General features: G+C 68.6%; 107 protein-coding genes, 1 tRNA gene and 1 pseudogene (1 of these 109 cut by a window edge). 62 read left to right on the forward strand and 47 right to left on the reverse strand.

The features are described from left to right. The 13 genes from AVME950_RS18530 to AVME950_RS18590 all read left to right on the forward strand — a co-directional run. Nucleotides 1-127 (forward strand): EF-Tu C-terminal domain-related protein (locus tag AVME950_RS18530; protein WP_456057495.1); only part of this gene is annotated, 127 nt, incomplete at its 5' end. A gap of 24 nt (nt 128-151) precedes the next feature. Beyond that, nucleotides 152-463 (forward strand): 30S ribosomal protein S10, encoded by a 312-nt coding sequence (gene rpsJ, locus AVME950_RS18535; protein WP_005796953.1) that lies wholly within the window; start codon nt 152-154, stop codon nt 461-463. 218 nt (nt 464-681) lie between these two features. Continuing rightward, the gene (gene rplC / locus AVME950_RS18540; protein WP_272549647.1) at nt 682-1,353 is read left to right on the forward strand and encodes a 50S ribosomal protein L3; all 672 of its coding nucleotides are present in this window, start codon (nt 682-684) and stop codon (nt 1,351-1,353) included. After that, the gene (rplD, locus tag AVME950_RS18545; RefSeq protein WP_092745107.1) at nt 1,353-1,973 is read left to right on the forward strand and encodes a 50S ribosomal protein L4; all 621 of its coding nucleotides are present in this window, start codon (nt 1,353-1,355) and stop codon (nt 1,971-1,973) included. Before rplC ends, rplD begins: the two co-directional genes overlap by 1 nt. Next, nucleotides 1,970-2,284 carry a 50S ribosomal protein L23 gene (gene rplW / locus AVME950_RS18550; RefSeq protein WP_272549645.1) on the forward strand — a complete coding sequence of 105 codons (315 nt, stop codon included), beginning with the start codon at nt 1,970-1,972 and terminating at the stop codon, nt 2,282-2,284. The genes rplD and rplW overlap by 4 nt, the downstream gene beginning before the upstream one ends. A gap of 2 nt (nt 2,285-2,286) precedes the next feature. Further along, nucleotides 2,287-3,111: a 50S ribosomal protein L2 gene (rplB, locus tag AVME950_RS18555; protein ID WP_092745109.1), complete on the forward strand. Its 825-nt coding sequence runs from the start codon at nt 2,287-2,289 to the stop codon at nt 3,109-3,111. A gap of 10 nt (nt 3,112-3,121) precedes the next feature. After that, entirely contained in the window at nt 3,122-3,400 is a 279-nt protein-coding gene (gene rpsS, locus AVME950_RS18560) for a 30S ribosomal protein S19 (RefSeq protein ID WP_272565826.1), read from the forward strand. A 9-nt stretch (nt 3,401-3,409) separates the two neighbouring features. After that, a complete protein-coding gene (gene rplV, locus AVME950_RS18565) occupies nt 3,410-3,742 on the forward strand; it encodes a 50S ribosomal protein L22 (protein WP_005796970.1) in 333 nt (110 codons plus the stop codon). 16 nt (nt 3,743-3,758) lie between these two features. Next, complete coding sequence (gene rpsC / locus AVME950_RS18570) at nt 3,759-4,643, forward strand: 30S ribosomal protein S3 (protein WP_272565825.1); 885 nt, start codon at nt 3,759-3,761, stop codon at nt 4,641-4,643. A 2-nt stretch (nt 4,644-4,645) separates the two neighbouring features. Next, entirely contained in the window at nt 4,646-5,062 is a 417-nt protein-coding gene (gene rplP / locus AVME950_RS18575; protein WP_056662458.1) for a 50S ribosomal protein L16, read from the forward strand. Between the two features lie 16 nt (nt 5,063-5,078). Then, nucleotides 5,079-5,276, forward strand: a complete 198-nt coding sequence (gene rpmC, locus AVME950_RS18580) for a 50S ribosomal protein L29 (protein ID WP_272549639.1) — start codon at nt 5,079-5,081, stop codon at nt 5,274-5,276. Nucleotides 5,277-5,285: 9 nt separating this feature from the next. After that, nucleotides 5,286-5,555 carry a 30S ribosomal protein S17 gene (gene rpsQ / locus AVME950_RS18585; RefSeq protein WP_092745113.1) on the forward strand — a complete coding sequence of 90 codons (270 nt, stop codon included), beginning with the start codon at nt 5,286-5,288 and terminating at the stop codon, nt 5,553-5,555. 132 nt (nt 5,556-5,687) lie between these two features. Continuing rightward, the gene (locus AVME950_RS18590) at nt 5,688-6,194 is read left to right on the forward strand and encodes a peroxiredoxin (RefSeq protein ID WP_272565822.1); all 507 of its coding nucleotides are present in this window, start codon (nt 5,688-5,690) and stop codon (nt 6,192-6,194) included. 212 nt (nt 6,195-6,406) lie between these two features. Here the strand turns inward: AVME950_RS18590 and AVME950_RS18595 are convergent, their stop codons facing one another. Continuing rightward, nucleotides 6,407-6,898 (reverse strand): GNAT family N-acetyltransferase, encoded by a 492-nt coding sequence (locus tag AVME950_RS18595; protein WP_284394511.1) that lies wholly within the window; start codon nt 6,896-6,898, stop codon nt 6,407-6,409. A 93-nt stretch (nt 6,899-6,991) separates the two neighbouring features. Then, nucleotides 6,992-7,495 carry a TlpA disulfide reductase family protein gene (locus tag AVME950_RS18600; RefSeq protein ID WP_284430959.1) on the reverse strand — a complete coding sequence of 168 codons (504 nt, stop codon included), beginning with the start codon at nt 7,493-7,495 and terminating at the stop codon, nt 6,992-6,994. A gap of 182 nt (nt 7,496-7,677) precedes the next feature. On the opposite strand from AVME950_RS18600, the gene AVME950_RS18605 reads away from it, so the two are divergent. The 4 genes from AVME950_RS18605 (at nt 7,678) to ptsP (ending at nt 10,844) form a co-directional block, all read left to right on the forward strand. Beyond that, a complete protein-coding gene (locus AVME950_RS18605; protein ID WP_284431124.1) occupies nt 7,678-8,223 on the forward strand; it encodes a hypothetical protein in 546 nt (181 codons plus the stop codon). A gap of 97 nt (nt 8,224-8,320) precedes the next feature. Continuing rightward, on the forward strand, nt 8,321-8,773 hold the full coding sequence (locus tag AVME950_RS18610) for a PTS sugar transporter subunit IIA (RefSeq protein WP_284430960.1): 453 nt from the start codon (nt 8,321-8,323) through the stop codon (nt 8,771-8,773). Continuing rightward, nucleotides 8,742-9,011 carry an HPr family phosphocarrier protein gene (locus tag AVME950_RS18615; protein ID WP_284430961.1) on the forward strand — a complete coding sequence of 90 codons (270 nt, stop codon included), beginning with the start codon at nt 8,742-8,744 and terminating at the stop codon, nt 9,009-9,011. The genes AVME950_RS18610 and AVME950_RS18615 overlap by 32 nt, the downstream gene beginning before the upstream one ends. A gap of 78 nt (nt 9,012-9,089) precedes the next feature. After that, complete coding sequence (ptsP, locus tag AVME950_RS18620; protein ID WP_284430962.1) at nt 9,090-10,844, forward strand: phosphoenolpyruvate--protein phosphotransferase; 1,755 nt, start codon at nt 9,090-9,092, stop codon at nt 10,842-10,844. A 98-nt stretch (nt 10,845-10,942) separates the two neighbouring features. Here the strand turns inward: ptsP and AVME950_RS18625 are convergent, their stop codons facing one another. Further along, the gene (locus AVME950_RS18625) at nt 10,943-11,752 is read right to left on the reverse strand and encodes a TorF family putative porin (RefSeq protein WP_284430963.1); all 810 of its coding nucleotides are present in this window, start codon (nt 11,750-11,752) and stop codon (nt 10,943-10,945) included. Nucleotides 11,753-12,064: 312 nt separating this feature from the next. Here AVME950_RS18625 and kdpF point away from each other — a divergent pair, with 312 nt between their 5' ends. The 7 genes from kdpF to AVME950_RS18660 all read left to right on the forward strand — a co-directional run bounded on the left by kdpF (nt 12,065) and on the right by AVME950_RS18660 (nt 21,523). After that, nucleotides 12,065-12,163 (forward strand): K(+)-transporting ATPase subunit F, encoded by a 99-nt coding sequence (kdpF, locus tag AVME950_RS18630; protein WP_272565812.1) that lies wholly within the window; start codon nt 12,065-12,067, stop codon nt 12,161-12,163. A 1-nt stretch (nt 12,164) separates the two neighbouring features. Continuing rightward, the gene (gene kdpA / locus AVME950_RS18635) at nt 12,165-13,979 is read left to right on the forward strand and encodes a potassium-transporting ATPase subunit KdpA (protein WP_284430964.1); all 1,815 of its coding nucleotides are present in this window, start codon (nt 12,165-12,167) and stop codon (nt 13,977-13,979) included. 1 nt (nt 13,980) lies between these two features. Next, nucleotides 13,981-16,077, forward strand: coding sequence for a potassium-transporting ATPase subunit KdpB (gene kdpB / locus AVME950_RS18640; RefSeq protein ID WP_284430965.1), 2,097 nt, complete (start codon nt 13,981-13,983; stop codon nt 16,075-16,077). Between the two features lie 21 nt (nt 16,078-16,098). Then, complete coding sequence (gene kdpC, locus AVME950_RS18645) at nt 16,099-16,671, forward strand: potassium-transporting ATPase subunit KdpC (RefSeq protein WP_272565807.1); 573 nt, start codon at nt 16,099-16,101, stop codon at nt 16,669-16,671. Nucleotides 16,672-16,739: 68 nt separating this feature from the next. Further along, on the forward strand, nt 16,740-19,502 hold the full coding sequence (locus AVME950_RS18650) for a DUF4118 domain-containing protein (protein WP_284430966.1): 2,763 nt from the start codon (nt 16,740-16,742) through the stop codon (nt 19,500-19,502). Further along, nucleotides 19,499-20,209 carry a two-component system response regulator KdpE gene (kdpE, locus tag AVME950_RS18655; RefSeq protein WP_272565805.1) on the forward strand — a complete coding sequence of 237 codons (711 nt, stop codon included), beginning with the start codon at nt 19,499-19,501 and terminating at the stop codon, nt 20,207-20,209. The genes AVME950_RS18650 and kdpE overlap by 4 nt, the downstream gene beginning before the upstream one ends. A gap of 162 nt (nt 20,210-20,371) precedes the next feature. Continuing rightward, a complete protein-coding gene (locus AVME950_RS18660) occupies nt 20,372-21,523 on the forward strand; it encodes a pectate lyase family protein (RefSeq protein WP_284430967.1) in 1,152 nt (383 codons plus the stop codon). A gap of 41 nt (nt 21,524-21,564) precedes the next feature. Here AVME950_RS18660 and AVME950_RS18665 read toward each other — a convergent pair whose 3' ends face one another. The 5 genes from AVME950_RS18665 to AVME950_RS18685 all read right to left on the reverse strand — a co-directional run bounded on the left by AVME950_RS18665 (nt 21,565) and on the right by AVME950_RS18685 (nt 28,542). After that, on the reverse strand, nt 21,565-24,738 hold the full coding sequence (locus tag AVME950_RS18665; protein WP_284430968.1) for a CusA/CzcA family heavy metal efflux RND transporter: 3,174 nt from the start codon (nt 24,736-24,738) through the stop codon (nt 21,565-21,567). A gap of 9 nt (nt 24,739-24,747) precedes the next feature. Beyond that, nucleotides 24,748-26,322 (reverse strand): efflux RND transporter periplasmic adaptor subunit, encoded by a 1,575-nt coding sequence (locus AVME950_RS18670; protein WP_284430969.1) that lies wholly within the window; start codon nt 26,320-26,322, stop codon nt 24,748-24,750. Nucleotides 26,323-26,331: 9 nt separating this feature from the next. Beyond that, nucleotides 26,332-27,633 (reverse strand): TolC family protein, encoded by a 1,302-nt coding sequence (locus tag AVME950_RS18675; protein ID WP_284430970.1) that lies wholly within the window; start codon nt 27,631-27,633, stop codon nt 26,332-26,334. Nucleotides 27,634-27,738: 105 nt separating this feature from the next. Further along, on the reverse strand, nt 27,739-28,155 hold the full coding sequence (gene czcI / locus AVME950_RS18680) for a cation efflux protein, CzcI family (RefSeq protein ID WP_349817239.1): 417 nt from the start codon (nt 28,153-28,155) through the stop codon (nt 27,739-27,741). A gap of 57 nt (nt 28,156-28,212) precedes the next feature. Then, nucleotides 28,213-28,542 carry a DUF4148 domain-containing protein gene (locus AVME950_RS18685; RefSeq protein ID WP_284406685.1) on the reverse strand — a complete coding sequence of 110 codons (330 nt, stop codon included), beginning with the start codon at nt 28,540-28,542 and terminating at the stop codon, nt 28,213-28,215. A gap of 165 nt (nt 28,543-28,707) precedes the next feature. On the opposite strand from AVME950_RS18685, the gene AVME950_RS18690 reads away from it, so the two are divergent. Then, a complete protein-coding gene (locus tag AVME950_RS18690) occupies nt 28,708-29,385 on the forward strand; it encodes a heavy metal response regulator transcription factor (RefSeq protein ID WP_284430972.1) in 678 nt (225 codons plus the stop codon). Then, complete coding sequence (locus AVME950_RS18695) at nt 29,382-30,719, forward strand: heavy metal sensor histidine kinase (RefSeq protein WP_284430973.1); 1,338 nt, start codon at nt 29,382-29,384, stop codon at nt 30,717-30,719. Before AVME950_RS18690 ends, AVME950_RS18695 begins: the two co-directional genes overlap by 4 nt. Before the next feature lie 57 nt (nt 30,720-30,776). On the opposite strand, the gene lipA is transcribed toward AVME950_RS18695, so the two are convergent. The 3 genes from lipA to AVME950_RS18710 are packed head-to-tail and all read right to left on the reverse strand — an operon-like array spanning nt 30,777 to nt 32,792. Further along, complete coding sequence (lipA, locus tag AVME950_RS18700) at nt 30,777-31,757, reverse strand: lipoyl synthase (RefSeq protein WP_284430974.1); 981 nt, start codon at nt 31,755-31,757, stop codon at nt 30,777-30,779. A 13-nt stretch (nt 31,758-31,770) separates the two neighbouring features. After that, the gene (lipB, locus tag AVME950_RS18705; protein WP_284430975.1) at nt 31,771-32,472 is read right to left on the reverse strand and encodes a lipoyl(octanoyl) transferase LipB; all 702 of its coding nucleotides are present in this window, start codon (nt 32,470-32,472) and stop codon (nt 31,771-31,773) included. Nucleotides 32,473-32,477: 5 nt separating this feature from the next. After that, on the reverse strand, nt 32,478-32,792 hold the full coding sequence (locus tag AVME950_RS18710) for a YbeD family protein (protein WP_284430976.1): 315 nt from the start codon (nt 32,790-32,792) through the stop codon (nt 32,478-32,480). A gap of 237 nt (nt 32,793-33,029) precedes the next feature. Between AVME950_RS18710 and AVME950_RS18715 the strand changes: the two genes are divergently transcribed. The 14 genes and pseudogenes from AVME950_RS18715 to pdeM all read left to right on the forward strand — a co-directional run bounded on the left by AVME950_RS18715 (nt 33,030) and on the right by pdeM (nt 47,809). Then, nucleotides 33,030-33,497 (forward strand): ATP synthase subunit I, encoded by a 468-nt coding sequence (locus AVME950_RS18715; protein WP_284430977.1) that lies wholly within the window; start codon nt 33,030-33,032, stop codon nt 33,495-33,497. Between the two features lie 21 nt (nt 33,498-33,518). Further along, on the forward strand, nt 33,519-34,397 hold the full coding sequence (gene atpB / locus AVME950_RS18720; RefSeq protein ID WP_092745138.1) for a F0F1 ATP synthase subunit A: 879 nt from the start codon (nt 33,519-33,521) through the stop codon (nt 34,395-34,397). A gap of 51 nt (nt 34,398-34,448) precedes the next feature. Then, nucleotides 34,449-34,697, forward strand: coding sequence for a F0F1 ATP synthase subunit C (gene atpE, locus AVME950_RS18725; protein WP_092745139.1), 249 nt, complete (start codon nt 34,449-34,451; stop codon nt 34,695-34,697). 34 nt (nt 34,698-34,731) lie between these two features. Beyond that, nucleotides 34,732-35,202, forward strand: coding sequence for a F0F1 ATP synthase subunit B (locus AVME950_RS18730; RefSeq protein WP_272565779.1), 471 nt, complete (start codon nt 34,732-34,734; stop codon nt 35,200-35,202). An 11-nt stretch (nt 35,203-35,213) separates the two neighbouring features. Beyond that, nucleotides 35,214-35,756 (forward strand): F0F1 ATP synthase subunit delta, encoded by a 543-nt coding sequence (locus AVME950_RS18735; protein ID WP_272565778.1) that lies wholly within the window; start codon nt 35,214-35,216, stop codon nt 35,754-35,756. 43 nt (nt 35,757-35,799) lie between these two features. Then, complete coding sequence (gene atpA / locus AVME950_RS18740; protein WP_272565775.1) at nt 35,800-37,353, forward strand: F0F1 ATP synthase subunit alpha; 1,554 nt, start codon at nt 35,800-35,802, stop codon at nt 37,351-37,353. A gap of 18 nt (nt 37,354-37,371) precedes the next feature. Beyond that, nucleotides 37,372-38,238, forward strand: a complete 867-nt coding sequence (gene atpG, locus AVME950_RS18745) for a F0F1 ATP synthase subunit gamma (protein WP_272549600.1) — start codon at nt 37,372-37,374, stop codon at nt 38,236-38,238. Between the two features lie 36 nt (nt 38,239-38,274). Beyond that, nucleotides 38,275-39,681 (forward strand): F0F1 ATP synthase subunit beta, encoded by a 1,407-nt coding sequence (gene atpD, locus AVME950_RS18750; protein ID WP_284430978.1) that lies wholly within the window; start codon nt 38,275-38,277, stop codon nt 39,679-39,681. Between the two features lie 121 nt (nt 39,682-39,802). Continuing rightward, complete coding sequence (locus tag AVME950_RS18755; protein ID WP_092745245.1) at nt 39,803-40,219, forward strand: F0F1 ATP synthase subunit epsilon; 417 nt, start codon at nt 39,803-39,805, stop codon at nt 40,217-40,219. Nucleotides 40,220-40,526: 307 nt separating this feature from the next. Next, nucleotides 40,527-41,570: pseudogene (locus AVME950_RS18760) on the forward strand (ligase-associated DNA damage response exonuclease); the annotation flags it as partial. Between the two features lie 374 nt (nt 41,571-41,944). Continuing rightward, nucleotides 41,945-43,654, forward strand: coding sequence for an ATP-dependent DNA ligase (locus AVME950_RS18765; RefSeq protein WP_284430979.1), 1,710 nt, complete (start codon nt 41,945-41,947; stop codon nt 43,652-43,654). A 17-nt stretch (nt 43,655-43,671) separates the two neighbouring features. Further along, entirely contained in the window at nt 43,672-44,058 is a 387-nt protein-coding gene (locus AVME950_RS18770) for a hypothetical protein (RefSeq protein WP_284430980.1), read from the forward strand. Then, entirely contained in the window at nt 44,055-47,090 is a 3,036-nt protein-coding gene (locus AVME950_RS18775) for a ligase-associated DNA damage response DEXH box helicase (RefSeq protein WP_284430981.1), read from the forward strand. The genes AVME950_RS18770 and AVME950_RS18775 overlap by 4 nt, the downstream gene beginning before the upstream one ends. A 14-nt stretch (nt 47,091-47,104) precedes the next feature. Further along, nucleotides 47,105-47,809 carry a ligase-associated DNA damage response endonuclease PdeM gene (gene pdeM / locus AVME950_RS18780; protein WP_284430982.1) on the forward strand — a complete coding sequence of 235 codons (705 nt, stop codon included), beginning with the start codon at nt 47,105-47,107 and terminating at the stop codon, nt 47,807-47,809. 28 nt (nt 47,810-47,837) lie between these two features. On the opposite strand, the gene AVME950_RS18785 is transcribed toward pdeM, so the two are convergent. The 4 genes from AVME950_RS18785 to AVME950_RS18800 form a co-directional block, all read right to left on the reverse strand. Then, the gene (locus AVME950_RS18785) at nt 47,838-49,331 is read right to left on the reverse strand and encodes an NEL-type E3 ubiquitin ligase domain-containing protein (RefSeq protein ID WP_284430983.1); all 1,494 of its coding nucleotides are present in this window, start codon (nt 49,329-49,331) and stop codon (nt 47,838-47,840) included. A gap of 304 nt (nt 49,332-49,635) precedes the next feature. Then, nucleotides 49,636-50,226, reverse strand: coding sequence for a TPM domain-containing protein (locus tag AVME950_RS18790; protein WP_284430984.1), 591 nt, complete (start codon nt 50,224-50,226; stop codon nt 49,636-49,638). A 2-nt stretch (nt 50,227-50,228) separates the two neighbouring features. Next, complete coding sequence (locus tag AVME950_RS18795) at nt 50,229-51,176, reverse strand: TPM domain-containing protein (protein WP_284430985.1); 948 nt, start codon at nt 51,174-51,176, stop codon at nt 50,229-50,231. Nucleotides 51,177-51,198: 22 nt separating this feature from the next. Further along, the gene (locus AVME950_RS18800) at nt 51,199-51,798 is read right to left on the reverse strand and encodes a LemA family protein (RefSeq protein WP_272565758.1); all 600 of its coding nucleotides are present in this window, start codon (nt 51,796-51,798) and stop codon (nt 51,199-51,201) included. A 193-nt stretch (nt 51,799-51,991) separates the two neighbouring features. Between AVME950_RS18800 and AVME950_RS18805 the strand changes: the two genes are divergently transcribed. The 3 genes from AVME950_RS18805 to AVME950_RS18815 all read left to right on the forward strand — a co-directional run bounded on the left by AVME950_RS18805 (nt 51,992) and on the right by AVME950_RS18815 (nt 54,115). After that, nucleotides 51,992-52,441 carry a YybH family protein gene (locus tag AVME950_RS18805; RefSeq protein WP_272565757.1) on the forward strand — a complete coding sequence of 150 codons (450 nt, stop codon included), beginning with the start codon at nt 51,992-51,994 and terminating at the stop codon, nt 52,439-52,441. Between the two features lie 80 nt (nt 52,442-52,521). Further along, nucleotides 52,522-53,598 carry a YheT family hydrolase gene (locus AVME950_RS18810; protein ID WP_284430986.1) on the forward strand — a complete coding sequence of 359 codons (1,077 nt, stop codon included), beginning with the start codon at nt 52,522-52,524 and terminating at the stop codon, nt 53,596-53,598. After that, entirely contained in the window at nt 53,591-54,115 is a 525-nt protein-coding gene (locus AVME950_RS18815) for a DUF2946 family protein (RefSeq protein WP_272565753.1), read from the forward strand. Before AVME950_RS18810 ends, AVME950_RS18815 begins: the two co-directional genes overlap by 8 nt. 116 nt (nt 54,116-54,231) lie before the next feature. Here AVME950_RS18815 and AVME950_RS18820 read toward each other — a convergent pair whose 3' ends face one another. The 4 genes from AVME950_RS18820 to AVME950_RS18835 all read right to left on the reverse strand — a co-directional run bounded on the left by AVME950_RS18820 (nt 54,232) and on the right by AVME950_RS18835 (nt 61,388). Continuing rightward, complete coding sequence (locus tag AVME950_RS18820; RefSeq protein WP_284430987.1) at nt 54,232-55,119, reverse strand: c-type cytochrome; 888 nt, start codon at nt 55,117-55,119, stop codon at nt 54,232-54,234. Between the two features lie 312 nt (nt 55,120-55,431). Further along, a complete protein-coding gene (locus AVME950_RS18825; RefSeq protein ID WP_284431125.1) occupies nt 55,432-56,895 on the reverse strand; it encodes an efflux transporter outer membrane subunit in 1,464 nt (487 codons plus the stop codon). A 23-nt stretch (nt 56,896-56,918) separates the two neighbouring features. Then, a complete protein-coding gene (locus AVME950_RS18830; protein WP_284430988.1) occupies nt 56,919-60,077 on the reverse strand; it encodes an efflux RND transporter permease subunit in 3,159 nt (1,052 codons plus the stop codon). Between the two features lie 15 nt (nt 60,078-60,092). Continuing rightward, nucleotides 60,093-61,388 (reverse strand): efflux RND transporter periplasmic adaptor subunit, encoded by a 1,296-nt coding sequence (locus AVME950_RS18835; RefSeq protein ID WP_284430989.1) that lies wholly within the window; start codon nt 61,386-61,388, stop codon nt 60,093-60,095. Between the two features lie 215 nt (nt 61,389-61,603). On the opposite strand from AVME950_RS18835, the gene AVME950_RS18840 reads away from it, so the two are divergent. Both AVME950_RS18840 and AVME950_RS18845 read left to right on the forward strand, forming a co-directional pair. Next, nucleotides 61,604-62,296 carry a TetR family transcriptional regulator gene (locus tag AVME950_RS18840; RefSeq protein WP_284394426.1) on the forward strand — a complete coding sequence of 231 codons (693 nt, stop codon included), beginning with the start codon at nt 61,604-61,606 and terminating at the stop codon, nt 62,294-62,296. Nucleotides 62,297-62,329: 33 nt separating this feature from the next. After that, nucleotides 62,330-62,405, forward strand: a tRNA-Arg gene (locus AVME950_RS18845). An 86-nt stretch (nt 62,406-62,491) separates the two neighbouring features. Here the strand turns inward: AVME950_RS18845 and AVME950_RS18850 are convergent. After that, the gene (locus AVME950_RS18850) at nt 62,492-63,571 is read right to left on the reverse strand and encodes a YihY/virulence factor BrkB family protein (protein WP_284406666.1); all 1,080 of its coding nucleotides are present in this window, start codon (nt 63,569-63,571) and stop codon (nt 62,492-62,494) included. Between the two features lie 201 nt (nt 63,572-63,772). On the opposite strand from AVME950_RS18850, the gene AVME950_RS18855 reads away from it, so the two are divergent. Then, nucleotides 63,773-63,925 carry a hypothetical protein gene (locus AVME950_RS18855; protein ID WP_272565744.1) on the forward strand — a complete coding sequence of 51 codons (153 nt, stop codon included), beginning with the start codon at nt 63,773-63,775 and terminating at the stop codon, nt 63,923-63,925. A 24-nt stretch (nt 63,926-63,949) separates the two neighbouring features. Here the strand turns inward: AVME950_RS18855 and AVME950_RS18860 are convergent, their stop codons facing one another. The 9 genes from AVME950_RS18860 to AVME950_RS18900 form a co-directional block, all read right to left on the reverse strand. After that, nucleotides 63,950-64,717 carry a class II glutamine amidotransferase gene (locus tag AVME950_RS18860; protein WP_284394422.1) on the reverse strand — a complete coding sequence of 256 codons (768 nt, stop codon included), beginning with the start codon at nt 64,715-64,717 and terminating at the stop codon, nt 63,950-63,952. Between the two features lie 60 nt (nt 64,718-64,777). Beyond that, entirely contained in the window at nt 64,778-66,244 is a 1,467-nt protein-coding gene (locus tag AVME950_RS18865) for a DHA2 family efflux MFS transporter permease subunit (RefSeq protein ID WP_272565741.1), read from the reverse strand. Nucleotides 66,245-66,274: 30 nt separating this feature from the next. Beyond that, the gene (locus AVME950_RS18870; protein ID WP_272549570.1) at nt 66,275-66,463 is read right to left on the reverse strand and encodes a 4-oxalocrotonate tautomerase; all 189 of its coding nucleotides are present in this window, start codon (nt 66,461-66,463) and stop codon (nt 66,275-66,277) included. A gap of 37 nt (nt 66,464-66,500) precedes the next feature. Then, nucleotides 66,501-66,749: a cysteine-rich CWC family protein gene (locus AVME950_RS18875; protein WP_284430990.1), complete on the reverse strand. Its 249-nt coding sequence runs from the start codon at nt 66,747-66,749 to the stop codon at nt 66,501-66,503. A 173-nt stretch (nt 66,750-66,922) separates the two neighbouring features. Beyond that, the gene (locus tag AVME950_RS18880) at nt 66,923-68,527 is read right to left on the reverse strand and encodes a methyl-accepting chemotaxis protein (protein WP_284430991.1); all 1,605 of its coding nucleotides are present in this window, start codon (nt 68,525-68,527) and stop codon (nt 66,923-66,925) included. A gap of 226 nt (nt 68,528-68,753) precedes the next feature. Then, nucleotides 68,754-70,970 (reverse strand): malate synthase G, encoded by a 2,217-nt coding sequence (locus AVME950_RS18885; protein WP_284430992.1) that lies wholly within the window; start codon nt 70,968-70,970, stop codon nt 68,754-68,756. Between the two features lie 210 nt (nt 70,971-71,180). Next, nucleotides 71,181-72,575, reverse strand: a complete 1,395-nt coding sequence (locus tag AVME950_RS18890) for a class II fumarate hydratase (RefSeq protein ID WP_284430993.1) — start codon at nt 72,573-72,575, stop codon at nt 71,181-71,183. Between the two features lie 4 nt (nt 72,576-72,579). Beyond that, nucleotides 72,580-73,563 (reverse strand): tripartite tricarboxylate transporter substrate-binding protein, encoded by a 984-nt coding sequence (locus AVME950_RS18895; protein WP_284430994.1) that lies wholly within the window; start codon nt 73,561-73,563, stop codon nt 72,580-72,582. Nucleotides 73,564-73,591: 28 nt separating this feature from the next. Then, nucleotides 73,592-74,968, reverse strand: coding sequence for a class-II fumarase/aspartase family protein (locus AVME950_RS18900; RefSeq protein WP_284430995.1), 1,377 nt, complete (start codon nt 74,966-74,968; stop codon nt 73,592-73,594). 115 nt (nt 74,969-75,083) lie between these two features. Between AVME950_RS18900 and AVME950_RS18905 the strand changes: the two genes are divergently transcribed. From AVME950_RS18905 to AVME950_RS18915, 3 genes are all read left to right on the forward strand, one after another. Continuing rightward, nucleotides 75,084-75,824, forward strand: coding sequence for a GntR family transcriptional regulator (locus AVME950_RS18905; RefSeq protein ID WP_284430996.1), 741 nt, complete (start codon nt 75,084-75,086; stop codon nt 75,822-75,824). A 193-nt stretch (nt 75,825-76,017) separates the two neighbouring features. Beyond that, on the forward strand, nt 76,018-76,989 hold the full coding sequence (locus AVME950_RS18910) for a LysR family transcriptional regulator (RefSeq protein WP_284394392.1): 972 nt from the start codon (nt 76,018-76,020) through the stop codon (nt 76,987-76,989). After that, a complete protein-coding gene (locus tag AVME950_RS18915; protein ID WP_349817240.1) occupies nt 76,986-77,684 on the forward strand; it encodes a DUF3016 domain-containing protein in 699 nt (232 codons plus the stop codon). The genes AVME950_RS18910 and AVME950_RS18915 overlap by 4 nt, the downstream gene beginning before the upstream one ends. A 48-nt stretch (nt 77,685-77,732) precedes the next feature. On the opposite strand, the gene AVME950_RS18920 is transcribed toward AVME950_RS18915, so the two are convergent. Further along, nucleotides 77,733-78,698, reverse strand: coding sequence for an FmdB family transcriptional regulator (locus AVME950_RS18920; RefSeq protein WP_284430997.1), 966 nt, complete (start codon nt 78,696-78,698; stop codon nt 77,733-77,735). A gap of 154 nt (nt 78,699-78,852) precedes the next feature. On the opposite strand from AVME950_RS18920, the gene AVME950_RS18925 reads away from it, so the two are divergent. Continuing rightward, the gene (locus tag AVME950_RS18925) at nt 78,853-79,308 is read left to right on the forward strand and encodes a DUF2214 family protein (protein ID WP_284394754.1); all 456 of its coding nucleotides are present in this window, start codon (nt 78,853-78,855) and stop codon (nt 79,306-79,308) included. 69 nt (nt 79,309-79,377) lie between these two features. Here the strand turns inward: AVME950_RS18925 and AVME950_RS18930 are convergent, their stop codons facing one another. Continuing rightward, complete coding sequence (locus AVME950_RS18930) at nt 79,378-79,716, reverse strand: PsiF family protein (RefSeq protein WP_284406653.1); 339 nt, start codon at nt 79,714-79,716, stop codon at nt 79,378-79,380. 117 nt (nt 79,717-79,833) lie between these two features. On the opposite strand from AVME950_RS18930, the gene argS reads away from it, so the two are divergent. The 6 genes from argS (at nt 79,834) to AVME950_RS18960 (ending at nt 86,134) form a co-directional block, all read left to right on the forward strand. Continuing rightward, nucleotides 79,834-81,543 carry an arginine--tRNA ligase gene (argS, locus tag AVME950_RS18935; protein ID WP_284413354.1) on the forward strand — a complete coding sequence of 570 codons (1,710 nt, stop codon included), beginning with the start codon at nt 79,834-79,836 and terminating at the stop codon, nt 81,541-81,543. A gap of 12 nt (nt 81,544-81,555) precedes the next feature. Continuing rightward, nucleotides 81,556-82,203 (forward strand): SPOR domain-containing protein, encoded by a 648-nt coding sequence (locus AVME950_RS18940; RefSeq protein WP_284413356.1) that lies wholly within the window; start codon nt 81,556-81,558, stop codon nt 82,201-82,203. 57 nt (nt 82,204-82,260) lie between these two features. Continuing rightward, nucleotides 82,261-82,920, forward strand: a complete 660-nt coding sequence (locus AVME950_RS18945) for a thiol:disulfide interchange protein DsbA/DsbL (protein WP_284413358.1) — start codon at nt 82,261-82,263, stop codon at nt 82,918-82,920. A 103-nt stretch (nt 82,921-83,023) separates the two neighbouring features. Next, nucleotides 83,024-83,677: a lipopolysaccharide transport periplasmic protein LptA gene (gene lptA / locus AVME950_RS18950; RefSeq protein ID WP_272565719.1), complete on the forward strand. Its 654-nt coding sequence runs from the start codon at nt 83,024-83,026 to the stop codon at nt 83,675-83,677. Continuing rightward, complete coding sequence (gene lptB, locus AVME950_RS18955) at nt 83,677-84,459, forward strand: LPS export ABC transporter ATP-binding protein (RefSeq protein WP_284430998.1); 783 nt, start codon at nt 83,677-83,679, stop codon at nt 84,457-84,459. The genes lptA and lptB overlap by 1 nt, the downstream gene beginning before the upstream one ends. Nucleotides 84,460-84,547: 88 nt before the next feature. Then, the gene (locus AVME950_RS18960) at nt 84,548-86,134 is read left to right on the forward strand and encodes an RNA polymerase factor sigma-54 (protein WP_284430999.1); all 1,587 of its coding nucleotides are present in this window, start codon (nt 84,548-84,550) and stop codon (nt 86,132-86,134) included. 28 nt (nt 86,135-86,162) lie between these two features. Here AVME950_RS18960 and AVME950_RS18965 read toward each other — a convergent pair whose 3' ends face one another. Both AVME950_RS18965 and AVME950_RS18970 read right to left on the reverse strand, forming a co-directional pair. Then, complete coding sequence (locus AVME950_RS18965) at nt 86,163-86,708, reverse strand: TspO/MBR family protein (RefSeq protein ID WP_284431000.1); 546 nt, start codon at nt 86,706-86,708, stop codon at nt 86,163-86,165. 215 nt (nt 86,709-86,923) lie between these two features. Further along, the gene (locus tag AVME950_RS18970) at nt 86,924-88,786 is read right to left on the reverse strand and encodes a methyl-accepting chemotaxis protein (RefSeq protein WP_284431001.1); all 1,863 of its coding nucleotides are present in this window, start codon (nt 88,784-88,786) and stop codon (nt 86,924-86,926) included. Nucleotides 88,787-89,003: 217 nt separating this feature from the next. Between AVME950_RS18970 and AVME950_RS18975 the strand changes: the two genes are divergently transcribed. Both AVME950_RS18975 and AVME950_RS18980 read left to right on the forward strand, forming a co-directional pair. Further along, nucleotides 89,004-90,275 carry a THUMP domain-containing class I SAM-dependent RNA methyltransferase gene (locus AVME950_RS18975; RefSeq protein ID WP_284426224.1) on the forward strand — a complete coding sequence of 424 codons (1,272 nt, stop codon included), beginning with the start codon at nt 89,004-89,006 and terminating at the stop codon, nt 90,273-90,275. Beyond that, nucleotides 90,265-90,744, forward strand: a complete 480-nt coding sequence (locus tag AVME950_RS18980) for a putative toxin-antitoxin system toxin component, PIN family (RefSeq protein ID WP_284431002.1) — start codon at nt 90,265-90,267, stop codon at nt 90,742-90,744. The genes AVME950_RS18975 and AVME950_RS18980 overlap by 11 nt, the downstream gene beginning before the upstream one ends. A gap of 46 nt (nt 90,745-90,790) precedes the next feature. On the opposite strand, the gene AVME950_RS18985 is transcribed toward AVME950_RS18980, so the two are convergent. Next, nucleotides 90,791-92,725: an ABC transporter ATP-binding protein/permease gene (locus AVME950_RS18985; protein ID WP_284431003.1), complete on the reverse strand. Its 1,935-nt coding sequence runs from the start codon at nt 92,723-92,725 to the stop codon at nt 90,791-90,793. 196 nt (nt 92,726-92,921) lie between these two features. Here AVME950_RS18985 and AVME950_RS18990 point away from each other — a divergent pair, with 196 nt between their 5' ends. Further along, nucleotides 92,922-94,223, forward strand: a complete 1,302-nt coding sequence (locus AVME950_RS18990; protein WP_284431004.1) for a UDP-N-acetylglucosamine 1-carboxyvinyltransferase — start codon at nt 92,922-92,924, stop codon at nt 94,221-94,223. A gap of 37 nt (nt 94,224-94,260) precedes the next feature. Here the strand turns inward: AVME950_RS18990 and AVME950_RS18995 are convergent, their stop codons facing one another. Next, on the reverse strand, nt 94,261-95,091 hold the full coding sequence (locus AVME950_RS18995) for a BUD32 family EKC/KEOPS complex subunit (RefSeq protein ID WP_284431005.1): 831 nt from the start codon (nt 95,089-95,091) through the stop codon (nt 94,261-94,263). A 249-nt stretch (nt 95,092-95,340) separates the two neighbouring features. Here AVME950_RS18995 and AVME950_RS19000 point away from each other — a divergent pair, with 249 nt between their 5' ends. The 3 genes from AVME950_RS19000 to AVME950_RS19010 all read left to right on the forward strand — a co-directional run bounded on the left by AVME950_RS19000 (nt 95,341) and on the right by AVME950_RS19010 (nt 98,144). Next, complete coding sequence (locus AVME950_RS19000; protein ID WP_272565705.1) at nt 95,341-96,180, forward strand: UPF0149 family protein; 840 nt, start codon at nt 95,341-95,343, stop codon at nt 96,178-96,180. An 84-nt stretch (nt 96,181-96,264) separates the two neighbouring features. Continuing rightward, nucleotides 96,265-97,749: a SulP family inorganic anion transporter gene (locus AVME950_RS19005; RefSeq protein WP_284431006.1), complete on the forward strand. Its 1,485-nt coding sequence runs from the start codon at nt 96,265-96,267 to the stop codon at nt 97,747-97,749. 17 nt (nt 97,750-97,766) lie between these two features. Beyond that, nucleotides 97,767-98,144: a DUF1493 family protein gene (locus tag AVME950_RS19010; RefSeq protein ID WP_284431007.1), complete on the forward strand. Its 378-nt coding sequence runs from the start codon at nt 97,767-97,769 to the stop codon at nt 98,142-98,144. A gap of 26 nt (nt 98,145-98,170) precedes the next feature. Here the strand turns inward: AVME950_RS19010 and AVME950_RS19015 are convergent, their stop codons facing one another. The 12 genes from AVME950_RS19015 to AVME950_RS19065 all read right to left on the reverse strand — a co-directional run. Next, nucleotides 98,171-98,590 (reverse strand): CinA family protein, encoded by a 420-nt coding sequence (locus AVME950_RS19015; RefSeq protein WP_284431127.1) that lies wholly within the window; start codon nt 98,588-98,590, stop codon nt 98,171-98,173. 104 nt (nt 98,591-98,694) lie between these two features. Continuing rightward, complete coding sequence (locus AVME950_RS19020; RefSeq protein ID WP_284426230.1) at nt 98,695-99,234, reverse strand: phosphatidylglycerophosphatase A family protein; 540 nt, start codon at nt 99,232-99,234, stop codon at nt 98,695-98,697. After that, nucleotides 99,231-100,874 carry a DUF4139 domain-containing protein gene (locus AVME950_RS19025; protein ID WP_284431128.1) on the reverse strand — a complete coding sequence of 548 codons (1,644 nt, stop codon included), beginning with the start codon at nt 100,872-100,874 and terminating at the stop codon, nt 99,231-99,233. Before AVME950_RS19025 ends, AVME950_RS19020 begins: the two co-directional genes overlap by 4 nt. Before the next feature lie 182 nt (nt 100,875-101,056). Beyond that, nucleotides 101,057-101,605 (reverse strand): chemotaxis protein CheW, encoded by a 549-nt coding sequence (locus tag AVME950_RS19030; RefSeq protein ID WP_284431008.1) that lies wholly within the window; start codon nt 101,603-101,605, stop codon nt 101,057-101,059. A 106-nt stretch (nt 101,606-101,711) separates the two neighbouring features. Next, complete coding sequence (locus tag AVME950_RS19035) at nt 101,712-103,478, reverse strand: methyl-accepting chemotaxis protein (RefSeq protein WP_284431009.1); 1,767 nt, start codon at nt 103,476-103,478, stop codon at nt 101,712-101,714. 307 nt (nt 103,479-103,785) lie between these two features. Continuing rightward, nucleotides 103,786-105,558 carry a pectate lyase gene (locus tag AVME950_RS19040; protein WP_284431010.1) on the reverse strand — a complete coding sequence of 591 codons (1,773 nt, stop codon included), beginning with the start codon at nt 105,556-105,558 and terminating at the stop codon, nt 103,786-103,788. A gap of 373 nt (nt 105,559-105,931) precedes the next feature. Then, the gene (gene thiL / locus AVME950_RS19045) at nt 105,932-106,906 is read right to left on the reverse strand and encodes a thiamine-phosphate kinase (protein ID WP_284431011.1); all 975 of its coding nucleotides are present in this window, start codon (nt 106,904-106,906) and stop codon (nt 105,932-105,934) included. Nucleotides 106,907-106,942: 36 nt separating this feature from the next. Next, nucleotides 106,943-107,344: a GreA/GreB family elongation factor gene (locus AVME950_RS19050; RefSeq protein WP_284406631.1), complete on the reverse strand. Its 402-nt coding sequence runs from the start codon at nt 107,342-107,344 to the stop codon at nt 106,943-106,945. Between the two features lie 411 nt (nt 107,345-107,755). Then, entirely contained in the window at nt 107,756-108,106 is a 351-nt protein-coding gene (gene rbp, locus AVME950_RS19055; protein WP_284413396.1) for an RNA-binding regulator, read from the reverse strand. Nucleotides 108,107-108,206: 100 nt separating this feature from the next. Further along, nucleotides 108,207-108,416, reverse strand: coding sequence for a hypothetical protein (locus AVME950_RS24415; RefSeq protein WP_317353765.1), 210 nt, complete (start codon nt 108,414-108,416; stop codon nt 108,207-108,209). 290 nt (nt 108,417-108,706) lie between these two features. Then, on the reverse strand, nt 108,707-109,228 hold the full coding sequence (locus tag AVME950_RS19060) for an O-acetyl-ADP-ribose deacetylase (protein ID WP_284413398.1): 522 nt from the start codon (nt 109,226-109,228) through the stop codon (nt 108,707-108,709). A 23-nt stretch (nt 109,229-109,251) separates the two neighbouring features. Next, nucleotides 109,252-109,876: the 3' portion of a YbdK family carboxylate-amine ligase gene (locus tag AVME950_RS19065; RefSeq protein ID WP_284394324.1), read on the reverse strand. Its footprint extends 500 nt past the window's final position; 625 of the gene's 1,125 nt are visible here — the last part of the coding sequence; its start codon lies off the right edge, out of view; it ends in the stop codon at nt 109,252-109,254.

Genomic DNA, 109,876 nt, shown 5'->3' on the forward strand with positions numbered 1-109,876 from the left:
CGGCGACAACGTGTCGATCACCGTCAAGCTGATCAACCCCATCGCCATGGAAGAAGGCCTGCGTTTCGCCATCCGTGAAGGCGGTCGTACCGTCGGCGCCGGCGTCGTGGCCAAGATCATTGCTTAAGCCTCAGGCACAAAGGAACTTGCCATGTCCAAGCAAAAAATCCGCATCCGCCTGAAGGCGTTTGATTACAAGCTGATCGACCAGTCCGCTGCTGAGATCGTTGATACCGCCAAGCGCACCGGCGCCATCGTCAAGGGCCCCGTGCCCCTGCCGACGCGCATGAAGCGTTTCGACATCCTGCGTTCGCCGCACGTCAACAAGACCAGCCGCGACCAGCTCGAAATCCGCACGCACCAGCGCCTGATGGACATCGTCGATCCGACGGACAAGACGGTGGACGCGCTGATGAAGCTCGACCTGCCGGCTGGCGTGGACGTCGAAATCAAGCTGCAGTAATCTGACGGCTCCGGGGCGCGGCGGTTGCTGCGCGCCAACACATAACGCGGACTTGCTTGCAAAAGCAGTCCGCGTTATACTTTGCGGCTTCGCCTTTTTTGCGCTTTGCGTGACGGCGGCGGAGTTTTATCAACCTTCTTTCGCGCACGGCGGTGCAAACGTTGTGCAAACGCTTTGGCCAATTGAAGTCGAGGCGGTGAAAGTTTTGGAGAAAATCAATGAGTCAAAGCAACTCCCAAGGGTTGCTGGGCCGCAAGGTGGGCATGATGCGTCTGTTCACCGATGACGGGGACGCAGTGCCCGTCACGGTGGTGGATGTGTCCAACAACCGCGTGACCCAGGTTAAAACCCAAGAGAACGATGGCTACGTGGCCTTGCAGGTCACGTTTGGTTCGCGCAAGGCATCGCGTGTGACCAAGCCCGCAGCGGGCCATCTGGCAAAGGCCGGCGTCGAAGCCGGTGAAGTGATCCGCGAATTCCGCGTGACCGCTGACGTCGCCGCCCAGTACGCCGTCGGTTCCACCGTCCCCGTGACGCTGTTCACCGTGGGCCAGAAGGTGGACGTGCAAGGCACGTCGATCGGCAAGGGCTACGCTGGCACGATCAAGCGCCACAACATGGCCTCGCAGCGCGCATCGCACGGTAACAGCCGTTCGCACAATGTGCCTGGCTCCATCGGTATGGCACAAGACCCTGGTCGCGTGTTCCCCGGTAAGCGCATGACCGGCCACCTGGGCGATGTCACCAAGACCACGCAAAACCTCGATGTCATCCGCATCGACGAAGCGCGTCAACTGCTCTTGATCAAGGGCGCCATTCCGGGCTCCAAGGGCGGGTTCGTGACGGTGCGTCCGGCAGTCAAGGCCAAAGCTTCCAAGGGAGCGAACTAATGCAGCTCGAACTCCTGAATGACCAAGGCCAGGCCGCATCGAAGTTCGATGCGCCCGAAACCGTGTTCGGTCGCGAATACAACGAAGATCTGGTTCACCAGATCGTGGTGGCTTACCAGGCCAATGCCCGCCAGGGCACGCGTGCTCAAAAAGACCGCGAGCAGGTCAAGCACTCCACCAAGAAGCCCTTCAAGCAAAAAGGCACCGGCCGCGCTCGCGCCGGTATGACCTCCTCGCCTCTGTGGCGTGGGGGCGGCCGCATCTTCCCGAATCTGCCTGAAGAAAACTTCACGCAGAAGATCAACAAGAAGATGTACCGCGCCGGTATGGCTGCGATCTTTTCGCAGCTGGCCCGTGAAGGCCGTCTGGCCGTGGTGGACTCGCTGACGCTGGAAAGCCCCAAGACCAAGGTGCTCGCCGACAAGTTCAAGGCGATGAACCTGCAGTCGGTGATGGTGATCGCCGACGAAGTGGACGAAAATCTGTACCTTGCTTCGCGCAATCTGAAGAACGTGTTCATCGTTGAACCCCGTTACGCAGACCCCGTGTCGCTGGTGCACTACAAGAAAGTGCTCGTCACCAAGGGCGCGATCGACAAACTCAAGGAGATGTTCGCATGAGCACGCCCAAGTTTGACGAAGGTCGTCTGATGCAAGTGCTGGTCGCTCCCATCGTGTCCGAAAAGGCCACCATGGTTGCCGAGAAGTCCAATGCTGTGACGTTCAAGGTGCTGCAGAACGCAACCAAGCCAGAAATCAAGGCCGCTGTGGAATTGATGTTCAAGGTCGAGGTCAAGGGCGTCTCTGTGGTGAACACCAAAGGCAAGGCCAAGCGTTTTGGCAAGACCATGGGCCGCCGCGACAACGTGCGCAAGGCTTATGTCACGCTGCAACCAGGTCAAGAGCTGAACCTGTCCGGGGAGGCCGCGTAATCATGGCCGTCATCAAAATGAAACCCACTTCGCCCGGCCAACGCGCTGTGGTGAAGGTTACCCGTGACCACCTGTACAAGGGTGAAGCGTATGCACCGCTGCTGGAGCCTCAGTTCCAGAAGGCCGGTCGCAACAACAACGGTCACATCACGACCCGCCACAAGGGCGGCGGTCACAAGCACCACTACCGCGTGGTGGATTTCGTCCGCAACAAGGATGGTATCCCCGCAAAGGTCGAGCGCATTGAATACGATCCGAACCGTACGGCCCACATCGCTCTGGTGTGCTATGCCGACGGCGAGCGCCGTTACATCATTGCCCCCCGTGGTCTGGAAGTCGGCAGCACGCTTCTGAGCGGCTCCGAAGCCCCGATCCGTGCAGGCAACACGCTGCCGATCCGCAACATCCCCGTGGGTTCGACCATCCACTGCATCGAGCTCAAGCCCGGTGCCGGTGCGCAGATCGCACGCTCGGCAGGTGCTTCCGCAACGCTGCTGGCCCGTGAAGGCACGTACGCTCAGGTGCGCATGCGCTCTGGCGAAGTGCGCAAGATCCACATCGAGTGCCGTGCAACCATCGGCGAAGTCGCCAACGAAGAGCACAGCCTGCGCCAACTCGGCAAGGCCGGTGTGAAGCGCTGGATGGGTATTCGCCCAACGGTTCGTGGCGTGGCCATGAACCCGGTGGATCACCCTCACGGTGGTGGCGAAGGCCGCACCGGCGAAGGCCGCCATGCAGTCGATCCTTGGGGCAATCTGACCAAGGGTTATCGCACCCGCAACAACAAGCGCACACAAGTGATGATTGTGTCGCGTCGCAAGAAGTAAGGGATAACAAATGACTCGCTCTCTCAAAAAGGGTCCGTTTGTTGACCACCACTTGATGGCAAAGGTCGAAAAGGCCATTGCGACCAAGGACAAGAAACCAGTCAAGACCTGGTCGCGTCGCTCCATGGTTCTGCCCGATTTCATCGGTCTGACCATTGCCGTGCACAACGGCAAGCAGCACGTACCGGTGTATGTCACCGACCAGATGGTGGGCCACAAGCTGGGCGAATTCGCCCTGACGCGCACCTTCAAGGGTCACCCCGCGGACAAGAAAGTCCAGAAGAAGTAAGGAACGACCATGTCTGAAACACGTGCAGTCCTCCGGGGCGTCCGTCTGTCGGTCGACAAGGGCCGTCTGGTCGCTGATCTGATCCGCGGCAAGAAGGTCGACCAGGCTCTGAACATCCTGACGTTCACGCAGAAAAAAGCTGCAGGAATCGTCAAGAAGGTGCTGGAGTCCGCCATCGCCAACGCTGAGCACAACGACGGCGCCGACATCGACGAACTGAAGGTCAAGACCATCTACGTCGAACAAGGCACCACGCTCAAGCGTTTCACCGCGCGCGCCAAAGGCCGCGGCAATCGCATCAGCAAGCCCACGTGCCATGTGTACGTGACGGTTGGCAACTGAAGGCCCGAGGAAGACTATGGGACAGAAAATCCATCCTACCGGCTTCCGCCTGGCGGTCAGCCGCAACTGGGCCAGCCGTTGGTACGCGAGCAACCGTGACTTCGCCGGCATGCTGGCCGAAGACATCAAGGTGCGCGAATACCTGAAGGCCAAGCTGAAGAACGCTGCCGTCTCGCGCATCCTGATCGAGCGCCCCGCCAAGAATGCCCGCATCACCATCTACTCGGCACGTCCGGGCGTGGTGATCGGCAAGAAGGGCGAAGACATCGAGAACCTGAAGAAGGAACTCGCTACGCGTCTGGGCGTGCCGGTCGCAGTGAACATCGAAGAAGTGCGCAAGCCCGAAATCGATGCCAAGCTGATCGCCGACAGCATCACGCAACAGCTGGAAAAGCGGATCATGTTCCGCCGCGCCATGAAGCGCGCCATGCAAAACGCCATGCGTCTGGGTGCCCAGGGCATCAAGATCATGTCGTCCGGCCGTCTGAACGGGATTGAAATCGCCCGTTGCGAGTGGTACCGCGAAGGTCGCGTGCCGCTTCATACCCTGCGCGCCGACATCGACTACGGCACGTCCGAAGCCAAGACCACCTACGGCGTCATCGGCGTCAAGGTCTGGGTCTACAAGGGCGATACGCTGGGCCGCAACGATCTGCCCGCAGTGGAAACACCGCGTCCAGAAGAAGAGCGTCGTCCCCGTGGCCCGCGTCGCGATGGCCGCCCAGGTGGCGATCGTCCGGGTGCAGGCCGTGGTGGTCCACGCCGTCCAGCCGGTGCCAATGCGGCACCTGCAGACGGTAGCGACAAGCCCGCCGGTGCCGGTGGCGCCGATAACACCGCCGTTAAGCGCGTTCGCAAGGTTGACGCGCCCGCTACAGCAGCGGACGGCAAAGGAGAATAAAGATGCTGCAACCCGCTCGCCGCAAGTACCGCAAAGAGCAGAAGGGCCGTAACACCGGCGTTGCCACCCGTGGCAATTCGGTGGCCTTCGGTGACTTCGGCCTGAAGTGCACGGACCGTGGTCGTCTGACGGCCCGCCAGATCGAGGCCGCACGCCGTGCGATCTCCCGTCACGTGAAGCGTGGCGGCCGTATCTGGATCCGCGTGTTCCCCGACAAGCCGATCTCTACCAAGCCCGCCGAAGTTCGGATGGGTAACGGTAAGGGCAACCCCGAGTATTACGTGGCTGAAATTCAGCCCGGCAAGGTGGTGTTCGAGATCGTCGGTGTGCCTGAAGAACTGGCCCGTGAAGCGTTCCGCCTGGCTGCTGCCAAGCTGCCGCTGCGCACCACGTTCGTGGCCCGTCAAATTGGCGCTTAAATTCAGGAGAATCGAAATGACGAAAGCTGCTGAACTGCGCCAAAAAGACGTCGCTGGCATCGAAACCGAAATCAAGTCCTTGCAAAAGGCCCACTTCGGTCTGCGCATGCAGAAGGCCACGCAACAACTGGCAAACACCAATACGCTGCGTATCACCCGTCGGGATATCGCTCGTGCCAAGACCATTCTTGCTGAAAAGCAAGCCGCCAAGTAAGGAGCCCACATGACGGAAGCTAAAAAATCCCTCAAGCGCACCTTGATTGGCAAGGTGGTCAGCGACAAGCGTACGAAAACCGTGACCGTGCTGGTCGAGCGCCGTGTGAAGCACGAGCTCTACGGCAAGATCGTGGCGAAATCCAGCAAGTACCACGCCCATGACGAAAAGGGCGAATACAAGTTGGGTGACACCATCGAGATCACGGAAAGCCGTCCGATCTCCAAGACCAAGAACTGGGTTGCCACCCGTCTGGTCCAGAAGGCCGCACTGGTCTGATTGGCAGATCCTTACAAGCCCTACGGGCTTGTTGGCTGCAAAGCCGCTCAAAACGACCCACAATGCTGGGTCGTTTTGTTTTTGGGGGCCCGCGTTCTGCAGGTCCCTCATTCCACCCCCTAGGAGCCCAGCATGATCAAAGTCGGTGAAACCCTGCCCGCCATCACCTTGATGGAATATTCCGAAGTCGAAGGCGACGGTTGCAGCCTCGGCCCCAACCCTGTCGCGGTGGACCAGGCCACCACCGGCAAGACCATCGCGCTGTTTGCCGTGCCAGGTGCCTTCACGCCAACCTGTTCCGCCAAGCATGTTCCCGGATATGTGGAGCAGGCCGAGGCTTTCAAGGCCGCGGGTGTGGACGAGATCTGGTGCCTGAGCGTGAATGACGCGTTCGTGATGGGGGCCTGGGCGCGCGATCAGAAGACGCAGGGCAAGGTGCGCATGCTGGCGGACGGCGATGCCGCTTTTGCCAAGGCCACGGGCCTGACGCTGGATTTGAACGGCAAGGGCCTGGGCCTGCGCAGCAATCGCTATTCGATGCTGGTGAAAGATGGCAAGGTGGCATCACTGAACATCGAAGCGCCCGGCAAGTTCGAAGTGAGCGACGCGGCAACGCTGCTGGCACAGGCCAAGGGCTGAACGCACAAAGTGCCGCTGGCTGGGGATGGGAGAGGAGATTGCCCATCCCGCGTCCAGCGCCATGCGGTTGGCTGGGTGACCTCACAGCAGGCGTTGTGTGGTGATGGCAGCACGGTCCCCAGAGGCGGAGCACGGCCCTTTGTGCCAAGCCAACATGCTGGTCATGGCAGCCCGGCATCGGGTGCTCCGTCCCGGTGCCTGCTCGCCGTGCATTAATCGATATCCGCCTTGAGGTAGTGCGAGCCTGCGATGGGGTTGTGATAGTAGGGCGGGATTTCTTCGAAGCCCAAGTCGGCATACAGCGCACGGGCCGATTCCATCCCATCGAGCGTATCGAGCAGCACGCAGGCATATCCCGCTTGCCGCGCGGCATCGAGAATGGCCTCTGCCAGCTGCCGGCCGAGGCCGAAACCGCGGAATGCCTTGCGCACATACAGGCGCTTCATTTCGCTGGCGTTGGGGTAATCGGCGTTGTCCATGGGGCGCAGGGCACAGCAGCCCGCGATGGCACCGTCCACTTCCGCCAGCAGGATCTGGCCACGCGGCGGTGCATAGTCCGCCGGCAGGGTGGCCAGTTCGGCCTCGAAGTTCTGGAAATACAGGTCGATGCCCAAGCTGTCGGCATATTCCCGGAAGATGTCGCGCACAGCGTCCATCTCGGCAGGAAGGGTCGGCGTCAGCAGGGCCACGGAGGGCTGGTCCACAGGCGGTTGCTAGGAACGAAGGAGTTGCCAGTGTAGCGGGCTCTGCCCGGCCCCTTCAACCGGCGGTTGGCCGCCCAAGCCGTGGAGCGAGGGTCAGGTCTCTGCCAGCAGGCGCTCGATGAGCCGATGGAGCTCGGGGAAGTCGGGAGCCCCAACATAGGTCTTGACGATCTCGCCGCGCTTGTTGACGATGAAGGTGGACGGGGTGAGCTTGACGTCACCCCAGGCCTGGGCCACCGCGCCCGTGTTGTCGATGGCAACCTTGAACGGCAGTTGGCGGGTTTCGGCGAAATTCACCACATAGCTCGGCGGGTCGTAGCTCATGGCGACGGCCAAGGTGTCGAAGCCCTGTGCCCGGTACTTCTGGTAGGTCGCCACGACCTCGGGCATCTCGGCCACGCAGGTGACGCAACTGGTGGCCCAGAAGTTGACCAGGGTGACCTGGCCGTGCAGATCGGCGGTGGTCTTCCTGGAGCCGTCCAGCAGCACGAAGGTCGACTGCGGTGCCTGGGACGTGCCGGCGCCCAGGAACACGAAGGCGCCGATGCCTGCGAATGCCGCCACTGCCGCGGCGCCCAACCAATGCTTGATGCCCATTGCGCTCTTTCCACCTGTGTCTGCACGGTGCGTGCAGCTGTCTGTCGACATTTTGCCGGACGGTCCGGATCTTCGGGGTGATGGAGCGCAAGGCCCTGCGAAAGTTCGCTGATCCTGCGAAGCCGAAGCCCCGGACCGGCTTGCCACAGCAGTCCCATTGCGGTACTCCGGATAATGCGCGGATGCATTGCCCAATTGGTATCGCCTCTGCGCTGGCCCTGCTGCTCGCCGGCTGCAGCCCCGCGCTGAACTGGCGCAGCGTGCCGCTCGAAAGCGCCGGCCTCACGGTGCTGCTGCCTTGCAAGCCGGATCACGCGACACGTTCGGTGGATCTGGGTGGGCGGCCCGCGGATCTGGCCATGGTGGGCTGCGAGGCCGATGGCGCGACGTTTGCCGTTTCGCACATGGTGGTCGAAGACCCCTCGCAGGCGGGCGCTGTCCTCGCGCAGTGGCGGGCGGCGGTGCTGGCACGCATGCAGGCGCCGGCGGCAGGGGATGCCGAGGCCGGTGCTGTTGCCTTCGTGCCGGCCGGTGCCCTGGCCCTGCCGCAGTCGGTGCGGCTGCAAGCCCAGGGGCGGCGCGGCGACGGCGGTGCGGTGATCGCGCAAGCCGTCTGGTTTGCCCGCATGGAAGGGCGGCAGGCGCGCCTGTACCACGCGGTGGTTTATACGGACGCCCCGCGCATGGCGGTCGCGGACACGTTCTTTGCCGGACTGGCGCTGCCATGATCGGGGTCGCCTCTGCTTCCTCAGGCCTTGCGCGCGGGCTGCGAATGCCCAGCGAAGGTTGCACGCGGCGCCATAATGCGGTTCACTCCATCGCCCCATGAGCACGCGCATCCTCATCATTGCCCACTCCCCGCTGGCCCATGCGCTGCGCGAGTGCGCTCTCCATGTTTTCCCTGACTGCGGCGACGAGGTACTCGCGTTCGACGTGCATCCCCACACGCCGCCCGAAGAGACCCTGGCCACCGCCCGCATCCTGCTGGCTTCGCACGACGGCGATTCGCCCACGCTGGTGCTGACCGACGTGTTCGGCGCCACCCCATGCAATGTCGCGCAGCGCCTGGTGGATGGCGAGCACTCACGGCTGGTCACCGGCGTGAATCTGCCCATGCTGCTGCGCACCGTGAGCTACCGGCACGAACCGCTGGAGGCGCTCGTTTCGCGCGCGGTGGTCGGCGGCACCCAGGGCGTGATGCAGGTGGCGATCTCGGCCCCGCAGAACCAGATACGACGTTCCCACCATGATCAAGACGACCATCACCATCAGCAATAAGCTGGGCCTGCACGCCCGGGCGTCCGCCAAGCTCACGAAGCTGGCAGGCAGTTTCCCGTGTGATGTCTGGATGGCCAAGGGCGAGCGGCGCATCAATGCCAAGAGCATCATGGGCGTCATGATGCTGGCCGCCGGGCTGGGCTCGACGGTCGAGTTGGAGACCAACGGCGCGCAGGAGCAGGAAGCCATGGATGCGCTTCGGGCCCTGATCGACGGCAAGTTCGGCGAAGGGGAGTGATGTGCGGCCCGCGCTGACCGCCTGCCGCGCCGCCTGCCAGCCTGCGCGCGCCGCGGGCAGGCCAGGAGCGCCAGCGCCATGACGTTCGCCGTCCACGGTCTGGCGGTCGCCCGCGGCATCGCCATCGGGCGCGCCGTGCTGGTCGCCTCGAGCCGCGTGGACGTGGCGCACTATTTCATCGAGGCGGACCAGGTCGGCGCGGAGATCGTGCGCGTGCGCAATGGCCGCAACGCGGTGGTGGAGGAACTGCAGCGCCTGCAGGCCGAGATGCCGCACGATGCGCCCCCCGAGTTGGCGGCGCTGCTCGACGTGCACATGATGCTGCTGCAGGACGAGGCGCTGGTGAGCGGCGTCAAGCATTGGATCACCGACCGCCTCTACAACGCCGAATGGGCGCTGACCACCCAGCTGGAGGTCATCGCGCGGCAGTTCGACGAGATGGAGGACGAGTACCTGCGTGAGCGCAAGGCCGATCTGGAGCAGGTGGTGGAACGCGTCCTGCGCCACATGAAAGGCGTGGCCAGCCCGGTGGCGCCCCCGCCCAGCAGCCCGCGCCGCAGCAACCAGCAGGACCTGCTGCTGGACGACACGGTGGACGTGCCTCTCGTGCTGGTGGCCCACGACCTGTCGCCAGCCGACATGCTGCAGTTCAAGAAGAGCGTGTTTGCCGGTTTCGTGACGGACGTGGGCGGCAAGACCTCGCACACGGCCATCGTGGCGCGCAGCATGGACATCCCCGCGGTGGTGGGCGCGCGGGCCGCCAGCCAGCTGGTGCGGCAGGACGACTGGGTCATCATCGACGGCGATGCCGGCGTGATGATCGTGGACCCGTCGCCCATCATCCTGGCCGAATACGGTTTTCGCCAGCGCCAGACCACGCTGGAGCGCGAGCGCCTGTCGCGCCTGCGCCATACACCGGCGGTCACGTTGGATGGGCAGAAGATCGAACTGCTGGCCAACATCGAGCAGCCTGCCGACGCGGCCGCTGCGCTGCGCGGCGGCGCTGCGGGTGTGGGCCTGTTCCGCAGCGAATTCATGTTCATGGGACGCAACGGCAACCTGCCGGGCGAGGAGGAGCAGTACCAGGCCTACCGCGAGGCGGTACAGGGCATGAACGGCATGCCCGTCACGCTGCGCACCATCGACGTGGGGGCCGACAAGCCGCTCGACAAAGGCTACAAGGACAGCTACCTGAACCCCGCGCTCGGCCTGCGTGCCATCCGCTGGAGCCTGGCCGATCCGGCCATGTTCCGCACGCAGCTGCGCGCCGTGCTGCGTGCGGCCGTGCATGGCCCGGTGAACCTGCTGTTCCCGATGCTCGCGCACGTGAGCGAGATCCAGCAGACCCTCGCCCAGGTGGAAATGGCCCGCGCCGAGCTGGAGGCGCGCGGCGTGCCGCATGGGCCGGTGCAACTGGGGGCGATGATCGAGGTGCCGGCCGCCGCGCTCATGGTGCGCAGCTTCCTGAAGTATTTCGACTTCCTGTCGATCGGCACCAACGACCTGATCCAGTACACCCTGGCCATCGACCGCGCCGACGAGGCCGTGGCCCACCTCTACGATCCCCTGCACCCCGCCGTGCTGCAGCTGGTGGCCCAGGTGATTGCCGAGGGCGAGCGCCAGGGCAAGAGCGTGTGCGTGTGCGGCGAGACGGCGGGTGACGTCTCCATGACGCGGCTGCTGCTGGGCCTGGGCCTGCGCAGCTTTTCCATGCACCCGGCGCAGATCCTCGCAGTCAAGCAGGAGGTGCTGCGCGCCGACACCCGCAAGCTCGGGCCGTGGGCGCAGGGCGTGCTTGCCTCGGAAGACCCGGCCGCGCTGCTGGCCGAATAATTAGCTATAAATTTAATAGCTAAAGAGGCAATGAATCTCCTGGCGTCGGGCCTGTTTGACCAGATGCCGCTGCGCCAGCCTTGCCGGTGGCGCTTCCGTCAGAAAACCTGGGCCAGCGTGACGATGAGGCGCCCTTTGTTGGGCGAGTAGCGCGCGGCATCCGCTGCCGGGCCGGTAGCGGCCGCATAGGCGGCCTGCCGGTTGGCCCCCTGCAATGCCCCGGTGAGCGAGAGCCCGCCGCCGAAGTCGTAGGCCGCACCGACCTGGTAATCGACGTAGCTGCGCCATCCCAGGCGGCGGATGTCTCCGGCCATTCGCGTATAGCCGATGGCGGCCTTCAAGCTGAGCTGCGGGCCCAGTGCGCGGCTGTACGCCAGGTTCACATAGCCCGTGTTGCGCCCCGACAGGCCCGAGCCCGTCCGGGCGCCCGCATAGCCGAAATAGTCGTCCGACACGGTGTGCGAGTACTTGAGCGTGAACGTGCCCAGGGCTTCGTCGGCATGGGTGGCGCTGGCATACAGCTCGGTGGTGTTGCCGCTGCGGTTGCCGGGGTAGAGGTAGGCAAGGGCGCCCACGTCGAGATCGGTGGCACCGGCCTTCCATTTGTAGCCGCCGTAGAGGTCGCTCTCCAGGCGGTTGCCGCGCAGCCATTTCACGCTGGCGTTCCAGCTGCCGATGTACCAACCACTGTCGCCGAAGGCGTAGTCGACGCCGCCCTGCACCGCCGGCTTGAAGGCGCCGGTCTTGGCGAACTGGTTCGAACGGAGCATGTCCTGGTCCTGCCCGCGGAACTTGTAGTTCGACGTGAGGGCAAGGTTGCCCGTGAACTGGGCGTGGGCCAGCAGCGGCAGGGCCGCGCACAGGGCGGCGGCCAGGGGAAGGGCTCTGAAAACGGGGAAAGGGGTCATGGCTTCACGCGGTCGTTGGAAAAGCGCAAAGCGTAGGCAGGCACCCGTAAAAACGGTGTCAAAAGCATGGCACCGCCCATCAAGAATCGGTAACGGCACCCCGCCGCCACGCATTTTTACGGCGCGTTTACGCCCCGTGCCCCAGTCTGTGCACCCTTTTTACGGGCGCCTTCCGAGAATCGATTCCATCGTTTTGATGCAGGAGTGAGAGATGGACATCGTGTGGATTGCAGCGCTGGTGGCGCTGTGGGTGGCCATGGCGGAGGCCGTGGTGCTGCTGGGCCGGTTCGACGGCCCCAAGGGAGCATCGCGGTGATCGCGCTCGACGTGCTCTACGGCTTCGGCGCCATCGTGGCCGTCGTCCTGTTCGCGTACCTGGTGTTCGCGCTCATCTGCGCCGAGGAGTTCTGATATGGACGCGTCCGCCTGGGGCCTGCTGGCCCTGTTCCTCCTCGTGCTCCTCGTGCTGGCCTGGCCCCTGGGCCGATGGTTGGCCGCGATCTGCGATGGCCGGCTGCCGCAGTGGATGCATCGCGCCGAGTCACCGCTGTACCGCGTGGCCGGCATGCGGCCCGAAGAGAGCATGCACTGGCGCCACTACGCGCTGGCCTTGCTGGCGTTCAATGCCATCGGCGCCGTGGTCGTGTACGGCCTGCAGCGCCTGCAGGCCTGGCTCCCGCTCAACCCGCAAGGCATGGCCGCCGTGTCGCCCGACTCGGCTTTCAACACGGCGGTGAGCTTCGTCTCCAACACCAACTGGCAGGGCTATGCGGGCGAGGGCACCATGGGCTACCTGACGCAGATGCTGGGACTGTCGGTGCAGAACTTCCTGTCGGCGGCCACGGGCATCGCCGTCGCGTTCGCGCTGGCCCGGGGCTTTGCCGCGCGCCGCACGGACGGCCAGGGGCTGGTGGGCAACTTCTGGGCCGACATGGTGCGCATCAACGCCTGGGTGCTGGTGCCGGTGTCTCTGGTAATCGCCGTGTTTCTGGTGGGGCAGGGCGTGATCCAGAACTTCTCTCCCTCCAAGGAAGTTGCCACGCTGGAGGCCACGGCCTACCAGAACCCGAAGCTGACGGCCGACGGGCAGCCCGAGAAAGACGCGGCCGGCAACCCGGTGACGGAGAGTGCGAGCACCGCCACGCAAACGCTGGCCATGGGGCCGGTGGCATCGCAGGAGGCCATCAAGATGCTGGGCACCAATGGCGGGGGCTTCTTCAATGCCAACTCGGCCCATCCGTACGAGAACCCCACGCCGCTGACCAACTTCGTGCAGATGCTGGCGATCTTCCTGATCCCCGCCGCCCTGTGCTTCACGTTCGGCCGGGTGGTGGGCGACCAGCGCCAGGGGCTGGCGATCCTGGCGGCCATGACCGTGATGTTCGCCGTGGCGGTGGCCGTGGTCATTCCCGCCGAGCAGGCCGGCAACCCGCGCATCGCCGCCCTGGGGGTGGACCAGGCCATGACGGCGCTGCAGTCCGGCGGCAACATGGAGGGCAAGGAAGTGCGCTTCGGCATCACCGCATCGGCACTCTTCGCCGCCGTGACGACGGCCGCCTCGTGCGGCGCGGTGAACGCGATGCACGACTCGTTCACCCCGCTGGGCGGGCTGGTGCCGATGGTGCTGATGCAATTGGGCGAGGTGGTCTTCGGCGGCGTGGGCACGGGCCTGTACGGCATGCTGGTGTTCGCCATCCTCGCAGTGTTCATGGCGGGGCTGATGATCGGCCGCACGCCGGAGTACCTGGGCAAGAAGATCGAAGTGCGCGAGATGAAGCTCACTTCGGTGGCCATCCTGGTCACGCCCATCCTCGTGCTGGTGGGCGCCGCCGTGGCGGTGATCGCGCAGGCGGGCCAGGCCGGCATCGCCAACCCGGGCGCCCATGGCTTTTCCGAGATCCTCTACGCCCTCACGTCGGCGGGCAACAACAACGGCAGCGCCTTCGCGGGACTGTCGGCCAACACGCCGTTCTACAACGTGCTGCTGGGGCTGGCCATGTGGTTCGGTCGCTTCGGCGTGATCGTGCCAGTGCTGGCCATCGCGGGCTCGCTCGCCGCCAAGAAGCGGCTGCCCGCCACCGCCGGCACGCTGCCCACGCACGGGCCGCTGTTCGTGGCCCTGCTGGTCGCCACCGTGCTGCTGGTGGGCCTGCTCAATTACGTTCCGTCCCTGGCGCTGGGCCCCGTCGTGGAACACCTGATGCTGCGGACCCCAGTGAGGCCCTGACATGACAACCCACAAGACATCCCTTTCCCTTTCGCTGTTCGATGCGGCGCTGGTCAAGCCCGCGCTGTGGCAATCGTTCGCCAAGCTCGATCCCCGCGTGCAGTGGCGCAATCCGGTGATGTTCATCGTGTTCATCGGCAGCCTGTTCACCACGCTGCTCTGGCTGCATGCGCTCACGGTGCCGCAGGACACGGGCATGCGCCCGGCCTTCGTGCTGGCGATCGCCGTCTGGCTGTGGTTCACCGTGCTGTTCGCCAATTTCGCCGAGGCGCTGGCGGAGGGGCGCAGCAAGGCCCAGGCCGCATCGCTGCGCGGCCTGCGCAAGGACACCTGGGCCAAGAAGCTCGCCGAGCCGCGCCATGGCGCGACCTTCCTGCCCGAGCAGGCCACCAACCTGCGCCGCGGCGACGTGGTGCAGGTGGATGCGGGCGACGTGATTCCGCTGGACGGCGAGGTCATCGAGGGCGTGGCCTCGGTGGACGAGAGCGCCATCACCGGCGAATCCGCGCCGGTGGTGCGCGAGTCGGGCGGGGACTTCTCGGCCGTCACGGGCGGCACCCGGGTGCTGTCGGACTGGCTGGTGGTGCGCGTGACGGTGAACCCCGGCGAGTCGTTCCTGGACCGCATGATCGGCATGGTCGAGGCCGCCAAGCGCCAGAAGACACCCAACGAGGTGGCACTCACCATCCTGCTGGTGGCGCTCACCATCGTGTTCCTCGTGGTCACCGTGACACTGCTGCCGTTCTCGATCTTCAGCGTGGGTGCGTCGGGAGCGGGCACGGTCGTGTCGCTCACCGCGCTGGTGGCGCTGCTCGTGTGCCTGATTCCCACCACCATCGGTGGCCTGCTGTCGGCCGTGGGCGTGGCGGGCATGAGCCGCATGATGCAGGCCAACGTGATCGCCACCTCCGGACGCGCGGTGGAGGCCGCGGGCGACGTGGATGTGCTGCTGCTGGACAAGACCGGCACCATCACGCACGGCAACCGCCAGGCGAGCGCGTTCCTGCCCGCCCCGGGCATCCCCAAGGAGCGCCTGGCCCGTGCCGCCATGCTGGCGTCGCTGGCCGATGAAACGCCCGAGGGACGCAGCATCGTCGAGCTGGCGCGCCGCAGCGGCGTGCCCGACGAGACCGCCGCGTCCGGCGTGCGCCTGGTGCCCTTCACGGCGCAGACGCGCATGAGCGGCGTGGACCTGCCAGCCACGGCCGGTGCGCCCGAGGTGGCGTTGCGCAAGGGCGCGGTTCAGGCCATGGTGCGTCACATCCAGGCGCTGGGCGGCAGCGTGCCGGCCGAGGTGGTGCGCGCGGCCGACGACGTGGCGCGGCGCGGCAGCACGCCCCTGGCGGTGGCCGAGGGCGCCCAGGTGCTGGGCATCGTCGAGCTCAAGGACATCGTCAAGACCGGCATCAAGGAGCGCTTCGCCGAGTTGCGGCGCATGGGCATCAAGACGGTGATGATCACGGGCGACAATAAGCTGACCGCCGCCGCCATCGCCGCCGAGGCGGGGGTGGACGACTTCCTGGCCGAGGCCACGCCCGAGGACAAGCTGGCGCTGATCCGCCAGTACCAGGCCGAGGGCCGCCTGGTGGCCATGACCGGCGACGGCACCAACGATGCACCGGCACTGGCCCAGGCCGACGTGGCCGTGGCCATGGGCAGCGGCACGCAGGCTGCCAAGGAGGCCGGCAACATGGTGGACCTGGACTCCAACCCCACCAAGCTGCTGGAGGTGGTGGAGACCGGCAAGGCCCTGCTGATGACGCGCGGCTCGCTCACCACGTTCTCCATCGCCAACGACGTGGCCAAGTATTTCGCCATCATTCCGGCGATCTTCGTATCCACCTACCCGCAGCTGGCCGCGCTCAACGTGATGCGGCTGGCGAGTCCCTCCTCGGCCATTTTGTCGGCGGTGGTGTTCAACGCGCTGGTGATCGTGTTCCTGATCCCGCTGGCGCTCAAGGGCGTGCGCTATCGCCCGGTCGGCGCCGCCGCGCTGCTGCGCCGCAACCTGGCGATCTATGGCCTGGGCGGGCTGGTGGTGCCGTTCATCGGCATCAAGCTCATCGACTGGGTGCTGGTGGCCGTGGGCCTCGTTTGAACTGTGCAAGGAAGCATCGACATGACCAAAATCCTCCGTCCCGCGCTGACCCTTTTCGTGCTGCTGAGCGTGATCACGGGCGTTGTCTATCCGCTCATCGTCACGGGCGTGGCGCAGGCCGCGTTTCCGCAGCAGGCCGCGGGCAGCTTGGTGCTGCGCGGCGGGCAGGCCGTGGGCTCGTCCCTGATCGGGCAGAACTTCACCGACCCGAAGCATTTCTGGGGCCGCCCCTCGGCCACCGCGCCCATGCCCTACAACGCCAGCGCGTCGGGCGGCTCCAACCTGGGACCGCTGAATCCCGCCCTCACGGAAGCCGTCACCGCGCGCGTCCAGGCGCTGCGCGAGGCCGATCCCGGCAATGCCGCGCCCGTGCCCGTGGACTTGGTCACGGCCTCCGCCAGCGGGCTCGACCCGCACATCAGCCCCGCCGCCGCGCGCTACCAGGCCAGTCGCGTGGCCAAGGCGCGGGGCTGGCCGGTGGAGCGCGTGCAGGCCCTGATCGACGCGCACACCGATGCCCCGTTCCTGGGGCTCCTCGGTGACCCGGGCGTGAACGTGCTCGCCCTGAATCTCGCGCTCGATGCCGAGCGGTGAGCCCCATGGCACTAGCGCCGATTCCGGCGCAACGCCCGCCACAATAGGGCCCGCACGTTCCTTCGCCCATGCCTGACATCGCCCGCCCGGACCCCGATGCGCTCATCGCCCAGATGCGCGCGGAGGAAGAGCGCACCCAGCGCGGCAAGCTGCGCATCTATTTCGGTGCCAACGCGGGCGTGGGCAAGACCTGGTCGATGCTGAGCGCGGCGCAGCGCGAGCGCAAGGCGGGGCGCGACGTGCTCATCGGGGTGGTCGAGACCCATGGCCGCAGCGAGACCGCCGCGCTGGTCGAGGGCCTGCCCGTGCTGCCGCTGCGCAGCCTGGACTACCGGGGCCGCCAGCGCACCGAGTTCGACCTCGACGGTGCGCTGGCGCGCCAGCCGGCCGTGCTGCTCGTGGACGAACTGGCGCACTCCAATGCGCCCGGGTCCCGGCATGCCAAGCGGTGGCAGGACGTGCAGGAGCTGCTCGCCGCCGGGATCGAGGTGTGGACCGCGCTCAACGTCCAGCACCTGGAAAGCCTGAACGGCACCGTGGGCGCCATCACCGGCGTGCGCGTGCACGAAACCGTGCCCGACACGGTGCTGGACGAGGCCGACGAGGTGGTGCTGGTCGATGCCACACCGGACGAACTGGCCGCGCGCCTGGCCGCCGGCAAGGTCTACCTGCCGCAGCAGGCCGAGCGGGCGGCGCAGAACTTCTTTCGCAAGGGCAACCTGATCGCGCTGCGCGAGATCGCGCTGCGGCGCACGGCCGAGCATGTCGAGGACGACGTGCGCGGCTGGCGCGTGGAGCAGTCCGGCGCGGGCGGCGACCGCGTGCCACCGGCCTGGAACACCTCCGGCGCTTTGCTGGCCTGCGTGGGGCCCGGCGAGGATGCCGCCCAGACGGTGCGCACCGCGGCGCGGCTGGCCGGCCAGCTCAATGTGCGCTGGCACGCGGCCTATGTGGAAACGCCGCGTCTGCAGCGGCTCGATGCCCGGCGCCGCGACCGCGTGCTGGCCGTGCTCCAACTGGCGGAGGGCCTGGGCGCGGAAACCGCGGTGCTGACCGGTGGCGAGGTCGCTCCGGTGCTGGCGGAGCATGCGCACCGGCTCAACTGCGCCACGCTCGTGGTTGGTCGCCCGGCACAGGCTGCCGGCTGGCGGCGCTGGTGGGCCGCACGGCCCGTGGCGCAGGCCCTCGCCGCTGCGGCCCCGGCCCTCGACATCGTGGAGGCCGGGCGCGCCGGCAGTTCGCGGCGCCTGGCGCAGGCGGACTGGGGGCGGGCCGGCACCGATGCGCTCGACAGCGAGGAGCGCCAGCCGTCCCGCTGGCCGGGCTTCGTGTGGTCGCTGGCCGTGAGCGTGGCCGTCACCCTGCTCACCCACCTGCTGTCCGGTGTGTTCGAGCTGGCCAACATTGTCATGCTGTACCTGCTCGGGGTGGTGGGCGTGGCCATGCGGTTCGGCCGGGCGCCTGCGGCCCTCGCGGCGCTGGTCAACGTACTGGCGTTCGATTTCTTCTTCGTTTCGCCGCGCATGTCGTTCGCCGTGAGCGACGTGCAGTACCTCGTCACCTTCGGGGTCATGCTCATGGTGGGGCTGCTGGTGGGCCAGCTCACCGCGGGGCTGCGCTTCGCGGCGGGCGTGTCGGCGAGCCGCGAGCGGCGCGCGCAGTCGTTGTTCGACCTCACGCGCGAACTGTCCGCAGCGCTGCAGGTGGAGCAGATCACCGCCATCGGTGCTGCCGCGGTGCAAAAGCATTTCGGAGGGCGTGCGGCGGTGCTCGCGCTGGATGAGAGCGACCGCCTGGCCATGCCGGAGGGGCTGCCGCCCGGATTCGACGCGAACGTGGCCGACTGGACACTGCGCCAGGGCCAGAGCGCCGGCCTGGCCACGGCCACGCTGGCCGCGCAGACCTGGCGCTACGTGCCGCTCACCGCGCCCATGCGCGTGCGGGGCGTGCTGGCGCTGGAGCCTGCACAGCCGCGCTGGCTGCTGATTCCCGAGCAGGCACAGCAGCTCGATACGCTGGCCCGGCAGATCGCCATCGCCCTGGAGCGGGTGCACTACGTGGACGTGGCGCAGCGCGCGGTGGTGGACATGGAATCGGAGCGCCTGCGCAATGCCCTGCTGGGCGCCATTTCGCACGACGTGCGCACCCCGCTCACCGCGCTGATCGCGCTGGCGGAGTCGCTGCCCGCGCAGTCGGCCGAAGACCAGGCCGAGGCCGGCCGCGCCATCGTGGCGCAGGCCCATCAGCTGCACGCGCTGGTGAGCAACCTGCTCGACATGGCACGGCTGGAGAGCGGCATTGCCGGCGGCAGCGTGAACCTGCGGCGCGACTGGCAGTCGGTCGAGGAGGTGGTGGGCACAGCGATTCGGGCAGCACGCCCTGCGCTGGGGCGCTTGCCGGTGGTCACGCACCTGCCGGCGGACCTCCCTTTGGTGGAATTCGATGCCGTGCTCATCGAGCGGGTGCTGGTCAACCTGCTGGAAAACGCCGCCAAATACGGTGCGCCGCCCATCGAGGTGTCCGCCAGCACCACGCCCACCACGCTGCGGCTGGCCGTGCGCGACCATGGGCCGGGCCTGCCGGTGGCGCTGCGGGGGCAGGAGCACACATTGTTCGAGAAATTCACCCGTGGCCAGTCGGAGTCGGCCACGCCCGGCGTGGGCCTGGGATTGGCCATCTGCAAGGCAGTGGTGCAGGCGCATGGCGGCGACATCTCCGCCGCCAGCGCCGAGCGCGGTGGGGCGGAGTTCACCGTGACCCTGCCGCGGCGCGACGAGCCCCCCCTTCCCCTGGACGAACCCTTGGAGCCCGGCGCGCCGGAAACGCCATGACATTGGCCTTGCGAACGGTGATCGTGATCGAGGACGAGCCGCAGATCCGCCGCTTCGTGCGCAGTGCGCTCGAAGCCGAGGGTTGGCAGGTGCATGAGGCGGCCACGCTGCGCGAGGGGCTGTCGGCCGCCGGCACGCGGCAGCCGGACCTGCTGGTGCTCGATCTGGGGCTGCCCGATGGCGATGGCGTGGGCCTGATCCGCGATGTGCGCAGCTGGTCGGCGGTGCCCATCATCGTGCTGTCGGCCCGCACCGACGAGGCCGACAAGATCGCGGCCCTGGATGCGGGCGCCGACGACTACCTCACCAAGCCGTTCGGCACCGGCGAACTGCTGGCGCGTGTGCGCGCCAACCTGCGCCGCCCGCGCGCCGCCAGCGGCAACGGGCTCACCCCGGTGGCCGAGGAGCCCGTGTTCCGCTTCGGCGACATCGAGGTGGACCGGAACGCTCGGGTGGTTCGGCGCGGCCATGCCGAGGTGCACCTCACGCCCACCGAGTACCGCATGCTGTCTGTGCTGGTGGCCAATGCGGGCCGCGTGATCACGCAGCGGCAGCTGCTGCGCGAGGTGTGGGGCCCCATGCGTTCGGACCAGAACCACTACCTGCGCATCTACATGGGCCACCTGCGCCAGAAGCTGGAGGCCGACCCGGCCCAGCCCCGCCATCTGTTGACCGAGACCGGCGTGGGGTATCGGCTCGCGGTGTGAGCCCCGTATCCTCGGGTTGAGTTCGCCTGTCCGGCAGGTGCTTCGGGTCGGTGCGACGGAGACAGGGCTGCACGTTGCCACAGTCACGGGTGAATGGCCGTCCCCGCGCCAGAGGGGCCGGGGTTCGTGGCGCTCTGTTTTTCCGATCCAAAGGACTCCATCGTGATTCAACGCTCTCTCGCTGCGCTCTTGATCGCCGCGCTTTCCGGCGCGGCGCATGCCGACAACACCACCGACACGGCACCGCCCGACGGCTGGGCCAGCCAGGGCGGCGGCACCACGGGCGGCGCGGGCGCCACGGCGAAGTACCTTAGCAAGGTCAGTTCGCCATCCCAGTTGAATGCCGCGCTCAGCGCGGGCGGTGCCCAACCGAAAATCATCGTGGTGTATGGCACCATCGACATGGCCGCCGCGGACAACGGAGGGCCTTTCACCAGCCGGGCCGATCAGGCTGCGCGCAACCTCATCACGATTCCGAGCAACACCACGTTGATCGGGGCCGGAAGCGATGCCCGGATCGTCAACGCCTCGATCCTGATGAAGCGGGTTTCCAACGTCATCCTGCGCAATCTGACCATCGTCGCTCCCTGCGATCTGTCGCCGGTCTGGAGCAGCGGCGAGGGGCGGTGGAACTCCGACTTCGATGCGGTCACGATCTACAGTTCGCAACGCATCTGGGTGGACCACAACCGGTTCACCGATGCGCCCGTCACCGACGATCAGGCACCCATCGAAAAGGGCCAGCCCCAGCAATGCCACGACGGTGCGCTGGACGTGATCCACGCGAGCGACTACGTGACGGTGTCCAACAACGTGTTCGACCGGCACGACAAAACCCATCTGGTGGGCGCCTCGGACAGCAGCACCGACGAGGAGGGCCATCTCACGGTGACCTTCCACCACAACCTCTACAGCCAGGTCGTGGAGCGCGCGCCTCGCGTGCGCTACGGCAGGGTCCACGTGTACAACAACTACTACACCGGCAGCAAATCGGACGCGCCCTACAAGCACAACTACAGCCTGGGCGTGGGCTACAAGGCGCAGATCCTCTCGGAGAACAACGTGTTCGAAGTGCCCGGCGCGGCCACCTGCGCCGATGTGGTGAAGAACCCTGGTGCGGCTTCCAAGACGGGCGCCATCCGCGATACCGGGTCGCTGCTCAACGGCGCTGCGCTCGGTCTCGCAGCCCAATGCGGCTTTGCTGCGGCGGGCTGGACCATTCCTTATGCGGGCGGATACACCCTGGACGCCGCCTCGAGCGTCAAGGCGAAAGTGCTGTCCAACGCAGGCCCCGGCAAGCTGACGGTGAACTGAGCGAGGCCCGCCGGCCCGCAGAGGCCGGCAGGCGGGCGTGCTCAGGCCGCAGACGGCAAGTGGGCGGCGGCTTGGGCAACCTCTTCTTCGCTGCGCCGGTGCACGATCCGGTACAGCAGCGGCAGCACCAGCAGCGTGAGCGCGGTCGAGGACAGGATGCCGCCGATGACCACCGTCGCCAGCGGCCGCTGCACTTCCGCTCCGGTGCCGGTGGCAATGGCCATGGGCACGAAGCCCAGCGAGGCCACCAGCGCCGTCATGAGCACGGGCCGCAACCGGGTGAGCGCCCCCTCCCGGATGGCGGCGTCCAGCGGCATGCCGCCTTCGCGTAGGCCGCGAATGAAGGAGATCATCACCAGCCCGTTCAGCACGGCGACGCCCGACAGCGCGATGAATCCGACCGCGGCCGAGATCGAGATCGGGATGTCGCGCAGCCACAGTGCCACGATGCCGCCGGTGAGGGCGAACGGGATGCCGGTGAAAACGACCAGCCCGTCCTTCACATTGCCGAACATGGCGAACAGCAGCGTGAAGACCAGCAGCAACGCGACCGGCACGACCACCTGCAGGCGTTGGGTGGCCGACTGCAGGTTTTCATACTGGCCGCCCCACGCGGTCCAGTAGCCCGCCGGGATCTGGACCGCCTGCATGGCCTGTTCCGCCTCGGCCACTAAGGAGCCCAGGTCCCGGCCCCGCACGTTGGCACTCACGACGATGCGGCGTTTTCCGTCCTCCCGGCTGACCTGGTTGGGGCCCGGTGCCAACTGCAGCGTGGCCACTTCGCTCAGCGGGATGAAGCGGGCGCGGGCGTCCGCGGCGTCGCCGCCGCGAGGCAGTGCGACCGGCAGGCGCTGGATGGCCTCCAGGTCGGTCCGGATGTGCTCGGGCAGCCGCACGAGGATGCCGAAGCGCCGGTCGCCTTCGAACAGGGTGCCGGCCTCGCGCCCGCCCACGGCAATCGACACGGCCTCCTGGACATCGCCCACATTCAGTCCGTAGCGGGCGGTCTTGGCGCGGTCGATGTTCACCGTCAGCACCGGCAGGCCGCTCGTCTGCTCCACCTTGACCTCGGTGGCCCCATCGATGCGGTTGAGCACTTCAGCGACCTTCTGGGCGGTCTGGTCGAGCACGGCCATGTCGTCTCCGAAGATCTTGACCGCTACATCGCTGCGCACGCCGGAGATGAGTTCATTGAACCGCAACTGGATGGGCTGCGAGAACTCGTAGTTGTTGCCCGGCAGTTGCTCCACCTCGGCCTGGATGGCCGCAAGGAGCTGTTCGCGCGACCGGGCCGGTGCAGGCCAAGTGTCCTGCGGCTTGAGCATGATGTAGGCGTCCGAGATGTTGGGCGGCATCGGGTCCGACGCGATCTCGGCCGTTCCGGTGCGGGCAAAAACCCGCTCGATCTCGGGAAACTTCGCCTTCAGCGTGCTCTCCAGCTGCTGCTGCATCGCCACCGACTGCGACAGGCTGGTGCCGGGAATGCGCAACGCCTGCATGGCGAAATCGCCCTCGCCCAGGCTGGGCGCGAACTCGGTGCCCAGGCGCGTCGCCAGCAGGCCGGACAGCAGCACGGCCGCGAGCGCCAGTGCGATGACCACGGGCTTGGCGCCCATGGCGCGGTCCAGCAGCGGCGCGTAGGCGCGGCGGGCCCAGCCCATGAGCCGGTTTTCCTTCTCGCCCACCGTCTTGCCGATGAACAGCGCGACGGCGGCAGGAATGAAGGTGACCGACAGCACCATCGCACCGACCAGCGCGATGACCACCGTGAACGCCATCGGATGGAACAGCTTGCCCTCCACCCCCGTGAGCGCGAAGATCGGCAGGTACACGATCATGATGATGAGTTGGCCGAACAGCAGCGGCCGCCGTGCTTCCTGCGACGCAGCGAACACCTCGTGAAAACGCTCCGCCCGCGTCAGCGGCCGGCCCTTGTGCTGCTGTGCGTGGGCGAGGCGCCGCACGCAGTTCTCCACGATCACCACCGCGCCGTCGATGATGATGCCGAAGTCCAGCGCACCCAGGCTCATCAGGTTGGCACTGACCTTCTGGTTCACCATGCCGGTGAAGGTGAACAGCATCGACAGCGGTATGACCATGGCCGTGATCAACGCCGCGCGGATGTTCCCCAGGAAGAGGAACAGGATCACGATCACCAGCACCGCGCCCTCGAAGAGGTTCTTCTTCACGGTGGCGATGGCCTTGTCCACGAGCACCGTGCGGTCGTACACCGTCACCGCATGCACGCCGGCGGGCAGGGTCCGGTTGATCTCCTTCATCTTGCGGTCCACGGCCTGGGAGACCGTGCGGCTGTTCTCGCCGATGAGCATGAACACCGTGCCCAGCACGACCTCTCGGCCGTTGTCGGTGGCGGCGCCGGTGCGCAGCTCCTGGCCCAGCCCGACCTCGGCCACATCCCTGACGCGCAGCGGCACGCCGCCCGCATTGCCGAGGATGACGTTGCGCAGGTCGTCCATCGACTGCACCTGCCCGGGAGCGCGAATCAGGTATTGCTCTCCGCGGCGCTCGATGTACCCGGCTCCCACGTTCGCGTTGTTGCGTTCGAGCGCCGTGACCAGGTCCCCCATCGTGAGGCCATGCGCCAGCAGCTTGTCGGGGCTGGGTGCGATCTGGTACTCCTTGGCATACCCGCCGATGGAGTTGATCTCGGTCACGCCGGGCACGTTGCGCAACTGCGGCTTGATGATCCAGTCCTGGATCTCGCGCAGGTCCGTGGAGGTGTAGGGTTGCCCATCCGGCTTGCGGGACCCGTCCTGGGCTTCCACCGTCCAAAGGTAGATTTCCCCCAGGCCTGTCGATATGGGGCCGATGACCGGGTGAACGCCCTCCGGCATCTGGCCGCGGGCCGACTGGATGCGCTCGTTCACGAGTTGCCGCGCGAAGTAGATGTCGGTGCCGTCCTGGAAGATCACGGTCACCTGCGACAGCCCGTAGCGTGACAGCGAGCGGGTCTGCTGCAGCCCGGGCAGCCCCGCCATGACGGTCTCGACGGGAAAGCTCACGCGCTGCTCCACTTCCAGGGGGGAGTAGCCGGGCGCCGCGGTGTTGATCTGCACCTGGACGTTGGTGATGTCCGGCACGGCATCGATGGGCAGCTTCTGGTAGCTGTAGAGGCCCAGGGCTGCCATGCCGAGCACGGCCAGCATCACGAGCCAGCGCTGCGCGATGGAAAACTGAATGACACGTTCAAACATGGTCCACCTTCAGTGCGAGTGCGACGCCGAGCTCTTGCCCTGCTGGGATTTCACGACGAAGCTGCCTGCCGCGGCATAGGCCGTACCGGCTGCCAACCCTTTGACGATCTCGACCCGCTGGCCATCCGTGCGGCCCAGTTGCACCGCCTGGGCAATGAAGCCGCCTTCGGCCCGGATGAAGACCACGGTTTTGTCATCGACGGTCTGCACCGCATCGGTTCGCACGGTGACCGGCGGTGTCGCTTCGGACGACACCAATTCGACCTCCACGAACAGTCCGGGCCGCCAGACCTTCTGGGGATTCGCCACCGCCACGCGGGCCGTGGCCATGCGCGTCTGCGCGCCGATCAGGGCGCCGACATAGGAGACCTCGCCCTCCGCCTTCGCATCGAACGCGGTGGAGCGCACGGTCACCCGTTCGCCCACGCGCACCAACGGCAAGTGTTGCGCGGCCACGCTGATTTCGGCCCACACGGTGGACAGGTCGGATAGGGTGAAGACATTCGCGTCCTCCTTCACGGACTCGCCCAGCGACAGGTGCTTTTCGACCACCATGCCGTCGAAAGGTGCGCGCAGTTCATAGCGGCCCAGGGCCGATGCGGCAGGCGTGGCACCGATGGCAGAGAGCTTCTGCTGTGCATTGGCGACCGCAATCTGCGCTTCGCGCATGGACTGCTGCGCCTGCAGGTAGTCCTGCTCCGGCGCGATTTTTTCCTCCCACAGCTTCTTCTCGCGCTCGTACGTGGTCCGGGCCAGTTCGGCCCGGCGCTGTGCGGTCTGCAGCTCGCTGCGCTGCTCCGACAGCGCCGGGCTCGACAGCACGGCCAGTACCTGCCCCTTGCGGACCTGTTGGCCGAGCTGGGCCGAGACGCTTTCCACCACGCCCGCCAGCCGTGGCACCACGTGGGCCGTGCGGTCCTCGTTGAATTTGATTTCGCCCGGCAACTGCAGCGTGGCACGGATGCGCGCCGGGCCCGCGGTGTCGATCGCTATGCCGGCAGCCTTGGCCTGCGCCTCCGTCAGGGGAATTTTTCCTTCTGCCTGCTGCAGCGTGAAGGTGTGTGCACGGCCATCCTTCTGGATGGAGAGGACGATCTCGAACACATGCGGCTCCTCGATGGCCTGTACGCTCTTCAATCCCTCGCCATCGGCGGTGAACGACAGTGTTTCCCGTTCCCCTCCCGGTCGCGTCAGCGTGGCGGACAACTGGGCGGCATCCGCTTTCACCGGCTTGCCTTGCTCGGAAAGCCAGACTGCGAGATGCGGGGCGCCGCCGTCTTCCGACACTTTTGCCTCGAGGCTGAAGCCGTCTTCCGTGAAGCGCTGGCCCCCATGTGGTCCTTTGGCCGCTTCCTCCTCTGCATGGGCATCCTGGCTGGCGCTTTTCTCACCGGGGGAGCCATGGGACGTTTCCTCCGCGTGGGACGCATGGCCATCTGCCTCGGCATGGCCGCCCGGGGAGGCGGCGGGGCTGCCCCGCAGGATCAGGGCGCCGGCGATCAGCGTGACCACCAGGATGGCGGTCACCACCCACCATTGGCGCTTGCCGGCTTTGCCGGTCGATGGGTTCAGTCGTTGGTTCATGGTGGACTTTCAGCGGGCAAATGAAATGGGGGAGGGCAGGTCGTCGCCGGCGTGCCCCAGCAAGCGGTCCAGGTCGCTGGCGGCGCGGTGCGCGGCGGCCAGGGCGCGCAGCGTTTGCGTGCGCACCTGCAGCAGCGTGCGCTGTGCATCAAGGGCTTCCAGAAAACTGAACTTGCCCAGTTCGAACCCTTTGGTCGCGGCCTGGTAGGCGCTCTCCGCGCCGGGAAGGGCGTCGCGCTGCAGTGTTTCGGCCTCGATGCGCGACGCATGGAGGGTTTCCAATGCCGCCGCCGCTTCGGAGGCCGTGCGCAGTTCGGTGGAAAGCAGTTCGTCGCGTGCCTGCTCCTCGCGGCTCAACGCTTCGGCCAGGTTGCCCTGGTTGGTGTCGAAAATGGGCAGGGGAATGGACACGCCCACCACCCACTGGTTTCCGCCCACGTCGGGGCTTCGCTTGCTGCCCAGCGTCACTGCGATGTCGGGCACCCGCTTGGCCTGCTCCAGGGCCGTCAGCGCACTGCGCCGATCGACTTCCAGCCGTGCCTGAACCAAAGAGGGTGCGCCATGCATCCGCTGCTCGATCTCCAGGCTGGACGGTGGGGTGGGCAAGGCATCGAGCTGTCCCACGGCATGGGCGAAGGCGGGCTTCGGATTGCCCCACAGCGCGGCCAGTTGCTGCCTTGCGGTTCGCAGGGCGCCCTCGGCCTGCAAACGCTCCACCTGCACGCCGGACTCGGCCACCTTGGCCTTCGTTTCCTCCAGTGGCGAGACCTTGCCGGCAGCCACCCGGTTGGCCGCGGCATGCACTGCCCGCTGTGCCAGCGTGACCGAGTCCTGGGCCAGGCGGACGCGCTCCTGCGCGGCCAGGACTTCGAAGAAGGCGGTGATCACGCCCGCGCGAAGCTCTGATCGGCGTGCCAGGGCGGCGGCGGCGGCCTGGTCCCGCGCCCGCTCGGCGGCTGTGATGCGGGCGGCTCGCTTGCCGCCCAGCTCGATCGGCTGGCTGATCTGCACGGTCGTCGTGCGGCGCTCCTGCCGCAGGTCCTCCACCGTGGTCTCCAGCACAGGATTGGGCCGTGCGCCCGCCTGCCGGATGGCAGCATCCGCCGCATCGCGCGCACGCGCCACGGCAGACAGGTCGGGATTGTTCTGCCATGCCAGTGCCACCGCGGTGGCAAGGCTCAAGGGCTCGGACGATTCCACGGTGCGTGGCTGCACCGTGGATGAGGGGGGAAGCGGGGTGGTCTGGCTGTGCGAAAAGACCGGAAATGCCGCGAAAGCCATGGCGGCCAGCGACACAAAATGCCTGTGCATCGAATTCTCCTGGGTTGCAACAACAACGGGCGGATGAATTCGGCGAGAGTTCTCAGCGAAGGGCTGTGATCAAAGAGGGAAGGCCGTGCCGTGTCTCTCGCCGAATCAGGCGAGCGCTGGCCAGGCAGGGCGCGTGGGAATGCCTCCCACGTGGGAGCGATAGGACTCGGTGAAGGACGGGGGCCGGGCGGTGGGCCCGGCCGTGCCCGCTACGTTGGCGGTATGGGCCAGGGGCTGCACCGTGCAGGTGTGGCAGGTCAGGCAATCATTGTCCGGACCTCCCGGCAAGGGGTCCGAGGGCGTATCGGTGTCTTGTGCCGACGCGCTGGTGGCGGCGACGTGGTGGTGTTCGTGGTGCCCGAAATGCGAGGCGCTGGCATGGCTTTCGTGCTGGCAATAGCCTGCGGCGGCCGCCCAGCTCAGCTGGAACGGCATCGCGAAAAGCAAAAGGATCATCAGCCAGCGGCGCATCGGGCGGCAGTATATCGGTGGGCCGCAAGGGCCTGGCATGGGGCTGGGCATTGCCCGAAGCCCCCGGGTGTACAGGCGCCCTGCATTGGCATGGGTGCGGAGGCAGGCTCAATGGTCGCCATAGCGCAGCAGGTTGCCCTTGGCGGCGCGCTCGGCCTCCAGGCGCACTTGCTCGCGTGTCAGCGCGCTCGGGGCATTGGCCTCCTTGCGGGGCACCTCCAGGCCCCACTGCATGGCCACCAGGGTGCCGTCGGTGCGGGCAGTGGCCAGCTCCGACAGGACCTGCGCCCGCGACTTTGCCTGGGCGGCATGCTGCGGATGCACGGTGTAGCCGGCTTCGGTGGGCGCGCTGTGCAAGGTGCTGGCCGCCGAAGCGCTCAAGGGCACCCATGCAGCCGACATGGCGGCGAACAGAAAAACGGCGGGGGAACGGGTCATGGTCAATCTCCTGGGTTGGGCATCCGGCCCGAACCGCCGGACCGGGATGCAGCCGAACGTTGTGCCGGCGTGAAGTCACTGTAAAAACCCAGTCGGCCGATTCACCGACGGCAAGATGACGAATTCGTCATCTTTCAATCGGTCCCCGGGCGATACGATGGCCCGATGCGCATACTGGTCATCGAAGACGAGCCCAAGCTGGGCGATTACGTCAAAAAAGGCTTGGAAGAAAACGGCTACGTAGTCGACATTGCCAGGGACGGCATCCAGGGCCGGTACCTCGCCACGCAGGGCGATTACTCGGTCATCCTGCTCGACGTGATGCTGCCCGGGGTGGATGGTTTCGGCGTGCTGGCCGCCATTCGGCAGGGCAAGGACGTGCCCGTATTGATGGTCACGGCCCGCGATCAGGTCGAGGATCGCGTCAGGGGCCTGCAGCAGGGCGCCGACGACTATCTGGTCAAGCCCTTCGCGTTCTCCGAACTGCTGGCGCGGGTGCAGGCCCTGCAGCGCAGGGGGCCGCTGCAGGAGCATACCGTGCTGAAGCTGGCCGACCTGGAGCTTGATCTGGTTGCACGCAAATGCCATCGTGAAGGCGTGCGGATCGACCTGACCGCCAAGGAGTTCGCCTTGCTCGCCTTGCTGATGCGCCGCCAGGGGCGCGTGCTCTCTCGAACGACGCTCGCCGAACAAGTGTGGGACATGCACTTCGACAGCGAAACCAATGTGGTGGAGGTGGCCGTGCGACGCCTGCGCAGCAAGCTGGACGATCCGTTTGCGCGACGGCTCTTGCACACGGTGCGCGGAATGGGTTACGTCTTGGAGGATCGGGAACCGCCATGAGTCCTTTCCCGTCATCGATACAGCGTCGGCTGTCCGTTTGGCTGGCCCTGCAGACGCTGATTGGCCTCAGCGTGCTCTGCGTCTCCGTCTATGTCGTCACGGCGTGGAATTTTCGACAGAAGGCACAGGAAGAACTGGACCAGCAGGCGCGACTGGTATCCCATCTGCTGAACGAGCGCAGCCAAGGGGGCGGGGCGCTGTCCTTGCAGCACAAGCTGGAAGATTACTTTTCCTCCCATGGCAACGTGAGCGTGTCCATCGGCCGCGATGGCGCGCAGTTGTTCAGCTCTACCCCGGCCACTTCGGGCGAATGGGTCTGGGCCGATCACCGGGTGGCGCCGCACGACAGCGGCTCCCCCTTCAACGTGCGCATTGGCATCGACACCACGCAGGACGCGCGCCTTCTGCGCCGGCTGGGCGGGACGCTGGCCTTGGCCGTGGTGCTGGGCACGCTGCTGGTCTCGCTGACGGGGACGCTGCTCGTGCGCCATGGCCTTCGGCCGCTGCACAAGTTGGCGGAGCGAACCGCCCGCATCACGCCGGACGCTGCCAGTGCACCCATCGATCCCCTCGAATTTGCCCAGGAGCTTCGCCCCTGGATCGCGCAATTCAATGCGCTCATGGCCCGGGTCGAACAGGCCTATTCGCAGTCCAAGGCCTTCAATGCCGATGTGGCCCACGAGTTGCGCACGCCCCTGGCGAACCTCATTGCCTCGGCGGAGGTCGAACTGGCCCGCCCCCGCTCCGCCCAGGACATGCAGTCGCTGTTGGTGTCGAACCTGGAAGAGATCCGGCGGCTCTCGGGCATCGTGGCCGACATGTTGTTTCTGTCGCGGGCCGATCGTGGAGAGTCCTTGCGCTCACGGCAGTCGGCCCGCCTTGCAGAGCAAGCCTGCGCCGTGCTGGAGTTCCATGAAGCCTCGCTGGAGGAGGCTGGCTTGCGGGCCACTGTCGTGGGCGACGCCACCGCAGCGGTGGACGTGCCGCTGGTGCGCCGTGCCCTGTCCAACCTGTTGGGCAATGCCATCCGCTATGCGGCGAAGGACTCCACCATTGTTGTGGCCATCCGACCATGGCGCGACGGCGCGGAGATCGCCGTTGAAAATCAGGGACCTGGTATTGCGCCAGAGGCGCTCAGCAGGCTGTTCGAACGCTTTTTCCGGGCAGCATCGGCACGCGATGGTTCGGACCAGCATCACGGCCTGGGATTGGCCATCGTGGACGCCATTGCGCGAATGCATGGCGGAAAAACCTTTGCCAGCAGCACGGCGCAGGTCACGCGCATCGGCTTCACCGTCAGTGCATCGACCACAGAACCGCCCGCAACGTCCTGATTTGCAGGGTTCGACCGGGAGAGGCCTCCCGTTCCCTGCGGCAACCCGGCCCGGGCGCTACACGCCGGCCGCGTGCGCCTGCTGGTCTGCGTGGTAGCTGGAGCGAACCATCGCACCCACCGCCGCGTGGCTGAAACCCATTTCGTAGGCCTTTTCCTCAAACATCTTGAACGTGTCCGGGTGCACATAGCGGCGCACCGGCAGATGGCTGTTGGAGGGCGAGAGGTACTGGCCGATGGTCAGCATGTCGATGTCATGCGCGCGCATGTCGGCCATGACCTGGAGGATCTCCTCGTCCGTCTCGCCCAGGCCCACCATGATGCCGCTCTTGGTCGGAACACCAGGGTGCAGTGCCTTGAATTTCTTGAGCAGGTTCAGGCTGAACTGGTAGTCGCTGCCGGGCCGGGCTTCTTTGTACAGGCGTGGCGCCGTCTCCAGGTTGTGGTTCATCACGTCGGGTGGCGCGGCCTTGAGGATCTCCAGCGCGCGGTCATCCCGTCCGCGGAAGTCTGGCACGAGGATCTCGATCTGGGTGTTGGGGGAGAGCGTGCGGATGTGCTGGATGCACTCCACGAAGTGCCCGCTGCCGCCATCGCGCAGATCGTCGCGGTCCACACTGGTGATCACCACGTACTTCAGCCGCAGCTGTGCGATGGTCTTGGCCAGGTTCAGCGGCTCGTCCTTGTCCAGCGGGTCGGGCCGGCCATGCCCCACGTCGCAGAACGGGCAGCGGCGCGTGCACTTGTCGCCCATGATCATGAACGTGGCCGTTCCCTTGCCGAAGCATTCGCCAATGTTGGGGCAACTGGCTTCCTCGCACACCGTGTGCAGCTTGTTCTCGCGCAGGATGTCCTTGATCTCGTAGAAGCGCGTGGTAGGGCTGCCTGCCTTCACCCGTATCCACTCGGGCTTCTTGAGCACTTCGCCTTGCTCGACCTTGATCGGAATGCGCGACAGCTTGGCGGCTGCCTTCTGCTTGGCCAGCGGGTTGTAGGCAGCGGTGGTTTGCGCTTCGCGCACGACTTCAGGAGTGCTCATGGCAGGGTAGTGGTCAGGGGGCCAGGCGAATGGCGAGCTGCTGGCTCAGCACTTCGGCGGCTTCTTCCCAGGTGGTGTGGACCCCGATTGTAGAAAGGTCCACCGTTTGCAACCCTGCGTAGCCACAAGGGTTGATGCGCGAGAAGGGTTCCAGGTCCATGTCCACGTTGAGTGCCACGCCGTGGTAGGTGCAATGGCGCGACACCTTGATGCCCAATGCGGCAATCTTGCCCAGCCCGGTGAAGTCAGGGGCGTCATGGGCTTGCGTGGCTGGCAGACCCTCGGCCTTGCGTGGCCGCTGTGGCAGTTGGGCATGGCCTCCCGGGTCATCCAGGCGCACGTAGATGCCCGGGGCCCCGCCCACGCGGTGCCCGGTGATGCCGAAATGGGCCAGCGTCCGGATTACCGCTTCTTCGATGCGGTAGACGTATTCCTTGACGAAATAACCGGCGCGCTGCAGATCCAGCAACGGATAGGCCACGACCTGCCCCGGGCCATGGAAAGTCACCTGCCCGCCCCGATTGGTGGCGACGATGGGAATGTCGCCAGAGGCCAGCACATGGTCGGCCTTGCCGGCCAGCCCCTGCGTGTAGAGGGGCGGGTGCTGGCAGATCCACAGCGCATCGGGAGTCTGGGACGTACGCTCCTGCGTGAAAGCCTGCATGCCCTGCAGCGTCTCCCGATAGTCCACGAGGCCCAGGTGGCGAATCTCCATGGGATTTAGAGCACCACCTTGACCATCGGATGCGAGGACAGCGCCCGGTACAGGTCATCGAGTTGTTCGCGGCTGGTGGCTGTGATCGTGATGGTGACGCCCAGGTAGTTGCCGGCGCGGCTGTCGCGCAGTTCGATGGTCGACGCGTCGAAGGTCGGGTCGAAGCGGTGCGCCAGTTCCGTCACCGCGTGGACGAATCCATCCACTTTCTGACCCATGACCTTGATGGGGAGCGACGAGGGGTACTCGATGAGCGAATCCTTGCGGGGATCGGTCGCGGACGGGACGTCTGATGGGAGCGTGGAAGGGGGCTGTGTCATGGCGATGGTCTATAAACGGCGGGCTTTGTGCCATTTTGAACGGGTTCGGGGCCGGCAATCTTTCGGCCGAAGCCTGCACCGCGATAGGGCGGTTCACGTTGGCCGGTCACCACAACGGAGCGCGCGTGCGCACACTTTCATACCGGCCTGAGAGGTCATTGCCGGATGAAAGTGGTTTTTACTTATAATCAGGGGCTTTGTGAAAGTTTCGGTCTGTAAAGTGGGCGTCATTCCTCAATGAAAACAAACGCTCCCGACCACGAAACTGAGGCTGAAGATTCCGACTTCAAGCCCCTGTCAGCTGAAGAGGCTGCGCAGTGGCGCCTCCGGCATCCGCGGATCTCCGTGTGGCGAATCGTCTGGGGTCAGGCGTTCGTCGGAGCACTGGCTGCCCTGGTGGCATGGCTGGTTTCCGGCAAGCCCACTGTGGCTTGGTCCACGGGGTATGGCGCACTGGCGGTGGTGATTCCCGCGGCCTTGTTCGCGCGGGGCATGGCCCGGCATCAAACTTCCGCGGGAGGTGCGATGGCTGGCCTGTTCGGGTGGGAGTTGGTCAAGATTGCAATGACCGTTGCCATGCTGGCGGCGGCGCCCCGGCTGGTTCCGGGGCTGAGTTGGCTGGCATTGCTGGCCGGCATGGTAGTGACGATGAAAACGTACTGGATCGCCCTCATGGTGCGGCCCGGTGTCCGAAAAACCGATTGATATTGATAGAAGAGTTGTCCGATGGCCGCAGAAGCGCATGCACCGACTGCCAGTGAATACATCGTTCACCACTTGCAGCATCTCCAGAACATCAAGCAGAAGTCCATTGTCGATTTCTCCGTGGTGAACTTCGATTCCGTGATCGTGGGTTTGGTTCTCGGTTTCATCGCACTTTTTGTCTTCTGGCGTGCCGCCCGCACGGCCACCTCCGGCGTGCCGGGTCGCTTCCAGGCTGCAGTGGAGATCCTGGTCGAGATGGTGGACAACCAGGCCAAGGCCAACATCCACAACGCCGAAAGCCGCAAATTCATCGCTCCCCTGGCACTGACCGTGTTCGTGTGGATCTTCCTGATGAATGCCATGGACATGCTGCCGGTCGATCTGCTGCCCGCCATCTGGGCCCAGATCTACGGTGCCGCCGGCCATGATCCGCACCATGCCTACCTGCGCGTGGTGCCCACCGCCGATCTCTCCACCACCCTCGGTCTGTCGTTCGCCGTGCTGGTGCTTTGCCTGTACTACAGCGTGAAGATCAAGGGCCTGGGCGGCTGGGCGCATGAGCTGGTCACCGCGCCGTTCGGCACCAGCAAGAATCCCGTCTTCGCCCTGATCCTGGGCGTGGTCAATCTGCTCATGCAGATCATTGAATACATTGCCAAGACCGTGTCGCATGGCATGCGGCTGTTCGGCAACATGTACGCTGGTGAGTTGGTGTTCATGCTGATTGCCCTGATGGGCGGTGCTGCTGCCATGTCGCTTTCCGGTGTGTTGCTCCCTCTGGGGCACATCATTGCAGGCTCGATCTGGGCGATCTTCCACATCCTGGTGATCACCCTGCAGGCCTTCATTTTCATGATGCTTGCGCTGATCTATCTCGGCCAGGCGCATGAAGCTCACTGATCCTTTCCCTTTCTTTTTCAACCTTCCTTTCTTTTCATCCTAGGAGTCATCATGGAAAACGTTCTCGGTCTCGTCGCTCTGGCTTGTGGTCTGATCGTGGGTCTCGGCGCTATCGGCGCTTCGATCGGCATCGCACTGATGGGTGGCAAGTACCTCGAAGCGTCCGCTCGCCAGCCTGAGCTGATCAATGAACTGCAAACCAAGATGTTCATCTTGGCCGGTCTGATCGACGCCGCCTTCCTGATCGGCGTGGCCATCGCTCTGCTGTTCGCTTTCGCCAACCCCTTCGTCCTGGCCTAAGCTCCGTTCAACGCCCAACTAGAAAGGTGTTGCCGTGAGTATCAACGCGACCCTGTTCGTTCAGGCCATCGTCTTTCTGATCCTGGTGCTGTTCACGATGAAGTTCGTGTGGCCCCCGATCGCGAAGGCACTGGACGAGCGAGCCCAGAAAATCGCCGATGGCCTCGCTGCCGCCGACCGTGCCAAATCCGAATTGACCGCTGTGAACCAGCGCGTCGAGAAGGAACTGGCCCAGACGCGCAACGAAACGGCATCGCGTATTGCGGACGCCGAGCGCCGCGCTCAGGCCATCATCGACGAGGCCAAGGCCCGTGCGACCGAGGAAGGCAACAAGATCGTCGCCGCTGCCCGTGCAGATGCCGAGCAGCAGTCGATCCAGGCCCGTGAAGCCCTGCGCGAGCAGGTCGCTGCGCTGGCCGTCAAGGGCGCCGAGCAGATTCTCCGCAAGGAAGTCAATGCTGGCGTCCACGCCGACCTGCTGAACCGCCTGAAGACCGAGCTGTAAGGAGCGCGCACATGGCAGAACTCGCCACCATTGCCCGCCCTTACGCGGAAGCCCTGTTCAAGGCCAGCACGTCCCAGCCGGGTGCCGACCTGAACGGCACCGTGGCCTGGGTGGAAGAAGTGGCGGCGATTGCCGCCAATCCTCAGCTGCGCCAACTGGCGGACAACCCCAAGGTGACCTCCGAACAGGTGTTCGACGTCATCACGGGCGTGGTTCGTGGCGCGCTGCCCGAGGCAGCCCGCAACTTCCTGCGTGTCATCATCGAGAACGGCCGTGTGGACGCGCTTCCCGAGGTGGCGGCCCAGTTCCGCGCGCTGGTGAATCGGCGCAACGGCTCTTCCGATGCCGTGGTATTCAGTGCTTTTGCGCTGGACGCCGCCGCGTTGGCCGGCCTGGACGCGGTGCTTGAAAAGCGCTTCGGCCGCAAGTTGAATGTCTCGGTACAGGTGGACGAATCCCTGATCGGCGGCGTTCGCGTAGTCGTGGGAGACGAGGTGCTCGACACCTCCGTCAAAGCCCGTCTGGAACAAATGAAAGCGGCCCTCACTGCGTAAGCGGCTTGAGGTCTCGGCTAACCAAAGAAAGAAGGAAAGAGTCATGCAACTCAATCCCGCAGAAATTTCTGAACTGATCAAGAGCCGCATCGAAGGTCTGGCAGCCAGCAGCGACATCCGCAACCAGGGCACCGTGGTGTCCGTGTCCGACGGTATCGTGCGCGTGCACGGCCTGTCCGACGTGATGCAGGGCGAAATGCTGGAGTTCCCCGCCAACAAGGACGGTGCGCCTTCCTACGGCCTGGCGCTGAACCTCGAGCGCGACTCTGTCGGCGCCGTGATTCTGGGCGAGTACGAGCACATCTCCGAAGGCGACACCGTCAAGTGCACGGGCCGCATTCTGGAAGTGCCCGTGGGCCCCGAACTCGTGGGCCGCGTGGTGAACGCGCTGGGCCAGCCGATCGACGGCAAGGGTCCCATCAACGCCAAGCTCACCGACGTGATCGAAAAGGTCGCTCCGGGCGTGATCGCCCGTAAATCGGTGGACCAGCCCCTGCAGACCGGCCTGAAGTCCATCGACTCCATGGTGCCCGTGGGCCGTGGCCAGCGCGAGCTGATCATCGGTGACCGCCAGACCGGCAAGACGGCCGTCGCCATCGACGCCATCATTGCCCAGAAGGGCCAGGGCGTGACGTGTATCTACGTCGCCATCGGCCAGAAGGCATCGTCCATCAAGAACGTCGTGCGCTCGCTGGAGCAAGCCGGCGCGATGGAATACACGATCGTGGTGGCCGCTTCGGCTTCCGAGTCCGCCGCCATGCAATACGTGTCGGCCTACTCCGGCTGCACGATGGGCGAGTACTTCCGCGACCGCGGCGAAGACGCGCTGATCGTCTATGACGACCTGTCCAAGCAAGCCGTGGCCTACCGCCAGGTTTCGCTGCTGCTGCGCCGCCCGCCAGGCCGCGAAGCCTACCCCGGCGACGTGTTCTATCTCCACAGCCGCCTGCTGGAGCGTGCCGCCCGCGTGAACGCCGACTACGTCGAAGCCTTCACCAAGGGTGAAGTCAAGGGCAAGACCGGTTCGCTGACCGCACTGCCGATCATCGAAACGCAGGCCGGCGACGTGTCCGCCTTCGTTCCGACCAACGTGATCTCGATCACGGACGGCCAGATCTTCCTGGAAACCAGCCTGTTCAACGCCGGTATCCGCCCCGCCATCAACGCCGGTATTTCCGTGTCGCGCGTCGGTGGTGCGGCCCAGACCAAGATCATCAAGAGCCTGTCCGGCGGTATCCGTACCGACCTGGCCCAGTACCGGGAACTGGCTGCGTTCGCGCAGTTTGCTTCCGACCTGGACGAAGCCACCCGCAAGCAGCTGGACCGCGGTGCCCGCGTGACCGAACTGCTCAAGCAAGCCCAGTACAGCCCGCTGCCCATCTCCCTGATGGGTGCGACGCTGTTCGCAGTGAACAAGGGCTTCATGGACGACATCGAAGTCAAGAAGGTGCTCGAGTTCGAACACGGCCTGCACCAGTTCCTGAAGTCCAGCCACGGCCCTCTGCTGGCCAAGCTGGAACAGGCGAAGGCCATGGACAAGGACGCTGAAGCCGAATTGACCGCCGCCATCGGCGCGTTCAAGAAGTCGTTCGCCTAAACCGAACGAGGAATCATCATGGCAGCAGGCAAGGAAATACGCGGCAAGATCAAATCGGTGGAAAACACCAAGAAGATCACCAAGGCCATGGAAATGGTGGCCGCGTCCAAGATGCGCAAGGCGCAAGAGCGGATGCGCTCGGCCCGTCCTTACAGCGAGAAGATCCGCAACATCGCCGCCAACCTCGGCAAGGCCAATCCGGAGTACGTTCATCCTTTCATGAAGGAAAACGATGCCAAGGTGGCCGGTGTCATCGTGGTGACGACCGACAAGGGCCTGTGTGGCGGCATGAACACCAACGTGTTGCGTGCCGTGACCACCAAGCTGCGCGAGTTGCAGTCTGCTGGCGTGTCCACCGAGGCCGTGGCCATTGGCAACAAGGGCCTGGGTTTCCTGAACCGCGTCGGTGCCAAGGTGGTTTCGCATGTCACCGGTCTGGGCGACACCCCGCATCTGGACAAGCTGATCGGCCCCGTGAAGGTGCTGCTCGACGCTTATGCCGAAGGCAAGATCAACGCGGTGTACCTGGGGTACACCAAGTTCATCAACACCATGCGGCAGGAGTCGGTGGTGGAGCGTCTGCTCCCCCTGTCTTCCTCGCAGATGGAAGCGGAGAAGACGGAGCACGGCTGGGACTACATCTATGAGCCCGATGCGCAGAGCGTCATCGACGAGCTGCTGCTGCGCTATGTCGAATCCCTGATCTACCAGGCCGTGGCAGAAAACATGGCCTCCGAGCAGTCCGCGCGCATGGTGGCCATGAAGGCTGCCACCGACAACGCAGGCAGCGTCATCGGCGAGTTGAAGCTGGTCTACAACAAAACGCGCCAGGCAGCGATCACGAAAGAGCTTTCGGAAATCGTGTCCGGCGCTGCTGCTGTGTAAACAGACAGCTCAACCCACATTTATTTGGAGCAAAAAATGGCTCAAGTGCAAGGCAAGATTGTTCAATGTATCGGCGCCGTGGTGGACGTGGAGTTCCCGCGCGACCAGATGCCCAAGATTTACGACGCCCTGAAGCTCGACGGTTCCACCCTGACGCTGGAAGTGCAGCAGCAGCTGGGCGACGGCATTGTGCGCACCATCGCTCTGGGCTCGTCCGATGGCCTGCGCCGCGGCATCTTGGTGACCAACACCGGCAACCCCATCACCGTGCCCGTGGGCAAGGCGACCCTGGGCCGCATCATGGACGTGCTGGGCGCGCCCATCGACGAGCGCGGTCCGGTCAGCCAGGACCTCACGGCCTCCATCCACCGCAAGGCCCCCGCGTACGACGAACTGTCGCCTTCGCAGGAGCTGCTGGAAACCGGCATCAAGGTGATCGACCTGGTGTGCCCGTTCGCCAAGGGCGGCAAGGTGGGCCTGTTCGGCGGCGCCGGCGTGGGCAAGACCGTGAACATGATGGAACTCATCAACAACATCGCCAAGGCCCACAGCGGTCTGTCGGTGTTCGCAGGGGTGGGCGAGCGGACCCGTGAAGGGAACGACTTCTATCACGAGATGGCCGATTCCGGCGTGGTGAATCTCGAGAAGCTCGAAGAGTCCAAGGTGGCCATGGTCTACGGCCAGATGAACGAGCCCCCAGGCAACCGCCTGCGTGTCGCGCTGACCGGTCTGACGATCGCCGAGTCGTTCCGCGACGAAGGCCGCGACGTGCTGTTCTTCGTGGACAACATCTACCGCTACACGCTGGCCGGTACCGAAGTGTCCGCACTGCTGGGCCGCATGCCTTCCGCCGTGGGCTACCAGCCCACGCTGGCCGAAGAAATGGGCCGCCTGCAAGAGCGCATCACGTCCACCAAGGTGGGCTCGATCACCTCCATCCAGGCCGTGTACGTGCCAGCGGATGACTTGACCGACCCATCGCCCGCCACGACGTTCGCCCACTTGGACTCCACCGTGGTGCTGTCGCGTGACATCGCTTCCTTGGGGATCTACCCTGCCGTGGACCCGCTGGACTCCACCAGCCGCCAGCTCGACCCGCAAGTCGTGGGCGAAGAGCACTATGCGGTGGCCCGCGGTGTGCAAGGCACGCTGCAGCGCTACAAGGAACTGCGCGACATCATCGCCATTCTGGGCATGGACGAACTGGCTCCCGAGGACAAGCTGGCCGTGGCCCGCGCCCGGAAGATCCAGCGCTTCCTGTCGCAGCCGTTCCACGTGGCCGAAGTGTTCACGGGCTCGCCCGGCAAGTACGTGCCCCTGTCCGAAACCATCCGTGGTTTCAAGATGATCGTGGCCGGCGAGTGCGATCACCTGCCCGAGCAGGCGTTCTACATGGTCGGCACGATCGACGAAGCCTTCGAAAAGGCCAAAAAGGTCGCGTAAGGCGGCGCGATCGGCGGCCTGCCATGGGTGAGCGTGCCGTGCGGGTGCTTCCAGGCACCTGCGGCGCGCCGACCGAGCAGACTGCCGATCTCCAGCTTTCCCGACTTTTGGAAGGAACCCCATGAACACCATTCACGTCGATGTCGTCAGCGCCGAAGAGTCCATCTTCTCCGGCGAAGCGCGGTTCGTCGCTCTGCCCGGCGAAGCCGGTGAACTGGGCATCTACCCCCGCCACACCCCGCTGATCACCCGCATCAAGCCCGGCTCGGTGCGCATCGAGATGGCCGATGGCGGCGAAGAGTTCGTCTTCGTGGCCGGTGGCATTCTGGAAGTGCAGCCCCACCGCGTGACGGTGCTGTCCGATACCGCGGTGCGCGGCAAGGACCTGGATGACGAGAAGGCCAACCAGGCCAAGGCCGCGGCCGAAGAAGCCGTCAAGAACGCCAAGAGCGAACTCGACCTGGCCAAGGCGCAATCGGAACTGGCCGTGATGGCCGCGCAGATCGCTGCGCTGCGCAAGTTCCGCCAAAAGCGCTGACCGAACGACGGCCTGCCTGCCGTCTGCGACAAAGCCGCCCTCGGGCGGCTTTTTTCATGGCCGCGATGAATGAGGCAACAAGGGCCGTGCAGGCGGGCTCGGGGCAGGCGGCCGGGGCGCGCCGTCAGCACGGTAGGCGCCGGCTGACACGGGCATGCGGCGTTCCGCACCCGGGCGAAAGAGGGGTGGGCGATAGCATTCGGCATGCAAGCGCACACAGCACTTCCTTCTACGCACGGCGCATTGGGCGACGGGGTCAGACAGGTCGCCCGTAGGCGCTTCTCCCCTTTCGCGAAAGACACCGGACATGGCGCGCGGTGACGTCGATCTGATCGTCGCGCGCCCCGAAGGCCTGTACTGCACCGCGGGCGATTTCTACATCGACCCCTGGCGGCCGGTGGAGCGGGCGGTCATCACGCACGGCCATTCGGACCATGCGCGCATGGGCCACGCCCATTACCTTGCCCATACCGACAGCGAGGGCGTCCTGCGGGCCCGGCTGGGCGCCGACATCGCCTTGCAGACGCTGGCCTATGGCGAAGCCATCGAGCACCACGGCGTGCGCCTGTCGCTGCACCCCGCCGGCCATGTGCTCGGCTCCGCCCAGGTGCGGCTGGAGCACGGCGGGCGGGTGTGGGTCGCCTCGGGCGACTACAAGACCGAGGCCGACGGCACCTGCACCCCGTTCGAGCCGGTGCGCTGCGACACCTTCATCACCGAATCCACTTTCGGCCTGCCCATCTACCGCTGGCCCACGCAGCCGGTGCTGTTCGCCGACATCGATGCCTGGTGGCGCGCCAATGCCGCGCAGGGCCGGCCTTCGGTGCTGCTGTGCTATGCCTTCGGCAAGGCGCAGCGCATCCTGCACGGCGTGGATCGCAGCATCGGGCCGATCGTGGTGCATGGCGCAGTGGAGCCGCTCAACGCCGTGTACCGCGCGGCCGGCGTGGACCTGCCGCCCACCTTCCGCGTGACTGACCCGGGGGTGGATGCCCAAATGCTCAAGACCGCGCTGGTCCTGGCCCCACCGTCCGCCCAGGGCACGCCGTGGATGCGCCGCTTCGCCCGCCATGCCGATGCATTCGCCAGCGGCTGGATGCAGCTGCGCGGCACGCGCCGCCGCCGGGGCGTGGACCGCGGGTTCGTGATGTCGGACCATGCGGACTGGCCCGGCCTGCAGCGGGCGATCGGGGCCACCGGGGCCGAACGCGTTTTCGTGACCCATGGCAGCGTGGCGGTGCTAGTGCGCTGGCTGTGCGAACAGGGGCTGGATGCGCAATCGTTCCACACGGAATACGGCGATGAGGACGACCAGGAAGCCGCCCCCACACCGGCCGTGCCGGTGCCAGCGCAGGCCGATGAGGCCGTGGACGCGGGCCGTGCCGCGCAGGCGGCCACGCCCGTGATCGCCCAGCCCGGTGGAGACGCATCCCCGGTGATCGACGGTGCGCCGTCTGCCCCGCCACCGTCCGATGCCAGCGCCCCCGCTGCGCAGGCCGGCGAAGGCCCAGGCGACGTGGCCGCAGCCGCCCAGGCCGCGGCGCCGGACGGCGTGCCCGGTGCTCCGAGGCCCCGCTCCAGGGGCCGATCGAAACGCGCCGCCGCAGCCGCCGATCCCGATCAAGGCCGCCTCACGGAGCCCGTCACCGAAGCCGTTGCCCCTTCCGAGGCCGAGTCCCCCTCCCTCTCTTCCGCGCCGCCCCGCCGACCCCCTTCGTCCGAACCATGAAGGACTTCGCCGCGCTCTACCGCGCGCTCGACGCCAGCACCTCCAGCCTGGCCAAGCAGGCCGCGCTGCAGGCCTACCTGCGCGCCGCGGCGCCGGCGGATGCGGCGTGGGCGGTGTATTTCCTGGCCGGCGGCAAGCCACGCCAGCTGGTGCCGACCAAGCTGCTGCGCACCCTGGCGCGCGATGCGGCCCGGTTGCCCGAATGGCTGTTCGACGAGAGCTACGAGGCCGTGGGCGATCTGGCCGAGACCATCTCGCTGCTGCTGCCCGCGCCCACCGCCGTGCAGGCGCTGGGCCTGGCCGAGTGGATGGAGCACCACCTGCTGCCCCTGCGCGGCATGCCGCCCGAGGCGCTGGAGACCACGCTGCGGGCCCAGTGGGCGGGTCTCGCGCCCGAAGAGCGGCTGGTGTATTTCAAGCTCATCACGGGGGCGTTCCGCGTGGGCGTGTCGCGCCTGCAGGTCACGCAGGCGCTGGCGGCGGTGAGCGGCGTGGATGCCAAGCGTGTCGCGCAGCGGCTCATGGGCTATACGCACATCGGGGCGCGTCCGGGCGAGGCCGACTACCTGCGCCTGGTCGCGGCCGAGGGCGAAGGCGGCGATGATGCGGCGCAGGGCGAAGCCCGGGGCCATCCCTATCCGTTCTTCCTGGCGCACCCGCTGCAACTGCCGGTGTCCCAGTTCGACACGGTGCTCGGCCCGCCCGCGCAGTGGATCGTGGAGTGGAAGTGGGACGGCATCCGCGCCCAGATCGTGCGGCGCAGCACCCGCGCCGAGGGCGCCAGCGAAGGCGCCGGCACCTGGGTCTGGTCGCGCGGCGAGGAGTTGGTGAGCGACCGCTTTCCCGAGCTGCAGGCGCTCGGGGAAGCGCTGCCCGACGGCACGGTGCTCGATGGCGAGATCGTCGTCTGGCGCGCTGCCGAGGGCGATGCCGCGGCCCACGTGCGCCCGTTCGCCGATTTGCAAAAGCGCATCGGCCGCAAGACCCTCACACCGAAGCTGCTGCGCGAGCTGCCCGTGGTGCTGCTCGCCTACGACCTGCTGGAGGAGGGCGGCCAGGACCTGCGCCAGCGGCCCCAGCACGAACGGCGGGCGCGGCTCGATGCGCTGCTGGCGCGCGTGGCGCACCCGGCGCTGGTGGCCAGCCCGGTGCTGCAGGGCGACCGCTGGCAGGATCTGGCGGTCCAGCGCGAGCAGGCCCGCTCGCTGGGCGTGGAAGGCATGATGCTCAAGGCCCGCGATGCCGAATACGGCGTCGGCCGCACCAAGGACGTGGGCACGTGGTGGAAGTGGAAGATCGACCCCTTGAGCATCGATGCGGTGCTGATCTATGCCCAGCGCGGCCATGGCCGGCGCGCCAGCCTCTACAGCGACTACACCTTCGCGGTGTGGGACGGCCCGCCAGGCACCGAGGGGCGCGCGCTGGTGCCGTTCGCCAAGGCCTATTCTGGCCTGACCGATGCGGAGATGGCGCGGGTGGATGCGGTCATCCGCAAGACCACCGTCGAGACCTTCGGCCCGGTGCGCAGCGTGCGGCCCACGCTGGTGTTCGAACTGGGGTTCGAGGGCATCGCCCGCAGCAGCCGCCACAAGAGCGGGATCGCCGTGCGCTTTCCGCGCATGCTGCGCTGGCGCGAGGACAAGCCGGTGGACGAAGCGGATTCGGTGGACACCCTGGCGGCGCTGTTGCCGAGGTCGGATGCGTGATCGCCGGAGGGCCGTCCGTGCCGCGCATTGACGACGGCCATGAGCGCGCGGCGTTCCTGGGCCGGGCGGTGGGCCGGCGGCCCGCGCACCCTGCGGTGACGCATCCCAAGAAAACGCTCCGGGCCAAGGCGGCGCACCCGGCTTGCCTGCGCTTTGCGGCGGGCTGCCTGCGGTGCGCGCGGCGAGCGGGCACCGTGCCTGCGCGCTCCGCGGCGTCGCGCCCGGGAGGGGGGCGGTCGTTCCGTCCGGTGCGGCCGTTCGTGCGCCAGCCGCTGCGCAGCGCAGCGCAAGCGGAGCGGGGGGCGCAAGCCATGGCGCTTCCCTTGTCACGCCGCTGGGTACGGGCCGGCGAGGCGCGCACGTCGTTGCGGCGCCGTTCGCCACGGCAGGGGGGCTGGCAGTGACCCGGTCCACGGTCCAGCGCGCGGTGGCCGACTGGTTCGCGCAGCGGGGCTGGAAGCCGTTCCCGTTCCAGAAGCAGGTGTGGAAGGCCATGGCGGAGGGCCGCTCGGGGCTGCTGCACGCGACGACCGGGGCGGGCAAGACCTATGCGGTGTGGCTCGGCGCCCTGCAGGCGCTGGCCGGTGATCCAGACGGATCTGAGCCGAATCGGGCTCCAGCGCAGAGAGTACTAGGGCGTGATGCTATAAAAAAAGTAGCAATTCCTTTGCGGGGGCGCCAGAGCACCGCCGCACCGCTCACCGTCCTGTGGCTCACGCCCATGCGGGCGCTGGCGGCCGACACGCTCAAGGCGCTGCAGGCGCCGCTCGATGCGCTGGCGCCGGTGCACGGCGGCGTGGCGCGCTGGACGGCCGGCGCGCGCACGGGCGATACCGCCAGCAGCGAGCGCAGCGCGCAGTCGCGGCGCCTGCCCACGGTGCTGGTGACCACGCCCGAGAGCCTGTCGCTGCTGCTGGCGCGGGGCGATGCGCGCGAGGTGCTGTCGTCCGTGCAGCTGGTGGTGGCCGACGAATGGCACGAGTTGCTGGGCAACAAGCGCGGGGTGCAGGTGCAGCTGGCCATCGCCCGGCTGCAGGGCTGGAACCCGGCGCTGCGCGTGTGGGGCATGTCGGCCACGCTCGGCAACCTGGAGGAAGCCATGCACACGCTGCTGGGCCAGCCGCCCGGTCGGCAGGGCGGCGGCGCCGCAGAGGGCGTGCTGGTGCAGGGCCGGTTGGACAAGCGCCTGGTGGTGGACACGCTGCTGCCCGACCACCCCGAGCGCTTTTCGTGGGCCGGCCACCTGGGCCTGTCGATGCTGCCCGCCGTGGTGCGCGAGCTGGCCGGCACGCGCACCACGCTGGTCTTCGTCAACGTGCGCTCGCAGGCCGAGGTCTGGTACAAGGCCATTCTCGATGCGCGGCCCGACTGGGCGGGCGAGCTGGCCATCCACCATGGCTCGCTGGACCGCGGCGTGCGCGAATGGGTCGAGGCCGGGCTCAAGGCCGGGCGGCTGCGGGCGGTGGTGTGCACCTCCAGCCTGGACCTGGGCGTGGACTTCCTGCCCGTGGAGCGCGTGCTGCAGATCGGCTCGGCCAAGGGCATCGCGCGGCTGCTGCAGCGCGCGGGGCGATCGGGCCACGCGCCCGGGCGGCCGTCGCGCATCACGCTGGTGCCCACCCACAGCCTGGAGCTGGTCGAGGCCGCCGCCGCCCGCGCCGCGGTGCAGGCGGGCCAGGTGGAGATGCGCGCCAGCCCGCGCCGCCCCGTGGACGTGCTGGTGCAGCACCTGGTCACCGTCGCCCTGGGCGGCGGCTTCGAGCCCGAGGCGCTCTATGCCGAGGTGCGCCGCACGGCCGCCTATGCCGACCTGCCGCGCGCCGTGTGGCAGTGGTGCCTGGATTTCGTGCACCGGGGCGGGCCGTCGCTGGCCGTCTACCCGGACTACCAGCGCGTGGTGCCCGATGAGGGCGGCGTGTGGCGCATGCCCGATGCGCGCCTGGCGCGGCGCCACCGCGCCAACATCGGCACCATCGTGAGCGATGCCAGCATGGTGGTGCAGGTGCTGCACGGCGCGCGCCTGGGCACCATGGAAGAGAGCTTTCTCTCGCGCCTGTCGGCCGGCGACTGCTTCGTGTTCGCGGGCCAGGTGCTGGAGATGGTCAAGATCGAGGACATGACCGCCTACGTGCGCCGCGCCGCGCGCGGCCGCCCCACCGTGCCGCGCTGGGCGGGATCGCGCATGCCCTTGTCCACCGTGCTGGCCGACTTCGTGGTGCGCCAACTCGCATTGGCGGCGGACGGCGACTACCGCTCGCCCGAGCTGAAAAGCGTGCGCCCGCTGCTGGAGGTGCAGCAGCGCTGGTCGGCCCTGCCCACGCCCGGCACGCTGCTGGCCGAAACCCTGCGCACGCGCGAAGGCTGGCACCTGTTTCTCTACCCTTTCGCCGGGCGGCATGCACACACCGGCCTGGCCAGCCTGTTCGCCTGGCGCGCGGCGCAGGGCGAGGCGGGCACCTTCTCGATCGCGGTCAACGACTACGGCCTGGAGCTGCTCAGCGCCACCGAGCGCGACTGGGCGGCCCTGCTGCCCGAGCTGCTCAGCACGCAGGCCCGCCCCGCGCCCGGTGCCCTCGCCGCGCCCACGACGGACCCGGCCCCCGGCGCGGACGCTTGCGACCTGCGCGTGCCCGCCAGCGAAGCCCTGGTCATCCGCAACACGGCCAATGCCGCCCGGGCCGAAGCCGACGATGCCGCGGGCCACCCCCTGCCCGAGGCGCCGCACGGCGACCCCGAGCGCCAGGCCCTGCTGCACGAAGTACTGGCCAGCCTGAACGCCACCGAGATGGCGCGGCGGCGCTTTCGCGAGATCGCGCGCGTGTCGGGGCTGATCTTCCAGAGCCACCCCGGCGAGCGCCGCAGCGCCCGCCAGCTGCAGGCGTCGTCGCAACTGTTCTTCGAGGTCTTTCGCAAATACGACACCACCAACATGCTGCTGCGCCAGGCCGACGAAGAGGTGCTGAGCCAGGAGCTGGACGTGGCCCAGCTGCTGGCCGCGCTGCGCCGCATGCAGGGCCAGCAGCGGGTGGTGCGGGCGCTGCTGCGGCCGAGCCCGTTCGCCTTTCCGCTCATGGTGGAGCGCTTTCGCGAAAAGCTCACCAACGAGCACCTGGCCGACCGCATCGCGCGCATGCTCGCGCAACTGGACAGTGCCGCCGACGCCCGCGGCCCGGCGGCCGAGGCCGCGCCCCGCATGCAGGACGTGGTGCCGCCCGACCCGCCGCTGCGCGCGCGGCGGCTTCCGAAGGCCGCGGCCAGCGAACCGCCGGCCGTCGACGAGGCCCCGGCGGCGCCGCACGACCCCCTGCAGTCCGCGGCGGCCGAAGTGCGCCGCACGCTCGACTTCTCGCTGACCGCCGCCGACGAATCCGCACCGGGCGGCGGCGCGAAGCGGCGCCGCGAGCGCAAGCCCTCGCGGCCCTTGCCCCGGCTGTGAAGAACCATCAAGGCATGAGCGCAACGGACACCCACCCCGCGGCCGAGGGCGCCGCCATCTGCCACCTGGCCGGCACCGAAGTCCACCTGCTGCCCGACCGTTCCATGTGGTGGCCGGCCGGCCGCACGCTGTTCGTGGCCGACGTGCACCTGGGCAAGTCCGACACCTTCCGCGCGCGCGGGCTGCCCGTGCCCTCCGGCACCACGCGCGACAACCTCGATCGGCTGTCGGCCCCGATCGCCCGGCAAGGCGCGCAGCGGCTGGTGGTGCTGGGCGACTTCCTGCATGCGGCCGAAGCCCAGTCGCCTGCGGTGCTGGCCGCCCTGTCGGCATGGCGCGCCGCGCATGCGGCGCTGCAGGTGGTGCTGGTGCGCGGCAACCACGACAGCCACGCCGGCGATCCGCCGGCCGGCCTGGGGTTCGCCATCGTGGACGAGCCCTGGCCGATCGGGCCGTTCGCGTGCTGCCACTACCCGCAGGCGCACGGCACGCTGCACGTGCTCGCCGGCCACGTCCATCCCGCCGTGGTGCTGCGGGGGCGGGGGCGCGACGCCCTGCGCCTGCCGTGCTTCGCGGTGGAGCCGCAACTCACCGTGCTGCCGGCGTTCGGCGAGTTCACCGGCGGCCAGACGATGACCACCGGCCCGGAGCGCCGCTTTTTCGCCGCCGGCGGCGGGCGGGTGTGGGCGGTGCCGGGCATGGGGGCCACGCCGGAGTGACCTGGCCCGTGGGTGAAAGTCCTGCCGGCTATCCGGGGCCGGTTCTGCGCGACGGCCCGGCCTCGGGCGGTCTGGGATGGTTCGGCGGCATCGCTCCGCCCGCCTGAGCCGCCAAGGCCTGAAGGTGCGTATTCACCGAGGCCTCCCACTCGCTGTAGATCTCACGGGCCTGTCGCGAGTATTCGAAAGCGGCGGGGCTTTCATGATCGTCCGGCCAGGGCAATTGATGAAACGGATGGTTGTCCCGGGCGTCCTTCAATGGCTGGAACGTCGCCTGGTGCAGCTCCTGTATGCCCACACGCCAGGTCTCGTGGTGCATCAGAAACGCTGGGTAGGCCTGCGGGTCGGCCGCCTGCGCCAGGACCTCGGAATGCAGGGCTGCGATGTCGTCCGGGTTCAGTGCGCTGAAGTCGAGGTTGGTGAGGTCCTGCGCCGTGTCCTGCGGCAGTTGAAGGGGCCTTTTCAGCGCCGCCTTGGCATGTGCCAGGGTTTCCAGCGGATCTGCCTGCAGCCATTTCGCTTTCCATGGCGGTAAATCGGTGCGCTGCTTCATCTGGTGTATCAACCGGTTCGTGGCGGTCTCCAGCAGCGACAGCCGGAACTGCTGGCCCATCAGGCCGTTCAACTGCGCTTCGTTGATCTTGCCCGCTCGCACGGCCAGCACCATCTGCCGGTTGCGCACGGCCAGCATCACCTTGGAAAAGCCATCGAGCAGGTTGTCCCTGCAATCGCCGAGGGCGGTCTGCGAGATCAGGTACACCTCGCTGCGCAGATCGGGATCGCGCGCGATCGCCAGGATGGTCGTGCGCACCTGGCTGGCCAGTTGCTGTTGTGCCGCAGGCGAAAAACCCGGGTAAGCCTCGTCGTGCAGGCGCTCCAGCACCCGGGCGAAGGCAGGTGCCTGGGGTTCGTCGTCGAAGGCATGGGGGTCCGCGGTGGCGGCCTGCGCCATGCCGCTGCCCATCCATGTCCGGATCTGGTGACCCAGTGGCGCTTTCAGGCGTTCGAGGTCGCCTTCGACATCGCCCTCGTCGAGTTCTTCGTCGCGCTGGGTCTCGAGGTAGGCATCGAGGTCGGCTTCGAGGTCCGATGCGTCATCGCCCTCTTCCAGTGAGGGGGCGGTGGTCACGAACGTGCCCACCGGGTTCATGACGAGTTCGATCACGCGCGCCGCGGCGGGGTGGCTGTGGCGGTGCTGTTGCCATAACGCTTCCAGCCCCGTTTTGATTTCGGCCCGAACGCCCTGGCGTGTCGAAAGGGCCGCCGCCATTTGCTGGATACGGTCCTCCAGATCAGGGCGCTGCACGGCCAGCGCCACCAGATCGAAGAGCTGCGAAGAGGCCAGCGGGCCATGGATGCCCAGTTCCCCCAAAGCGTGCTGCAGGTGCTCGGGCGTTTCGAGGTCCAGCGCGCCATCATCGGACTGTGGCGATCCAGGGGCTGACGACACCTCCCCGCGCGGGCTGGCCACGGCGGTGGCGGGCAGCGGCGGGCGCAGCGGCATGGCCGAGCGTGGCGGCAAGGAGGGTCCTGCCGTGGGCGCGCTGGCAGAAGTGCGGCGTGGCGACAGGGGCAGGGCTGCATCTGCGGCTGGACCGGTCGTTCGGGCGCGAACGGGCCGGGTGGGCGCTGCGCCGCTGGCCTCGGGGCTGTGTTCTCGTGGCCGGATGCGGCCGGAATGTCGTAGGGGGTCCATGGTCGCCTTTCCCGCCGCATTCGAGCGCGGGCGGTACCGGCGATGTTCGTGCGGGACAGCGGGCGAGACCACGCCCGGCGCGTACGGATGGGCCGTTTCGCGAAGCGCCAGGCTGGCGCGGGGGGGGCGGCTATTCCTTCAGCAGCGCATCGCCGCTCAGCACCGGTGCATCGGGCAGCCCGCGGCCCGCCGAAGGGTCCGTGGTCGTGCTGGAGACGGCTTGCGCATCCGCCGGAAAGTGCTGCACCAGCAGCGCGGACACCTCCGCCAGCGCCTGCGTCAGCCCGTCCTCGTAGCGCCCGGCGCGAAAGGCCTCGCCCATGTGCACGACCAGGGTGCGCCAGGTCTCGGGCGGCACGGCGCGGGCCAGGCCCCGGTCGGCCACGATCTCGATGGCCTGCTCGGCCACCAGCAGGTAGATGAGCACGCCGTTGTTGTGCTCGGTGTCCCACACGCGCAGCTTGCCGAACAGCGTGACGGCCCGCTCGCGGGCGCTGGCGCCGCGCCACAGGTAGCTGGTGGGCAGGCCGCCTTCGGCGCAGATGCGGATCTGCCCGGTGTGGCGGCGCTCGCTGGCGGCCACGCGGCGCGTGATGCGCTCCAGCACGTCGGGCGGCAGCGCCTGGTGCAGGCGGCCTTCCACCCAGCGGTGCCGCACGAGCCGCGCGATGCGCGACAGGGCCGAAGGGGTGCCCGCGGGGGCCAGCGAGGTCTTTGCCATGGTCACCAGTCTCCCGAGGCGCCGCCGCCGCCAAAATCGCCGCCGCCGCCCGAACTGAAGCCGCCGCCATCGCTGCTGCCGCCGCCGCCACTGCCACCGCTCCAGCCGCCGAAGCCCCCGGTGGACGTGCCGATCCCGCCGCCTCCGGCCGGCCCGAAGCCGCCGCCGCGCCGCCCGCCCAGGGGCAGGCCGGTGCCGCTGAAAAGCCAGGTGTAGAGCAGCGCGATCAGCCCGGCGCCGCCGGCCAGCAGCACGCTGGTGGTGAACAGAAACGCCAGCCCGCCCACGCCGCCGCCCAGCAGCAGGCCGCCCAGGCGGTTGCCGAAAATGCCGCGCGCCACCGGGCCGCCCACCATCACGCCGAAGAACAGGAAGATGGCGAGGTCGGTCCAGTCCACGCCCGGCGCGGACCGGGCCGCGCGTTCACTGGTGTCACTGGGAAGGGGCAGCGATTCGCCGGCGATGCGCGCGCCGATCTGGTTCACCGCGGCGGACAGGCCGCCCGCGTAGTCGCCCTCGCGAAAGCGTGGCTTCATGGCGCCGTCGATGATGCGCGCGGCGGCGATGTCGGGGATGGCCCCTTCCAGCGCCTTGGCCACCTCGATGCGCATCTTGCGGTCGTCCTTGGCCACCAGCACCAGCACGCCGTCGCCCACGTCCTTGCGGCCGATCTTCCAGGCGTTGCCGACCCGGTTGGCGAACGCGGCCAGTTCCTCGGGCGCGGTGGTGGCCACCATCAGCACCACGACCTGCGAGCCATGGGACTTTTCGATGGCGGCCAGGCGCGTGTCCAGCGCCTGCCGGTCGGCCGCGCTGAGCGTGCCCGTCTGGTCGATCACGCGCGCGGTCAGTGCCGGCACGGCGCGCTGCGCCTGCGCTGGCGTGCCAAAGCAGCCGATGGCGATCAGAAAGAGAGCTGTCAGCGCGAGGCGGACGTGCGCCAGGGCCATGTCGGGCACTCCGGTGGTGGCGTCAGGGCTTGGACGCCGGCTTGGAGAAGTCCACCGCCGGCGGGGTGGAGATCTGCGCCTCGTTCTGCACGGTGAAGCTGGGCTTCGGGTCGTAGCTGAACACCTTGGCCGTGACGTTGGTGGGGAAACTGCGCGCGAGCACGTTGTATTCCTGCACCGTCTGGATATAGCGGTTGCGCGCCACGGTGATGCGGTTTTCGGTGCCCTCCAGCGTCACGCGCAGGTCGCGGAACGCCTGGTTGGCCTGCAGTTGGGGGTAGCGCTCGGCCACCACCATCAGGCGCGAGAGGGCGCCGGACAGCTCGCCCTGCGCGGCCTGGAATTTGTTGAACGCCTCGGGGTTGTTCAGCGTCTCGGGCGTCACCTGGATGGAGGTGGCCTTGGCGCGGGCCTCGACCACCTTGGTCAGCGTGTCCTGCTCGAAGGCGGCCTCGCCCTTGACGGTGGCGACGATGTTGGGCACCAGGTCGGCGCGGCGCTGGTACTGGTTGAGCACCTCGCTCCACGCGGCCTTGGACTGCTCGTCCAGGCGCTGGAAGTCGTTGTAGCCGCAGCCCGAAAGGGCCAGGACGGCGGCCAGGGTGGCAAGAAGACGTTTCATGGCGCGTGCGCTGGGCCGGGTGCAGGCGACAGTGCCGAAAGGCTGGCAGCGCCCGCGCATTCTGCCCCAGCCCGATCGGGCACCGCGTAGTCCGCCGGGCCGACCGCCCGGCCGGTCCGGCGGCCGCGGGCCGGGCGTTGCGGCCCGCCAGCCCCGACAATAGCGCCACCGCATGACAGCCCACCGAAGCGCCATGACCCGATCCCCCTACCGTGCCGCCACCCTGGGCGGCTCCGCCGACGAGACCGAAGCCGCCTTCTACGAAGCCCTGCAGACGGGCAACCTGGAACGCCTGATGGCGTGCTGGGCCGAGGAGGACGACATCGTCTGCGTCAACCCCGGCGGCCCGCGCCTGCTGGGCGCCGCGGCCATCCGCGCCGCCTTCAGCGCCATGTTCGAGCACGGCACCCTGCGCGCCCGGCCGGCCCAGGTGCACCGGGTGCAGGCCATGGCCAGCGCGGTGCACAGCGTGGTCGAGCACGTCGAAGTGGTGCTGGACGGCGGGGTGCGCGAGGCCATCGTGCAGTCCACCAACGTCTACCACAAGACCCCGCAGGGCTGGCGCCTGGTGGCCCACCACGCCAGCCCGGGCACCGTGCACGAAGCCCAGGCGCCGGGCCACCCTCCGCCGGTGCTGCATTGAGGCGCTGCCCGCCATGTTGTCGGCCCACGGGCTTCAAGCCTTTTAGCCCTCCAGCACAATAAGTACTAGGGCATGTTGCTATGAAATATGTAGCGCCTCGCTGGTTGCCCGGCGGCCACCTGCAGACCATCTGGCCGGCGCTGGCCTCGCGCCGGGTGCTGGCCGCGCCGCCGGCCTATCGGCGCGAGCGCTGGACGGCACCGGACGGCGATTTCGTGGACGTGGACTTCCTGGCGCCGGCCCCGGGGGCCGGGCCGCAGGCCGATCCCGGCCGGCCGCTGCTGGTGCTGTTCCACGGGTTGGAGGGCTCGTCGCGCAGCCACTATGCCGAGGCCTTCGCCGATGTGGCGCGCGAGCGCGGCTGGGCCTACGCCGTGCCGCATTTCCGGGGCTGCAGCGGCGAGCTCAACCTGGCGCCGCGCGCCTACCACTCGGGCGACCACGAGGAGATCGCCTGGATCCTGGCACGGCTGGCGCAGCGGCAGGCCGACGGCGCCCTCGGGGCCGACGGCACGCCCGGCCCGCGCGCGCCGCTGCTGGCGGTTGGCGTGTCGCTGGGCGGCAATGCGCTGCTGCGCTGGGCTGCCGAGGCCGGCGCTAGCGCCTCGCGCAGCGCCGATGCGGTGGCGGCCGTGTGCTCGCCGCTCGACCTGGCCGCGGGCGGGGCGGCCATCGGCCGGGGCTTCAACCGGCAGGTGTACACGCGCATGTTCCTGCGCACCATGGTGCCCAAGGCGCTGGCCAAGCTGCGCCAGCACCCGGGCCTGTTCGACCGGCAGGCCCTGCTGGCCGCGCGCGACCTGTACGACTTCGACAACGTGTTCACCGCGCCGCTGCACGGCTTTCGCGACACCGACGACTACTGGCGCCGCGCCTCGGCCCAGCCGCTGCTGGGGCGCATCCGCATCCCGTCGCTGGCCGTCAATGCGCGCAACGATCCGTTCGTGCCGGCATCCAGCCTGCCGCGCGCGGGGCAGGCCGGACCCCACGTCACGCTGTGGCAGCCCGCGCACGGCGGGCACGTCGGCTTCGCCCAGGGGCGCCTGCCGGGCCACGTGCGCGCCATGCCGGCCGAGGTGGCCGCCTGGCTGGCGGCCCACGGGGCACCGGACTACGCGGCCGGCGGAACCCCCTCGATACCATCGCGCCATGGATGACATCGTCAAGCAGGCCATCGCCAAGTGGCCCAACGTTCCCGACTGCTACGGCTGGCTGGGGCTCGACGCGCGGGGCCGCTGGTACATGCGCGACGACGCCACCCAGGCCCAGGGGCCGTTCCCGCAGGCCAAAGGCTCGCTGCTGGCGCACGGCAAGCTCATCGACTTCATCCAGCGCAACTACGAGGCCGACGCCCAGGGGCGCTGGTTCTTCCAGAATGGCCCGCAGCGCGTGTATGTGGAACTGGAGATCACCCCGGTGGTCTGGCGCATCGAGCCGGATTTCACCCTGGTCGCCCACACCGGCCGCGCCTCCACCGCCCGCGAATGCCTGCTGGACGAGGCCGGTCGCCTGTACCTGTTCGACGGCACCGTGCTGGGGCTGGCGCACACGCTGGACATGGAAACCGCCGCGCAGGCGGTCGAGGCCGGGCAGTGGGACCCGCAGCCGGTGCAGGCGGCCGATCTGCCGGTGCGCTATGGCTACGTGCTGCAGCCTTCGGTGTTCCGGGTCTGAGCCGTTGCCGGGCCCCGGCCCGGGGCGATATCCCGACGGCGAGGGCCTTGTCACCCTGTCCGAAACGAAAAAAGCCGGTCGATGACCGGCTTTTTGCTGGGGGAGGGTGCCTCGTCTTACTTGGCCGCGTTGGCCATGAACTCGACCGCCGCGTGGATGTCCGCGTCCGACGCCTGCGTGCCGCCGCGGGGCGGCATGGCACCCTTGCCGGCGATGGCGATGCGCGTCATGCCGTCGATGCCGTCCTTCAGGCGCTCGGCCCAGGCGGCCTTGTCGCCGAACTTGGGCGCACCGGCGATGCCGGCGGCATGGCAGACCTGGCATGCCTGCTTGTACAGGGCTTCGCCAGCGCCGGCGGCGGCCGTCGTCGTGGGGGTGGCGGGTGCCGCGGCCGGAGCGGGTGCTGCTGCCGCGGTGGCCTGTGCAGCGGAAGCGGGCGCTGCAGCCGCCGTAGGGGCGGCAGCGGCGTCGGAAGCCCCGGTGGCGGCACCGGAGGCCCCTGCGGCTGCGGGGGCGGCGGGCTCTTCGAACTTGGCGCCGGCCGCGTTGGCCATATAGGCCACGCCGCGCGCGATCTCGGTGTCGTTGAAATCGCCGCCGCCTTGCGGGGCCATCGCGCCCTTGCCGGCGAGGGCGGAATGCACCAGCGCCTCGAACCCGGTCTTGATGCGCGGGCCCCAGGCCGCGGCGTCACCCAGCTTGGGGGCGCCTGCCGCGCCCGTGGCATGGCAGGCGGCGCATTGGCCCTTGAAGACTTCCTCGCCGGGGCGCAGGGGGCGGTTGGCATCGCGCACTTCCACCATGCCCACCTTCTGGATGCGTTCCGCCAGCGCCCGTTCGGGGTTCGCGGCGCCATCGGCCGGCTTGGTGCCCGAGGTCACGTACATCACGAGCCCGATGATGGCGAAGATCGGGACCACAAACGAAAAGAAGACCGTCAACAGCAGTTGCTTGGGATTCTTGATGGGGCCGGTGTGCGCTTCTTCGTGGGGGGTGTCGCTCATGACGTCCTCTATGTATCGGGGGCTTGATGAAACCAGCCGCTGATTATAGGAAGGCTCTCCGGGGCCGGCCGTTAGGGAAAACGGCCGGCTTTTCCTGGCGTTTGCGCTGCATCAAGAACCGGCGGCAGGCATTGGGGTGGCGGCTGTGCGGATCGCACTTGCGGGCGGGGGCACCACGCCGGCGCATCGCAGCGGCCCTGAAAACAAAAACGCCCTGCAAGGACGGTTTTCCTTGCAGGGCGCGGTGCCCGGTCTGGCGGATAAAGCCGCACCCCCGTGCGTGCCCGAAGCCGCTTTGCGGGGGGCGCGGGATCAGGAGCCCGAGGCGCGTTCGTCCTGCGGCGTCCAGCCGCCGCCCAGCACCTTGTACAGGGTGATCTGGTTTTGCAGCTGGATGAGCCGCGTCTGCACCACGAGTTGCTCGGAGGTGAACAGCGAGCGCTGGGCATCCAGCAGATCGAGGTAGCTGGACACGCCGTTGCGGTAGCGCAGATCCGACAGCTGCAGGCGCTTGGCGTCCGCATCCGCCTGAGCGCGCTGCGCCGCCAGCTGCTCTCCGAGGGTGGCCTGGCCCGCGAGGGCGTCGGACACTTCGCGGAAGGCGGTCTGGATCGACTTCTCGTACTGCGCCACCGAGATGGAGCGTGCGGCCCGCGCCGATTCGAGCGTGGCCTGGTTGCGCCCGGCATCGAAGATCGGCAGCGCCGCCTGCGGCGCCAGCGAGAAGGCCCAGGAGCCGCTCTTGAACAGGCCCGACAACTCGTTGCTCACCGTGCCCACGCTGGCGGTCAGCGAGATGCGCGGGAAGAACGCCGCGCGCGCGGCGCCGATGTTCGCGTTGGCGGCGATGAGCTGCTGTTCGGCCTGGCGGATGTCGGGGCGCCGCGTGAGCAGGTCGGACGGCAGGCCCGCCGGAAGCGCCGGCATGGCGGGGGCGTCGGCCAGGCGCGACACCGTGGTGCCCAGGCTGTCGCGGATGTCCTGCGGCAGGGGCTGGCCCAGCAGCAGGGCCAGGGCGTTCTCGTCCTGCATGCGCTGGCGCCGCTGCTGCGCATAGGTGGCGCGGGCGGCCTGCGCCAGGCCTTCCGCCTGGCTGTTGTCCAGCTCGGAACTCACGCCGTTTTCCAGGCGCAGGCGCGTCAGCTTGACCGACTCTTCGCGCGTGCCCAGCGTGCGGCGCGAAATGTCGAGCAGTTCCTCGTCGGCCAGCAGGTTGAACCAGGCGGTGGCGACGGACGACACCAGGCTCAGTTGGGTGGACCGGCGGGCCTCCTCGGTGGCGAAATACTGCGCCAGGGCCTGCTCCTTCAAGGCGGCGATGCGCCCGAAGAAGTCGATTTCCCAGGCCGAAACCGCCAGGCCGACCTGGTAGCTGTTGGCATACGAACGCGTGGTCGTGTCGGGCTGGCGCGTCGCGTTGACGGCGGCGTTCACCGTGGGGAACTGGCCGGCGCGCTGGATCTGGAACTGCGCGCGGGCCTGCTCGATGTTGAGCGCGGCCACACGCAGGTCGCGGTTGTTTTCCAGCGCGATGGCGATCAGCGTCTGCAGGCGTGCATCGGCGAAGTATTCCTTCCAGTCGATGTCCGCGGCGGCCTTGGCCGTTTCGGCGCCGCCGGCGGCCGCGGCGTTGGGGAACGCCTGCGGCACCGGAGCGGCGGGCCGCTCGTAGGTCGGGATGAAGCTGCAGCCTGCCAGCACGGCGGCGGCAGCCACCACGCTCAGCAGGGGGCGTACGATGCGCGCACTAGCGCGCAGGGACGATGGATGGGGCATGGGGGTCTCCAGCGGATCGGTCGTCATTCAAGGTTTTCCGTGGCATGGCGGTGCTGGACCTGCTTGGCGTCGTGCTCCTGCTGGCGCTTGCTGCCCTTGAAGAAGGTGCGCACCAGCACGAAGAACACGGGCACGAAGACCACGGCCAGCACGGTGCCGGTGATCATCCCGCCGATCACGCCGGTACCGATGGCACGCTGGCTGGCCGAGCTGGCGCCCGAGGCGATGAACAGCGGCACCACGCCCAGCGTGAATGCCAGCGAGGTCATGATGATCGGCCGGAAACGCAGGTGGGCGGCTTCGAGGGCGGCCTCCAGTGCGCTCTTGCCCTCGGCCTGCAGGTCCTTGGCGAACTCCACGATCAGGATCGCGTTCTTCGCCGACAGGCCGATGATGGTCACCAGGCCGATCTGGAAGTACACGTCGTTCGACAGCCCGCGCATCAGCGTGGCCAGCAGCACGCCGAGCACGCCCAGCGGCACCACCAGCAGCACCGACACGGGAATCGTCCAGCTTTCATACAGCGCGGCCAGGCACAGGAACACCGCCAGCAGCGAGAAGGCGTAGAGGATCATGGCCTGGGAGCCGGCGAGCTTTTCCTCGCGGGACTGGCCCGTCCACTCGAAGCCGAAGCCGGGCGGCAGTTGGCCGGCCAGGCGCTCCATCTCGTTCATCGCATCGCCGGTGGTGAAGCCGGGACCGGCATCGCCCGCGATCTTGATGGACGGGTAGCCGTTGTAGCGCACCGTCTGCATCGCGCCCGTGATCCAGCGCGTGGTGGCGAAGGTCGACAGCGGCACCGTCTGGCCCTGGCTGTTCACGACCGGCAGGTCCAGCACCGATTCCGGGCGCATCCGCGCCGCGGCGTCGGCTTGCACCACCACGCGCTGCAGGCGTCCCTTGTTCGGGAAGTCGTTGATGTAGCTCGAACCCAGCGCGGTCGAGAGCGCCGCACTGATGCTGTCGAAGCCGATGCCCAGGGCGTTGGCTTTGTCGCGGTCGATGTCGATCTGCATCTGCGGCGCATCTTCCATGCCGTCGGGGCGCACGCCCGCGAGGACCTTGCTCTGCCCGGCCATGCCGAGCAGCTGGTTGCGTGCCCCCAGCAGCGCTTCGTGCCCCTGGCCCGCGCGGTCCTGCAACCGGAAGTTGAAGCCGGTGCCTGTTCCCAGTTCGGGAATGGGCGGCGGGCTCAGCGCGAAGATGAAGGCATCGCGGATGCTGGAGAGGGCGCCGAAGGCGCGGCCGGCCACGGCCGAGGCCGCGTGTTCGGCGCCGGAGCGCTCGCTCCAGTCCTTCAGGATCACGAAGGCCAGGCCCGCGTTCTGGCCCTGGCCGGAAAACGAGAAGCCCGCCACGGTCACGATGTTCTCGACCTCGGGCTGCTTGAGCATGTAGCCTTCGACCTGCTTGAGCACCTCGCTGGTCCGCGACTGTGCGGCGCCGGGCGGCAGCTGCACGTTGGTGATGATGTAGCCCTGGTCTTCGTTGGGCAGGAACGAGGTCGGCAGGCGCATGAACACCACCGCCACCGCGCCGATCAGCGCGAGGTACACGATCATCATGCGGCCGCCGCGGCGCAGCATCTTGCTCAGGCCGCTTTCATAGCCGTGCGTGGCGTTCTTGAACGAACGGTTGAACCAGCCGAAGAAGCCTTTCTTCTCGGCGTGGTGCTCGGGATCGATCGGCTTGAGCAGCGTGGCGCACAGGGCCGGCGTGAGCGACAGAGCGAGGAACGCCGAGAAGGCGATCGACGTGGCCATCGTGGCCGCGAACTGGCGGTAGATGTTGCCGGTGGAGCCGGCGAAGAACGCCAGCGGCACGAACACCGAGATCAGCACCACGGTCACGCCGATGACGGCGCCCGAGATCTGGCCCATGGCCTTGCGGGTGGCCTGCAGCGGCGGCAGGCCTTCCTCGGCCATGATCCGTTCGACGTTCTCCACCACCACGATGGCATCGTCCACCACGATCCCGATCACCAGCACCATGCCGAACATGGTCAGCACGTTGATCGAAAAGCCCATGGCCATCAGCACGCCGAAGGTGCCCAGCAGCGCCACCGGCACCACGATGGTCGGGATGATGGTGTAGCGGAAGTTCTGCAGGAACAGGAACATCACGATGAACACCAGCACCACGGCTTCGATCAGCGTGTGCACCACCTTCTCGATCGAGACGGACACGAACTTGGAGGTGTCGTACGGCACCACGTAGTTCACGCCCTGCGGGAAGAACTTCTTGAGCTCTTCCAGCTTGGCCTTCACCGCCTTCGCCGTGGCCAGGGCATTCGCGGACGGCGTGGGCTGCACGCCCAGGCCCACGGCGTCCTTGCCGTTCAGGCGCGCGCTGGTGTTGTAGCTCTGCGAGCCCAGCTCGATGCGGGCCACGTCCCTGAGGCGGACGGCCGAGCCGTCCGTGTTGGCGCGCAGCACGATGCGGCCGAACTCTTCGGCCGACGACAACTGGCCCTGCACCACGATGGTGGCCGCCACGGGCTGGCCCGTCTCGGCCGGCAGATCGCCCAGGTTACCGGCGGACACCTGCGCGTTCTGCGCGCGGATGGCGGCGTTGACCTGGTCGAGCGACAGGTTGAAGCCCTTGAGCTTGGCCGGGTCCACCCAGATCCGCATGGCGCGTTCGGAGCCGAACTGCGTGAGCGTGCCCACGCCGGCCACGCGCTGCAGTTCGGGAACCACGTTGCGCGCCGCATAGTCGTTCAGCGCCTCGATGCTCACGTCGGGGCTTTCCGTCGTGAGCATGGCGAACATCAGGAAGTTGGAGCGCGACTGCTCCACGCGCACGCCCTGCTGGGTCACGGCGCTCGGCAACCTCGGCGTGGCGCGAGAGAGCCGGTTCTGCACGTCCACCTGCGCGAGGTCGGCATTGGTGCCGGGCTCGAAGCTCAGCACGATGCTGCCGGTGCCGTTGGCCTGGCTGGTCGTCTCGACGTAGGCCAGGCCGCTCGCACCGTTCATCTCGCGCTCGATGACGGCCAGCACGCTGTCCTCCAGCGTCTGGGCGTTGGCGCCAGGGTAGGCCACCGACACCTGGATGGTCGGCGGCGCGACGGCGGGATACTGCGCGATCGGCAGCCGCGTGATGGAGATGGCCCCCATCACGATGATGAAAATGGTGATCACCCACGCGAAGATGGGGCGCTCGATGAAGAACTTGGCCATGTGCCGCGCTCCTTCTTATGGCTTGGCCGGGGCGGCAGCGGAAGCGGCGGACGCGGCGGGAGCCGCCGCAGAGGCGGGCGCACCGGGCGCCGCGGCGCCAGCGCCGCCGGCCTGCCAGGCCACGGGCTGCACCACGATCGGATCGCCGGGCTTGCCGCGCGGCAGCTTCTGGAAGCCGTCCACCATGACCTTTTCGCCCGTCTGCAGGCCTTCCAGCACCACCCAGTTCGTGCCCTGGGCCGGCCCGAGCTTGATGGGGCGCGGCGTGAGGTGGTTGTCCGCGCCCACCACCATCACGGTGTCGCCCTTGGCCGAGCGGGTCACGGCCTGCTGCGGCAGCAGCACGCCGCCGGCCACCTGGGCCTGCTCCAGGCGCACGCGCACGTAGAGCCCCGGCAGCAGCTGGCGGTCGGTGTTGGGGATCTCGGCGCGCAGCGTGACCTGGCCGCTGGTCGGGTCCACCGTCAGGTCGGTGAAGAGCAGCTTGCCGGTCTGGGGATAGAGGCTGCCGTCTTCCAGCACGACGCTCACGCTGGCCGAGCCCTTGCCGGCCTGCTTGTACTTGCCGCTGGCCAGGCCCGCCTTGAGCTTGAGTGCTTCGGAGGCGGACTGCGTGAAGTTCACGTACAGCGGGTCGATCTGCTGGATGACCGCCAGCTCGGTGGCCGAGCCCTGGCCCACCAGCGCGCCTTCGGTCACCAGCGCGCGGCCGATGCGGCCGGAAATGGGGGCGGTCACGGCCGCGTAGCCCACGTTGATCTGTGCCGTGGTCACGGAGGCGCGGGCGGCGGCGAGGTTGGCTTCGGCGGTCTTTTGCGAGGCGACGGCGTTGTCGTATTCCTGCTTGCTGATCGCGTTGACCGCCACAAGCGGTTTGTAGCGCTCGGCCAGCGCGCGGGTCTGTGCCACGTTGGCATCGGCCTGCGCCACACTCGCCCGGGCGCTTTCCAGCGAAGCCCGGTAGGGCGCGTCGTCGATGGCGAAGAGCTTTTGCCCAGCCTTCACGTCGCTGCCTTCGGTGAACAGGCGTTTTTGCAGGATGCCCGCGGCCCGTGCACGCACTTCGGCGACGCGGGAGGCCTCCAGCCGGCCGGGCAGTTCGGTCACGAGGCCCACGTCGCCGGGCGCCACGGTGACCACGCCCACCTGGGGCGGGGGAGGGGCGCCGCCACCGGCCTGGGCCGGGGCTTCGCTCTTGCCGCAGGCCACCAGGACGGTGGCGGCGACCAGGCTGAGGCAAAGGGCCACGACCCGGCGTGCGGGGGGGAGGGCGGCAGCGGAAACGCCAAGATCGTCACTGAGGCGAAGCATGAAAGTCCTTCCGGAAATGCGCTGATTGAAAAGGCCATGCAGGCACGGAGATGTCTTTGATCGGCATCAACCACGCAGATGGCCCTTGAATTCGGTGCGCGATTATACATACAAACATGAATGTATAATTGCTGCGGAGCGCTGGCGCCGCCCTTTCCACGGGGTGGGCAATGCCAGAAAAACGCGGACATCGAACACAAAAGGAGACATGCCCCATGGCCCGACGCACCAAAGAAGACGCCGTTGCGACACGCAATAGTTTGCTGGATGCGGCCGAGCAGGTCTTTTACCAGAAGGGTGTGTCGCACGCGTCGCTCAACGAGATCGCGCAGGCCGCCGGCGCCACGCGGGGCGCCATCTACTGGCACTTCAAGGACAAGGTCGACCTGTTCAATGCGATGATGGAGCGCGTCACCCTGCCGCTGGAGCGCGCCAACGGCGAATGCGAGAGCAACGAAGACATGGCGCCGCTGCAGCGCATGCGTGGCGTGATCGACCTGGTGCTGCGCAACCTGGCGCAGGACCAGCGCATGCAGCGTGTCTTCGAGATCGCTTTCTTCCGGGTGGAATACGTCGAGGAACTGGCGGGCGTGCGCGACCGGCACATCGCCGCCTGCGGCGCCTTCCGCGAGCAGCTCGCCAACGACCTGCGCCTGGCCGCCGAAAGCCAGAAGGTGCAGCTGCCCATGCCCCCGCAGATCGCGGCCATCGCCCTGCAGGCGATCTTCGAAGGGCTGCTGCAGGGCTGGATCCTCAACCGCGCCAATTTCGACCTCCCGGCCACCGGCCGTGCCTCGGTGGACGCCTACCTGCGCGGGCTGGGCCTGGAGCTGCCCCCGCTGCCGGACTGGCTGCAGGATTGCTCTTTGCGGGACGTGTGCCCGCACGCCGCGAGGGCCGTGCCATAATCGCCGACTGATCGGGCCGCAATGGCCCGCTGTGCGGCTGTAGCTCAGTGGATAGAGTATTGGCCTCCGAAGCCAAGGGTCGTGGGTTCGATCCCCGCCAGCCGCACCATCGATGATCGCCGCAGTGCCGGACAACGCACTGGGTTCTCCCTCTTTTTCCATTCCTTCCGATTCGCGTCCGGCGTTACTGCCGCATCAGCGGCGCCTGCGCAACGCGTCGCGCTTTTCACGCCGTTCCAGCCACAACGACAGCGCCACGCGCGCGGCCAGCAGGGCCACGGTGGTGGCCAGGGCGCCGGTGGACAAGGGCGCTGCCGGAGCCGCTTGCATGGCGGGCGCGGGCAAAGGCGTGACGGGCGTGAGCGCCGAGTTGGCGTCGGCCCCGCCCTTGCGGGGCTCGACCGGGTCGAGCAAGGCCTCGGGGGCGGCGGCATGCGAGCCGTGCTCGGCCGCATACACCTTGGTGAATTCCGCGCCCAGCAGAAAGATCTGCGCGGCGTAATACACCCAGATCAGCACCACCGCGATGGCGCCGGCGGCGGCATAGGTCGAGCTCAGGCCCGCCTTGCCCACATACAGGCCGATCAGCACCTTGCCCACCTCGAACAGCACGGCGGTCACCGCGGCGCCCACCCACACGTCGCGCCAGGCGATCGGCACCGAAGGCATGAACTTGAAGATCATCGCGAACAGCACGCAGCTGATGCTCATCGACAGCAGGGTGTTGATGCCCATCAGCATCAGCTCCCAGCCCGGCATCAGCGCGCCGAGCCAGGTGCCCGCCGCCGCCACCGCGGCGCTGACGGTGAGCGAGGCCATGAGCAGGAAGGCCAGGCCCAGGATCAGACCGAACGACAGGAAGCGCGCGCGCAGCAGGCCCCAGATGCCGCTCGGCTTGGCGGGCTCCGGCACGTGCCAGATGCGGTCGAGCGCGCTCTGGATCTCGCCGAACACCGTGGTCGCGCCGATGCCCAGCAGCACCAGGCTGATGGTGCTGGCGATGATGCCTTCTGTGGGCTCGCGGGCGCTCTTGATGAGGCCCTGGATGGCGAGCGCGCCGTCGCGCCCCACCAGGCCGGAGATCTGTCCTTCGATGGTGCCGCGCACCGCGTCCTGGCCGAACACGGCACCGGCGATGGAGATCACGATGACGAGCAGCGGCGCAATGGAGAACGCGGTGTAGTAAGAGATGGCGGCCCCCATGCTGGGGGCGTAGTCGTCGAGCCAGGCCTGGCAGGATTTCTTGGCGAGTCGAAAAAGGGTCGAGGCGTTCATTGCGGTTCCGGGGTCAGGCCTCTGGTGTAACCAATCGCATTGCCGCAGGCTGTAGGAGGGGGCCGGAAGCGCCCTTCGCCGGCCCCGTTCGTTCCCCACGGGGAGCCCGTCCGATGCAGCGCGAGGGCGCCGTCCCACACGGGGGCGGCCGCGGGCGGTGCGGTAATCCGGTCATTCCCAGAACCTTTGCGAGGTCCGTCCATGTCCCGTTCGCACCGCCAGTGTTCCGATAAAGCCAAGCCCCGGGAGATCAAGCGCCAGCGCCAGCGGGAGGCGATGTTCAAGCCGGCGGGGCGGGGCGGCGTGCCGTTCTATCCCGACCCCGAACCGCCCGTGTGGAAACCGCTGGGCTGATGCCACGCCCGCCGTGCCGGCGCGCTACGGCGTGGCGCAGGCCCCGTCCACGAACACCCGCAACTCGCCGCTCTGGAAAGCGGTCCACTGCTCATCGCTGGTGAGCGGCGCGGTCACGACGACGGCCACGCGGTCCTGCGGCGTGGTGTGGGCGGAAAAATCGATGCGCAGGTCTTCGTCGCACAGGCGTGCCTGCGAGAAAGGGTGGCGCCGCTCGATGTAGTAGAGCTGCGTGGAGGCGTGCGCCCACAGCGCCTGGCCGTTCGACAGCAGGAAGTTGAACGTGCCGTGTGGGGCGATGCGCGCGGCCAGTTCGCGCAGGGTGATGGTCAGCTCCGCAATGCTGGGCACGCCCGCGTGGGACTTGGCCAGCTCCTGCATGATCCAGCAGAAGGCATGCTCGCTGTCCGTCGTGCCCACGGGGTGGAAGTGCGAATGCAGCCGTGGGCGGAAGTCCTTCAGGTCGCCGTTGTGCGCGAACACCCAGTACCGGCCCCACAACTCGCGCACGAACGGGTGGCAGTTCTGCAGCGAGACGCTGCCCTGCGTGGCCTTGCGGATGTGGGCGATGACGTTGCGGCTCTGGATGGGGTAGCGGCGGATCAGCTCGGCCACGGGCGAGTCCACCGCGCGCTGGTGGTCCACGAAATGGCGCAGGCCCTTGTCTTCGAAGAACGCGATGCCCCAGCCGTCGGAATGATCCGCCGTGTTGCCGGCACGCTGCGCGAACCCCGTGAAGCTGAACGTCACGTCGGTCGGCGTGTTGGCATTCATTCCGAGCAACTGGCACATGGGCTTTGGGAGAAAAGAAGGAAAAGGACGAAGGGCGGAAGGCCAGGGACGGGATCGGGCTTAGCGGCCCGGCGCTGCGGCTTTGGGCGCGCGCAGCTGCCACGCGGCCACCAGCGCCAGCAGGCACAGGCCGGTGAGCAGCAGGAAGGTTTCGCCGAAGGCGGCGATGCGCGCCGGGCTGCTGACCGCGTTCTGCAGCGAGTCGCCATGCGCGGCGATGCGCCATTCGAGCACGATCCCGCACAGGCTCACGCCGGCTGCGCCGCCCAGCATGCGCACGAAGCTGATGGCGCTGGAGCCCTGCGCGATGAGCGGCTTGGCCAGCGGCCGCATGGCCCCCAGGTTGAGCGAGGGCAGGATGAACCCGAGCCCGATGCGCCCCAGCACCGCGAACACCACCAGCATCCACAGCCCGCTGGTCAGATCGACCAGCACCATGAGCGCGAACGAGATCGCCAGCAGCGCCAGGCCCGTGCCCACCAGCCAGTGCGTGGGGTGGCGGTCTGCCAGCCGGCCCACGATGGGAATGGTGATGGCCAGCACGATGCCCGCCGGCAGCATGATGGTGCCCACGTGCGAGGCCGACAGCTGCAGGCCCAACTGCATGAACACCGGCAGCAGGTAGGTGGAGCCGAAGAGCGCCGTGCCGTAGATGAAGGCCACGATGCTGCCCATGGCGAACTGCCGGTACTCGAAAAGGCGCAGGTCCATGAGCGGCGTGGCGCCGCGCGCCAGTTGCCGGCGCTGCCACGCGATGAAGACGGCCAGGGCCGCGAAGGCCGCCAGCAGCAGCGCGCCGGCCTGCAGGCCCGGCCCGCCGTGCAGCGCCACCAGGCCGTTGAGCAGGCACAGCGTGCCGACCGCGCCCAGTACCAGCCCGCGCCAGTCCAGCGCGTTGCCGGACTGGCCGGCAACGGCGCCGCCGGGGCTGCTGACCGGCACGAACCGGTAGGCCAGTGCGATGGAGGCGATGCAGAACGGCACCACCATGAAGAAGATCGAGCGCCAGCCGAACCAGTCCACCAGCAGCCCGCCGATGCTCGGGCCGATGGCTGGGGCCAGGACCACGCCCATGCCGAAGATGCCGCTTGCGCGGCCCTGCTCGTGCGGCTGGAAGGCGTAGAGGATGATGACCGCCGGAATCGGCTGCACCACGCCCGCGGCCAGCCCTTCGAGCACCCGGGCGGCCAGCACCAGCCCGTAGTGGCTGGCCACGCCGCCGCCGATGCCGCCCACCAGCAGCAGCACCATGGCGCCCACGTAGGTCGCGCGGTAGCCGAAGCGGGCCAGCAGCCAGGGGGTGGTGAGCATGGCGACCGTGGTGGCCACCATGAAACCCGACGACACCCACTGCGCGCGTTCCTGGCCGAGCGTGAAGTAGTGGCTCATGTCGGGAATGGCCACGTTCACGATGGTCGACGACATGATGGAGGCCATCGTGCCGACCATCACGGACAGCAGGAGCAGCCAGCGGTAGCGCTCGCCGTACCGTTCGCGCAGCAGGGCGGTGGAGCCGGGACCGGTCATCGGGCGGAAATCGGGCAGGTGCCGGCCGGATCAGGTCCGCTCGGACCAGAGCTTTCCGCCAGTGGCCCAGTTCTCGCGCTTGACGTCGGTGATGAGGATGTCCACCGAGTCGGGCGAGCCGCCGAGGATTTCCACCGACACGCGGGTGATCTCTTCCACCAGCTTCTTCTTCTGTTCGATGGTGCGGCCTTCCATCATTTCGATGTGGTACGTCGGCATGTCGGTCCTTCAAGGAGTTCAAAAAAGGGAGCGGCCATCATATCGGCGCGCCGGTTGCCGCGCCCTGTGGCGCGGAGCCCGTTCCGGCCGCGCATCGGGGGCACAGGCAGGCGGTGCCGCGCTGGCCGGGGGCCAGTTGCGCCAGGGCCTGCGCGGACACGTCGGCCGCCATGCACCAGCAATCCGCGGCGGGGGCGCCGGCTTCGATGGCGCACTGGTTGCGCCCGCCGCACAGGGGGCAGCGGGACGGGTCCAGCGGGGCGGGGGAGGGCGGTGCGGCGGTCATGGCGTCGGGGCAAGGCGCCAGTGTAGACCGCGCCAGTGCGGCGGGGTGCCGCACAGGGGAATGGGTAAAAATGCCTTCCGGCGCATATTCTTCTAGGGCATTGTGCTATTAATTAAATAGCAATCGATTGCCCGGCGGAGCCCGCGCCGGGCATGGGCCACCGGCCGTTCGCGTCAGCGCGCGAGGGCCGGCGCGTGGCGCGCTGCCGCGGGCGCCGGGCCGGCGCCGTCGGCGTTGCCGACGCGGAACACCGCCACCGCACGCACCAGTTGCGCCGTCTGCGATTCCAGCGAGCCGGTGGCCGCGGCCGCCTCTTCGACCAGCGCCGCGTTCTGCTGCGTCACCGTGTCCATCTGCGAGATGGCCTGGTTGACCTGCTCCAGCCCGGTGGTCTGCTCCTGGCTGGCCACGCTGATCTCGCCCACGAGGTCGGTCACGCGGCGCACGCCGTCCACCACCTCGCGCATGGCTTCGCCGGCCTGCTCCACCAGCCGGTTGCCCGAGTCCACGCGCTGCACCGAGTCGTCGATCAGGCCCTTGATCTCCTTGGCCGCCGCCGCGCTGCGCTGCGCCAGCGTGCGCACCTCGCCCGCCACCACGGCGAAGCCGCGGCCCTGCTCGCCGGCGCGGGCGGCCTCGACCGCGGCGTTCAGCGCCAGGATGTTGGTCTGGAAGGCGATGCCGTCGATCACGCCGATGATGTCCACGATCTTGCGCGAGGCCGCGTGGATTTCGCCCATCGTGGAGACCACGTTGCCCACCACCTCGCCGCCGCGCACGGCCTTGTCCGAGGTGGCCTGCGCGAGCTGGTTGGCGGTGCGCGCGTTGTCGGCGTTCTGGCGCACGGTGGCGGTCATCTGCTCCATCGACGCGGCCGTCTGCTGCAGCGCGCTGGCCTGCTCTTCGGTGCGGCTGGACAGGTCCAGGTTGCCCCGCGCGATCTCGCTGGAGGCCACGGCGATGCCCTCGGCCCCGTGGCGCACCTGGCCCACGGCGGTGCGCAGTTGCTCGCCCATGGCGTTCAGCGTGCGCAGCAGCTGGCCGGTCTCGTCCTGCGCGGTGCTGTCGGACGACACGGTGAGGTCGCCCGTGGCCACGGTCTTGGCCATGGTCACGGCATCGTGCAGCGGGTGGGTGATGCTGCGCGTGATCGCCACGGCCAGCGCCAGCGCGATCAGCGTGGCCAGCGCGCCCAGCGCGATCAGCTGCAGCCGGCCGCTCTGGTAATTGGCCTGCACGGCTTCGGAGGATTCGTTGATCTGCGCGCGCTGGAAGTCCAGCATCGCCTGCAGAGCCTGCAGGTATTGCTCGCCCGCGGGGGTGAAGTCGGTGTTCAGGATGCGCTCGGCGTCTTCCGAGCGGCCTTCGGCCTTGGCCTTGTAGATGGCGTCGCGGGCGACGACGAAGCGCTTGCGCTCTTCGCCGGCCTTGTCGAACAGGGCCTGCTCCTGCGGGCTGCTGATGAGCTTGGACAGCTGGCTCTGCTGCTCGGACGACATCTTGGAGGCCGCTGCGTTGTCCGCCGCGAACTGCTGCGCCAGGGTGGAGTCGGTGCTGCGGGCCACCACGCTGTGGCGGCGCACGTTGCTGAAGATGGTGCGGTACCAGTCGGAGATGAGCCGCTCCTTGGTCAGGGGCAGGGCCATCATCGAAGCCGTCTCCTGCGCCACCGACTGCAATTTCCAGGTGCCCACGCCCAGCATGGTGACGATGAAGAGGATGAGCACGCCGAAGGCCAGGCCCAGGCGTTTTCCGATGGAAATGTTTTGGAGGTTCATGGTGAGGCTAGGGAAAACCCTTGGTTGGGTGGCGATTCTCTCCGCATTGATCCAGCGCAACTACAAACCCTTACGCATTGCCGGAACATATGGATTTACCCGGATACCCCTGTTAAGCCGTGCTTTTCGGGCGCCCAACGACAACGGGGCACCCGGATGGGTGCCCCGTCGACGGGGGGGTGGCCGGCACTCGGGGTGCCGGCCGGGCGGAAGGTGCCGAGCCGGTTCAGCGCACGGCGGCGCCGGCCTTCACCTTCAGCCGCCAGGCGTGCAGCAGGGGCTCGGTGTAGCCGCTGGGCTGCTCCACGCCCTTGAAGACGAGGTCGCACGCGGCCTGGTAGGCGGCCGATTCGGCGAAGCGCCCGGCCATCTTCTGGTACAGCGGATCGCCGGCGTTCTGCTGGTCCACCACGGCGGCCATGCGCTCGAAGGTTTCGCGCACCTGCGCTTCGGTCACCACGCCGTGCAGCAGCCAGTTGGCCATGTGCTGGCTGCTGATGCGCAGCGTGGCGCGGTCCTCCATCAGGCCCACGTTGTGGATGTCGGGCACCTTGGAGCAGCCCACGCCCTGGTCGATCCAGCGCACCACGTAGCCCAGGATGCCCTGGGCGTTGTTGTCCAGCTCCTGTTGCTTTTCGGCATCGCTCCACTGCGGCGTGGCGGTGACCGGCACCGTGAGCAGGCCGGTCAGCAGGTTGTCGCGCTCGGCGTTGGCGTCGGTCTTTTCCAGCTCCTTCTGCACCTCGGCCACGTTGACCTGGTGGTAGTGCAGCGCGTGCAGCGTGGCGCCCGTGGGGCTCGGAACCCAGGCGGTGTTGGCGCCGGCCTTGGGGTGGGCGATCTTCTGTTTGAGCATCTCGGCCATCAGGTCGGGCATGGCCCACATGCCCTTGCCGATCTGCGCCTTTCCGCGCAGGCCGCACGACAGGCCCACGAGCACGTTGTTCTTCTCGTACGACTGGATCCAGGCGCTGGCCTTCATGTCGCCCTTGCGCACCATGGGGCCGGCCTGCATGGCGGTGTGCATCTCGTCGCCCGTGCGGTCCAGGAAGCCGGTGTTGATGAACGCCACGCGTGCCGAGGCTGCGGCGATGCAGGCCTTGAGGTTGACGCTGGTGCGGCGCTCCTCGTCCATGATGCCCAGCTTGACGGTGTTTTCGACCAAGCCCAGCAGTTGCTCCACGCGGCCGAACAGGTCGCTGGCGAAGGCCACCTCGGCCGGGCCGTGCATCTTGGGCTTGACGATGTAGACGCTGCCCTTGCGCGAGTTGCGGATGCCGCCCTGCCCCTTGCCCTGCAGGTCGTGCAGCGCGATGGTGGTGGTGACCACGGCGTCCAGGATGCCTTCGGGAATCTCGCGCTGCGTGCCCTGCGCATCGGTCCACAGCACGGCCGGGTTGGTCATGAGGTGGCCCACGTTGCGCAGGAACATGAGCGAGCGGCCGTGCAGGCGCACCTCGCCGCTGCCGTCCGGGGCGGTGTACAGGCGGTCGGGGTTCAGGCCGCGCGTGAAGGTCTTGCCGCCCTTGCTCACCTGCTCGGTGAGGTCGGCCTTCAGGATGCCCAGCCAGTTGGCGTAGCCGTTGACCTTGTCCTCGGCATCGACGGCGGCCACGGAGTCTTCCAGGTCCAGGATGGTCGAGAGCGCGGCTTCGACCACCAGGTCGCTCACGCCGGCGGGATCGGTCTTGCCGATGGGCGTGCTGCGGTCGATCTGCAGGTCCAGGTGCAGGCCGTGGTGGCGCAGCAGCACGGACGAAGGCGCTGACGCCTCGCCCTGGTAGCCCACGAACTGGGCCGGTTCCTGCAGGCCGGTGGTGCCGCCGCCCTCCAGCGCGACGACCAGCTGGCCGCCTTCCACGCGGTAGCCGGCGGCGTTCTTGTGCGTGCCCTGGGCCAGCGGCGCGGCCTGGTCGAGCACCTCGCGGGCGAACGCGATCACGCGGGCGCCCCGCACGGGGTTGTAGCCCTGGCCCTTCTCGGCGCCGTCGGTCTCGGGGATGGCGTCGGTGCCGTAGAGCGCGTCGTACAGCGAGCCCCAGCGCGCGTTGGCCGCGTTGAGCGCATAGCGTGCGTTCAGGATCGGCACCACCAGCTGCGGGCCGGCCTGCGTGGCGAGTTCGTCGTCCACGTTGGCGGTGGTGGCCTGCACATCGGCCGGCTGGGGCACCAGGTAGCCGATCTGTTCGAGGAAGGCTCGGTATGCCGCCATGTTCTGCACCGGGCCCGGGTTGGCGCGGTGCCAGGTGTCGAGTTCGGACTGCAGGCGGTCGCGCTCGGCCAGCAGGGCGATGTTGCGCGGGGCCAGGTCGGACACCAGCGCGCTGAAGCCCTTCCAGAACGCCTCGCTGTCCACGCCCGTGCCGGGCAGGACCCGGTCTTCGACGAAGCGGTGCAGGGAGGTGGCCACTTGCAGGCCGTGAACGGTGGTGCGGTCGGTCATGGAGGTCTCTTGGGTCTGGGAAAGGGTGGATGCGAACCGGCAACGGCCGCCAGGGACCGTCACCACGATGTCGACCCACTGTATTGCAAATCTTTCCAGACATAAACCGCCTGAAAATCTCAGAACCAGTGACTTTTACGCACAAATGAAGAAAGCGGCGGCGGGGTCCGGGCGGGGTTGCGCCGCCGCCCGGAGCGCCTTCGGTGCCCGTCAGCCGCGCCCGGCCATGGCCCGCGCGTCCACCCTTCGGTCGTATTCGTCGCCCGTGAGAAACCCCAGCGCCACGGCGGCGGCCTTCGGCGTGATGCCCCGTTCCATGGCCTCGCGCGTGATGCGGGCCACGCGGTCGTAGCCCAGCACCGGGTTCAGGGCGGTGGCCAGCAGCAGGGCGTTGTCCACGTTGGCGGCCAGGCGGTCGGTGTCGGCCTCGATGCCCTGCACCAGGCGCTCGGCGAACACGCGGGCGCTGTCGGCCAGCACGCGGATGGATTGCAGCAGGTTGTGGATGAGCACTGGCTTGGCCACGTTCAGCTCGAAGTGGCCCGATGCGCCGGCCAGCGTGATGGTGGTGTGGTTGCCCATCATCTGCCAGGCGGCCTGCGCCACCACCTCGGCGATGGTCGGGTTGCGCTTGCCCGGCATGATCGACGAGGTGAGCCCGTCGTCCGGGATGCGCAGCTCGCCCAGGCCGCAGCGCGGGCCCGAACCCAGGAGCCGCAGGTCGTTGGCGATCTTGGCCAGCGACGCGGCGACCACGTTCAGCGCGCCGGACACCTCCACCAGCGCATCGTGCGCGCCCATGCCCTCGAATTTGCTCGGGTTGGGCGTGAAGGCCATGCCGGCCAGCGCGCTGGCCTCCTCGCAGAACGCCACGTCGAAGCCGGGCGGCGCATTCAGCCCCGTGCCGGCCGCGGTGCCGCCCTGCGCCAGCAGGCACAGGCGGGGCAGGGTGGCGTGCAGCCGGTCGATGCCATGGCCCACCTGGTGGGCGAAGGCGTCGAAGCCCTGGCCCAGCGTCATGGGCACGGCGTCCATCAGGTGGGTGCGCGCGATCTTCAGCACGCCGGCGAAGGCGGTGGCCCGCTCCTGCAGGCGCGACTGCAGCAGCGCGAGCGCGGGCACCAGGCGGTCGCGCAGCTCCAGCGCCGTCGCCAGGTGCATCACGGTCGGAAAGGTGTCGTTGGACGACTGCGAGGCGTTCACGTGGTCGTTCGGGTGCACCGGGCTGCGCGTGCCCGGCGGCTGGCCCAGGCGCTGGTTGGCGCGGTTGGCCAGCACCTCGTTGGCGTTCATGTTGGTCTGCGTGCCCGAGCCCGTCTGCCAGATGGTGAGCGGAAAGTGCGCATCCAGCAGGCCGGTGCGCAACTCCTCGGCGGCGGCCTCGATGGCGTCGGCGCGCAGGGCGTCCAGCGTGCCCAGGCGGCGGTTGGCGCGGGCCGCCGCCTGCTTTTGCAGGCCGAAGGTGTGCAGCAGGCAGGCCGGAAAACGCTCCTCGCCGATGTCGAAGACCGCGAGCGCGCGCTGGGTCTGCGCGCCCCACAGGCGGTCAGCGGGAATCTCGACCGGCCCGAAGGCGTCGTGCTCGGTGCGGGTGGCGGCGCCCATGCGGTCAGTCCAGCGAGATCCTGGCCTCGGCCGCCACCTTGCGCCAGCGCTCCACCTCGGTGGCGGTGTGTCTGGCCAAGGCGTCCGGCGTGTACTGGTCGTCCGGCAGCATGCGGATGCCCTGCGCGGCCATCCTGTCGGTCCAGGCCTTGTCGGCCAGGGCCTTGGTGTAGGCCTGGTAGACCTTCTGGATGGCCTCGCGCGGCGTGCCCTTGGGGGCGTAGATGCCGTACCAGGTGGCGGTCTCGAAGCCGGGAATCACCTTCTGGCCCAGCGGGGGCACGCCCGGGAACTGCGGCATGGCCTTGTCGGAGGTGAGCGCCACGGCGCGCACGCGCTCCCCGGCCAACTGGGGCAGGGCGGTGTTGGTCTGGTCGAACATCGCATCGACCTGGCCTGCCACCAGATCTGTCATGGCCGGAGCCGCGCCCTTGTACGACACGGAGGTGATCTCGACCTTCGCGCGGCTGGCGAACAGCGCCGCCACCAGGTGCGAGGTGGAGCCCACGCCGGCGTTGCCGAAGTTGAGCTTGCCCGGGTTCTGCTGGCCGTAGGCGATCAGGTCTTCGGCCGTCTTGTACGGCGAGTTCTTGCCCACCAGCAGCACCAGGGGCGTGTCGGGGAAGCGGAAGACGGCGTCGAAGTCCTTCACCGGGTCGTAGGCCAGCTTTTTGTACAGCGAGGGCGCGGCGCCCATGTATCCCATGTGGCCGACGAGGAAGGTGTAGCCGTCTGCCGGCGCGCGCGCCGCCTTGGCGCTGCCGATGGTGCCGCCGGCGCCCGGCGTGTTCTCGATGATGATCTGCTGGCCCAGCTGCGTGCTGGTGCGCTGCGCGATGTCGCGCGCCATGGCGTCGGTGGGGCCGCCAGCGGCGAAGGGCACGATCCAGGTGAGCGGCTTGGCGGGGTAGCCCTGCGCCTGGGCGGCGAAGGCGAGGGTGGCGGCGGCCAGCGCCACGGCGGCGCGGCGGAAGGTCGAAGGTTGCATGCTTGTCTCCGGTTGACGTTCTTGGGAATCAGCTTTTTTTCTGCGCGCGCGACAGGGCCAGGGCGCGGTCCACCATCCCGGGCGCGGCGCCCAGGTAGTTGCGGGGATCGGTGAGGCGGTCGATCGCCGCGCGGTCGAAGTGGGCCGACACCTCGGGCAGCCGCGCCAGCGCATCGGCCAGCGTGCCGCCCTGCGTGTTCACGGTGCGGCAGGCGCCGTAGACGATGTCGTGCGCCTGCTGGCGGCCGGTGAACGGGGCCAGGCCCATCATCACGGCCTCGGCCACGATCAGGCCGTCCGTCATGTCCAGGTTCCTGGCCATGCGGTCTTCGTTGACGATCAGGCCGCCGAGCATGAAGCGCGCCTGGTTCAGGGCCCCGGCGGTGAGCACGAAGCTCTCGGGAATGGCGATCCATTCGGCGTGCCACGGGCCGGTGGCGCGCTCCAGGTCCTGCACCATGGCGTCCAGCATCAGGCCAGCATGCTGGCGCACGGACTTGGAGGCCGCCAGCATCAGCTCGCTGGAGATCGCATTGCGCTTTTGCGGCATGGTGCTGCTGGCGCCGCGGCCGGGCACGAAGGGCTCGAACACCTCGCCGAACTCGGTGGCCGACAGCAGCATCACGTCGTAGGCGATCTTGCCCAGCGAGCCGGTCACCAGGGCCAGGAAGTTCACCGCCTCCGCTAGCCCGTCGCGCGCCACGTGCCAGGTGGTGGCGGGCACGCCCAGCTGCAGCTCCTCCATCAGCAGGCCCTGCACCTCCAGCCCGCGCTCGCCCAGCGAGGCCAGCGTGCCCGCGGCGCCGGCGAACTGGCCGACGAGCACGCGCTTTTTCAATTCCTGCAGCCGCTCGGCATGGCGGTCGAACATCGCTAGCCAGATGGCGGCCTTGTAGCCGAAGGTGATGGGCAGCGCGTGCTGCAGATGGGTGCGCCCGGCCATGGGCGTGTCGCGGTAGCGCTCGGCCAGGCCGGCCAGGATGCCGCGCAGGGCCGCGATGTCGGCCTCCACCAGCGCCAGCGCGTCGCGCACCTGCAGCACCGTGGCCGTGTCCATGATGTCCTGGGTGGTGGCGCCCCAGTGCACATAGCGGCCGGCGTCGCCACACTGCTTCACCAGCTGGTGCACCAGCGGCAGGATGGGGTAGCCGACAATGTCGGTCTCCTGGCGCAGCAGCTCGAAGTCGAGCGCGTTCAGGTCGCAGCGCGCGGCGATCTCGCGGGCCGCTTCGGCCGGAATCACGCCGCAGCGGCCCTGCGCGGCGGCCAGCGCCACCTCCACTTCGATGTAGCGGGCGACGAGCGTGCGGTCGGCGAAGATCGCGCGCATGGCGGGCGTGCCGAAAGCGTCGCGAAAGAGCAGCGAGTCGATGGCGGTGCTGGAGGCGAAGGCGGGGGTGGTCATGGTGTCGGTGGTTGCGTCGGCGTCCGCGGGTGATTAAGTTCGGACATATGAATTATTGTGTTTATGTACGTACATAAAGAAAATCCGGGTTTACCCCGGATGAAAGGCTGCGCCCATGGCTGAGCCGCGCTATGCGCTGGTGGCGCGCCATCTGTCGGAGCGCATCGCCGCGGGCGAATACGTGGTGGGCGCGCTGCTGCCGACCGAGCTGGAGCTGTGCGACCGCTACGGCGTGAGCCGCCACACGGTGCGCGCCGCCATCTCGGAGCTGCAGCAGTCCGGCCTGGTGTCGCGCCGCAAGAAGGTGGGCACGCGCGTGGAGGCGGCCACGCCCAATGCGCATTACCAGCAGACGCTGGCCTCGCTGGACGACCTGGTGCAGTTCGGCGCCACCCACGTGCGCGAGGTGCGCCGCATCGAAGAGGTGGTGCTCGACCGCGAACTGGCCGCCGAGCTGGGCTGCGCCGCCGGCAGCCGCTGCCTTGCCATCGCCAGCCTGCGCCGGGACGGTGCCGCGCCGCACCTGCCCATCGCCTGGACGGTGGTCTATGTGGATGCGGCCCGCTTCGACGCGCGGGAGCTGGCCGAACACGTGCGCGCCGCGCCCGACGTGCTGGTCAGCAGCCTGCTGGAGGCGCAATACGGCCTGCGCATCGCCAAGGTGCGGCAGGACATCGTGGGGGCGCTGGTGCCGGAGTCGCTGGCCGAAGAGCTGCAGGCGCCCGCCGGTTCCGCGGCGCTGAAGATCGTTCGCCGCTACGTGGACACCGGCGGCGAACTGATGGACGTGAGCGTGACGCTGCACCCAGCCAGCCGCTACACGCTGTCGATGCAGCTCACCCGCGCGGCCGTCTAGGCGCGGCTGCAGGAGCGATCGGCGCGGAGCGGGGCGGCCCCGTGCAATTCATGGGGCAGAGTTTGCTATTTTTTTGATAGCTATACGCCCTAGAATTAATTGCACTGGTGCCCGATTTCGCTTGAAGTCCTACGTCAGCAATCAGCGTGGAACCCGCATGCATCCGTGACATCCATCCGCATAATCGGCGCCCATGGACAAGCTCAAGGCCTTCGAGTCATTCGTGTCGGTGGCAACGCGCGGCAGCCTCACCGCCGCCGCCAAGGCCGAAGGCGTGGCCCCGGCCATCATGGGGCGCCGGCTCGATGCGCTGGAAGAGCACCTGGGGGTCAAGCTCATGGTGCGCACCACGCGGCGCATCCACCTCACGCACGAGGGAAGCGCCTTCCTGGAAGATTGCCAGCGCCTGCTGTCCGACGTGGCGAATGCCGAGGCCAGCGTGTCCGCCGGCGGCGTCAAGGCCACCGGGCACCTGCGCATCACCGCGCCGGCCGGTTTCGGGCGGCGCCACGTGGCGCCGCTGGTGCCGCGCTTTCGCGACCTGCATGCCGAGGTGACCATCTCGCTCAACCTGAGCGATCGCGTGGTCGATCTGGCCGGCGAGGGGTTCGACTGCGCGGTGCGCGTGGGCGACCTGCCCGATTCTTCCCTGGTGAGCGTGCGCATCGCCGACAACCGGCGCCTGTGCGTGGCCACGCCGGCGTACCTGGCGCGCCACGGCACGCCGCGCCATCCGGGCGACCTGGCGCAGCACGCCTGCCTCACGCTCTCCAGCGATGCCTCGCAAACCCGCGGCTGGGCCTTTCGCATGCCCGCGGCCGAGGGCGGCGGCACCGAGGTCGTGCACTTCAAACCCGGCGGTCCGCTGGACTGCTCGGACGGGCAGGTGCTGCACGACTGGTGCCTGGGCGGCTGGGGCATCGCCTGGCGCAGCACCTGGGAGGTCGAGGCCGAGATCGCCGCGGGCCGCCTGGCAGCCGTGCTGGAGGACTTCGCCGCGCCGCCCAACGGCATCTACGTGGTCTTTCCCCAGCGCAAGCACATGCCGCTGCGCGTGCGGCTGTGGATCGACTACCTCAAGCACCATTACGGCCAGCCCGAGTTCTGGCGCCGCACGGCGGGCCCTGCCGCCGCCCCATCCACCCAAGAAGGAGCCTTGCCATGACCCACCATTCCCCACCGAGGCGGCGCGGCGCGGCGGCGCGCGCCGCGGGCATGGCCTGGCCGGGACGCGGCCGCGCGGGCGCGGCGCTGGCCCTGCTGGCGGTCTCCGCAATGCTGGCCGGCTGCGCGGGCGGGCCGCCAGCGGCCCTGGAAGCGCCCCAGGCGCCCGTGGCGGGCCGAAGCCCGGCCCCGGAATCCGCACGGCCGGCTGCTCCCGGCCCCGGCGCGGCACGCGGGGCGCATCCGGTTGCGCCCGGCATCGTCAGCGTGGAGTACGACGATCCCTCCCGCTTCAGCGATGCCCGAATGGGCCCGCACGAGTCCGACCGCGCGCGCCGGGCGTGGGTCGATGCCCTGTGCCAGCACCTGTCCGAACGCGCGGCCGCCGCGCTGCCCGATGGCGAGCGGCTGGCGGTGCGCATCACCGACGTGCAGCGCGCGGGCGGGTTCGAGCCGGGGCGCGGCGCGCAGCTGGCGCAGGTGCGCATCGTGCGCGACGTGTATCCGCCGCGCATCGACCTGGAGTTCCAGCGGACGGCGGCCGATGGCCGCGTGCTGCAGTCCGGTCGCCGCGAGCTGCGCGATCCTTCGTTCCTGTCCCGCGCGGGGCGGGGCGGCAGCGATCCGATGCGGTATGAAAAGGCACTGCTCGACGACTGGGTGCGCCAGGACATCGGAGCGCCTTCGCCGCAGTGATGCGGCGAAGGCGGCACCCCGTGGCGCTGCCTTCGCCGCCTGCGCGGGTCAGCGGCCGGGCCCGACGACCGCCGGGTCCTTCAGTGCCGTGTTGATCCGGTCGATGTAGGCGCCGGCGTTGGTATTGCCCGGGTCGGGGTTGCCCGACACGTAGTACGCCAGCCCCTGCTGCAGGCCGCCGTGGTCGGCCACGCGCTGGGCCAGGTTGGACGCCGCCATGCGCAACTGCGTCGTCACGCTGCCCTGGTATTGCTCGGTGGAGACCTTCTGGCCGCCGACCCGTTCGTTGCCGGGGCCGCCGTCCGCCCATTCGCGGCCGTCCAGGAACTTGCGGGAAATCTGCCCCAGGCCGATGGAGGTGTTGTTCTCGCCGGCACGGCCCAGGTCGCCTTCCAGCTTCATGGCGCCCTGAAAGCCCTTGGAGAAGGCGTTGGATTCCACCTCCAGCTGGGCGCGGAACACGTTGGGGTCGAGGCCGTATTCCCTGGCCGTGGCATCGGCCGCCTTGCCGAAGTCCGCCTGGGTCTGGATCTGCGCGTCCTTTTGCGACTCGTCGCCGCGCAGCACCGGCTCGAATTTCGGGTGGACCTTGCCCGCGCCTTCCGCCACGCTCTGCGTGCCGAAGTCGTTGCCTGCCGTGCCGCTGCCGGGAATGGCCGGGCTGGTAGAGGGCGCTGGTGCCGGGACCGTGTCGGCGGTGCCGTCGTGCGTTGGCGTGGGAGCCGGAGCGCCCGAGGGGGGGCTGGCCGGACCGGCGGACGGGTTGGGTGCCGGGCCAGGTGATGGACTGGGTGACGCGCTGGGGGGCGCGCTGGGGGGTACGCTCGCGGGGCTGGAAGCCGGGGTGCCGCCGGGCTGGCTGGACGGCGCGTCGTCTTTCTTGCCCAGCTTCTCCAGCAGGCTGACGAGCAGCATTTCCAGGACCTTTTTGATGAGATCCTGCTGCAGGGTGGTGCTCTGGCCGCCCTGGAGCCAGGCGTTGGGCTGCGTGTGGGAGATGGACTGGATCGGCATGGACATGCCTCGCAACAATGGAGAGGCTTTCACTGTTGCGCCAGTCCCGGAGATTGCGCACGCGCACCCGAAGCGCTGCACCGGCGAACGAAACGCGGCGCAGGCTGCCGTAGGCGCGCTACCATCGCGCCGCCCCCACTCCAAGGAACGCCACATGACCACCGAAGCCCTGCTGGCCTATGCCCATTTCCTGGCCATTCTCACCATGGTCACCTTCCTGGCCAGCGAAGCCGCGCTGTGCCGCCCGGCCTGGCTGAACGCGGCCGCGGTGGAGCGGCTGGCGCAACTGGACCGGTTCTATGGCATCGCGGCCCTGGCCGTGTTGGCCACCGGGCTGGCCCGCGTCGGCTGGGGCATCAAGGGTGCGCAGTGGTATGGAATGCAGCCGCTGCTGCATGTGAAGGTGGGGCTCTTCGTGGTGGTCGGGCTGATCTCCATCGCGCCCACCCTGCGGTTCCTGCGCTGGCGCAAGGCCCTGCGCGCCACGGGCGCGCTGCCGGACGAGGCGGCGATCCGCAGCACCCGGCGCCTGGTCATGATCGAGGCGCACCTGCTGGTGCTGATTCCGCTGGCGGCCACGTTCCTCGCGCGGGGCGTCGGCACCCGCTGAACGCCCCGCGCCCAGCAAAAAAGCCCCGCAATGCGGGGCTTTTTGACGAAAGGCGGGCCGGTGGCCGGATCAGGCGGCGGGCTTGTTGCTCAGGCACTGCTTCATGAAGGCCTTGCGCTCGTCGCCCTTGAGCGCCTTGGTCTTGGCGTCGGCATTGCAGGTGGTCATCTTGCCCTGCTGTGCGGCCTGCTTGTCGGCGCTGAGGCAGTCCTTCATGAAGGCCTTGCGTTCGTCGCCCTTGAGCGCCTTGGTCTTGGCATCGGCGTTGCAGGTGGCCATCTTGCTCTGTTGAGCAGTGGGAGCCTTGGCCGGCGCGGAGGCGGCGGCTGCGGGGGCATCGGCGGCATGCGCCGTGGCGAAGGAGAGGGCGAGGCCGGCGGCGGCCACCACGGAGAGCAGATTCTTCATGTCGTGTTCCTGCAAAAAGTGGATAGGAAGCCCCCCGTCGACGCGCACCCCGCGAGGCTGTTCAGCATAACGTCATGGCCGAAAGTTTGGATGACGGGCGGCCCGTAGAATCGCCGCATGCTCTCCGTCAAACAGGAATTGCTCGCGGCGCTCGCCGGCGAGCTGGAAAAATTGTCGCCCGGCGCTGCCGGGCGTGCTGCTTTTGAATCCCCCAAGGTGGCCGCGCACGGCGATTTCGCTTGCACCGCCGCCATGCAGCTGGCCAAGGCCGCCAAGCAGAACCCCCGGCAACTGGCCGAAACGCTGCGCGAGGCCCTGCTGGCCACGCCGGCTTTCGGCCGCTGGGTCGAGGCGCTGGAGATCGCCGGCCCCGGCTTCATCAACATCCGCCTGAAGCCCGCCGCCAAGCAGGAAGTGGTGCGCGAAGTGCTGGCCGCCGGCGAGCGCTTCGGGCAACAGCCGGACAACGGGCGGAAGGTGCTGGTCGAGTTCGTCTCGGCCAACCCCACGGGCCCGCTGCACGTGGGCCACGGCCGCCAGGCGGCCCTGGGCGATGCGATCTGCAACCTCTTCGCCACGCAGGGCTGGAAGGTGCACCGCGAGTACTACTACAACGATGCGGGCGTGCAGATCCATACGCTCACGCACAGCACGCAGCTGCGCGCCAAGGGCTTCAAGCCCGGCGACGACTGCTGGCCCACCGACCCCGAGAATCCCGCCAGCAAGGGGTTCTACAACGGCGACTACATCCAGGACATCGCCAACGACTTCCTCGCGAAGAAGACGGTGCAGGCCACCGACCGCGCCTTCACGGCCAGCGGCGACGTGGAGGATGTGGAGTCCATCCGCAACTTCGCGGTGGCCTACCTGCGCCACGAGCAGGACAAGGATCTGCAGGCCTTCAACCTGAAGTTCGACGAGTACTATCTGGAGTCGAGCCTGTACACCAGCGGCCGCGTCGAGGCCACGGTGAACCGGCTGGTCGCCAACGGCAAGACCTACGAGCAGGACGGCGCGCTGTGGCTCCAATCCACCGACTACGGTGACGACAAGGACCGCGTGATGCGCAAGCAGGACGGCTCGTACACGTACTTCGTGCCCGACGTGGCCTACCACATCTCCAAATGGGAGCGCGGCTACACCAAGGTCGTCAACATCCAGGGCACGGACCACCACGGCACCATCGCCCGCGTGCGCGCCGGCCTGCAGGCCGCCGACGTGGGCATTCCGCAGGGCTACCCCGACTACGTGCTGCACACCATGGTGCGCGTGGTCAAGGGCGGCGAAGAGGTCAAGATCAGCAAGCGCGCCGGCAGCTACGTGACGCTGCGCGACCTGATCGAGTGGACCAGCAAGGATGCCGTGCGCTTTTTCCTGCTGAGCCGCAAGCCCGACACCGAATACACCTTCGACGTCGATCTGGCCGTGGCGCAGAACAACGACAACCCGGTGTACTACGTGCAGTACGCGCATGCGCGCATCTGCTCCGTGCTGCGCAGCTGGGCCGAGCAGGGCGGCGGCGATGTGGCGTCCCTCCAGGGCGTGGACCTGTCCGCGCTCGAAGGCCCGCAGGCCCAGGCGCTGATGCTGCAATTGGCCAAATACCCCGAAATGCTCACCGCCGCGACCGAAGGCGAGGCGCCGCACGACGTCACCTTCTACCTGCGCGACCTGGCCGCGAGCTACCACAGCTACTACGACGCCGAGCGCATCCTGGTGGACGACGAAGCCGTCAAGCGCGCGCGCCTGGCGCTCGTCGCCGCCACCGCACAGGTATTGCACAATGGCCTGGCCGTGCTGGGCGTATCGGCGCCAGCCAGAATGTGAGTGTTTACGGATATGACAAAACAGCAACGTGGGGGCACCGCCATCGGCTTCATCCTCGGGGTGGTCGTGGGCCTGGGGGCGGCGCTGGGCGTGGCCGTGTATGTGACGAAGGTGCCGGTGCCCTTCCTCAACAAGGGCGGTGCGCGCAATGCCGACCAGGACGCCGCCGAATCCCAGAAGAACAAGAACTGGGACCCGAATTCGCCGCTGTACGGCAAGAACCCGGCGCGCCCGCCCGTGCCCGCCAGCTCGACGCCCGCGGTGGCCGGTGTCGCGCCGGCCCCCGCGAGCAACGCTTCGGTGCCGGCCGCCGTGGCCGCCGCTTCGGCGCCCCGGGGTGCCGCCAGCAAGCCGGCCGCCTCGTCCGATCCGCTGGGCGATCTGGCCAAGGCCCGGGCCGCCAGCGCGCCCGGCGGCGCCGAGCCGTTTGATTACTTCGTGCAGGCCGGTGCCTTCCGCACCCAGGGCGACGCGGATGCGCAGCGCGCCAAGCTGGCCATGCTGGGCTGGGAGGCCCGGGTGAGCGAGCGCGAGCAGAGCGGCCGCACCGTGTTTCGCGTGCGCGTCGGCCCCTTCACCAAGCGCGACGATGCCGAAATGCTCAAGGACAAGCTCGATGGCGCGGGCGTCGAATCCGCGCTGGTGCGCGTGCAGCGCTGAACTTTTCCCGCAGGCTGCCGCTCACAACCCTCTGACCGAACAAGGAGTGTCTTTTTCATGAAACGCCGCGAGTTTTCCCTGTCCACCGCCACGGCCGTGGCCGCTTCCGCCCTGACGCTGCCCCTGGCGACGCCCGCCATGGCCCAGGCCCGCCAATTCAAGGAAGGCAAGGACTACGTCAAGCTCGCCAAGCCCGTGGCCAGCGATGTGCCCGCCGGCAAGGTCGAGGTCATCGAGTTCTTCTGGTACAGCTGCCCCCACTGCAACGCCTTCGAGCCCACGCTGGAAGCCTGGATCAAGGCGGCGCCCAAGGACCTCGTCATCCGCCGCATGCCCGTGGCGTTCAACTCCAGCTTCGCACCGCAGCAAAAGCTGTACTTCGCCCTGGAAAGCATGGGCAAGGTCGGCGATCTGCACGCCAAGGTGTTTCGCGCCGTGCACGTGGAAAAGCAGGCCCTCAACAAGGACGACCTGATCTTCGAATGGATCGGCAAGCAGGGCGTGGACGTGGCCAAGTTCAAGGAGGCTTACAACTCCTTCTCCGTGTCCAACCAGCTGCGCAAGGCCGCCCAGCTGCAGGAGGCCTACGGCGTGGAAGGCGTGCCCTCGATGGGCGTGGCCGGCCGCTACTACACCGATGGCACCATGGCCGGCAACATGCAGGGCGTGCTGCAAGTGGTGGAGTACCTCGCTTCCACCGCCGCCAAGGGCGGTTGAGTTCCCCGCTCCGTGCGATGCAAGCCCGCGTTTGCGGGCTTTTTCTTTGCTGCTCCCGGATCGCGCCAAGGGGTGGCTACAATCTTTGCAAGATTCGTGCCCTATGAGAAAACGCCTCCTACCGATCCTCCTGCTTGCCGCCCTGGCTTTCGCCATGGGAGGCGCCCGCGCCGAAAAGGCCGACCGCAACAAGCCCATGAACATCGAGGCCGATGCACTGCGCCACGATGAGCTCAAGCAAACCAGCGTCTTCACCGGCCGCGTGGTGGTCACCAAGGGCACCATCCTGCTGCGCGGCGCGCGGCTGGACGTCCGGCAGGACCCCGATGGCTTCCAGTACGGCACCATGACGGCCGAGGCCGGCAAGCGGGCCTTCTTCCGGCAAAAGCGCGACACGGCGCCCGGCATGCCCGACGAGTTCGTCGAGGGCGAGGGCGAGGTCATCGAGTACGACGGCCGGGCCGATCTGGTGCGGCTCATCCGCCGCTCGGAACTGCGCCGCTACCGCGAATCCACCCTCACCGACGAGATGGCCGGTGCCCTCATCGTCTACAACAACCTAACCGACGTGTTCACCGTCGATGGCCAGAAGGCCGCCCCCGCCGGCAGCAACACCGCGGCCACGCCCGGAGGCCGCGTGCGCGCGGTGCTCTCGCCCAAGGAGACTCCGGCCAAGGCCGGGGCGCCCGCTGCGGCCCCCACCTCGCCGGCCCCCGCCCTGCGGCCCAGCGGCGAACTGGGCGGCGGCGCGAAGTGATGGCGGCGGCACACCCTTCCGACGCCTCGGTGGCCGGCACCACGAGCCGGCTGGAGGTCGAGCACCTGCAGAAGTCCTACGGCAGCCGCAAGGTGGTCAAGGACGTGTCGATGGTCGTGCAAAAGGGCGAGGTCGTCGGCCTGCTCGGCCCCAACGGCGCGGGCAAGACCACCTCGTTCTACATGATCGTGGGGCTGGTGCGCAGCGACGGCGGCGACATCCGCATCGACGGTCATTCGGTGGCCGACATGCCCATCCACCGCCGCTCGCGGCTGGGCCTGTCCTACCTGCCGCAGGAAGCGTCGATCTTCCGCAAGCTGACGGTCGAGGAGAACGTGCGCGCCGTGCTGGAGCTGCAGCGCGACGAGAACGACAAGGCCCTGAGCCGCGACGAGATCGAGTCGCGCCTCACCGCCCTGCTGCAGGAGCTGCGCGTGGAGCACCTGCGGGCCTCCCCGGCCCTGGCGCTGTCGGGCGGCGAGCGCCGCCGCGTGGAGATCGCGCGGGCCCTGGCCACGCAGCCGCGCTTCATCCTGCTCGACGAGCCGTTCGCGGGCATCGACCCCATCGCCGTGATCGAGATCCAGCGCATCATCGGGTTCCTCAAGGCGCGGGGCATCGGCGTGCTCATCACCGACCACAACGTGCGCGAGACCCTGGGCATCTGCGACCACGCGTTCATCATCAGCGATGGGCGCGTGCTGGCGCGGGGCACGCCCTCCGAGATCGTGGACAACGCCGAGGTGCGGCGCGTGTACCTCGGCGAGCATTTCAGGATGTGAGCATGGCGTCCACGCTGGTCATCGTGTTGACTGCGCTGCTCCCCGCGGGGGCTCTCGCGCCTCGGGGCGGCCCTGCGGCACCGGTGTGATGAAGCCGGGGCTGTCGCTGCGCGTCTCGCAGCATCTGGCACTCACGCCGCAGTTGCAGCAGTCCATCCGGCTGCTGCAGTTGTCCACCCTGGAACTGTCGCAAGAGGTCGAGCAGATGCTCGACGAAAACCCCTTCCTCGAACGCACCGCCGAAGAGGCCGCGCGCGAAGAATTCGGCCTGCCGCAGGCCGATGCGCCCGTGAGCGAGGACGATCGCCACACCGAAGAGGCCATCTATTCCGGCGCGCCCGGCGAGTCCAGCGCGGCGGTGGAGTCCTCCTCGGAGGGCGATGCCGCGAGCGCCGCCGAGGCGCCGGGCAGCGCCGACGCCCCCGACTGGGAGGGCGACGGCACCGTCGAGATGGCGCCGGACGACGGCGAATGGGGCGGCGACGCCCCGGCGCGCACGCGCACGGCCGGCGAGGGCGACGAAGCCGACGCCACCGAGCTGGCCCGCAGCCACGAGTCGCTCACCGCCTACCTGCACCGGCAGGCGCTGGGCCTGCGCCTGTCCGAGGTCGACACCGCCGCTTTGCGCTTTCTCATCGAGTCGCTCAACGACGATGGCTACCTGGACGAGTCGCTGCCGTCGCTCGCCGTGAGCCTGGCGGGCGAGGACGACACCGAGCAGGTCGAGGAGCTGGTGCACCGCTTCACCGTGGCGCTGGGCCTGCTGCAGAGCCTGGACCCGGTGGGCGTGGGCGCGCGCGGACTGGCCGAGTGCCTGACCCTGCAGCTCAAGGCGCTGCGCGAGGACGGCGAGGGCGACCCCGACGTGGTGCAGACCGCGCTGCGCATCTGCCAGCAGCCGCTGGAGATGCTCGCGCGGCGCGACGTGCGCCGCCTGGCGCAGGCCTGCGGTGGCGGCGAGGAGCGCACGCGCGCGGCCATGGCGCTGATCGCCCGCCTGGAGCCCCGGCCCGGCCGTGCCTTCGCCGAGGTGGAGCGCAACATCATCGTGCCCGACGTCATCGTGAAGAAGACCGGGCGCGGCACGCAGCAGAACTTCAGCGTGCAGCTCAACCCCGATGTGATGCCGCGCCTGCGCGTGCACGACATCTACGCCGGCGCGCTGCGCGGCAACCGCGGCGGCGAGGGCCACCAGGGCCTGCAGCAGCGGCTGCAGGAGGCGCGCTGGTTCATCAAGAACATCCAGCAGCGCTTCGACACCATCCTGCGCGTGTCGCGCGCCATCGTGGACCGGCAGAAGAACTTCTTCGTGCACGGCGAGCTGGCCATGCGGCCGCTGGTGCTGCGCGACATCGCCGACGAGCTGGGCCTGCACGAGTCCACCATCAGCCGCGTGACCACGGCCAAGTACATGGCCACGCCGCAGGGCACGTACGAACTCAAGTATTTCTTCGGCTCGGGCCTGGGCACCGAGACCGGGGGCAACGCCTCCAGCACGGCGGTGCGGGCACTCATCAAGCAGTTCGTCTCGGCCGAGAGCCCGGCCAAGCCGCTGTCGGACAGCCAGATCGCCGAGATGCTGAAGGAGCAGGGCATCGAGTGCGCGCGCCGCACCGTGGCCAAGTACCGCGAGGCGCTCAAGATCGCGCCGGCCAACCTGCGCAAGGCGCTGTAGCGCCTGCGCCGCGAAAGACGCCGGCCCCTCAGCCCAGCAGCTGCGGATTCAGCCGCCAGACCGTGAAGTTCAGCGCGGCGGCGAAGGTGATCCAGGCCAGGTAAGGCACCAGCAGCGCCCCGGCCAGCGGCCTCAGCCGCCAGAACGCCACCAGGGTGGCGGCCACGCAGCACCACAGCAGGCCGATGTCGGCCAGCGCCCAGGCGCCCTGGTGCCATTGGAAGAACAGCCAGCTCCACAGCGCATTGAGCGCCAGCTGCACGGCGAACAGCCACAGCGCGCGCCGGCGCAGGGCCCTTGCGGGCTCGCGCCACACCAGCCAGGCGGCGATGCCCATCATGGCGTACAGCGCGCTCCACACCGGCCCGAACAGCCAGGCGGGCGGTGCCCAGGCCGGCTGGGTGAGCTGGGCGTAGAACTGCGGCGCCTGGACCGATGCGATGCTGCCGACCGCAGCAGCCACGAAGGCGATCGCGAGCCAGCCGGCCAGGCCGAGCCAGGTGCGTGGCGTGAGGGGGGCTCGGCCGGGGCGGGCCGGCGCCGAAGGGGTGCGCGAGGGCAGGGTGGGGGTCATCGCGCCATCATGGCCGCCAGGGGACCTTGGCGCCGTCAGCGAAGGCCGAAAAGAGGGCGCACGCGGGCTTGAATGCCACCCGGCGCCCCTGTCCTTTATCGCTGGATTGGGGCTGCCACGCCCCAGGCCTGAGCCCGATCGCCATGCGGCCGGGTTATTTTGCTATCAAATATATAGCTATATGCCCTAGTGCTTATTGTGCTGGAGGCCGTTTTTTATCGCATGGTCAGGGCGCGGTTCGTTCCGGCCGCCGGACCGCCCCGCGACGGCGCTGCGGCCCCGTGGGCGTTGAGCTTGAAGCCGGCGACCGCGTCGGCCAGCTGCGCCGCCTGCTGCTGCAGCGACTGCGCGGCGGCGGTGGCCTCTTCCACCAGCGCGGCGTTCTGCTGGGTGGACTGGTCCATCTGGCTCACGGCGCTGCCGATCTCGGCGATGCCGGTGCTCTGCTCCTGGCTGGCGTTGCTGATCTCGGCCACGATGGCCGTCACGCGGCGCACGCTGTCCACCACCTTGTCCATGGTGGCCCCGGCGTCCTGCACCAGCTTGCTGCCGGCATCCACCTGCGTGACCGAATCGTCGATCAGCGCCTTGATCTCCTTGGCGGCGGTCGCGCTGCGCTGGGCCAGCGTGCGCACCTCGCTGGCCACGACGGCGAAGCCGCGGCCCTGCTCGCCCGCGCGGGCGGCTTCCACCGCGGCGTTCAGCGCCAGGATGTTGGTCTGGAAGGCGATGCCGTCGATCACGCCGATGATGTCCACGATCTTGCGGGCCGAGGCATCGATGCCGCCCATGGTCTTCACGACCTGGCCCACCACGGTGCCGCCGTGCGTGGCGATCTCCGAGGCACCCGTGGCCAGCGTGTTGGCCTGGCGCGCGTTCTCGGCGTTCTGCTGCACCGTGGCGGTGAGCTGCTCCATGGCGGCCGCCGTCTCCTCCAGCGAGCTGGCCTGCTGCTCGGTGCGCGAGGACAGGTCCTGGTTGCCGCTGGCGATCTCGCTGGTGGCCAGGCGCACGGATTCGGACGAGGCGCGGATCTGCACCAGCACCGCCGCGATCTTGTCCACGAAGTGGTTGAAGGCGCTGGCGATCTGGGTGAGTTCGTCGCTGCCGTGGGTGGACAGGCGGCGCGTCAGGTCGCCGTCGCCCGAGGCGATGTCTTCCAGCGCATCGCGCACCACGCCCAGCCGGCGCAACTGGTGGCTCACCGCCACGGTGACCAGCGCGACGGCGGCCACCACGCTCAGCAGGGTGATGACGATGGCCACTTTCAGCAGCGCGCTGACCGATTGCGTGGCCTCGGCGCGGTCGATGGCGATGGCCAGCGTCCAGGGCGTGCCCTGCACCTTGGCGGCGTAGAGCATCTGTTCGGCGCCGTCGATCTGCACGTCGGTGCGCTCGTTGCGCTCGGCCAGGCGCTTGATGAGCGCGGCGTCCAGGCTGCCCGAGATGTCGGAGACGGGCTTGAGCGCCATGCCGGGCTTGGCATACGCCAGGATCTTGCTGTCGCCGTCCAGAAGGAAGGCGAAGCTCTTGGCGATCGGGTGGATGGCGTTGACCTTGGCGGTCACCGAATCCAGGTAGATGTCGGTGGCCACCACGGCCGTGGGCTGGCCGGCCGGGCCGGCGGGCTCGGCGAAGGTGATGGTCAGCTTGCCGCTGCTCGCGCCCACGTAGGCGGGGGTGATGACGGGGCCGCCCGCCTGTGCCGCCTGCTTGTACCAGGGGCGCGATGTGCCGTCGTACCCGTCCGGCACCTTGGTGAGCGCCATGTGGCGCTTGTCGGCATAGGTGAAGTACACCAGGTCGAACGCGCCGGCCTGCTTGATGGCGCGCAGCATGGGCAGCGGGTCCGGCTGCTCGGTGGCGACCTTGAGGGACGAGGTGATCCGCTGTTTTTCGCGCACCCATTCGGCCACTTCGTCGGCATGCAGGCGGGTGAGCCCGCCGACGTGCTCGTCCAGCTGCGCCAGCGTGTCGTTGCGCACCACGAAGAAGGTCACCAGCGCCAGGGCCAGCAGAGAGAGCACGGTGATGGCGACGCAAATGCCGATGAGGCGCGCACGCAGGCTTTTGAACATGGGGTACCTTTGCAATTGGATACACACAAGGGTTCATTCTGACCATCGGTTGACGCATATCAAATGCCAAGCCGGCGGTTCTGCTAGGTGGAAACCCTGATGCCCGGATTCGCCCGAATTCGCCGGTCTTCCCGCATGCCCGGCCGCGCCCTTGCCGGGCGGCGGGGGCCCCTCGGCGCCGCAACGGTGCTGCCAGCGCGTATCCTCGGGGCCGTCTATGAACCAACTGCAACTTTTCCTGCCCTGCGCCGCTGGCGTCGAGGGTTTTCTGGCCGACGAGGTGCACGGCATCACCGGCCTGACCGGCCAGGACCTGCTCACCGGCCGGGGCGGCGTGCTGCTGCGGGCCTCCTGGCGCGACGCGCTGATGCTCAACCTGCACAGCCGCCTCGCGCAGCGCGTGCTGGTGCAGCTCGGCCACCGGCCATACCGCTCCGAGAACGACCTGTACGCCGCCGCGAGCGAGGTCGCCTGGGAGATCTGGTTCACCCCGCGCCAGAGCTTCAAGATCGACGTCACCGCCCAGCACAGCCCGCTCACCAGCCTGAACTTCGCCGCGCTGCGCGTGAAGGACGCGGTGGCCGACCGCTTTCGCGCCAAGACCGGCGTGCGCCCGGACGTGGACACCCAGTGGCCCGACGTGCGCATCCACCTGCACCTGACCACCGACGAGGCCACGGTGTACATCGACACCTCGGGCGAGCCGCTGTTCAAGCGCGGCTGGCGCGAGGACAAGGGCGACGCCCCGCTCAAGGAAACCCTGGCCGCCGCCATGATCGCGGCCACCGGCTGGGACCCGCAGGGCGACGTGCCGCTGTACGACCCCTGCTGCGGCAGCGGCACCGTGCTGATCGAGGCGGCGCAGATGGCCTGCCACATCCCCGCCGGCATGCAGCGGCGGTTCGCCTTCGAGAAGCTGCTGCCGTTCCAGGCCCATGTCTGGTCTGCTATCAAAAATGAAGCAGAACAGGCAATCAAACCGCCGGCAGTGGGCATCTTCGGCTCGGACGTTTCGCACCGCATGGTGGACTTCGCCCAGCGCAACGCCGAGCGCGCGGGCGTGGCCCAGGCCATCGAGCTGCGCGGCGGCGACGCGCTGCAGCGCATGCCGCCCACCGCCCAGCCCGGCGTGATGCTGCTGAACCCGCCCTACGGCGAGCGCATCGCCGCCGCGGGCACGGCCGGGCGCAGCGCGTCCGAGCGCGCCGGCCACGTGGAGCGCGCGGGCCGCGAGACGGCGCAGACCGAGGACGGCGGCGAGTTCTTCAGCCAGCTCGCCACGCACTGGAAGAAGAACTTCTCCGGCTGGCAGGGCTGGATGCTCACGCCCGACCTCAAGCTGCCCGGCAAGATGCGCCTGAAGGAGTCGCGCCGCGTGCCCATGTGGAACGGCCCCATCGAGTGCCGCCTGTTCCGCTTCGACATGGTGCGCGGCTCGGCGCGCGAGCGTCCCCCCCGGCCCGTGGAAAGCCCGCCCGATGCGGGTTGAGCTGCGCCTGCCGGCGCAGGCCGCGGGCGGCGAGGCCCCCCGTGCGGTGGTGGTGGACACCAACATCGTGCTGGACCTGCTGGTGTTCGCCGACCCCGCCGTGGCGCCGCTGCGCGAGCTGCTCGCCCAGGGGCGGCTGCAGTGGGTGGCCACGCAGGCCATGCGCGACGAACTGGAGCGCGTGCTGGCCTACCCGCAGATCGTGCCGCGCCTGGCGTTCTACGGCCTGGATGCCGCGGCCGTGCTGGCTGCCTTCGACGCCCGGGTGCGCGTGGTGCCCGAGGCGGCGCGCGTGCCCTCGGTGTGCAAGGATGCGGACGACCAGAAGTTCATCGACCTGGCCGTGGCGCACCGCGCCATCCTGCTGTCCAAGGACAAGGCCGTGGTCTGCATGCGCAAGCGCCTGCTGGCGCAGGACGCGCATGTGGCGACCGTGCTGGTGCTGGAGCCCGCGGCGTGCGCCGCATGAAGCCGCGCAGGCCACGGGCCGTGCGCGCGGCGCTCGGCGGCTCCCCTCACGCCTCGAACTGAAAGCCCTCGGCCGGGTGCAGGGCCCAGCGGCCTTCGCCCAGCAGCTGCAGCACGTGCGTGTGGTGTGCCAGCACCGCCGGCCGGTGGGCGATGCTGATGATGGAGGCGCCGCTGGCGCGCAGCCGCTCGTACAGCGCCGCTTCGTTGGCACCGTCCAGCGCGCTGGTGGCTTCGTCCAGGATCACGGTGCGCGGCTGGCGCACCAGCACGCGGGCGAAGGCCAGGCGCTGCTGTTCGCCGACCGACAGCTGCTTTTCCCAGTCGCGCGTGGCGTCGAGCCCGCCCACGCGGCCGGCCAGCTCGGGCAGGTGCACGTCGTTCAGGATCTGAAGCAACTGCGCATCGTCCAGCGCGGTCGTGCGCGCCGGGTAGATCATCTGGCTGCGCAGCGTGCCGGGCTGCATGTAGGGGCGCTGGGGCAGGAAGAACACCTCGTCCAGCGGCGGGTGCTGCACCACGCCGTCGCCCGTGCGCCACAGCCCGGCGATGGCGCGCAGCAGCGAGCTCTTGCCGCAGCCGCTGGCCCCGGTGATGAGCAGCGCATCGCCCGGCTGCAGCTCCAGCGTGAGGTCCTTCACCAGCAGGCGGCCGAATTTCGGGGTGTAGAGCGTGAGCCCGTCGATGGCCAGGCGTTCGCCTTCCCGCGCCTGGATCTCGCGGGAGGTGTCCGGGGCCGGTGCCTTGGCAGCGGGCGCGGGGGGCGTGGCCTGGGCTGCCGGGGCGATCGACGGGGTGCCGCGCTGGCGGCGCGACTCGCGCTTTTGCTGGCGGCGCAGCTTGCGTGCGGCGGACACGGCCTCGGGCGCCGCCGGCTCCTCGCGCCGGGCCGGCGCACCCAGCAGGGCCTGGGCCAGCGTGTCCAGCCGGCCGATGCCGGCCACGAAGCGGCTCAGGCTCTCGAAGTTGTCCACGATCAGCGAGACGGCGGCCAGCACCGCCGCGAACGCGCCGGCCGCCTGGATGGCGCGGCCCACCTCCATGTCGCCGGAGAGCACCGCATCGGCCAGGATGATGGCGGGAATCACCACCGTGAGCTGGCTGAACGCGCGCTGGAACAGGTTGAGCGAGCGCTGGCGCTTGATGAGCCGCGCGTAGTTGGTGAACACCGCCTGGAAGCTGTGGTCCAGCTGCGCGCGCTCCTGCGACTCGCCGCGGTAGAACGCGATCGACTCGGCGTTCTCGCGCAGCCGCATCAGCCCGAAGCGGAAATCCGCCTCGCGCCGCAGCTGCCAGAAGTTCAGGCGGATGAGCGGCGCGCCGAACACCCACAGCGCCACCACCGTGCCCAGCAGGGCGTACACCGCCAGAAAGGCCACTAGCACCTTGGAGATCGACCACAGCACGGTGCTGAAGGCCACCAGCTGCATGCCCGCGCCGACGAAGATCAGCAGGAAGTGCGTGGAGCGGCCGGTGAAGGTGTTGATGTCCTCGCTGATGCGCTGGTCGGGGTTGTCGATGCCGCCCTGCGTGTTCAGCTCGTAGTAGCGCCGGCCGCCCAGGTAGCCGTCCAGGAAGCGGTGCGTGAGCCAGCGCCGCCAGTGGTTGGAGAACGCATCGCGCATGTAGTAGTAGAAGGCGTACACCGGCACGGCGAAGCCCAGCACCAGCAGGCAGGTGCGCACCGCGTCCCAGAAGCGGTCGCGGTCCTTGGCGGCCAGGGCCGAGGTCATCTCGCCAGTGCGGTCGATCAGCATCACGGCCAGCTGCGTCTCGCACAGCATCAGCAGCACCAGCAGGCCGAGCAGGGACCAGGCCGCGACCTTCTTGTCGCCGAGCCAGTACGGCTTGGCCACGCTCATGAACTGGCGCCAGGCGGCGGCGGAAAAAGTGGGAGCGCGCCGGGAAGCGGCGAGGGGGGCGGGGGCGGGTGCCGCGGTGGCTGCCGCGGGGTGCGCAGCGGCAGAAGCAGAGGAAGACATGCAGGCGGTAGGAAAGGAAAGGCGGGAGCGCTGCGGCGAAGATAGGCTGCGCGCAGGCGGGGGGCTGTCGGACGCGGCCCACGGCCGGCTACGGAAACGCACGCGACCCGGGGGAGCGCGGCCGCTCGGGCGCCACAGGGGGGAGGGGGTTACAGTGCCGGCTGTTTTCTTTTCGGGTTTCCCCCGCATCCCGCCCATGTCCAATCTCATCGTGCACGGAGGCACGCCGCTGCGTGGCCGCATCACGCCCTCCGCCAACAAGAACGCCGTGCTGCCCGTGCTGTGCGCCACGCTGCTGACCCAGGCGCCGCTCACCTTGCACGGCGTGCCCGACATCACCGACGTGCGCAAGATCCTGGACATCTTCCGCACCCTGGGCAGCGACGTGCGCATGGACCACGCCAGCGGCACGCTGGAACTGCACCACAAGGACACCGCGTTCGACGCCGCCGCCCACCGCCTGCCCGAGGAGATGCGATCGTCCATCATGCTGGTGCCGCCGCTGCTGGCGCGCTTCGGCGTGGCGCGGCTCGAAGACAACGTGAAGGGCTGCACGCTCGGCGTGCGCGAGATCGATCCGCACGTGGAGGTGTTCCGCAGCTTCGGCGGCGCGGTGGAGCGCGCGCAGGGCTCGCTGCTCGTGCGCTGCGCCGGGCCGCTGCACGCCACCCACCACTGGCTCGACTACGCCTCGGTCACCACGACCGAGAACTTCGTGCTGTGCGCGGCCTCGGCCAGCGGCGTGTCCACGCTCAACAACGCCGCGTCGGAGCCGCACGTGCAGGAGTTCTGCCGCTTCATGTCCATGCTGGGCGTGCGCATCGACGGCATCGGCACCTCGCGCCTCACGGTGCACGGCGGCGCGGCGCTGGGCGGTGGCGAGTTCCGCTTCGACGAGGACTTCCACGAGATCACCACCTTCCTGGCCCTCGGGGCCATCACGGGCGGCGACGTGGTGGTGCGCAACAGCGCGCCGGAGAACTTCCCGCTGATCGACCGCACCTTCGCCAAGTTCGGCGTGCGCATCGAGCATGCGGACGGCTGGTCGCGCGCGCACCGCGAGGGGCCGCTCACCGTGCAGACGCCCTTCACCAGCAACGTGCTGACCAAGGTGGAGGCCGCGCCCTGGCCCTACTTTCCCGTGGACCTGCTGCCCATCTTCATCGCGCTGGGCGTGCGGGCGCAGGGCAACGCGATGTTCTGGAACAAGGTGTACGACGGGGCGCTGGGCTGGACGGGCGAGCTGTCGAAGTTCGGCGCGCACGTGTTCTCGTCCGATCCGCACCGCATCGTGACCTTCGGCGGCAATGCGCTCACGCCCGCCGTGGTGGAGAGCCCCTACATCATCCGCGTGGCCATCGCCCTGTTCATGGTGGCCGCCAGCATCGACGGGCGCTCGGAGATCCGCAACGCCACGCCCATCCGGCGCGCGCACCCGCGCTTCGTGGAGAACCTGCGCAGCCTGGGCGTGCAGGTGGAGTGGACGAGCGAGGAGTGACCGCGCCCAGGCGCCCTCTGCGCCTGGGTGGGGGCGGTCAGGGCGCCAGCAGGTCGTAGGCGGCGCGCACGCGCTGCAGGTCACGGCCCAGGCGCCGGCTCGGCGGCAGGTGGCGCAGCCAGCGCAGGCGGTGCACCGTGGTGGCCAGCACCGCGCGCATGTCCGGGCCCTGGGCGCCCAGCCAGGCCGCCCACAGCGCGCGGGCCGCGTCCAGCGCGCCCGCCTGGCGCAGGTAGAGCGCGGTGGACTGGGCGTAGCACAGCGCATCGCGCGCGTGGCACACGGCCAGCGGCAGCGCGGTGGCGGGGTCGTCCTCGAAATCCACGTAGCCCACCACGCCGTCGGGGCAGCGCACGAGGTTGCGGGCGAACGCCTGGCTCAGGCAGGTGCCGCTGGCGTGCACCCGGGCGATGGCGTCCAGGCCCTGGCGCCACAGGGCCAGCACGGCCTCGGGGCCCTCGGCCACGGCGTGGTCGATCTCGTTGCCCAGGGAATGGGTTTCCTCGTCGGGGGCGCCCAAGTGCCGCATCAGGAAGGCATCGTGCTGCACCGCCAGCACCTCGGGCGCGCGCAGGCCGCGCGCGGCGAAGTCCTGCAGGCGCCGCACCTCGATGGCGATGGCCGCGGGCCCGCCCGGCGTGGGCACCGGGCGCAGCACCGCCAGGCCCAGCAGGCGCGCCAGCACGGCCATGGCGCGGTAGCGCCCGGCGCCGTGGCTGGCGCCCGCGCGCTTGAGCCACCACTGCTCGCCGGGCAGGCGGTAGCTCTGCACGTTGGGCGCCTGGGTGGCCGCATGCTCGCGCAGGAAGGCCGCGGGGTCGGCGGGGGCGGCGGCGGCGGGCGCTGCAGGATCGGCGTGGGTCGGCATGGGGTCGGTGCGAAAGAGGGGAACGGGCCGGGCCCGGGGCTGCGAACGGGGTGCGAACCGAGGCCGGCAGGGGCCGGCCGGGGCCGGGCGGATAAAATCGCCGCCTGCGGCCCGGCCGTGGCCCTGGGCGGGGCTGTCTGCACCTGCCTCCAACGCCATGCCTGCGCCCGCCCCGGTTCGCCGCTTTGCGCGGGCTGCGGCATCATAACGAAGCCTTTTTCTCCCCCCGCCGCGCCCTGGAGCCGCCCCATGACCGAATCCTCCCACGACACCGCCGCTGCCGCCGGCACCGAACCCGCCCTCGACAACGATGCGCTCGACGAGCTGGACACGCTGCTGGACGACCTGCGCAGCCGTGCCGAAGAAATCCCGCAGTGGGAGTTCTGCGACGGTTTCCTGACCGCGCTGGCCTGCACGCGCCGCGCCATTCCCGCCGCCGAATACCTGCCCATGCTGCTGGACGACGGCGGCCCCATTGATGTGACCGAGGGCGCGGGCGCCCCGCTGCCGCTGCTGCCGGCCTTCAAGGACGAAGCCCAGCAGGCGCGGTTCATGGAGCTGTGGACGCTGCGGTTCGACGAGGTCAGCCGCCAGCTGGCCACCGAGGTGGAATCGCTGGAGGACGACCGCGCCTTCCAGCCCGAGGTGATGGACATGCGCGGCGCCGTCGCCTGCCTGCCCGAGGAAGAGCGCGCCGAGATGGCCGGCCAGGACATTCCCTCGTTCGGCCAGGTGTGGGCGCTCGGCTTCATGTTCGCGGTGGAGAACTGGCCCGAGGAATGGGCCGCCCCCCGCGACAAGGACGCCGCGCAGTGGCTGGACGGCGCGCTGGAAAACATCGTGGTGCTGACCGAGGACGACACCGGCAAGCCCGAGCACAACCTGTATGCCGAGGACGGCCCGGCCAGCGTGAGCGAGGCCCGCCTGGAGTCGTTCAGCGAAGCCGTCTGGGCCGTGTACGACCTGCGCCAGCTCTGGAAGAGCATCGGCCCGCGCGTGGAGGCCGTGCGCCGCGCCGACACCCCCGGCCGCAACGACCCGTGCAGCTGCGGCAGCGGCAAGAAATACAAGAAGTGCTGCGGCGCCTGACGGACGCCGGCGCGGCCTGACCGGGCGCTTCTTCTTCCCCTTTCCTTTTGCTTTTACGCGCGCTCCGGCGCGCGTTGCCGTTCCATGACCCCTGCTTTCCTGGCCCGCCTGCGCGCCGAATGGGCGCCCAGCATTCCGCGCGAACTGCTCGCGGGTGCCGTCGCCACGTTCGCGCTGATTCCCGAGGTGATCGCGTTTTCGTTCGTGGCGGGTGTCGATCCCTCCGTGGGCCTGTTCGCCTCGTTCGTCATCAGCATCGTGATCGCCTTCGCGGGCGGGCGCCCGGCCATGGTGTCGGCAGCCGCCGGTTCGGTGGCGCTCGTGGCGGCGCCGCTGGTGCAGTCGCACGGGCTGGGCCATCTGCTGGCGGCGGGGCTGCTGGCGGGCGTGGTGCAGGTGGCGTTCGGGCTGCTGCGCATGGGCGTGCTGGTGCGCTTCGTCTCCAGCTCGGTGCGCACGGGCTTCGTCAACGCGCTGGCGGTGCTGATCTTCTCGGCGCAGCTGCCGCACCTGCGTGGCGCGGGCGCCGCCACCTGGGGCATGCTGGCGCTGGGGCTGGCCCTCATCTACGGCCTGCCGTGGCTGGGCCAGCGGCTGCGGGTGCGGGCGCTCACCGCCATTCCGTCGCCGCTGATCTGCGTGGTGGCGCTCACGCTCATCGCCTCCGCCACGGGGCTGCACCTGCCCACCGTGGCGGACCTGGGCCGGTTGCCCGATGCGCTGCCGCTGTTCGGCCTGCCCGCGGTGCCGGTGTCGCTGGAGACGCTGCGCGCCATCGCACTGCCGGCGCTGGCGATCGCCATGGTGGGGCTGCTCGAATCGGTGCTCACCGCCGCCGTGGTGGACGAGATGACCGACACGCCCAGCGACAAGAACCGCGAGTGCGCGGGCCTGGGCCTGGCCAACATCGCGGCCAGCTGCTTCGGCGGCATCGCCGGCTGCGGAATGATCGGCCAGGCCGTGGGCAACGTGAAATACGGCGGGCGCGGGCGCCTGTCCACGCTGTTCGCCGGCGTGTTCCTGCTCATCCTGATGGTGGCGCTGAAGGACTGGGTGTCGCGCGTGCCGGTGATCGCGCTGGTGGCCATCATGGTGATGGTGTCGGCCTCGACGTTCGACTGGAAGTCGCTGGGCGCCGTGGTGCGCCACCCGCGCCTGTCCAGCGCCGTGATGCTCGCCACCGTGGCCGTGACGCTCGCCACGCACAACCTCGCGGCCGGGGTGGGCGTGGGGGTGGTGCTGAGCGGCGTGTTCTTCGCGTTCAAGGTCGCGCGCCTGCTCGGCGTGCGGGCCGAGGACGATGCCGCCACCGGCCTGCGCACCTGGCACGTGTCGGGCCAGGTGTTCTTCGCCTCGGCCGACGCGTTCATCGAGGCGTTCGACATCCTCGCGGCCGAAGGGCGCCCCGTGCGCATCGACGTGTCCTGCGCGCATTTCTGGGACGTGACGGCCGTGGCCGCGCTGGAGAAGGTGGTGCAGCGGCTGCGGCACCACGGGGCGGTGGTGGAGGTGGTGGGATTGAACGAGGCCAGTGCGGGGCTGGTGGGGCGGCTGGGGCCGGGCGCGTGAGACAGCAGGATTCGTTGATGGCGGGTCAGGCACTGGAGGAAATCGAGGCGTTCGCCAGAAGAGCGTCCGGGGTTCTGCCGCGGCGCGATCTTCATTCAGCGACCAGGATCGAGGACGATCTCAGCATCACGGGCGACGATGCGGTGGAGTTCATGGAAACCTTCTTCGCGGAGTTCGGCGTCGATTCCAGCGGGTTCGATTTCGGACGGTATTTCCACAACGAAGGGTTCAATCCATTGCAGTTGTTTTGGATGCCTTTGCGCCGCTATCGGGATCGACAGAGGAAGGTGCCCATCACCTTGGGCATGCTCGCGAAGTCCGTTGAACTGAAGCGCTGGGATGCCGCCCGCATCGAGTCCGCCGGACCGAGGGAGACCGCCGCTCCACGCGCATGAGGCCGACGGCCGCGAGGCATGGGTGTTCAGTGCAGAAGATCGGCCAGCCGCGCCAGCGCATGCCCCACGGTGGCCGCACGCACGGCCGCCCGGTCGCCCGCGAAGCGCACCATTTCGCTGTGGGTCTGCCCCGCCACCGACCAGCCGAACCACACCGTCCCCACCGGCTTGTCCGCGCTCCCGCCGCCGGGCCCGGCCACGCCCGTCACGGCCACGCTCACCTGCGCCCGCGAGCGCGCCACGGCGCCCTCGGCCATGGCGCGCGCCACGGGCTCGCTCACGGCGCCGTGCGCTGCGATGAGGGCGGTGGGCACGCCCAGCAGGTCGGTCTTGGCGGCGTTGGAGTAGGTGACGAAGCCGCGCTCGAACCAGCGGCTCGACCCGGCCAGGTCGGTGCAGGCACCGGCGATCAGCCCGCCCGTGCAGCTTTCGGCGGTGGCCAGCATCGCGCCGCGTGCCACGAGTGCCCCGGCGATGTGGGTCAAATGGGCCTCCAGCGCAATATTCTCTAGGGCATCATGCTCTGATTTCGATAGCGAATCGTCCGGTGTCACCACAGATGCCTCCAGAGCGCGATCACCACCAGCGTGCAGAAGGCCGCCACCAGGTCGTCGAACACGATGCCCCAGCCGCCGCGCCAGCCGAAGCCCTTGAACAAACTGTCGGCCCAGGCCACGGGGCCGGGCTTGGCGGCGTCGAAGAAGCGGAACAGCGCGAACGCCGCGCACTGCCCCCAGAAGCCCATGGGCATGGCCAGCCACAGCACGAGCCAGAAGGCGATCACCTCGTCCCACACGATGCTGCCGGGGTCGGCCACGCCCATGTGGCGCGCGGTGGTGGTGCAGGCCCACCAGCCGACGAGCGTGCCGGCCAGGATCAGCACGCCGAAATGCAGGGGCGCGAGCCACTGCTGCAGCACCAGATAGGCCAGCCACGCCCACAGCGTGCCCACGGTGCCGGGCGCCTTGGGCGACAGGCCGGCGCCGAAGCCCAGGGCGATCCAGTGCGCCGGGTGCGACCGCATGAAGGCGGCGGTCGCGCGGCGCGGTGCGGCGGCGGGCGTGGCAGGGCCGAAGGGGGCGGCGTTCATTCGCGCTCCCTCAGCGCGATCTCTTTCGGGTAGCGCACGGTGTGCGTGGCCGTGAAGCGCGCGGTGGCGCCAGCGGCCAGCGGCTGCTGCCAGGCGATGGTGCCGGGCGTGCGGTTCCAGGCCGTGTCCTGCGGCGCGGGCGTGTAGCGGGATTCGACCTCGATCTTCTCGTTGCGCGAGACCGGCGCTGCGTCCAGCACCTGCAGCGCGATGGGCCGGGCGTGGCGGTTTTCCACGCGGTAGGCGCGATCGGTGCGGCGCTCGGTGCGCCCGCCGGTGAAGCCGGCGCTGCCGGTGGTCTCCTGCGGCGGCTCGGCCTGCACGATCACCTGGTCGTCGGCCCCGAACCACAGGGTGGCCCTGCCGCCGGCCGTGGCGTCCTGCGCGAAATCCAGCGTGTCGTTGCCGATGAAGGCGCCATCGCGGTACAGCCCCACGGGCCCTGCGGGCCAGGCGCCCGGCGGCGCGATCTCGGCCACGAGATAGGCCGTCTCCTGCCGGGCGGGCACGGCGCGCGTGAGCAGCGTGGCGGCCGCGTTGTGCGTGCCCAGGGCCAGCGTGGTGCGTTGGCCGTTGGAGGGCACGGTGATGCGCTGGGGCACGGCGAACTGCGTGGCGTAGGTGCCGGCGAACGCGGTGACGTCGAAGCTGGGCGGCTCGGCTTCCTCGGCCACGCTGGCCGGCGCGGCCATCGCGGCGGGTGCCGCCGGTGCGGGCAGGCGGGCCATGGCCATCTGCGGCTGCGGGGGCGGCGCCACATCGAGGGTCCAGGCACCGGGCGCGGGGCCGCGCGTGGCGCGGGTGGCGGCTTGCGTGGAGAGGGTGAGCCGCACATCGGTCCAGTCCTCGCCGCTGTTTTGCGCGACGAGCGCCAGGCGCTCCAGCACCACGGCGCCGGTGTCGCTGTTCAGCACGGCGCGGTAGGTGGGCTGCCAGCCGGGGCCGCGCACCTGGTAGGACAGGCGCAGTTCGCCCTCGCGCTCGGCGGCGAGGTGGACGGCGACTGACACGGCGCGCGCCCGCGGGCCGCCCGCGTTGCGGTTGCGCTCGGCCACCAGGGGCTTGAGCGCAAGCTCCAGCGCCTCCTGCCGGCGCTTGAGCGCGTGCGAGCGGGTGAGGGCGTCGAGCGAGGTCTTGCGCAGCGCATCGGCCGTGGCGCCGATCTGGCCCGGGCTTACCGCGGCGGCGGGGCCCGCGGCCGGGCGGCGGTCGGGCGGCGGCGTGTCGGCCGCGCTGCCGGCATTGCCGGCCACGCCCTGCAGGTAGCGGTTCACGAGCTGCAGCGAGGCGGTCTCGGCACGCACGGCGGCCAGCTGGTCTTCCAGGTCCTGGATGCGGCCGTCCAGCGGGCTGGCGCAGCCGGCGGCCACGTCGCGGTCTTCGGTGGTGATCTTGAATTCGCCCACGCGCACCCCGGTGCCTGCGGCGATCTGCAGGCTGGCGGTGTCGATGGAGGCGGGCAGGCAGCGGAACACGGCGCTGCGGGCGCCGGCGGCCACGCGCGCGGTGCGCTCCACGGTGGCGCTGCCGGGGGAGACGGTGACCTGGGTGATGCGCGAGGCCACGCTGTCCTGCGCCAGGGCGGCGCCGGTGCCCAGCAGTGCCGTGGCGCTGGACAGACAGGTCAGCAGCGCGGCCATGGTGGGGCCGGCCGGCCGGACGGCAGGCACGGGCCGCAGGGAGGGCATGGAGGGAATCAAGGGCGGCTCCTGGGTGGGCTGGCGGATGGATCTGGAGGCGGCGGCAAGGTGCCGCGCCCGGCGATTATTCACCCGTGCCCGCCGCGGCCCGCAGGAGCCCCGCGCCGAGGGCGCTTCGGCGATCAGTCCATGAACGCGGCAGCGGCCGCGGCGGCCGGGCTGACGCCGGTCGGCCGCATGCGGCCCAGCGTCTCGCTGCCCACCAGGCCCTCGATGTCCACGAGGATGAGCATGCGGTCGTTCACGCTGCCCAGGCCCAGGATGAATTGGGCGTCCACGCTGGAGGACAGCTGGGGCGCGGGGCGGATCATCTCCGCCGTCAACTCCACCACATCGGAGACGGAGTCCACCACCGCGCCCACGGTGTGCTGTCCGACGTTGAGCACGATCACCACCGTGGAGTGGTTGTACTCGGCGCTGGCGCAATGCAGCCGCAGGCGCAGGTCCACGATGGGAATGATGATGCCGCGCAGATCGACCACGCCCTTGATGAAGTCGGGCGCACCGGCCAGCCGCGTCGGCGGCTCGTAGGAGCGGATTTCCTGTACCTGGAGGATGCCGATGCCGTACTCCTCATCGCCCAGGCGGAACGAGAGGAATTCGCCGCCCTGGCTGACGGCATTGGCGGCGGCGGTGTCGGTGGTGTCGGTGGGAGAGGAAGAAAGGGCCATGGCGGATCTCTTGCAGGCAATGAAGGAAGAAAAGGGTCCCGTTGGGGTCCGGTGGCCCATCGTACCGGGGTGGGACGATGGGCCATGGATGGTGCGCGGGGGCGGGTCAGAAGTTCTGCCAGTCGTCTTCGCTGCCGCCGCCGGCCATGGCCAGCGAGGGCTGGCTCGGGCTGGGCGCGGCGGCCTTTCGGGGAGCGGCCGCCACGCGGGCCGGGGCACGCGGTGCGGAGGCGTCGCGCAGCGGGGCGGGTTGGGTCGCTGCAGCGCGGGCCGGGGCGGGGGCCGCCACCGCGTGCAGGCTGGGGGCTTCGTGGTCCAGCCGGAACACGCTCACCGCCTGCACCAGCCTGCCCGCCTGCGCACGCAGGCTGTCCGCCGCCGCGGCGCTTTCCTCGACCAGCGCGGCGTTCTGCTGCGTCACCTGGTCGAGCTGGCTCACGGCGTCGCTCACCTGGCCGATGCCCAGCGTCTGCTCCTGCGTGGCGGCGCTGATCTCGCTGATGAGGTCGTTCACGCGCTTGACCTGGGCCACGATGTCGGCCATGGTGCGGCCGGCCTCCTCCACCTGCTGGCTGCCTGCGTCCACCTTCTGCACGCTGTCGGTGATGAGGCCCTTGATCTCCTTGGCGGCGTCGGCGCTGCGCTGCGCGAGGCTGCGCACTTCGCTGGCCACCACGGCGAAGCCCCGGCCCTGCTCGCCGGCGCGGGCCGCTTCCACGGCGGCGTTGAGCGCCAGGATGTTGGTCTGGAAGGCGATGCCGTCGATCACGCCGATGATGTCCACGATCTTCTTGCTGGAGGCGGTGATGGCCTCCATGGTGTCCACGACCTGCCCCACCACCACGCCGCCGCGCTGCGCCACGGCGCTGGCGGAGTCGGCCAGCTGCGTGGCCTGGCGGGCGGTATCGCCGTTGTTCTTGACGGTGGCCGTGATCTCTTCCATCGAGGCGGCGGTCTGCTGCAGGTTGGAGGCCTGCTCTTCCGTGCGCTGGCTCAGGTCGGCGTTGCCGGTGGCGATCTGCGTGCTGCCGGTGGCGATCGAGTCGCTGCTCTGGCGGACCTGGCCCACCACCTGCGCCAGGCTGTCGCGCATGGCCTTCATGCCCACCAGCAGGCTGCCCTGGTCGCCTGCGCGGGTGCTCACGTCCACGGCGAGGTTGCCCGCGGCGATCTGGCGCACGACCTCGGAGGCGTAGTCTGGTTCGCCGCCGAGCTGCCGCGTGATGGACCGCGTCACCCACACGCCCAGCGCACAGGCCAGCCCGATGGCGAGCAGGGAGCCGGCCACGACGGCGTTGACATTGAAGGCGCGCAGCTGCTCGGCTTCCGCGGAGCGGCGGGCGAGCAGGTCGCTCTCGGCCTTGTCGAGTTCGCCCTGCAGCGCGCGAAAGCCGTCCATGGCCGCCTTGTCCTTGCCCTGGCCGAACTGCGCGAGGAAGTCCTGCATGGTCCTGGTGCCTGCCGCCACGTCGCGCCGTGCCTGCATCAAGGCGATCACCACGGTGGTGAATTCGGTGTTGCGGGCCTTCATCCCGTCCAGGCGCTGCTGCTGCGCCGGGTTGTCTGCGGTCAGCTTCTTGACCTCCGTCCAGGCCTGGTCGAACGACTGGCTGCCGGCTTTCCAGGGCTCCAGGAACCGGTCTTCGCCGCTGAGCAGAAAGCCGCGCGTGCCGGTTTCCATGTTGACCATGCTTTTGAGCAGCGTGTTGGAGCGGTCCAGCACCTGGTCGGTGTGGATGTTCCATTTTTCCGCCTCGGCCAGATGGGCGCTGCTGTACAGGGACGTGGCGGCGACCGCCAGAAAGATACCGATGACCGTACCGAAAGCGATCAGAAGTCGCCGTGAAACGGTCAGGGTGCGGCTCGGGTTCATATCCATCCTTCCGGGTCTGGCGGGGGGTGATTTGAAATGTAATAATTCGTATAAATGATAAATTTGAAACCCCGCAATGGGTATCAAAAAATAGTCTGAATTCTTGGAATTTCAGTCCGTGGAAAGAAAAATGGGTGGCATTGAGGATCTGGCATCCCCGTATTTATTTGATAAATATGATACTTTTGTGCGCCCATCCATGGGGTGCGATCCAAAGAAAGGCAGCCTGCAGGCCCGGGATCGGATCCCGGACCGGCAGGCTGCGGTGGGTGGGCTCGGGGCTGGGCCGGAAAACGTCAGCCGTCGATCACGCCTGCGGTGCCACGTAGGCGATGAGCCGCCCCATGCGGCGGATCCACTCCGAGGTGACGATGAACTGCGGCTTGTCCCGCTTCACGTAGGGCGGGACCTCCGGCGGGTTGTCGGCCGGGTAGGGCGACGTGTCCCAGGCATCGCCCACGTGCTTGCTGCGGTAGGCGGTGCCGGTGTAGGCCGCCGAGGGCCCGTCGCCCTGGTAGGGGTTGACGACCTCGGGCACGGGCGAGGTCCAGTAGCCCTTGGCGCCCAGTTCGTCCACCAGCGTTTGCGCTTCGCTGTCGGGCACCTTGGGCGTGGCCATGGTGGCGCCCGCGAACAGGTCGGGGAAGTCCACCTCGCGGATCGAGAAATACCGGGGCAGCGCGCGCGTGGCGGTGCCAGCCTGGAGGGGCGAGCGCGCCGCCATGGCGGCCACCGCCGCATCGCTCATGCCATCGAGCTGCCGGTAGGTGGACTCCAGTCCCGCGATGTCGATGGCGCGGCCCGCCGAGTAGTGGCTGACGGTGTTGGCCCAGTCCTTGTCGGCGTAGTAGCCGCCGTTGTGGATGTTGGAGCCGTAGCGGTGCACGTACAGCGACGCGTTGGTGCCCAGCTCCACGAACGTGGGGTGGGTGCGGCCGCCGCCCAGCAGCGGGCTGCCCGCGATGGCCGCCGCCGGCAGCGGGCAGGTCTTGAGCCAGGCGATGGCCTCGGGAATGCGCGCGAGGTAGCGGCGCTCGCCCGTGAGCTGGAAGTAGTTGAACAGCTGGCGGATGTTGGTTTGCGTGGTGTGCGTGGCCAGCGAGCGGGGCTCGTAGCTGCGCGCGCCGGCCGGTGCGCCGGCCGGGCGGCCGCCCATGGGGCGCGACAGGTGCTGCAGGCTCCAGCCGGCCTGCGGGCCGCTTTGCTGCATGAGGCGCATGCACTCCATGGCGCGTGCGATGGGGGCCAGCAGGCGCGTCTCGCCCAGCGCCATCACGCACATCGTGAGGAACTTGATGTTCTCGCCCATCACGTCGTCGTTGAAGGTCACGTGCAGCGTGTAGTCGCCGTCTTCCATGCCCGAATGGGCGCCCGCAGGCACCTGCTCGGGGTGGGGCGAGGGCATGGCGCCGACCGCGCCGGGAAAGTGCGGGAACCGCTGCGGCCAGCCGCCGTTCGCCACGCCGTATTCGGGGCCGAACTGCGCGTTCAGCACGAAGTCGATGGCCTTTTGCAGCGGCGCGAGAAAGCGCACGTCGCGCTTTTCCACATACATGCGCAGCAGCAGCTGCGAGGCCACGGCCGTGCCCGCGTCGTCGAACGTGGCGTTGCCGTAGTAGTGCTGGAACTCCTCCAGCCGCCAGCCGTTCTTGCCGATGGTGTCGTACCACTGGCGCAGCGACGCCTCGCCCGCGAAGTCGTGGATGTAGTTCCAGCCGCCCGAGGCGTGCTGCGCCGCGACGATGGCCAGCGTGGTGCGCTCGGCGGCCTGCAGGAAGCGTTCGTCGCCGGTGGCGTGGTAGGCGTCCAGGTACACGTGGCCGACCGAGGGCGTGCCCGGCGGCTGGATCCAGCACATGGTGCGGTAGGCCTCCATCTCGCCGAAGGTCTGCTTCAGGTCGGGCGAGTACGACCACACGTAGCCGCCGCGGTACGAAACCACCTCGTCCATGTAGTCGGCGGCGCGCCGCAGCGCGGTGGCCGCCTCGCCCTGCGGGCCGGATGCGCCACCCGAACCGCCGCCACAGGCGGTGAGCCACAGCGGCGCGAGCGCCGTCAGCGCGAAATCTCTGCGTTTCATGGAATGTCTCCTCTCGTCTTCGATGCAAGGAATGCACGCGCCGTCGGCGCGGCGATCGCAGCCTGGGGATCCCGGCTGTCTTGGTGTGCAGATCATCTTGAAGGATGTCGTACAACTTGGCGGCGATTGTGGGAGGCAGGGGAGAGGAGGCGATGCGTGTTTACCCGGTCTGCCACGCTCCAGAAGGTGCGTAAGCCTTTGGTAAGGCGCTTCGAGTTAGTACCTACTTAGGCGCAAACGATTGCGCAGTCGGTATCGGTGGCCAACGTCGGGATGGCCGCACGCGTGGTTTCGGTGGCATTTCGTCACAAAGTGGTACGACAACTGCCGCTTTGCAGGGACGGTGATGTCCCGCAAGTGATTGCGCTGCCGATCAGCGAAAGTGGTCGTATGACGAGTATTGCTGGGGGAGGGACTGGCCCTGGGCATCCACCAGCCGCAGGCCGGGCGCGGCCTCGATGGTGCCGATGCGGGCCACGGGCGTGGCCGTGGCCTGCCCGGCGGCCTGGACCTCGGCGCGGTGCTCGGGCGCGGCGGTGAACAGCAGTTCGTAGTCGTCGCCGCCGGCCAGGGCGCAGCGCAGCAGGGTTTCGTGGTCAAAAGCCGCTGATGCCCTAGTACTCATTGCCCCTGTTGCTATTAATTCAATAGCGTTCTGGGTGTCGATGCGGGCCCCCACGCCCGAGGCCTGCAGGATGTGGCCCAGGTCGCCCACCAGCCCGTCGCTCACGTCGATGGCGCTGCGGGCCAGCCCGCGCAGGGCCTGCCCCAATGCCACGCGCGGGGTGGGGCGCTCCAGCCGCTCGCGGGCCGGGGCCAGCCAGGGCGCGGGCAGGGTGCGCTCGCCGCGCAGCGCCTCCAGCGCCAGTCGCGCGTCCCCGAGCGTGCCGCTCACCCACACGTCGTCGCCCGCGCGCGCGCCGCTGCGCAGCAGGGCCTGGCCGGCGGGCACTTCGCCGAACACGGTGATGCAGATGTTGAGCGGCCCGCCCGTGGTGTCGCCGCCCACCAGCTCGCAGCCGTGCGCATCGGCCAGCGCCAGCAGCCCGCGCGAGAAGCGCTCCAGCCAGTCGCTGTCGGCCCGCGGCAGCGACAGGGCGAGCGTGAAGGCCAGCGGCCGGGCGCCGCACGCGGCCAGATCGCTCAGGTTGACCGCCAGCGCCTTGTGGCCGAGCGCCTCGGGATCGACGTCGGCGAAGAAATGGCGGCCCTCCACCAGCATGTCGCTGGAGACGGCCAGGTGCATGCCCGGCGAGGGCGCGAGCAGCGCGCAGTCGTCGCCCACGCCCAGCGCGGCACGGCGCACGGGGCGCTGGAAGAAACGGCGGATCAGATCGAATTCACCCATGGCAGGAGCATACGGTGCGGCAGGCCACGGCCCGCGCTACGTCTGGTAGTCGCCGCTGGCCTCGGGCTGAAAGAGGATGGCGACGACCTGCGCCGCGCAGGCGTCGCCGTTCGGCGTGAGCCACTTCGCGACGTCACCGACCTTCAGGCCCAGCAGGCTGCTGCCCACCGGCGAGAGCACGGAGATGAAGCCGGCCGTGGGCTCGGCATCCCGCGGATAGCAGACCGTGAGCGTCTGGCGCCGGGCGGTCTGCACATCGACCAGCTCCACGCGCGAGTACATCGTCACGACATCGCCGGGCACGGCGCGCGAGCCCGTCACCTCGGCACTGGCCAGCAGCGCGGCCAGGGCGGGGGGGAGTTCGCGCCCGGGCAGTTTGCTCAGGCGGGCGAAATCAAGTTCGGTGAGCGTGCGCTCGCCGTGAATCGTTGCATGCATCGACACACTCCATCGAATGAATGCGGGCAACGCCCAAAAGAGGGTGCGCCCGCGGCCGCGCGAGGCGGGGGCCCGGCGGCGGAGGGTTGCGCTGAAAGAAGAGGAGAGGGGAGCGGACCGCCGGGCTCAGGAAGGTGCGGGGGGCACCGGCCGATGCGCTCTCTTGGCGGCCGCGTGCGCGCCGGCCGCTGCGCGGGGCAGTGCGGCCAGGGTGGCGTGGGGGCCGGAGAGGGGGAAGGGCATGCGGGCAGTGTAGGCCGTCATGCGGGCGGCACCCGCAATGGCCTCACGCCCTTTGCCAGATTGGGTGCCCCCTCGCGCTGCGGCGCGCGCCCAGGAGCGGCATGCAGGACGGCCGGGCGAAAAAAAACCGGCCCAGGAGGGCCGGCTTTTCGCGGAGTGCGGCAGGGCTCAGTAACGGCCACCGCCGAAACCACCCGTGCCGTAGCCCACGTCGGAGCGCTTGTTCGCGCCGTAGCCCGCTGCGCTGTAGCCGCCCGAGCCGCCGCCTTCTTCGCGGGGGCGGGCCAGGTTCACGACGATCGAGCGGCCGTCGACGGACATGCCGTGCAGTCCGGTGATGGCGGCCTGCGCGACTTCGGCGGACGCCATTTCCACGAAGCCGAAGCCCTTGGAGCGGCCGGTTTCACGGTCCATCATGACCTTGGCGGAGGAGACGTTGCCGAACTCGGCAAAGTTGCTTTGCAAGATCGCATCGGTCACGGAGTAGGGCAGGTTGCCCACGTAGATTTTGCTGCTCATGGAAAGAGCCTTTCTGAAAGAGGTGCGCAACGAATGGCGCGCCGTTGGAGGACGGTGGTGCGAAGGGGGAAAAGGGAGCTGCCTTGGCAGACCCTGGGCCTCAGCACGCCGGAGGATGCGGCATGCTCGTTTGCAGCCAGCCCTGGGTGATGGCAAAGAGCCGGGCGGCTTCGCGGGATGCAAAGGCTTTGTCGAAACGGAATACGCGGCAGTAGCTGCCGTTACCCTGGGATCGATGGACCGAGAAGGAGGCACGGAAGCGGCCACAGTCGGTCGGGTGTGTCGAGGGCGAGACGACGTATGGGCCCATGGGAATGGCGGTCTTGGAAATCTAATTCATTCAGGATCGCAGGCGGGACAGGGCCTGCGTGAGCATCGAGGAACTCGGTCGGCTGCAGCTCGGCAGATCGACAGGGCGACGAAGGTCGCAAAAGGCGGCCTGCCGGGGGCCGATGGCCGGTTCCCAGCAAGCGTTGCGGTGATGGCACGGGTCAGGCGCCAAGACTGCAACAAAGGGCATTATATCACCATTGAGAATTTAAAAGTCAATTAATATTCTCGATGGTTTTAAAGAGGGTGTCTCCCAGCCACCCCTCGATGCTATTCGGCCGCCTGCCCAAGCACCGCCCGGTATACGGACAGGTCCTGCTCCGAGAAGCAGCAGAAGGTCACCTCCCGAATACCGGGCGTCTGCGCGAGGGTGGCATGCACCGCATCGACGGCCACCACCGCCGCCTGCTCGATCGGGTAGCCGTAGATGCCCGTGCTGATGCAGGGAAACGCCACCGTCCTCGCCCCACGTTCGCTCGCCAGCAGAAGCGACTTGCGATAGCAGGAGGCCAGCAGGCCCGCCTCGCCGTTCGCGCCGCCGCGCCACACCGGACCGACCGTGTGCACGATGACGGAGGCCGCCAGCCGGTAGCCCCGGGTGGCTTTCGCATCCCCGGGCTTGCAGCCGCCCAGCAGCCGGCATTCGTGCAGCAGCTCCGGGCCGGCCGCGCGGTGGATGGCGCCATCCACCCCGCCCCCGCCGAGCAGCGACGAATTGGCCGCGTTGACGATGGCATCCACCGCCAGCTGGGTGATGTCGGCGCGCAGTGCGCGAAGCGTGGCGTTCGCCATGGGCGCGGCCTGCCGTCGGCCCGTCAGGACACCGCGCCCCGAAAGCGCTGCGCCGCCTGCCGGCTCACCTCGCCCAGCAACTGCTCGTTGCGCTGGCGCTCGCGCAGCCAGCGCGCGTCGTTCTGGCCGGCGTCGGCCTCGCTGCGCAGCATGTGCAGCGCGCTCGACGCCCCGGTGACACCCGCGTGCCGCGCGATGTGGTCGATCGTCTGCAGGATGTGGTCGCGCAGCGGCATGTGGCTGCCCGTGGCCGGGTCCACATAGACCGCATCCATGCCGAAGCGGCAGGCCTGGAAGCGGTTGTAGGTGTAGACGAGGTAGTCGTCCTCGGTCGGCATGAAGGGCTGCTCGGCCAGGAACCACGCACCCAGCGACTGCACGAAGCCGGCGAGCGCGGCGGCGCGCTCCACGGTGAGCGGCGTGTCGAACACCCGGATCTCGATGGTGCCGAACTCGGGCTTGGGGCGGATGTCCCAGTAGAAGTCCTTCATGCTCTTGACCACGCCCGTGCGCGTCATCTTGTCGAAGTAGTGCTCGAAGTCCGTCCAGGTGAGCGCCATGGGCGCGCGGCCGGACAGCGGGAACGCGAACACCGAGTTGAGCCGGGCGGAATCGAACGCCGTGTCCTGCCCCTGCACGTAGGGGCTG

The organism is Acidovorax sp. SUPP950, assembly GCF_030158935.1.
In the GTDB taxonomy this organism is placed as follows: domain Bacteria; phylum Pseudomonadota; class Gammaproteobacteria; order Burkholderiales; family Burkholderiaceae_C; genus Paracidovorax.

What these genes read in the sequence shown, in the direction of transcription:
- rpsJ (WP_005796953.1), top strand. Translation starts at nt 152, where the DNA reads ATGTCCAAGCAAAAAATCCGCATCCGCCTGAAGGCGTTTGATTACAAG.
- rplC (WP_272549647.1), top strand. Translation starts at nt 682, where the DNA reads ATGAGTCAAAGCAACTCCCAAGGGTTGCTGGGCCGCAAGGTGGGCATG.
- rplD (WP_092745107.1), top strand. Translation starts at nt 1,353, where the DNA reads ATGCAGCTCGAACTCCTGAATGACCAAGGCCAGGCCGCATCGAAGTTC.
- rplW (WP_272549645.1), top strand. Translation starts at nt 1,970, where the DNA reads ATGAGCACGCCCAAGTTTGACGAAGGTCGTCTGATGCAAGTGCTGGTC.
- rplB (WP_092745109.1), top strand. Translation starts at nt 2,287, where the DNA reads ATGGCCGTCATCAAAATGAAACCCACTTCGCCCGGCCAACGCGCTGTG.
- rpsS (WP_272565826.1), top strand. Translation starts at nt 3,122, where the DNA reads ATGACTCGCTCTCTCAAAAAGGGTCCGTTTGTTGACCACCACTTGATG.
- rplV (WP_005796970.1), top strand. Translation starts at nt 3,410, where the DNA reads ATGTCTGAAACACGTGCAGTCCTCCGGGGCGTCCGTCTGTCGGTCGAC.
- rpsC (WP_272565825.1), top strand. Translation starts at nt 3,759, where the DNA reads ATGGGACAGAAAATCCATCCTACCGGCTTCCGCCTGGCGGTCAGCCGC.
- rplP (WP_056662458.1), top strand. Translation starts at nt 4,646, where the DNA reads ATGCTGCAACCCGCTCGCCGCAAGTACCGCAAAGAGCAGAAGGGCCGT.
- rpmC (WP_272549639.1), top strand. Translation starts at nt 5,079, where the DNA reads ATGACGAAAGCTGCTGAACTGCGCCAAAAAGACGTCGCTGGCATCGAA.
- rpsQ (WP_092745113.1), top strand. Translation starts at nt 5,286, where the DNA reads ATGACGGAAGCTAAAAAATCCCTCAAGCGCACCTTGATTGGCAAGGTG.
- AVME950_RS18590 (WP_272565822.1), top strand. Translation starts at nt 5,688, where the DNA reads ATGATCAAAGTCGGTGAAACCCTGCCCGCCATCACCTTGATGGAATAT.
- AVME950_RS18600 (WP_284430959.1), bottom strand. Translation starts at nt 7,495, where the DNA reads ATGGGCATCAAGCATTGGTTGGGCGCCGCGGCAGTGGCGGCATTCGCA.
- AVME950_RS18605 (WP_284431124.1), top strand. Translation starts at nt 7,678, where the DNA reads ATGCATTGCCCAATTGGTATCGCCTCTGCGCTGGCCCTGCTGCTCGCC.
- AVME950_RS18610 (WP_284430960.1), top strand. Translation starts at nt 8,321, where the DNA reads ATGAGCACGCGCATCCTCATCATTGCCCACTCCCCGCTGGCCCATGCG.
- AVME950_RS18615 (WP_284430961.1), top strand. Translation starts at nt 8,742, where the DNA reads ATGATCAAGACGACCATCACCATCAGCAATAAGCTGGGCCTGCACGCC.
- ptsP (WP_284430962.1), top strand. Translation starts at nt 9,090, where the DNA reads ATGACGTTCGCCGTCCACGGTCTGGCGGTCGCCCGCGGCATCGCCATC.
- AVME950_RS18625 (WP_284430963.1), bottom strand. Translation starts at nt 11,752, where the DNA reads ATGACCCCTTTCCCCGTTTTCAGAGCCCTTCCCCTGGCCGCCGCCCTG.
- kdpA (WP_284430964.1), top strand. Translation starts at nt 12,165, where the DNA reads ATGGACGCGTCCGCCTGGGGCCTGCTGGCCCTGTTCCTCCTCGTGCTC.
- kdpB (WP_284430965.1), top strand. Translation starts at nt 13,981, where the DNA reads ATGACAACCCACAAGACATCCCTTTCCCTTTCGCTGTTCGATGCGGCG.
- kdpC (WP_272565807.1), top strand. Translation starts at nt 16,099, where the DNA reads ATGACCAAAATCCTCCGTCCCGCGCTGACCCTTTTCGTGCTGCTGAGC.
- AVME950_RS18650 (WP_284430966.1), top strand. Translation starts at nt 16,740, where the DNA reads ATGCCTGACATCGCCCGCCCGGACCCCGATGCGCTCATCGCCCAGATG.
- kdpE (WP_272565805.1), top strand. Translation starts at nt 19,499, where the DNA reads ATGACATTGGCCTTGCGAACGGTGATCGTGATCGAGGACGAGCCGCAG.
- AVME950_RS18665 (WP_284430968.1), bottom strand. Translation starts at nt 24,738, where the DNA reads ATGTTTGAACGTGTCATTCAGTTTTCCATCGCGCAGCGCTGGCTCGTG.
- AVME950_RS18670 (WP_284430969.1), bottom strand. Translation starts at nt 26,322, where the DNA reads ATGAACCAACGACTGAACCCATCGACCGGCAAAGCCGGCAAGCGCCAA.
- AVME950_RS18675 (WP_284430970.1), bottom strand. Translation starts at nt 27,633, where the DNA reads ATGCACAGGCATTTTGTGTCGCTGGCCGCCATGGCTTTCGCGGCATTT.
- czcI (WP_349817239.1), bottom strand. Translation starts at nt 28,155, where the DNA reads ATGCCCAGCCCCATGCCAGGCCCTTGCGGCCCACCGATATACTGCCGC.
- AVME950_RS18685 (WP_284406685.1), bottom strand. Translation starts at nt 28,542, where the DNA reads ATGACCCGTTCCCCCGCCGTTTTTCTGTTCGCCGCCATGTCGGCTGCA.
- AVME950_RS18690 (WP_284430972.1), top strand. Translation starts at nt 28,708, where the DNA reads ATGCGCATACTGGTCATCGAAGACGAGCCCAAGCTGGGCGATTACGTC.
- AVME950_RS18695 (WP_284430973.1), top strand. Translation starts at nt 29,382, where the DNA reads ATGAGTCCTTTCCCGTCATCGATACAGCGTCGGCTGTCCGTTTGGCTG.
- lipA (WP_284430974.1), bottom strand. Translation starts at nt 31,757, where the DNA reads ATGAGCACTCCTGAAGTCGTGCGCGAAGCGCAAACCACCGCTGCCTAC.
- lipB (WP_284430975.1), bottom strand. Translation starts at nt 32,472, where the DNA reads ATGGAGATTCGCCACCTGGGCCTCGTGGACTATCGGGAGACGCTGCAG.
- AVME950_RS18710 (WP_284430976.1), bottom strand. Translation starts at nt 32,792, where the DNA reads ATGACACAGCCCCCTTCCACGCTCCCATCAGACGTCCCGTCCGCGACC.
- AVME950_RS18715 (WP_284430977.1), top strand. Translation starts at nt 33,030, where the DNA reads ATGAAAACAAACGCTCCCGACCACGAAACTGAGGCTGAAGATTCCGAC.
- atpB (WP_092745138.1), top strand. Translation starts at nt 33,519, where the DNA reads ATGGCCGCAGAAGCGCATGCACCGACTGCCAGTGAATACATCGTTCAC.
- atpE (WP_092745139.1), top strand. Translation starts at nt 34,449, where the DNA reads ATGGAAAACGTTCTCGGTCTCGTCGCTCTGGCTTGTGGTCTGATCGTG.
- AVME950_RS18735 (WP_272565778.1), top strand. Translation starts at nt 35,214, where the DNA reads ATGGCAGAACTCGCCACCATTGCCCGCCCTTACGCGGAAGCCCTGTTC.
- atpA (WP_272565775.1), top strand. Translation starts at nt 35,800, where the DNA reads ATGCAACTCAATCCCGCAGAAATTTCTGAACTGATCAAGAGCCGCATC.
- atpG (WP_272549600.1), top strand. Translation starts at nt 37,372, where the DNA reads ATGGCAGCAGGCAAGGAAATACGCGGCAAGATCAAATCGGTGGAAAAC.
- atpD (WP_284430978.1), top strand. Translation starts at nt 38,275, where the DNA reads ATGGCTCAAGTGCAAGGCAAGATTGTTCAATGTATCGGCGCCGTGGTG.
- AVME950_RS18755 (WP_092745245.1), top strand. Translation starts at nt 39,803, where the DNA reads ATGAACACCATTCACGTCGATGTCGTCAGCGCCGAAGAGTCCATCTTC.
- AVME950_RS18765 (WP_284430979.1), top strand. Translation starts at nt 41,945, where the DNA reads ATGAAGGACTTCGCCGCGCTCTACCGCGCGCTCGACGCCAGCACCTCC.
- pdeM (WP_284430982.1), top strand. Translation starts at nt 47,105, where the DNA reads ATGAGCGCAACGGACACCCACCCCGCGGCCGAGGGCGCCGCCATCTGC.
- AVME950_RS18790 (WP_284430984.1), bottom strand. Translation starts at nt 50,226, where the DNA reads ATGGCAAAGACCTCGCTGGCCCCCGCGGGCACCCCTTCGGCCCTGTCG.
- AVME950_RS18795 (WP_284430985.1), bottom strand. Translation starts at nt 51,176, where the DNA reads ATGGCCCTGGCGCACGTCCGCCTCGCGCTGACAGCTCTCTTTCTGATC.
- AVME950_RS18800 (WP_272565758.1), bottom strand. Translation starts at nt 51,798, where the DNA reads ATGAAACGTCTTCTTGCCACCCTGGCCGCCGTCCTGGCCCTTTCGGGC.
- AVME950_RS18805 (WP_272565757.1), top strand. Translation starts at nt 51,992, where the DNA reads ATGACCCGATCCCCCTACCGTGCCGCCACCCTGGGCGGCTCCGCCGAC.
- AVME950_RS18810 (WP_284430986.1), top strand. Translation starts at nt 52,522, where the DNA reads ATGAAATATGTAGCGCCTCGCTGGTTGCCCGGCGGCCACCTGCAGACC.
- AVME950_RS18815 (WP_272565753.1), top strand. Translation starts at nt 53,591, where the DNA reads ATGGATGACATCGTCAAGCAGGCCATCGCCAAGTGGCCCAACGTTCCC.
- AVME950_RS18820 (WP_284430987.1), bottom strand. Translation starts at nt 55,119, where the DNA reads ATGAGCGACACCCCCCACGAAGAAGCGCACACCGGCCCCATCAAGAAT.
- AVME950_RS18825 (WP_284431125.1), bottom strand. Translation starts at nt 56,895, where the DNA reads ATGCCCCATCCATCGTCCCTGCGCGCTAGTGCGCGCATCGTACGCCCC.
- AVME950_RS18830 (WP_284430988.1), bottom strand. Translation starts at nt 60,077, where the DNA reads ATGGCCAAGTTCTTCATCGAGCGCCCCATCTTCGCGTGGGTGATCACC.
- AVME950_RS18835 (WP_284430989.1), bottom strand. Translation starts at nt 61,388, where the DNA reads ATGCTTCGCCTCAGTGACGATCTTGGCGTTTCCGCTGCCGCCCTCCCC.
- AVME950_RS18840 (WP_284394426.1), top strand. Translation starts at nt 61,604, where the DNA reads ATGGCCCGACGCACCAAAGAAGACGCCGTTGCGACACGCAATAGTTTG.
- AVME950_RS18850 (WP_284406666.1), bottom strand. Translation starts at nt 63,571, where the DNA reads ATGAACGCCTCGACCCTTTTTCGACTCGCCAAGAAATCCTGCCAGGCC.
- AVME950_RS18855 (WP_272565744.1), top strand. Translation starts at nt 63,773, where the DNA reads ATGTCCCGTTCGCACCGCCAGTGTTCCGATAAAGCCAAGCCCCGGGAG.
- AVME950_RS18860 (WP_284394422.1), bottom strand. Translation starts at nt 64,717, where the DNA reads ATGTGCCAGTTGCTCGGAATGAATGCCAACACGCCGACCGACGTGACG.
- AVME950_RS18865 (WP_272565741.1), bottom strand. Translation starts at nt 66,244, where the DNA reads ATGACCGGTCCCGGCTCCACCGCCCTGCTGCGCGAACGGTACGGCGAG.
- AVME950_RS18870 (WP_272549570.1), bottom strand. Translation starts at nt 66,463, where the DNA reads ATGCCGACGTACCACATCGAAATGATGGAAGGCCGCACCATCGAACAG.
- AVME950_RS18875 (WP_284430990.1), bottom strand. Translation starts at nt 66,749, where the DNA reads ATGACCGCCGCACCGCCCTCCCCCGCCCCGCTGGACCCGTCCCGCTGC.
- AVME950_RS18880 (WP_284430991.1), bottom strand. Translation starts at nt 68,527, where the DNA reads ATGAACCTCCAAAACATTTCCATCGGAAAACGCCTGGGCCTGGCCTTC.
- AVME950_RS18885 (WP_284430992.1), bottom strand. Translation starts at nt 70,970, where the DNA reads ATGACCGACCGCACCACCGTTCACGGCCTGCAAGTGGCCACCTCCCTG.
- AVME950_RS18890 (WP_284430993.1), bottom strand. Translation starts at nt 72,575, where the DNA reads ATGGGCGCCGCCACCCGCACCGAGCACGACGCCTTCGGGCCGGTCGAG.
- AVME950_RS18895 (WP_284430994.1), bottom strand. Translation starts at nt 73,563, where the DNA reads ATGCAACCTTCGACCTTCCGCCGCGCCGCCGTGGCGCTGGCCGCCGCC.
- AVME950_RS18900 (WP_284430995.1), bottom strand. Translation starts at nt 74,968, where the DNA reads ATGACCACCCCCGCCTTCGCCTCCAGCACCGCCATCGACTCGCTGCTC.
- AVME950_RS18905 (WP_284430996.1), top strand. Translation starts at nt 75,084, where the DNA reads ATGGCTGAGCCGCGCTATGCGCTGGTGGCGCGCCATCTGTCGGAGCGC.
- AVME950_RS18910 (WP_284394392.1), top strand. Translation starts at nt 76,018, where the DNA reads ATGGACAAGCTCAAGGCCTTCGAGTCATTCGTGTCGGTGGCAACGCGC.
- AVME950_RS18915 (WP_349817240.1), top strand. Translation starts at nt 76,986, where the DNA reads ATGACCCACCATTCCCCACCGAGGCGGCGCGGCGCGGCGGCGCGCGCC.
- AVME950_RS18920 (WP_284430997.1), bottom strand. Translation starts at nt 78,698, where the DNA reads ATGCCGATCCAGTCCATCTCCCACACGCAGCCCAACGCCTGGCTCCAG.
- AVME950_RS18925 (WP_284394754.1), top strand. Translation starts at nt 78,853, where the DNA reads ATGACCACCGAAGCCCTGCTGGCCTATGCCCATTTCCTGGCCATTCTC.
- AVME950_RS18930 (WP_284406653.1), bottom strand. Translation starts at nt 79,716, where the DNA reads ATGAAGAATCTGCTCTCCGTGGTGGCCGCCGCCGGCCTCGCCCTCTCC.
- argS (WP_284413354.1), top strand. Translation starts at nt 79,834, where the DNA reads ATGCTCTCCGTCAAACAGGAATTGCTCGCGGCGCTCGCCGGCGAGCTG.
- AVME950_RS18940 (WP_284413356.1), top strand. Translation starts at nt 81,556, where the DNA reads ATGACAAAACAGCAACGTGGGGGCACCGCCATCGGCTTCATCCTCGGG.
- AVME950_RS18945 (WP_284413358.1), top strand. Translation starts at nt 82,261, where the DNA reads ATGAAACGCCGCGAGTTTTCCCTGTCCACCGCCACGGCCGTGGCCGCT.
- lptA (WP_272565719.1), top strand. Translation starts at nt 83,024, where the DNA reads ATGAGAAAACGCCTCCTACCGATCCTCCTGCTTGCCGCCCTGGCTTTC.
- lptB (WP_284430998.1), top strand. Translation starts at nt 83,677, where the DNA reads ATGGCGGCGGCACACCCTTCCGACGCCTCGGTGGCCGGCACCACGAGC.
- AVME950_RS18960 (WP_284430999.1), top strand. Translation starts at nt 84,548, where the DNA reads ATGAAGCCGGGGCTGTCGCTGCGCGTCTCGCAGCATCTGGCACTCACG.
- AVME950_RS18965 (WP_284431000.1), bottom strand. Translation starts at nt 86,708, where the DNA reads ATGACCCCCACCCTGCCCTCGCGCACCCCTTCGGCGCCGGCCCGCCCC.
- AVME950_RS18970 (WP_284431001.1), bottom strand. Translation starts at nt 88,786, where the DNA reads ATGTTCAAAAGCCTGCGTGCGCGCCTCATCGGCATTTGCGTCGCCATC.
- AVME950_RS18975 (WP_284426224.1), top strand. Translation starts at nt 89,004, where the DNA reads ATGAACCAACTGCAACTTTTCCTGCCCTGCGCCGCTGGCGTCGAGGGT.
- AVME950_RS18980 (WP_284431002.1), top strand. Translation starts at nt 90,265, where the DNA reads ATGCGGGTTGAGCTGCGCCTGCCGGCGCAGGCCGCGGGCGGCGAGGCC.
- AVME950_RS18985 (WP_284431003.1), bottom strand. Translation starts at nt 92,725, where the DNA reads ATGTCTTCCTCTGCTTCTGCCGCTGCGCACCCCGCGGCAGCCACCGCG.
- AVME950_RS18990 (WP_284431004.1), top strand. Translation starts at nt 92,922, where the DNA reads ATGTCCAATCTCATCGTGCACGGAGGCACGCCGCTGCGTGGCCGCATC.
- AVME950_RS18995 (WP_284431005.1), bottom strand. Translation starts at nt 95,091, where the DNA reads ATGCCGACCCACGCCGATCCTGCAGCGCCCGCCGCCGCCGCCCCCGCC.
- AVME950_RS19000 (WP_272565705.1), top strand. Translation starts at nt 95,341, where the DNA reads ATGACCGAATCCTCCCACGACACCGCCGCTGCCGCCGGCACCGAACCC.
- AVME950_RS19005 (WP_284431006.1), top strand. Translation starts at nt 96,265, where the DNA reads ATGACCCCTGCTTTCCTGGCCCGCCTGCGCGCCGAATGGGCGCCCAGC.
- AVME950_RS19010 (WP_284431007.1), top strand. Translation starts at nt 97,767, where the DNA reads ATGGCGGGTCAGGCACTGGAGGAAATCGAGGCGTTCGCCAGAAGAGCG.
- AVME950_RS19015 (WP_284431127.1), bottom strand. Translation starts at nt 98,590, where the DNA reads ATGCTGGCCACCGCCGAAAGCTGCACGGGCGGGCTGATCGCCGGTGCC.
- AVME950_RS19020 (WP_284426230.1), bottom strand. Translation starts at nt 99,234, where the DNA reads ATGAACGCCGCCCCCTTCGGCCCTGCCACGCCCGCCGCCGCACCGCGC.
- AVME950_RS19025 (WP_284431128.1), bottom strand. Translation starts at nt 100,874, where the DNA reads ATGGCCGCGCTGCTGACCTGTCTGTCCAGCGCCACGGCACTGCTGGGC.
- AVME950_RS19030 (WP_284431008.1), bottom strand. Translation starts at nt 101,605, where the DNA reads ATGGCCCTTTCTTCCTCTCCCACCGACACCACCGACACCGCCGCCGCC.
- AVME950_RS19035 (WP_284431009.1), bottom strand. Translation starts at nt 103,478, where the DNA reads ATGAACCCGAGCCGCACCCTGACCGTTTCACGGCGACTTCTGATCGCT.
- AVME950_RS19040 (WP_284431010.1), bottom strand. Translation starts at nt 105,558, where the DNA reads ATGAAACGCAGAGATTTCGCGCTGACGGCGCTCGCGCCGCTGTGGCTC.
- thiL (WP_284431011.1), bottom strand. Translation starts at nt 106,906, where the DNA reads ATGGGTGAATTCGATCTGATCCGCCGTTTCTTCCAGCGCCCCGTGCGC.
- AVME950_RS19050 (WP_284406631.1), bottom strand. Translation starts at nt 107,344, where the DNA reads ATGCATGCAACGATTCACGGCGAGCGCACGCTCACCGAACTTGATTTC.
- rbp (WP_284413396.1), bottom strand. Translation starts at nt 108,106, where the DNA reads ATGAGCAGCAAAATCTACGTGGGCAACCTGCCCTACTCCGTGACCGAT.
- AVME950_RS24415 (WP_317353765.1), bottom strand. Translation starts at nt 108,416, where the DNA reads ATGGGCCCATACGTCGTCTCGCCCTCGACACACCCGACCGACTGTGGC.
- AVME950_RS19060 (WP_284413398.1), bottom strand. Translation starts at nt 109,228, where the DNA reads ATGGCGAACGCCACGCTTCGCGCACTGCGCGCCGACATCACCCAGCTG.